General features: G+C 45.4%; 99 protein-coding genes and 1 pseudogene (2 of these 100 only partly in view). 82 read left to right on the top strand and 18 right to left on the bottom strand.

Annotated elements, in window-relative coordinates; genetic code table 11:
• The 12 genes from MHB71_RS12675 to MHB71_RS12620 all read left to right on the top strand — a co-directional run.
• A protein-coding gene (locus MHB71_RS12675; RefSeq protein ID WP_340029793.1) for a sensor histidine kinase crosses the window boundary here: on the top strand, positions 1 to 1,432 show its 3' portion. 389 nt of this gene lie to the left of the window's left edge; the window shows 1,432 of its 1,821 coding nt (coding positions 390–1,821); the start codon falls outside the window, past its left edge; the stop codon is at positions 1,430 to 1,432.
• A gap of 23 nt (positions 1,433 to 1,455) precedes the next feature.
• A complete protein-coding gene (locus tag MHB71_RS12670; RefSeq protein ID WP_340029792.1) occupies positions 1,456 to 2,307 on the top strand; it encodes a helix-turn-helix domain-containing protein in 852 nt (283 codons plus the stop codon).
• Between the two features lie 168 nt (positions 2,308 to 2,475).
• A complete protein-coding gene (locus MHB71_RS12665; protein WP_340029791.1) occupies positions 2,476 to 3,792 on the top strand; it encodes an ABC transporter substrate-binding protein in 1,317 nt (438 codons plus the stop codon).
• Positions 3,793 to 3,999: 207 nt separating this feature from the next.
• On the top strand, positions 4,000 to 4,881 hold the full coding sequence (locus MHB71_RS12660; protein WP_036670532.1) for a sugar ABC transporter permease: 882 nt from the start codon (positions 4,000 to 4,002) through the stop codon (positions 4,879 to 4,881).
• Between the two features lie 83 nt (positions 4,882 to 4,964).
• Positions 4,965 to 5,795: a carbohydrate ABC transporter permease gene (locus MHB71_RS12655; protein WP_100528989.1), complete on the top strand. Its 831-nt coding sequence runs from the start codon at positions 4,965 to 4,967 to the stop codon at positions 5,793 to 5,795.
• A gap of 179 nt (positions 5,796 to 5,974) precedes the next feature.
• Entirely contained in the window at positions 5,975 to 6,445 is a 471-nt protein-coding gene (locus MHB71_RS12650) for a hypothetical protein (protein ID WP_076318600.1), read from the top strand.
• Positions 6,446 to 6,585: 140 nt separating this feature from the next.
• Positions 6,586 to 7,134 (top strand): glutathione peroxidase, encoded by a 549-nt coding sequence (locus MHB71_RS12645; RefSeq protein WP_036609037.1) that lies wholly within the window; start codon positions 6,586 to 6,588, stop codon positions 7,132 to 7,134.
• An 80-nt stretch (positions 7,135 to 7,214) separates the two neighbouring features.
• Positions 7,215 to 8,063: an AraC family transcriptional regulator gene (locus MHB71_RS12640; protein ID WP_235200750.1), complete on the top strand. Its 849-nt coding sequence runs from the start codon at positions 7,215 to 7,217 to the stop codon at positions 8,061 to 8,063.
• Positions 8,064 to 8,199: 136 nt separating this feature from the next.
• The gene (locus MHB71_RS12635) at positions 8,200 to 8,454 is read left to right on the top strand and encodes a hypothetical protein (protein WP_036609033.1); all 255 of its coding nucleotides are present in this window, start codon (positions 8,200 to 8,202) and stop codon (positions 8,452 to 8,454) included.
• Positions 8,455 to 8,601: 147 nt separating this feature from the next.
• Positions 8,602 to 9,201 (top strand): nitroreductase family protein, encoded by a 600-nt coding sequence (locus MHB71_RS12630; protein ID WP_074094703.1) that lies wholly within the window; start codon positions 8,602 to 8,604, stop codon positions 9,199 to 9,201.
• A gap of 94 nt (positions 9,202 to 9,295) precedes the next feature.
• On the top strand, positions 9,296 to 10,927 hold the full coding sequence (locus MHB71_RS12625; protein ID WP_253507756.1) for an S-layer homology domain-containing protein: 1,632 nt from the start codon (positions 9,296 to 9,298) through the stop codon (positions 10,925 to 10,927).
• Positions 10,928 to 11,108: 181 nt separating this feature from the next.
• On the top strand, positions 11,109 to 12,026 hold the full coding sequence (locus MHB71_RS12620) for an NAD(P)/FAD-dependent oxidoreductase (RefSeq protein ID WP_340029790.1): 918 nt from the start codon (positions 11,109 to 11,111) through the stop codon (positions 12,024 to 12,026).
• A 115-nt stretch (positions 12,027 to 12,141) separates the two neighbouring features.
• Here MHB71_RS12620 and MHB71_RS12615 read toward each other — a convergent pair whose 3' ends face one another.
• The gene (locus MHB71_RS12615) at positions 12,142 to 12,306 is read right to left on the bottom strand and encodes a hypothetical protein (RefSeq protein ID WP_340029789.1); all 165 of its coding nucleotides are present in this window, start codon (positions 12,304 to 12,306) and stop codon (positions 12,142 to 12,144) included.
• 297 nt (positions 12,307 to 12,603) lie between these two features.
• On the opposite strand from MHB71_RS12615, the gene MHB71_RS12610 reads away from it, so the two are divergent.
• The 5 genes from MHB71_RS12610 (at position 12,604) to MHB71_RS12590 (ending at position 16,302) form a co-directional block, all read left to right on the top strand.
• On the top strand, positions 12,604 to 12,957 hold the full coding sequence (locus MHB71_RS12610; RefSeq protein WP_036609024.1) for a DUF3243 domain-containing protein: 354 nt from the start codon (positions 12,604 to 12,606) through the stop codon (positions 12,955 to 12,957).
• A gap of 655 nt (positions 12,958 to 13,612) precedes the next feature.
• The gene (locus tag MHB71_RS12605; protein WP_340029788.1) at positions 13,613 to 14,179 is read left to right on the top strand and encodes a hypothetical protein; all 567 of its coding nucleotides are present in this window, start codon (positions 13,613 to 13,615) and stop codon (positions 14,177 to 14,179) included.
• 156 nt (positions 14,180 to 14,335) lie between these two features.
• Positions 14,336 to 15,193, top strand: a complete 858-nt coding sequence (gene cyoE / locus MHB71_RS12600; protein ID WP_340029786.1) for a heme o synthase — start codon at positions 14,336 to 14,338, stop codon at positions 15,191 to 15,193.
• A gap of 387 nt (positions 15,194 to 15,580) precedes the next feature.
• Positions 15,581 to 16,063: a tetratricopeptide repeat protein gene (locus MHB71_RS12595; protein ID WP_340029785.1), complete on the top strand. Its 483-nt coding sequence runs from the start codon at positions 15,581 to 15,583 to the stop codon at positions 16,061 to 16,063.
• 32 nt (positions 16,064 to 16,095) lie between these two features.
• Positions 16,096 to 16,302 (top strand): hypothetical protein, encoded by a 207-nt coding sequence (locus tag MHB71_RS12590; protein WP_340029784.1) that lies wholly within the window; start codon positions 16,096 to 16,098, stop codon positions 16,300 to 16,302.
• 40 nt (positions 16,303 to 16,342) lie between these two features.
• On the opposite strand, the gene MHB71_RS12585 is transcribed toward MHB71_RS12590, so the two are convergent.
• On the bottom strand, positions 16,343 to 17,218 hold the full coding sequence (locus tag MHB71_RS12585) for a LysR family transcriptional regulator (protein WP_282321731.1): 876 nt from the start codon (positions 17,216 to 17,218) through the stop codon (positions 16,343 to 16,345).
• Positions 17,219 to 17,384: 166 nt separating this feature from the next.
• On the opposite strand from MHB71_RS12585, the gene MHB71_RS12580 reads away from it, so the two are divergent.
• The 10 genes from MHB71_RS12580 to MHB71_RS12535 all read left to right on the top strand — a co-directional run bounded on the left by MHB71_RS12580 (position 17,385) and on the right by MHB71_RS12535 (position 29,409).
• The gene (locus tag MHB71_RS12580) at positions 17,385 to 18,332 is read left to right on the top strand and encodes a DMT family transporter (protein ID WP_340029783.1); all 948 of its coding nucleotides are present in this window, start codon (positions 17,385 to 17,387) and stop codon (positions 18,330 to 18,332) included.
• 189 nt (positions 18,333 to 18,521) lie between these two features.
• The gene (locus MHB71_RS12575) at positions 18,522 to 19,553 is read left to right on the top strand and encodes a LacI family DNA-binding transcriptional regulator (RefSeq protein WP_340029781.1); all 1,032 of its coding nucleotides are present in this window, start codon (positions 18,522 to 18,524) and stop codon (positions 19,551 to 19,553) included.
• 247 nt (positions 19,554 to 19,800) lie between these two features.
• A complete protein-coding gene (locus MHB71_RS12570) occupies positions 19,801 to 22,350 on the top strand; it encodes a glycoside hydrolase family 2 protein (RefSeq protein WP_340029780.1) in 2,550 nt (849 codons plus the stop codon).
• Positions 22,351 to 22,516: 166 nt separating this feature from the next.
• The gene (locus MHB71_RS12565; protein ID WP_340029779.1) at positions 22,517 to 22,978 is read left to right on the top strand and encodes a hypothetical protein; all 462 of its coding nucleotides are present in this window, start codon (positions 22,517 to 22,519) and stop codon (positions 22,976 to 22,978) included.
• A gap of 77 nt (positions 22,979 to 23,055) precedes the next feature.
• Positions 23,056 to 23,760: a response regulator transcription factor gene (locus MHB71_RS12560; RefSeq protein ID WP_074094715.1), complete on the top strand. Its 705-nt coding sequence runs from the start codon at positions 23,056 to 23,058 to the stop codon at positions 23,758 to 23,760.
• On the top strand, positions 23,757 to 24,797 hold the full coding sequence (locus MHB71_RS12555; RefSeq protein WP_017688949.1) for an ATP-binding protein: 1,041 nt from the start codon (positions 23,757 to 23,759) through the stop codon (positions 24,795 to 24,797). Before MHB71_RS12560 ends, MHB71_RS12555 begins: the two co-directional genes overlap by 4 nt.
• Before the next feature lie 43 nt (positions 24,798 to 24,840).
• The gene (locus tag MHB71_RS12550; RefSeq protein WP_340029778.1) at positions 24,841 to 25,557 is read left to right on the top strand and encodes a cytochrome c biogenesis protein CcdA; all 717 of its coding nucleotides are present in this window, start codon (positions 24,841 to 24,843) and stop codon (positions 25,555 to 25,557) included.
• A gap of 18 nt (positions 25,558 to 25,575) precedes the next feature.
• Positions 25,576 to 26,157 (top strand): redoxin family protein, encoded by a 582-nt coding sequence (locus MHB71_RS12545; RefSeq protein WP_340029776.1) that lies wholly within the window; start codon positions 25,576 to 25,578, stop codon positions 26,155 to 26,157.
• 16 nt (positions 26,158 to 26,173) lie between these two features.
• Positions 26,174 to 27,262 carry a peptide-methionine (R)-S-oxide reductase MsrB gene (msrB, locus tag MHB71_RS12540; protein ID WP_340029775.1) on the top strand — a complete coding sequence of 363 codons (1,089 nt, stop codon included), beginning with the start codon at positions 26,174 to 26,176 and terminating at the stop codon, positions 27,260 to 27,262.
• 236 nt (positions 27,263 to 27,498) lie between these two features.
• The gene (locus tag MHB71_RS12535) at positions 27,499 to 29,409 is read left to right on the top strand and encodes an AraC family transcriptional regulator (protein WP_340029774.1); all 1,911 of its coding nucleotides are present in this window, start codon (positions 27,499 to 27,501) and stop codon (positions 29,407 to 29,409) included.
• Between the two features lie 137 nt (positions 29,410 to 29,546).
• Here MHB71_RS12535 and MHB71_RS12530 read toward each other — a convergent pair whose 3' ends face one another.
• Positions 29,547 to 30,218 carry a hypothetical protein gene (locus MHB71_RS12530; protein WP_340029773.1) on the bottom strand — a complete coding sequence of 224 codons (672 nt, stop codon included), beginning with the start codon at positions 30,216 to 30,218 and terminating at the stop codon, positions 29,547 to 29,549.
• A gap of 44 nt (positions 30,219 to 30,262) precedes the next feature.
• Positions 30,263 to 30,784 carry a hypothetical protein gene (locus MHB71_RS12525; protein WP_076318667.1) on the bottom strand — a complete coding sequence of 174 codons (522 nt, stop codon included), beginning with the start codon at positions 30,782 to 30,784 and terminating at the stop codon, positions 30,263 to 30,265.
• 228 nt (positions 30,785 to 31,012) lie between these two features.
• On the opposite strand from MHB71_RS12525, the gene MHB71_RS12520 reads away from it, so the two are divergent.
• From MHB71_RS12520 to MHB71_RS12500, 5 genes are all read left to right on the top strand, one after another.
• Complete coding sequence (locus MHB71_RS12520; RefSeq protein ID WP_036608866.1) at positions 31,013 to 31,690, top strand: SOS response-associated peptidase; 678 nt, start codon at positions 31,013 to 31,015, stop codon at positions 31,688 to 31,690.
• Between the two features lie 186 nt (positions 31,691 to 31,876).
• On the top strand, positions 31,877 to 33,007 hold the full coding sequence (locus tag MHB71_RS12515; RefSeq protein WP_340029772.1) for an NADH-dependent flavin oxidoreductase: 1,131 nt from the start codon (positions 31,877 to 31,879) through the stop codon (positions 33,005 to 33,007).
• Between the two features lie 137 nt (positions 33,008 to 33,144).
• Positions 33,145 to 33,912, top strand: a complete 768-nt coding sequence (locus MHB71_RS12510) for a DeoR/GlpR family DNA-binding transcription regulator (RefSeq protein ID WP_036608860.1) — start codon at positions 33,145 to 33,147, stop codon at positions 33,910 to 33,912.
• 20 nt (positions 33,913 to 33,932) lie between these two features.
• Entirely contained in the window at positions 33,933 to 34,391 is a 459-nt protein-coding gene (locus tag MHB71_RS12505) for an OsmC family protein (RefSeq protein WP_127546197.1), read from the top strand.
• Between the two features lie 58 nt (positions 34,392 to 34,449).
• Positions 34,450 to 35,040, top strand: coding sequence for a DUF2062 domain-containing protein (locus MHB71_RS12500; protein ID WP_074094725.1), 591 nt, complete (start codon positions 34,450 to 34,452; stop codon positions 35,038 to 35,040).
• Here MHB71_RS12500 and MHB71_RS12495 read toward each other — a convergent pair.
• The gene (locus MHB71_RS12495) at positions 35,018 to 35,947 is read right to left on the bottom strand and encodes an AEC family transporter (protein ID WP_100528805.1); all 930 of its coding nucleotides are present in this window, start codon (positions 35,945 to 35,947) and stop codon (positions 35,018 to 35,020) included. The genes MHB71_RS12500 and MHB71_RS12495 overlap by 23 nt on opposite strands.
• A gap of 214 nt (positions 35,948 to 36,161) precedes the next feature.
• Here MHB71_RS12495 and MHB71_RS12490 point away from each other — a divergent pair, with 214 nt between their 5' ends.
• The 13 genes from MHB71_RS12490 to MHB71_RS12430 all read left to right on the top strand — a co-directional run bounded on the left by MHB71_RS12490 (position 36,162) and on the right by MHB71_RS12430 (position 52,006).
• A complete protein-coding gene (locus MHB71_RS12490) occupies positions 36,162 to 37,244 on the top strand; it encodes a lactonase family protein (RefSeq protein WP_076318669.1) in 1,083 nt (360 codons plus the stop codon).
• Between the two features lie 381 nt (positions 37,245 to 37,625).
• The gene (gene hxlA / locus MHB71_RS12485; protein ID WP_036670570.1) at positions 37,626 to 38,258 is read left to right on the top strand and encodes a 3-hexulose-6-phosphate synthase; all 633 of its coding nucleotides are present in this window, start codon (positions 37,626 to 37,628) and stop codon (positions 38,256 to 38,258) included.
• A 4-nt stretch (positions 38,259 to 38,262) separates the two neighbouring features.
• Positions 38,263 to 38,826: a 6-phospho-3-hexuloisomerase gene (gene hxlB / locus MHB71_RS12480; protein ID WP_340029770.1), complete on the top strand. Its 564-nt coding sequence runs from the start codon at positions 38,263 to 38,265 to the stop codon at positions 38,824 to 38,826.
• A gap of 267 nt (positions 38,827 to 39,093) precedes the next feature.
• A complete protein-coding gene (locus tag MHB71_RS12475) occupies positions 39,094 to 39,453 on the top strand; it encodes a helix-turn-helix domain-containing protein (RefSeq protein ID WP_062833989.1) in 360 nt (119 codons plus the stop codon).
• A 319-nt stretch (positions 39,454 to 39,772) separates the two neighbouring features.
• The gene (gene pepF, locus MHB71_RS12470; protein WP_340029769.1) at positions 39,773 to 41,575 is read left to right on the top strand and encodes an oligoendopeptidase F; all 1,803 of its coding nucleotides are present in this window, start codon (positions 39,773 to 39,775) and stop codon (positions 41,573 to 41,575) included.
• Between the two features lie 110 nt (positions 41,576 to 41,685).
• Positions 41,686 to 42,201, top strand: coding sequence for a DUF2500 domain-containing protein (locus tag MHB71_RS12465; protein ID WP_340020124.1), 516 nt, complete (start codon positions 41,686 to 41,688; stop codon positions 42,199 to 42,201).
• 235 nt (positions 42,202 to 42,436) lie between these two features.
• Positions 42,437 to 43,930: a rhamnulokinase family protein gene (locus MHB71_RS12460; RefSeq protein ID WP_340029768.1), complete on the top strand. Its 1,494-nt coding sequence runs from the start codon at positions 42,437 to 42,439 to the stop codon at positions 43,928 to 43,930.
• Between the two features lies 1 nt (position 43,931).
• Positions 43,932 to 44,693 (top strand): DeoR/GlpR family DNA-binding transcription regulator, encoded by a 762-nt coding sequence (locus tag MHB71_RS12455; protein ID WP_340029767.1) that lies wholly within the window; start codon positions 43,932 to 43,934, stop codon positions 44,691 to 44,693.
• Between the two features lie 113 nt (positions 44,694 to 44,806).
• A complete protein-coding gene (locus tag MHB71_RS12450) occupies positions 44,807 to 45,535 on the top strand; it encodes a (Fe-S)-binding protein (protein ID WP_340029766.1) in 729 nt (242 codons plus the stop codon).
• Entirely contained in the window at positions 45,532 to 47,049 is a 1,518-nt protein-coding gene (locus tag MHB71_RS12445) for a LutB/LldF family L-lactate oxidation iron-sulfur protein (protein ID WP_340029765.1), read from the top strand. Before MHB71_RS12450 ends, MHB71_RS12445 begins: the two co-directional genes overlap by 4 nt.
• Positions 47,039 to 47,764 (top strand): LUD domain-containing protein, encoded by a 726-nt coding sequence (locus tag MHB71_RS12440; RefSeq protein ID WP_340020127.1) that lies wholly within the window; start codon positions 47,039 to 47,041, stop codon positions 47,762 to 47,764. The genes MHB71_RS12445 and MHB71_RS12440 overlap by 11 nt, the downstream gene beginning before the upstream one ends.
• 214 nt (positions 47,765 to 47,978) lie before the next feature.
• Positions 47,979 to 48,533: a glutathione peroxidase gene (locus MHB71_RS12435; protein ID WP_340029764.1), complete on the top strand. Its 555-nt coding sequence runs from the start codon at positions 47,979 to 47,981 to the stop codon at positions 48,531 to 48,533.
• A 299-nt stretch (positions 48,534 to 48,832) separates the two neighbouring features.
• Entirely contained in the window at positions 48,833 to 52,006 is a 3,174-nt protein-coding gene (locus MHB71_RS12430; RefSeq protein ID WP_340029763.1) for a bifunctional cytochrome P450/NADPH--P450 reductase, read from the top strand.
• A 199-nt stretch (positions 52,007 to 52,205) separates the two neighbouring features.
• Here MHB71_RS12430 and MHB71_RS12425 read toward each other — a convergent pair whose 3' ends face one another.
• On the bottom strand, positions 52,206 to 52,628 hold the full coding sequence (locus MHB71_RS12425; RefSeq protein WP_340029762.1) for a hypothetical protein: 423 nt from the start codon (positions 52,626 to 52,628) through the stop codon (positions 52,206 to 52,208).
• 123 nt (positions 52,629 to 52,751) lie between these two features.
• Between MHB71_RS12425 and MHB71_RS12420 the strand changes: the two genes are divergently transcribed.
• Positions 52,752 to 53,096 carry a hypothetical protein gene (locus MHB71_RS12420; RefSeq protein ID WP_282321711.1) on the top strand — a complete coding sequence of 115 codons (345 nt, stop codon included), beginning with the start codon at positions 52,752 to 52,754 and terminating at the stop codon, positions 53,094 to 53,096.
• Between the two features lie 174 nt (positions 53,097 to 53,270).
• On the opposite strand, the gene MHB71_RS12415 is transcribed toward MHB71_RS12420, so the two are convergent.
• The 7 genes from MHB71_RS12415 to MHB71_RS12385 form a co-directional block, all read right to left on the bottom strand.
• A complete protein-coding gene (locus MHB71_RS12415) occupies positions 53,271 to 54,926 on the bottom strand; it encodes a hypothetical protein (protein ID WP_340029760.1) in 1,656 nt (551 codons plus the stop codon).
• Positions 54,927 to 54,956: 30 nt separating this feature from the next.
• Positions 54,957 to 56,285 (bottom strand): extracellular solute-binding protein, encoded by a 1,329-nt coding sequence (locus MHB71_RS12410; protein WP_340029759.1) that lies wholly within the window; start codon positions 56,283 to 56,285, stop codon positions 54,957 to 54,959.
• Positions 56,286 to 56,323: 38 nt separating this feature from the next.
• Positions 56,324 to 57,163: a carbohydrate ABC transporter permease gene (locus tag MHB71_RS12405; RefSeq protein WP_340029758.1), complete on the bottom strand. Its 840-nt coding sequence runs from the start codon at positions 57,161 to 57,163 to the stop codon at positions 56,324 to 56,326.
• 5 nt (positions 57,164 to 57,168) lie between these two features.
• The gene (locus MHB71_RS12400; protein WP_047842642.1) at positions 57,169 to 58,083 is read right to left on the bottom strand and encodes a sugar ABC transporter permease; all 915 of its coding nucleotides are present in this window, start codon (positions 58,081 to 58,083) and stop codon (positions 57,169 to 57,171) included.
• A gap of 116 nt (positions 58,084 to 58,199) precedes the next feature.
• Positions 58,200 to 59,756 carry a response regulator gene (locus MHB71_RS12395; protein WP_340029757.1) on the bottom strand — a complete coding sequence of 519 codons (1,557 nt, stop codon included), beginning with the start codon at positions 59,754 to 59,756 and terminating at the stop codon, positions 58,200 to 58,202.
• Positions 59,731 to 61,548, bottom strand: coding sequence for a sensor histidine kinase (locus tag MHB71_RS12390; RefSeq protein ID WP_101313905.1), 1,818 nt, complete (start codon positions 61,546 to 61,548; stop codon positions 59,731 to 59,733). Before MHB71_RS12390 ends, MHB71_RS12395 begins: the two co-directional genes overlap by 26 nt.
• Positions 61,549 to 61,667: 119 nt before the next feature.
• Complete coding sequence (locus tag MHB71_RS12385) at positions 61,668 to 62,957, bottom strand: Gfo/Idh/MocA family oxidoreductase (protein ID WP_036608810.1); 1,290 nt, start codon at positions 62,955 to 62,957, stop codon at positions 61,668 to 61,670.
• A gap of 127 nt (positions 62,958 to 63,084) precedes the next feature.
• Between MHB71_RS12385 and MHB71_RS12380 the strand changes: the two genes are divergently transcribed.
• The 18 genes from MHB71_RS12380 (at position 63,085) to infC (ending at position 82,788) form a co-directional block, all read left to right on the top strand.
• Positions 63,085 to 63,987, top strand: a complete 903-nt coding sequence (locus MHB71_RS12380) for an AraC family transcriptional regulator (protein ID WP_340029756.1) — start codon at positions 63,085 to 63,087, stop codon at positions 63,985 to 63,987.
• Positions 63,984 to 64,430 (top strand): RidA family protein, encoded by a 447-nt coding sequence (locus MHB71_RS12375; RefSeq protein WP_340029755.1) that lies wholly within the window; start codon positions 63,984 to 63,986, stop codon positions 64,428 to 64,430. Before MHB71_RS12380 ends, MHB71_RS12375 begins: the two co-directional genes overlap by 4 nt.
• 127 nt (positions 64,431 to 64,557) lie before the next feature.
• Positions 64,558 to 64,977 (top strand): aminoglycoside phosphotransferase family protein, encoded by a 420-nt coding sequence (locus MHB71_RS12370; protein ID WP_340029754.1) that lies wholly within the window; start codon positions 64,558 to 64,560, stop codon positions 64,975 to 64,977.
• 30 nt (positions 64,978 to 65,007) lie between these two features.
• Positions 65,008 to 67,230, top strand: coding sequence for a class I SAM-dependent methyltransferase (locus tag MHB71_RS12365; RefSeq protein ID WP_340029753.1), 2,223 nt, complete (start codon positions 65,008 to 65,010; stop codon positions 67,228 to 67,230).
• Entirely contained in the window at positions 67,227 to 67,805 is a 579-nt protein-coding gene (locus MHB71_RS12360; protein WP_340029751.1) for a histidine phosphatase family protein, read from the top strand. Before MHB71_RS12365 ends, MHB71_RS12360 begins: the two co-directional genes overlap by 4 nt.
• A 60-nt stretch (positions 67,806 to 67,865) precedes the next feature.
• A complete protein-coding gene (locus MHB71_RS12355) occupies positions 67,866 to 68,162 on the top strand; it encodes a 3'-5' exonuclease (RefSeq protein ID WP_340029750.1) in 297 nt (98 codons plus the stop codon).
• Positions 68,163 to 68,186: 24 nt separating this feature from the next.
• Positions 68,187 to 68,528, top strand: a complete 342-nt coding sequence (locus tag MHB71_RS12350; RefSeq protein ID WP_340029749.1) for a hypothetical protein — start codon at positions 68,187 to 68,189, stop codon at positions 68,526 to 68,528.
• Positions 68,529 to 68,550: 22 nt separating this feature from the next.
• The gene (locus MHB71_RS12345; protein ID WP_053061528.1) at positions 68,551 to 68,925 is read left to right on the top strand and encodes a hypothetical protein; all 375 of its coding nucleotides are present in this window, start codon (positions 68,551 to 68,553) and stop codon (positions 68,923 to 68,925) included.
• Positions 68,926 to 69,103: 178 nt separating this feature from the next.
• Positions 69,104 to 70,108 (top strand): ABC transporter substrate-binding protein, encoded by a 1,005-nt coding sequence (locus MHB71_RS12340; protein ID WP_340029748.1) that lies wholly within the window; start codon positions 69,104 to 69,106, stop codon positions 70,106 to 70,108.
• A gap of 99 nt (positions 70,109 to 70,207) precedes the next feature.
• The gene (locus MHB71_RS12335; protein WP_340029747.1) at positions 70,208 to 71,878 is read left to right on the top strand and encodes a helix-turn-helix domain-containing protein; all 1,671 of its coding nucleotides are present in this window, start codon (positions 70,208 to 70,210) and stop codon (positions 71,876 to 71,878) included.
• A 566-nt stretch (positions 71,879 to 72,444) separates the two neighbouring features.
• Positions 72,445 to 72,762: a hypothetical protein gene (locus MHB71_RS12330; protein WP_340029746.1), complete on the top strand. Its 318-nt coding sequence runs from the start codon at positions 72,445 to 72,447 to the stop codon at positions 72,760 to 72,762.
• A 189-nt stretch (positions 72,763 to 72,951) separates the two neighbouring features.
• Complete coding sequence (locus MHB71_RS12325) at positions 72,952 to 74,028, top strand: fibronectin type III domain-containing protein (RefSeq protein WP_340029745.1); 1,077 nt, start codon at positions 72,952 to 72,954, stop codon at positions 74,026 to 74,028.
• Between the two features lie 251 nt (positions 74,029 to 74,279).
• A complete protein-coding gene (locus tag MHB71_RS12320) occupies positions 74,280 to 76,652 on the top strand; it encodes a putative PEP-binding protein (RefSeq protein WP_340029743.1) in 2,373 nt (790 codons plus the stop codon).
• A gap of 115 nt (positions 76,653 to 76,767) precedes the next feature.
• On the top strand, positions 76,768 to 78,705 hold the full coding sequence (locus tag MHB71_RS12315) for an LTA synthase family protein (protein WP_340029742.1): 1,938 nt from the start codon (positions 76,768 to 76,770) through the stop codon (positions 78,703 to 78,705).
• A gap of 234 nt (positions 78,706 to 78,939) precedes the next feature.
• The gene (locus tag MHB71_RS12310) at positions 78,940 to 79,947 is read left to right on the top strand and encodes an LLM class flavin-dependent oxidoreductase (protein WP_339199203.1); all 1,008 of its coding nucleotides are present in this window, start codon (positions 78,940 to 78,942) and stop codon (positions 79,945 to 79,947) included.
• Between the two features lie 99 nt (positions 79,948 to 80,046).
• The gene (locus MHB71_RS12305; RefSeq protein WP_340029740.1) at positions 80,047 to 80,799 is read left to right on the top strand and encodes a metallophosphoesterase family protein; all 753 of its coding nucleotides are present in this window, start codon (positions 80,047 to 80,049) and stop codon (positions 80,797 to 80,799) included.
• Positions 80,800 to 81,243: 444 nt separating this feature from the next.
• Positions 81,244 to 82,176 (top strand): manganese-dependent inorganic pyrophosphatase, encoded by a 933-nt coding sequence (locus tag MHB71_RS12300; RefSeq protein ID WP_076217128.1) that lies wholly within the window; start codon positions 81,244 to 81,246, stop codon positions 82,174 to 82,176.
• 120 nt (positions 82,177 to 82,296) lie between these two features.
• Positions 82,297 to 82,788 (top strand): translation initiation factor IF-3, encoded by a 492-nt coding sequence (gene infC / locus MHB71_RS12295; RefSeq protein ID WP_047842654.1) that lies wholly within the window; start codon positions 82,297 to 82,299, stop codon positions 82,786 to 82,788.
• 190 nt (positions 82,789 to 82,978) lie between these two features.
• Here infC and MHB71_RS12290 read toward each other — a convergent pair whose 3' ends face one another.
• The gene (locus tag MHB71_RS12290; RefSeq protein ID WP_076327827.1) at positions 82,979 to 83,803 is read right to left on the bottom strand and encodes a protein-glutamine gamma-glutamyltransferase; all 825 of its coding nucleotides are present in this window, start codon (positions 83,801 to 83,803) and stop codon (positions 82,979 to 82,981) included.
• A gap of 210 nt (positions 83,804 to 84,013) precedes the next feature.
• Here MHB71_RS12290 and MHB71_RS12285 point away from each other — a divergent pair, with 210 nt between their 5' ends.
• Entirely contained in the window at positions 84,014 to 86,761 is a 2,748-nt protein-coding gene (locus MHB71_RS12285) for a PAS domain S-box protein (protein WP_340029739.1), read from the top strand.
• Positions 86,762 to 86,812: 51 nt separating this feature from the next.
• Here the strand turns inward: MHB71_RS12285 and MHB71_RS12280 are convergent, their stop codons facing one another.
• On the bottom strand, positions 86,813 to 87,025 hold the full coding sequence (locus MHB71_RS12280) for a hypothetical protein (RefSeq protein WP_017688899.1): 213 nt from the start codon (positions 87,023 to 87,025) through the stop codon (positions 86,813 to 86,815).
• Positions 87,026 to 87,142: 117 nt separating this feature from the next.
• Positions 87,143 to 87,898: a hypothetical protein gene (locus MHB71_RS12275; RefSeq protein ID WP_340029738.1), complete on the bottom strand. Its 756-nt coding sequence runs from the start codon at positions 87,896 to 87,898 to the stop codon at positions 87,143 to 87,145.
• Positions 87,899 to 88,504: 606 nt separating this feature from the next.
• Here MHB71_RS12275 and MHB71_RS12270 point away from each other — a divergent pair.
• From MHB71_RS12270 to MHB71_RS12255, 4 genes are all read left to right on the top strand, one after another.
• Entirely contained in the window at positions 88,505 to 90,199 is a 1,695-nt protein-coding gene (locus MHB71_RS12270; protein ID WP_340029736.1) for a M3 family oligoendopeptidase, read from the top strand.
• A gap of 245 nt (positions 90,200 to 90,444) precedes the next feature.
• Positions 90,445 to 91,596, top strand: a complete 1,152-nt coding sequence (locus MHB71_RS12265) for an iron-containing alcohol dehydrogenase (protein ID WP_340029735.1) — start codon at positions 90,445 to 90,447, stop codon at positions 91,594 to 91,596.
• A 158-nt stretch (positions 91,597 to 91,754) separates the two neighbouring features.
• A complete protein-coding gene (locus MHB71_RS12260) occupies positions 91,755 to 92,693 on the top strand; it encodes a tyrosine-type recombinase/integrase (RefSeq protein ID WP_340029734.1) in 939 nt (312 codons plus the stop codon).
• A gap of 43 nt (positions 92,694 to 92,736) precedes the next feature.
• Complete coding sequence (locus MHB71_RS12255; protein ID WP_340029733.1) at positions 92,737 to 93,807, top strand: ATP-grasp domain-containing protein; 1,071 nt, start codon at positions 92,737 to 92,739, stop codon at positions 93,805 to 93,807.
• Between the two features lie 7 nt (positions 93,808 to 93,814).
• Here MHB71_RS12255 and MHB71_RS12250 read toward each other — a convergent pair whose 3' ends face one another.
• Positions 93,815 to 96,247 (bottom strand): hypothetical protein, encoded by a 2,433-nt coding sequence (locus MHB71_RS12250; protein WP_340029731.1) that lies wholly within the window; start codon positions 96,245 to 96,247, stop codon positions 93,815 to 93,817.
• 620 nt (positions 96,248 to 96,867) lie between these two features.
• On the opposite strand from MHB71_RS12250, the gene MHB71_RS12245 reads away from it, so the two are divergent.
• From MHB71_RS12245 to MHB71_RS12190, 12 genes and pseudogenes are all read left to right on the top strand, one after another.
• On the top strand, positions 96,868 to 98,037 hold the full coding sequence (locus MHB71_RS12245; protein ID WP_036608767.1) for a glucose-1-phosphate adenylyltransferase: 1,170 nt from the start codon (positions 96,868 to 96,870) through the stop codon (positions 98,035 to 98,037).
• Between the two features lie 26 nt (positions 98,038 to 98,063).
• On the top strand, positions 98,064 to 99,167 hold the full coding sequence (gene glgD / locus MHB71_RS12240) for a glucose-1-phosphate adenylyltransferase subunit GlgD (protein WP_340029730.1): 1,104 nt from the start codon (positions 98,064 to 98,066) through the stop codon (positions 99,165 to 99,167).
• A 336-nt stretch (positions 99,168 to 99,503) separates the two neighbouring features.
• The gene (locus MHB71_RS12235; RefSeq protein WP_340029729.1) at positions 99,504 to 101,936 is read left to right on the top strand and encodes a glycogen/starch/alpha-glucan phosphorylase; all 2,433 of its coding nucleotides are present in this window, start codon (positions 99,504 to 99,506) and stop codon (positions 101,934 to 101,936) included.
• Positions 101,937 to 102,200: 264 nt separating this feature from the next.
• Positions 102,201 to 103,070 (top strand): AraC family transcriptional regulator, encoded by an 870-nt coding sequence (locus MHB71_RS12230; RefSeq protein WP_340029728.1) that lies wholly within the window; start codon positions 102,201 to 102,203, stop codon positions 103,068 to 103,070.
• Positions 103,071 to 103,111: 41 nt separating this feature from the next.
• Positions 103,112 to 103,570 (top strand): VanZ family protein, encoded by a 459-nt coding sequence (locus tag MHB71_RS12225; protein ID WP_340029727.1) that lies wholly within the window; start codon positions 103,112 to 103,114, stop codon positions 103,568 to 103,570.
• Between the two features lie 143 nt (positions 103,571 to 103,713).
• A complete protein-coding gene (locus tag MHB71_RS12220; RefSeq protein WP_340030168.1) occupies positions 103,714 to 105,405 on the top strand; it encodes an alpha-glucosidase in 1,692 nt (563 codons plus the stop codon).
• Between the two features lie 98 nt (positions 105,406 to 105,503).
• Positions 105,504 to 106,196: a metal-dependent hydrolase gene (locus tag MHB71_RS12215; protein ID WP_340029726.1), complete on the top strand. Its 693-nt coding sequence runs from the start codon at positions 105,504 to 105,506 to the stop codon at positions 106,194 to 106,196.
• Positions 106,197 to 106,434: 238 nt separating this feature from the next.
• Positions 106,435 to 107,790 (top strand): C4-dicarboxylate transporter DctA, encoded by a 1,356-nt coding sequence (gene dctA / locus MHB71_RS12210; RefSeq protein ID WP_036670619.1) that lies wholly within the window; start codon positions 106,435 to 106,437, stop codon positions 107,788 to 107,790.
• Positions 107,791 to 108,086: 296 nt separating this feature from the next.
• Positions 108,087 to 109,808, top strand: a complete 1,722-nt coding sequence (gene treC / locus MHB71_RS12205) for an alpha,alpha-phosphotrehalase (protein WP_340029725.1) — start codon at positions 108,087 to 108,089, stop codon at positions 109,806 to 109,808.
• 28 nt (positions 109,809 to 109,836) lie between these two features.
• Entirely contained in the window at positions 109,837 to 111,855 is a 2,019-nt protein-coding gene (gene treP / locus MHB71_RS12200; protein WP_340029724.1) for a PTS system trehalose-specific EIIBC component, read from the top strand.
• Between the two features lie 139 nt (positions 111,856 to 111,994).
• Positions 111,995 to 112,428 (top strand): annotated as a pseudogene (gene tnpA / locus MHB71_RS12195) (IS200/IS605 family transposase).
• Positions 112,429 to 112,844: 416 nt separating this feature from the next.
• A complete protein-coding gene (locus MHB71_RS12190) occupies positions 112,845 to 112,997 on the top strand; it encodes a hypothetical protein (protein ID WP_340029723.1) in 153 nt (50 codons plus the stop codon).
• Positions 112,998 to 113,460: 463 nt separating this feature from the next.
• On the opposite strand, the gene MHB71_RS12185 is transcribed toward MHB71_RS12190, so the two are convergent.
• Positions 113,461 to 113,586: a helix-turn-helix domain-containing protein gene (locus tag MHB71_RS12185; protein WP_340029722.1), complete on the bottom strand. Its 126-nt coding sequence runs from the start codon at positions 113,584 to 113,586 to the stop codon at positions 113,461 to 113,463.
• Positions 113,587 to 114,325: 739 nt separating this feature from the next.
• On the opposite strand from MHB71_RS12185, the gene MHB71_RS12180 reads away from it, so the two are divergent.
• Positions 114,326 to 115,343, top strand: the 5' portion of a protein-coding gene (locus tag MHB71_RS12180) for an RCC1 repeat- and reductase domain-containing protein (RefSeq protein WP_340029721.1). 248 nt of this gene lie beyond the right edge of the window; only the first 1,018 of its 1,266 coding nucleotides appear in the window; its start codon is at positions 114,326 to 114,328; its stop codon lies beyond the right edge, outside the window.

The following is a 115,343-nucleotide window of genomic DNA, read 5'->3' as shown; positions in this document are numbered from 1 at the left end:
TAACGTTTACACTTCGTATTTGCCCAAAAAAGCTCTGGCCTATGGCCCTTATCGGGAACAATTTCGCAAGCATCTTGGAGAAATGACCTTCATCAAGGGCAACACTGATTCAAACTCGTTTCCATCAGAAGAGTTGCTCTACCGCTGGGATGCCCGGGATACCAACCATGTCCTGCGGGAGCTATCCTCCAGCCCGTATCTGTTGTCCCTCTATGCGTATATGAAGGACAGTGGCGGCAAAAGGTACGGAATGGCACGGATCAGCATCGATTATTCGTACTGGTTTCAGTCTATGCTGAAGGATTCGCAGAGCAATCAGGAGTATTTCCTGATTACTGGCAATGGGGAAACGATTGCCCGCTCGTCCGAAAAAGCGGTACTTTCCCCAGACGTGACCCGGGAAATTGCACTTCATCCGGCAGAGGCCTATCTGACGGATAATGATTCAGATACGCTGATTAACTACGTATACATCGAGTCACTGGACTGGTACATGGTAAATCGTATTCCACTAGCTGTGTTGTTCACGGAGATATCGGGGCTTAAGCAACGCTATTTTTTAACGTTTTTTGGCTTCACAGCAGCATTTGTGCTCATGGCCTTTATGATCTCGGCGACGTTCACTCGGCCTTTATCACATCTGCAGAACCAGATGAAGGAGGTAGTACGCAAAAACCTCAAGGTCCGTATCCCTGAAGGCCGCAGCCGCGGAGAAGTGCTGGAACTGACACGCACGTTTAATACGATGCTGGATGATGCCAATCAGATGATCAACAGACTCAAGGCGGAGGAACGCCAGAAGGAAGCGGTACATTTTCATATGCTCCTGGCCCAGATGAATCCGCACTTTCTCCTGAATACATTGAATACAATGAAATGGAGTGCGATCCGGAGCGGGAATGAAGAGATCTCCGAGATGTGTGTTTCCTTGGGCAAATTACTGGAGGTCAGCCTGAATTCACAGGTCGAATTGGTATACCTGAAGGACGAGATTGAGTTGGTTCAAGCCTACCTTCATATCCAGCGGATTCGTTACCGTGATAGCTTTGAGGTGACTTGTGAATTTGACGAAAAACTTGAGTATGCGCTCGTGCCCAAGCTGAGCTTGCAGCCACTGGTGGAGAATGCCATTCACCACGGTGTCGGGCCACTGGAGCAGCTTGGTCAGATCCGCATCGGAATTTACAGGAAAGACACAGGAAAGCTGATGCTGGAGGTGGCAGACAACGGAATTGGAATGGAGGAATCCCGGCGTCAGCAGATGACCCGCACACGTCCGGGGATCGGCCTGTCTAACCTTAAGGAACGATTGCGATTATTGTTCAAAGGCCAAAGTGAACTTGAAGTGATTGATACCAAGCCGGGGACATTAGTGAGGTTCAGCATTCCTTTTTTATTGTCGACGCCGTACGTACAGAAGCGATCTCACTAGACGACTGGAGAGGGGAATCTGGCATGTGGAAGGTATTACTTGTGGAAGATGAAGTATTTGTACGTGAGTCGGTGCGAGAGATTATTTCCTGGGAAGAGCTGGGCTTTACGGTCATCGGAGAGTCTGGTAACGGTACCGAAGCGCTGGCGATGATTATACAGGATACACCGGATCTGGTACTGACCGATATTGTCATGCCAGGTATGGATGGTCTGGAATTACTCAAACAGACCCGTCAGGCCGGGTTAAAAACCAAGTTTGTGATGCTCACCTGTATGGGGGAGTTCGAATATGTACGCCGGGCAATGGAATACGGGGCTTCCAATTATATTCTGAAACTGTCCATGAGTGTGAATTCACTGCGTGATACACTCCGTAAAGTAAGTGCAGAACTGGGAGCTTCGACTGAAGCCCGGACAGAGACAGATCATCATCAAGTGCCACCTTCCACACCGGTTCTCACATCAACGCCTGTTTCGCCTGATTCTCTTACGGTCTCTTCTGCGCCCCCGTCTGATACGGATCTTCCATTTGCACCTGTTCGTGAGCCGATTGTGAAACATCCGGAGATTAGCAAAATAATTCAGTATATCGGACAGCATTACGACCAGGACATTACCGTCAAATCCATGTCACGATATGTGATGATGGGTGAGAATTATGTGAGTGCTTTGTTTAAAAAGAAAACCGGCCATACCCTGATTCATTACCTGCATGGGGTACGGATGGAGAAAGCGGCTGAATACTTGCGCGAGACGGACCTTCCTGTACAGGAGATTGGTTACCGGGTGGGGTTCGGAAGTGATAATTATTTCATTAAAATATTCAAGCGTTGGACCGGTTGCACGCCCAGCCAGTATCGCCATCGTTCGTGACTCACAGGATGAGTAGAAGGAATATGTGTACCGAGTGCTCAGGCAAGCACAAGTAAATCCGTATTTTTGTTCAATCCGAATCATGGATATGTATCTTATGAACCCAGCAAGGTCCCTGCTACGATGTAACGGAAGGTACACTTCAATTCAGGGAGGTCATGTGACCAGATGAGAATCAAAAAAGGATTAACGGGATTAATCGTAGGTGCGCTGATGCTGGGCTTGCTTGCCGGCTGTGTAGGTAAAAATGAGACGAACGGTGGAGATAACGGAGGTGGAGCGGCAGGGGGAAAAGTGAAGCTCACCATGTGGGGCGCGGTGCCGCCCGAGAATGGTCCACAGGAAGTGGTGGATACCTGGAATGCGGAGCATCCTGATATTCAGGTGGAATATGTGCGGTTTGTGAATGATGATGATGGCAACCTGAAGCTGGATACGGCGCTGTCCACCGGGCAGAACGTGGACCTGTATGTCAACTATACCCTCACAAATCTGGATAAACGCATCAAGGGCGGTACAGCACTGGATCTGGGCGAGTTCACCGACTACAACATTGATGAGAAAATGGGTGAAGATGCGGCTTCCTGGAAAGTGGACGGCAAATATTACGGGATGCCAACCAAGAAAAACGCTGCCTTCTTCGCTTTAAATATGAAAGCGCTTGATCAGGCCGGACTGAGTGTACCAAAAGCCTGGACATGGGATGAAGCCCGTGAATATGCACTCAAACTGAAGGCTGCTGGCTTCAAGTACGGATTGGTGCAGCATACCGCTTCCTATGTAGATCCGCTCGATTCCGTTCTGGTGAAGAACGGTTATGTTAAGGCAGACGGTACTTCCAACCTCGATGATCCACTCGTTACCAAATGGCTGGAGACGTTGAACGGAATGATGAAGGAGGATGCAACCACCCCTCCGCTCGGAGAGCAGCTGACTTCCAAAATGCCGGTGGAAAACATGTTCCTTGGCGGTGAGTCTGCCATGATTAATATCGGCGAATGGCTGATCCGCACATCAAACAATATGACCGAGTTCCCGCGGGATTGGAAAATCGCCTTTGCCCCTGTACCGAGACTGGCTGCACAAGAAGCAGATATGGTGAAGAGTGGGGGACTGGGTGACTTTATTGCGATCAATTCCAAGTCGAAAAATAAAGAAGCCGCATGGGAGTTCCTGAAATGGTACGCCGATGGGGGAATGATGCCGATGGCTGCGGGTGGACGTTTGCCTTCATCCAATGCCGTTGATCAGCAGACTGCCATTGATCATTTGCTTGGCGATTATGCCGATTCTTATGACAAGGAGTCACTGGAATTTGTGTTGTATGGTGACGAGACACCTACGTTTGTCCGCAGCATTGCGCAGGAAGTGGTTGATCTGCGTGCACAGGAGTATGAAAAGTTCTTCCTTGGTAACCAGACTGCCGAAGTTACGGTACAGAACATGGTCAAACGCCATAATGACTGGCTGAAGCAGAATCAATAGGTTGCAAAAGCAATGAGTCCAAAGGCCGTCCCAATGGGGCGGTTTTTTCTATATAAGCAATAGAACAATTCCATGTTGTTTCTCTCCCGAAAGGCACTGCCGAAATACATATATCTGTGATATCAGGTACAGGGTTATGTTCCTTAAATGTTAGAGGACATCTTGTTATGCTTAATTCCAGAACAGATGTTAAGGAGTGGGGAGCATATGCATAAATCCTGGATGAAACGGCAGAGCAGACTCGGGTATCTGTTTATTGGGCCCAATATGATTGGCGTGCTGTTGTTTTTTATTATACCGGCTGTTTATTCGTTCTATCTCATGTTTACTGATTACAAATTCATGAGCCCGGAGACGAATTTCGTAGGGCTGGACAATATCCGTCGGATGTTGAATGATGATCTGTTTGGCGTGGCGCTGCGAAATACATTTGTATTTCTGTTAGCGGTTCCGGTATCGATGGGGTTGGCTTTTATCGTGGCGGTGGCGCTGAACAAGTCGGTGTATTGGCAAAAAACGCTGCGTGCCCTCTATTTTATGCCCTATATCACCAGCGGTGTTGCCATCGCTTTTGTCTGGATGCTGCTGTTCCAGCCAACATCGGGGCCCATTAATGGCTTCTTGCGGGGGATCGGTATTACGAATCCACCCGGATGGTTATCAACAACCGAATGGTCCATGTATGCGATTGATATCATCTGGATCTGGTTCATGTTGGGTTACAACATGATTATTTATCTGGCCGCTTTGCAGGAAATTCCGGAGGAATTGGTTGAGGCTGCACGGATAGATGGAGCCCGTCCTTGGCAGACGATACGCCAAGTGATCTGGCCGCTTGTGAGTCCAACGACCTTTTTGCTACTGATTACGGGGCTGATTATGACGATCAAAAACTTTGGTATCATTCAAGCGATTACCCAGGGTGGGCCGGGGAACAGCACAACCGTCCTGTCACTTTTTATCTACCAGAATGCCTTCCGATATTACGAGATGGGATACGCTGCCGCCATAAGCTGGGCACTCTTTGCCATCATCATGATATTCACTGTTTTGCAGTGGCTCGGTCAGAAACGTTGGGTTCACTATTAAGGAGGGGAGGGATCGTTATGGAGAAACAAATTGCCGCGAATGCGAAGCCCACAGCTCCACATTCACCTAAAGTTAAAGTCCGCATGGAGTCCTTGAGCCAGATTCGAAAAATCATATTGACACTTCTGATGTCCGGGTTTGCTTTGCTGATGATTATGCCGTTTATCTGGATGATCAGCACGTCGTTCAAATCTCCTGCGGACGTATTCACCTATCCCATCCAGTGGATACCCTCCAGCCTGAACTGGGAGCATCATATTAAGGTTTGGAGTGGAGCGGACACCTTTGCGACGTATTATCTGAACTCGTTGAAAATATCGTTAATTAGTACGGTCGGAGCTGTTTTTCTCTCGGCTTTTGCAGCCTATGGCTTCGCACGGATTCAATTCAAAGGTCGGGAGACATTGTTCCTAATCTATCTCTCGATGATGATGGTGCCACCGCAGGTACTCTTTGTACCGAAGTTCCTGATGTTTGAATGGGTAGGCATATATAATACGCATTGGGCATTGATCCTGCCCGGAATGTTCACGATCTTTGGCGTGTTTATGCTACGACAATTTTTCCTGTCCGTGCCATCAGAGATCTCGGAAGCGGCGTTCATCGACGGTGCCGGTCACCTGCGCATATTCTTCAGGCTGATTCTGCCCTTGGCGAAGCCAGCGCTGGCTACACTGGCCATTATTGATTTCTCCTGGCACTGGAATGACTATGAGAATGCGCTTGTGTTCCTGATCGACAAAGACTTGTACACCGTTCCGCTCGGACTGCAGAACTTTATTCTGGAGAATAATGTGGATTACAACGGCATGATGGCCGCTGCCACGGCAGGCATTATTCCGATGATCATCGTTTTCCTCGTGGGTCAGCATTATATCATTCAGGGCGTGGCCGGAAGTGCCGTGAAGGGCTGAAGCTGCTGTCACTGTGATCCCATATAATAACCCTTTTGCTGAACGAAGAGATTTTCGCGGCAGAAGGGTTTTCTGTTGAAAGGGAGAATTAATTCATGATCTGAGTTTATCCATTGGAGGCGATTCTTTATCGGGATTCATGGGACATATTTAAATGAAGGAAGAGGATGTTGTTGAAGATGAGTATAATCATATTTATTGTTTTTATATTGGTTGGTGTTTCTTCGTTCTTTCTAACCTTTTTTCCTAGTTGGATCTTTTTAAATTTGATTGGAGCAGCCATGGCAGTATTTACACTTGGTATGGGGTTGTTTCATGGCATGAAGCAGATAAAAAACATCGTAAAACGAATATCTTTCAAGTGCTGTTGCATCATTTTTGGTATCGGCTTGATATTACTTTTTGCTCCTAAGATAGTGTCGGGTATCCAGGATATAGGTCCTTATCTCTCCCAAGATTACGAAACAGTAACAGGTAAACCGAACTACATAGGATCCATGGGCAAGAAATGGAGGGAACAAACCATCGAAATAAATCAAATGGAATTGATTAACACTCGGGATATCGCCTGGGAAAATCGAGATAAAACGCTGGAAATAAAGTATCTGCCCAGAACCAAATATGTTATGAGTATTAGAGCAGTTGAGTAATCGATATATTTTCAAATATCTCTAAGTCTAATCTGAACGATCAATATCTTCTCCAATACAATAGTTCAAACTTCGTATATAATTAACAATGACATATGATGCTGTATGACTACATAACTATCGCGAGGTGCACTAGACTTATGCCAACCATCTACGACTTTACCGTAACCAGAACCAGTGGAGAGCGTTTCCCGCTCTATCAATATGAAGGAAAACCTGTGCTCATCGTAAACACGGCAAGTAAATGTAAATATACGCACCAGTTCGATGACATGCAGAAGCTGTATGACCAGTACAAGGATCAAGGACTTCAGATTATTGGTTTCCCGTGTAACCAGTTTGCAGAGCAAGAGCCTGGAAGCAGTTCGGAAGCGGAATCGTTTTGCCAGATTAACTATGGTGTGAAATTTCCGATGTTCTCCAAACTGGATGTGAATGGAGAAGCGGCGCACCCGCTCTACGACTTTTTGAAAAGATCAGGGCCTTTTGCAGGCTTTGATGAAACAGATATACAGGCAAAATTATTGAAATTAATGGTGGCTGAGAAGGCACCAGAATGGTTACACGGCGATGCAATCAAATGGAATTTCACAAAATTCCTGATTGATGCAGAGGGTCGTGTGGTCAGACGCTTCGAACCTGTCGACTCCATCGACGAGATTCAAGAGAGTATTAAACAGCTTCTATAATTTCACTTTCATATATCCTACAGGGGCATGATACAAATCGTTTCCCTCTTCCGAACAGGAGGTGCATGAATGTGCCGAGCATGATGCAATTTAGCGCTTCGCTGGAGTATAGTTACCGATCCACCAGCACGTTTAACCCAGGCAAGTCAGATGGATTCCACTCACATCCACATTATGAGATTTATTATTTTCATGATGGAGAATGTACCTATATCATAGGAGACCGGGTATATAACCTGGAGCCGGGTGATCTGGTGTTAATGCATGGCCTGACTCTTCATCGACCACATCCGAAGCCAGGCAGTGCTTATGAGCGAAGCACACTGCATTTTGATCCGTCTGCAATCCGCAGCAGCCTGCATCCGGACCGTATGGCTGAGGTCCTGAGACCATTTGAAGAACTCAGAAATTGCCGGGTCAATCTGAAGGGAGATAACCGCTCTGAATTCGAAGCTCTATTGCATGATCTTCATCGTCTGTCTCAAAGTCAGAGCAATTTCAGGCAAGAGCGAATGAATGTCAGACTGTGTGATCTGTTGTATTTTGTAGCAGAGATCTGCCAGGGTGATGTCCAGGAACAACTTCCCTCATCGGAAAGGGAGCGGCATGTCCAACACATTATTCGTTATGTGGATACCCATTATATGAAGGACATTGGTCTGGATGATCTGGCACTGGAATTACATCTGTCCAAGCCATATCTGGCAGGCATGTTTAAGGAAATGACAGGTTTGACGATATTCAAATACCTGTATGACCGCCGTATCAATCAGGCGAAGCTTTTGTTTCAGTTTCAGCCTGAGATCACCGTGACAGAAGCAAGTCGATTGTCCGGTTTCAAACGCCTTTCGCATTTTAGTCGGATGTTCAAACAAAGTGTGGGATGTTCGCCTGATCTGTACCGTACCCAATTGCATCGCCAATCATAGAAGTCGTCTTTGAGCTGACCAGCTTGTCTGGTTGGCTTTTTTTGTTGATTTTCGTTTGAGGAATGCATACCACTGTGTTTAGAGGACACGCAGAACAGGTAAAGAAAGGTAATGAACCCAGAGGAGGCGAATATGAATGAAACAGCGCACACCGGATCAGAATAACAACGATACCCAACAGGAACAATCCCGTGACAATCCTGAACAATATAAGACAGAGCACGAAAGTCTGCTTGACCGACATGAAGAAGAACAGACTGTAGATCCAATTCCGATGGAAGATCTGAATATGGAAGCTCAGGAAGAGAAGAATAAAGATCAGACAAAAAGTAACTCGTCTACTGAAGAGAAATACCGGGCGGATTATCGTAAAAAGACGGGCGAAGGATAATTTCAATTGCTGTATTGGGCAAACTTGTTGAATTGTTTTTGGTGAATGTATATTTAGTGAAAATACATTAGTTTGTTGACTAATGTATGTTACTATATTATAGTTACTATGTTGGCAATTGAAAAAAAATTTGGGAGGCGAATAAGAATGACAACTTTTTTTGATGCGTTGAAAAACAGAAGATCTTATTATGGAATCAGCAAGGAATCTACAATTTCGGATGCTAAAATCCAGGAAATCGTAGAAGAAGCGGTGAAATATACACCAACTTCCTTTAACTCACAAACATCCCGTGCCGTTGTATTGCTCGGTGAACAACATGATAAATTGTGGAATCACACAGAAGAAATTTTGCGTGAAGTGGTAGGTAATGAAGAAGCCTTCAAATCCACAGCAGAGAAAATGACTGGATTCCGCAGCGGATATGGTACGGTTCTCTTCTTCGAAGATAACAATGCGATCGCACAGCTTCAACAAAATTTTGCAGCTTATGCTGATAACTTCCCAATCTGGGCTAACCAATCCAACGGTATGTTGCAACTAGTAATCTGGACTGCTCTGGAACAAGAAGGTCTGGGTGCATCTTTGCAGCACTACAACCCGTTGATTGACGAGAAAGTGAAGCAAGAATGGAGCATTCCTGAGAACTGGAGATTGATCGCTCAAATGCCATTTGGTAAACCAACGGCAGCACCGGGTGAGAAAGAATTCCAACCAATTGAAGAGCGCGTTAAAGTACACAAGTAAGCTTCGCATTTCCCAACATTTAACCACATACGGCCTCGCTTCAATTTGATACGATGATAGTTGATCGTAATCCAATGAAGCGAGGCTTTTTGACGTGAATAATAGATTAAAAGACATAACGAACCAACGGATATGGAAAACGGTTTTATGCGGGTTATTAACACTTGGATCGGTGGCTGGATACAGCTCTACCGTTCAGGCCGCAACCGTGCAGCAACAGTTTCAGGATACGCACACCAGTTACGCCAAGGATGCCATTACACATCTGGTGGCAAAAGGCATTGCTGCCGGTACGTCAGAGACTACGTTTGAACCGAAGAAAGCCGTTACTCGTGCAGAATTTGCGACGTTTGCGGTGAGATTACTAGGTTTGAAGCCCGTTAAAAATAATATTAATCCCTATCAGGATATAAGCATGAATGCTTGGTATTACGGCAACGTTGCCGCCATGACGAATCTTTTTATTTTGGAGGGTAAGGGTCAGGGAACGTTCCAGCCTAATGCTTCCATTACGCGCGAAGAAGCGGCTGCCCTTCTTGTTCGAATGTTAAAACAACAACCCGTAGAGACATCACTCTTATCTTCAACGTATTTTGACGCAGCGGATATCTCGGACTGGGCACGTCCTTATGTTCAAACGGTATATCAACTTGGACTAATGCGGGGAAGTGGAGGCGTGTTTCGACCACATGACCAGGTAACGCGAGAAGAAGCAGCCGTAATGCTCGATGCCATTTTACAAAAGAAAACATGGTCTGAGCAGTTACAACGTGGGGATGAACTTGGCGTTCAGCTGGGCTGGCAATATAACTCCACTACAACTGAATTCAAGAAACAAGTGGAACAGTCTGAGGTCAACACACTTGTCCCACGCTGGTTTTTCCTGAACAGCAGTATGAAAGTAACAGATCACGCGGACCCTGCATTGATCTCCTGGGCATCAGCCACCGACAGGCAGCTATGGCCATTACTTGGGAATCGTTCCGATTCGGCACTTACCCATCAGATGTTATCCAGCTCAGCCAACCGAGCGGCAGTGATCTCACAGGTAGCCGCTTATGTCAAAACCTATAAATTGGACGGCATTAATGTGGACTTCGAGAATGTTGATCCTGCGGATCGTGAAGGGCTGACGGCATTTGTGACCTCTTTGACAGCTACGTTGCACGCACTCGGTGCTGTGGTGTCCGTGGACGTTTCGCCCGACCTGGGTACTGATTGGACCGATGCATTTGATTATGCCAAACTGGGCGCTGTATCGGATTATATGGTGCTGATGGGATACGAGGAACACTGGAACGGTGATCCGAAAGCAGGATCAGTGGCGTCTCTTCCATGGGTGGAAAAGGCTTTGGATACCATGCTCTCCGAGGTGGTACGTGCCAAAACAATTTTGGCCCTTCCATTGTATACACGAGACTGGTCTTCCGTGAATCCAGCAACCAGCTCTTGGGACATTACATTGGCAGACCAGGGAATGCGTGCGCATGCTACGGGATCTGTAAGACGATGGGATGCAAGTCTGGTTCAATATATTATCGGGTACAACAGTAATGGTAAGCCAAGATATATATGGGCAGAGGACAGTCGTTCGTTATCAGCCAAAGTGTTAATGAGTGAGCAACGGCAAATTGCTGGACTGGCTTACTGGTATATGGGCGGCGAAACAGCCGATGTATGGAACGCCATCTCGAATGCATCGCGATTTGAATCTTATAACTTCTAAATATTCATGAATCTGATAGACTCAATCGAACCGGTATGCTGCCGGATGGTTTGGGTCTGTTTGTTTTGGTATAAGATAAGCAATATCAGGAATCGTTTAAGCTTGGCTGAACGGTTTAATGTATATAAGGACAAACTGTTTAATTAAATTAGATAAATGGAAGTTCAGGAGGAGAAGGAGCATGCGAGAGGTTGATTGCATAATTGTAGGTGGAGGGCTCGCAGGGCTTCAGGCAGCCATTCAGCTTGGACGTTATTCAGCTCATCAGGTGTTGGTAATCGACGCGGGAGAAGGCAGATCGACGTTGTGCCGGACTTATCATAATATCCTCGGTTTCCCCGATGGGGTATCCGGTGAAGAGCTTAGAGAACGAGGCAGGATGCAGGCAGAGCAGACCGGTGTATCTTTTGAGAAAGACCGTATTGTTAAAGCAGGACGTCATGGAGAGATGATCCAATTGTTCGGTACTTCAGGAACTGAATATAGGAGCAAAACCGTGTTATTGGCAACGGGGCTCACGGATAGAGTTCCGGACATTCCGGGACTAACCCCTACGCTGGGCCGAACAGTGTATGTCTGCCCTGATTGCGATGGTTATGAGATTCAGGATCAACGTACGGTACTATTGGGATCTGGCGAACCAGGTGCCAATATGGCGATGATTTTAATTCAGCGTACGAATGATCTGTTATATATCAATCATGAGCAGGCTCCCATATCTGCAGAGCTGCATCGGAGCATGAAAGAGGCGGGAGTTCGTTATCTGGAAGCGGCTGTTCAGGAAGTACAACAGATTGAGGATGGCCATATCACCGGTGTTCTGACCGAAGATGGACAGATTTTTGAGTCGGAGCGTGGATTTATCGCATTTGGAGGCAACCGGGTACACTATGAACTGGCGGAGCAGCTTGGAGCTGTAATCGCAGATAATAAACATGTGGAAGCCGATCCGCGCAGCTTGCAGGCAGCGACTAATGTGTGGATTGCCGGGGATCTGGGCCTGCACGCAGAACAAGCAACCGTTGCGATGGGTGAAGGTTCCATTGCCGCGATCTGGATTCATAAGGCGTTACAGCAGATGACCAAGGATTCACGATGAATTTCACCTCCAACTATGAGGTTGATTATTCAATTGTTCATTACCAAAAAGTCCTCCCAAGCCATGCATGTGGCAGGAGGACTTTTTGAGCTATCTTTTGCTAGGGAGAAAAGGATTACGCTTGTTTATCCGATGAATCCGTTGACTTGGAGGAAGACGTCTTGTCCTTCGAGTCATGGGAGAAGTCTTTGCGAATGTTGTTCACGATATCACCAACCACGCCTTCGATCATATCGGTTGGTCCGGGATTATTTTTGTCTGGATGGATAACGGTATTCACTCCTGGTTCAAGTTCATCATTTGTCTTCTCGTGTTTGGTTTTATCACGTATGGGAAATCCCTCCTGGTTCGATATTGTATAAGGTGTTCATTAACATATCCAAACACCGTTACGTATATGTAAACGATTAACCGCTGTAGTTCTTTTGAAACGTGTACTTGCTCATATATAGAAGATATATACAGAATTGAACGCACTGATTAAACTTCTGCAATACGTTTATATTATAGATAACCAATGAGTATTAAGTTTAAAGCTTGAAACCAATAAACAACTATTATGCAGGAGGTTATTCAGATGAATGAAGAAAATCATGTAATCCATAAAGATGGCCAAGTTTCAACTGACAAGGTGGACAATGCAATTGAGAAGATTGCGCCGGAAGAAAGAGAACAGATTCTACAGAACTTTGATGCATTCAAAGAATACCTGGGTAAACGAATTGCGATGGGTGAGTCGATCGGATTAAGCGAAGAGCAGATGGCCAAAATTGCCGAGAAAGTAGCGGATTATCTGGCAGCTCGGGAGGAACCCCGTAATCGTGAAGAAAAACTGCTTCAGGAGTTGTGGAATGTTGGCAAGGAAGACGAACGCCACATGTTGGCTCATATGCTCGTTCGTTTGGCGCAAAGCTCCACACCCAATCATTAAGATTAGTATCTATGCGTAAGCATAAGAAATACTTTGAGCTGGTCTTCAAACCTGCCAAATACCTGCCAAAAGCTGGAGCGTAACTCTTGAACATATCTGGATCAGGGCAGATAGAGGGTGCGCTAACGAACCTGTGACGTCTTATTCAAGGGTTTGAAAGTCCCGCAGCAATCTAAGGAATCTGACACACGTTATATTGGTATAAACAGCCGTTATTAGCGTGTTTTCAGGGAATTCTGGCAAATAACGTGTCTCATGTTCCTTACAAAATAAAAGGACCGCCAGATGGCCAAATAAGACGTCCTCGGTTCTTTAGTCGATTGGACCATTCGTCAGGACTAGGCAGCTTGGACTTCAGATGTTTGGGACACAGACATCCTTCAACGTATCACTTGCCTGAGTTTAAAAGACACACCCCAGTTAATAACCCCTGAATGGCGATGCCTTCAGGGGTTATTGCCGTTTGCGGAGACTACAGACAGGAGTGATGACGCACATTGTAACTATTTTTAATCTGGCTGATACTTTTATAATCCCTGTTCGAAGTATGATAGGAAAAGAAAGAACGTTGGAATCGATAGTTCACATGAGCGTTTGAGAAGCAAGACTTCCGGTTAAGGAATAGTAACGTTCATATTAAGGAGAGATGTTACCTATGAAGAACGCGACAAAACAATGGAAACTAGGAATGATCGGTGCAGTTGTTGCTTTACTTGGTATGATTGTGCTGACTACATATTTACTTACCCCTGCGAATGCTCAAGGTAGTACGGACGCTCATCAAACTTCTGCGAAAGAAGCTCAAGTTGCAAACTCCGAGATGTTTACAGCCTATGTTGAAGGTATGCATATAGAAGACGGCAAATTGTTTATGACAGTGGACAAGATTGGCTGGTATCAGGGTGAAGAGGCCGATGCGATTTTTGCACAGCGCAATCCGGAAGCAGGTATAGATGGTGCTCCAGATGGTTACTATATTGTCAACGATAGCAAAGAGCAGGAACAAGTTGAGGTTAGTGCCAATGCTGAAGTGTTGATGCAGTTGTATGATCGGGATGGTACGATGCAGGGCGCAGACATTCAGTGGAATGAACCTGTGGCATTATCCAAGTTCGAATCGTTGTATGAGAATACCCGTATTCTTGATCTATCCGTATTCCCGTATCATCTGACGGTGCAGGACGGAAAAGTTACTAAAATTGTGCAACAATACATCCCATAAAATAAGATGAAATTCATCATCAAGCATTCCTCCTGTTCATTGGAACGGTGAGGGATGCTTTTTGGTTATGACAAATTCATGAAAGCGATTGTAATTAATGGTAGGTACATGTATCATTATTGGAATGGCGTTTTTACATAGTTCAGGAGGAGCCTCATGCTTAAAGACATGATTGCATTAACTAAGCCCGGACTTCTAAGGTTAAATGTGTTTGCGGTGGCGGTAGGATTCTGGGTAGCTTCAAAATGGGATATCAACTGGTTATCTCTGCTCATGGTCGTGATTGGATCAACTTTGGTTATTGCTTCAGCTTGTGTTTTCAACAATTATTGGGATCGTGAATTGGACCAAAAGATGGAGCGCACCAAAAAAAGGATGGATTACATTAACCATCTGAAGCCAGGGTTTGTACTTGGCTATGGCATTATCCTTGGTGTTGTGGGACTAGCAGTACTATTTTTCCTGGTGAATCCGTTATCAGGGTGGATGGCACTGCTTGGGTGGTTCGCTTACATCGTGATTTACACGATGTGGTTGAAACGCAGTTCAACGTGGAGCACGTCGCTGGGTGGAATTGCGGGAGCGATGCCGCCTGTCATCGGTTATACCTCTGTAACCAATGAGATTGATGCAGGTGCCTGGTTGCTGTTTGCACTATTATTCTTGTGGCAACCACCACACTTCTGGTCATTGGGTATTCGCCGGGTAGAGGAGTATCGCGCTGCGGGCTTCCCGTTGTTGCCAGTGGTTAAAGGGGTGAAACGCACCAAGTTTCAGATGATTCCTTATGTTTTTCTGCTGCTTCCTGCTGTATTCCTGTTGTATTATTACAACTACGTAGGTCTGGTATTTCTGATTGTATCTCTGGTCGGTGGACTGATCTGGTTTGTGCATACCCTTAGCGGACTGAAGACACAGGATGATGAGAAATGGGCAAAAGTGAACTTTCTGATCTCGGTTAATTATCTCATGCTCGTATTTATTGTTATGGTAGCGAATACGGTATGGTCATAATTAGACGATGAACAGATCATTTTCAGAGAGATTTCAGCTTAAGCTATATAAATTGGACTAAACATTTACACAAAACGGAGAGGACAGAAAGAACCTGAAGAAGCGAAAGCGTTCGCCTTTATCCCCGGATTTTCACCTTTGTTAAAATGATTCGAAAAATCCGGGGATAACAGCGATCGGAAGGTTGTTCTGTCATCGAAGTGTCCAGTGGAAATATGCTTTAGTCCATTTTTTATAACAAGCTGCATCGAATGAAAAAGCACACTATGGAATAGCGTTTGAACAACCTTGAGTTGTTACAACATATTCTCTAGGGTGCTTTTTTGGTATAATAAAACAATTGAATTATATATGTGGAAATTATAATGCAAGATGGGAAGTGACAGCATGAGTAATTTGGAACAGGGCGTGCGATGGAGACAGGAAGGCAAGGTGCAGGAAGCGATTGAACTTTTGCAAGAGATTACAGTCCAGGAACCCGAGAATGCCAATGTCTGGTATCAGCTGGCTTGGGCACATGATTCGCTTGGATTGGAGCGGGAAGCTGTCCCGCATTATGAGAAGGCACTAAGTCTTGGTCTTTCTGGTGAGGACAGAGCAGGGGCAATACTCGGGCTGGGCAGCACATATCGAACGCTTGGACAGTATGAGCAGGCAAAGGTTTGGTTTGAAAAAGGGATGAAAGAATTCCCGGCGTACCGGGAATTTGAAGTTTTCTATGCCATGGTGCTCTACAATCTGGGTGAACATGCAGAAGCGATGCAACGACTGCTCGTGCAACTTGCGGACACATCAAGTGACAAGAGAATCAATGACTATAACAGAGCAATCCGTTACTACGCAGATCAGCTCGATCGGGTGTGGGAATAGATCGAATACACAGAAAAGGGAGAGATGGATGAATGAACTCCAATCAAGATCTGAAACAGGTAAATGAGAGGTTGGATCAAATTGAGCGAAAGCTGGATAACCTGGGAGGCAGTCAGCAGAACAAACGCTCACCTGGCGTGCGCTTCCTGATTGGTTTTGGCATCACGATTGCGATTATATCTGTACTGCTGCTGACTCTTGGTGTTATCCAATTTGTGAGTAACGTGAGTAATGGATAGAAAAAGTCGATCATGACGACAGGTAGTGAGTTCTCCAAATTTACATTACCTGGCCGAGCCACTGTTGTACCTCTTCAATGAAACGCCGCGTAGCTGGCGACAGATTGCCCAAAGATGGGCAGGCCATGCCAATTGTACGATAAGGATCTCCAGAGAGTGGCACGAGCGCGAGTGAATCGGTATGATTTTGAAGAACCATTTCCGGAAGCAAGCTGATACCGAGGCCATTACGGACCATCGCCATAATGGCTTGATCCTCGGCTACTTCATAGACGACATTGAGCTTGGCCGCATGCTGCCGGATCAGTCGTTCAATCTCGTTATCTCCACCCCACTTGGGCAGAATAAAGGGTTGTTCCAGTAAAACATCAAACGAAACAGACTCCTCTGAGGCGAGAGGATGATCCAGAGGCAGGATGCACATCATCCTGTCTTTTTGCAATGGGATCGTCTCAAAAGGTGATGAATCGCCGAGGGATAGAAATCCGAGATCGATGGCACCTCCAGCTAGCCAGCCCTCAATCTCAGCATAATCGCCTTCCCACAGCTTAATCTCAATTCCGGGATGACGCAGGCGAAATTGTTTCAGGATGCCCGGCAACCATTGTGTGGAGACACTTGCGAAGGTACCAATACGCACCGTACCAATCTCAGCGCCGCGAATGAGGGAGATTTCCTGGTTCATGAGTTCCGTCCAGCGCAGAATCTCACGTGTGTATCCCAGAATGCGTTCCCCTTCAGCGGTAACCCGCACACCGGAGCGGCTGCGATGGAGCAGGGAAAAACCACATTCTGTCTCCAGACTGGCGATGGCATGGCTGACTGCGGATTGGGTGATGTTCAACGCTTCTGCCGCTTTGGTGAGACTGCCATATTCCACAACGGTATTTAATATTTCGTATTTGATCAGTGACATGGAATGGTTCCGTTCCTTCCCATTTTTTATGCATGAATTTATTTCATATAATCCATTATAAATATTCATTTTTATAATGCAAAGAGATCGTTTATACTTGCCAAGGCGAGTTAGTTTGACGCACGATCACACAGATCAGAATACATAGAATGAAGGTTGAAGCAAGATGAATGGTGTACAGGTTAATCAAGGTCAGACAACAAGAAGAGCGGACATACAGATGCTGCTCGCAACGGTTATATGGGGATCTTCCTATCTGTTTATGAAATCGGGTCTGGAGTCCATGCAAGAATTGAATCTGGTCGCATTTCGTTTTGGAATTGCCTTTATTGCGGCAGGACTTCTTTTTCATCGGCGGTTGTTTAAGATGGATCGCAGAACACTTGTGGCAGGAGCCATTATGGGAACGGCTTTATTCGCTGCATTTGTATTTATCACCTATGGTGTGCAACGAACAACGACATCCCAAGCGGGATTCTTGATAAGTTTGGCTGTTATTTTTGTACCTATACTGACGACTATCCAACATCGTCGTATGCCGGATAAACGATTGACACTCAGTATCCTGGTTGCCGTTACCGGGCTTGGCTTGCTGACGCTTCAGCATCAGCTTAGTCTGCACACGGGAGATATTCTCTGCATACTAGCAGCACTTGTGTATGCCATCTATATCATGATTGCTGGCAAGTTCACACCGAAGCATGATCCGTTAACATTGGGAACAGTTCAATTGGGTGTTGCAGCGATGTGGGGAATTGCAGCTACATTTATGCTGGAAACGCCACGTATGCCCGATACGGCTGAATCCTGGGCAGCCATTCTTGGCTTAGGTGTTTTGTGTAGCGGCTTGGGGTATATTCTGCAGACACTCGCGCAGCGTCATGCCTCTCCCACAAGAACAAGTCTGATTTTTTCACTCGAACCACTGTTTGCAGCAGCCTTTGCATTTACCTTTCAAGGGGAATCGCTAACGTTGCAAGGGTATGCGGGAGCAACCCTGATGTTGATTGGTGTTCTGATCACAGAGATCAAACTTCCACAGCCTATCTTCTGGCGCAGAAAACGCCCGGTTTTACAGTCGGAACTCGGGGATCAGGGAGCACCAGGCGTATAATTGGCGGACAAAGGGTCCTTTCGTCATCTTCTATGGAAGGTGGGGAGAGGGCCTTTTTTGGTTATGTCGCACACCTTGTGAAACAGATAAACTACTACCTAACAAAAACAGAATAACATAACCTTGTTTTGTTGATTTTTGTTTTTTATGCTACACTGAATGGAAAATTAGGAAAAACGGGTGAGTAGGATGGCCAAAAGAGTAACGATACAGCAAATTGCGGATGCTGCGGGGGTATCCAAATTCGCAGTCTCCCGTGCGCTGACGGGCAAGCCTGGTGTGAGTGAGCATACACGCGAGATGATTGTCAGAACAGCGGGGCAGCTCGGGTATTTCAGAACTGAGCCTAAGCGTTATCCGGGGGAGACACAGATATCAACGGAGATGAAGCCAGAAGCGGAGCGACAAGGCACCATATTGATTTTGTTTCCCAACATTCGTTCTCAGAATCGAGCTTCCTTATACTGGGGGCCTGTGTTTGATGGCATTTCTGAGAGGTTGAATGAGAAGGGGATGGATATTTTAACGCTGACAGAACCCTCTTCAGATCGAATGTTCTCGGTCCTTAATCCCGAAGCGATCAGCGGAGTCATTACCGTGGGCACCATCTCGACATCGGTATTGCTGGAGATTTACAGGCTGCGTATTCCGCTTGTCATGGTGGATCATGAAGACCCTGCCATATACGCAGACTCGGTTTTTACGGACAATATGAAATGTATGAAAGAACTGGTTCTCATGCTCGTTGGTAAAGGGTATAGAAGGTTCCAGTTTGCCGGGCAACTGCCCGATGCAGCAAGTTTTAGAGAACGCTGGCTTGGATATCGTATGGTGCTGGAAGAGAAACAGTTGGAGGGGGAACAGCAAGACGGCTTGCTGGGACCAGAGTATGATCAGATCCGGAGATCCATTGCTGAAATGGAGCTGGAGGATATCCCTGAAGTTATCGTGTGTGCAAATGACCATACAGCTGTCATTGTCATTCAGGCACTCCAAAGTCGAGGCATTCAGGTGCCCGAACGTTGTGCCGTAACCGGATTTGACAATACGCAGACGGATGAACCCATTCTTGCTTCGGTACATATTAACAAAGAGAATCTGGGAACGAGAGCAGTAGACCAGCTATTGTGGCGGATCAAACACCTGGATGAACCTTATGAACGCAAGCTGATCTATTCGGAATTAATTATTCGTGATGAATATAACGCCAGTATACTGTAACGGGATATGAATTTACGGGCTCATTTTAACAATGATCATACGGGTAAATGAAATCAGGTGAAAGACATGGAGAGGTTAGAGCTTCATGTCTTTTTGTTATGCAGAAACTAAATAATAAATTAAATTACAAAACAGATTGACTATAAGAAGCATATCATGTTAATTTTGTTTTGTAAGTTATTTGTTTTTATAATAACAAAACCTAACAAAATAATATTTACCAACTCTAACAACAATGGAGGCTGTCATGAGCACAATACAATCACATGTTTTTCAGAATTGGACGTTCAAGGCTTGCGAAGATCAAGAGTGGATGCCGGCTCAGGTGCCCGGCTGTGTGCATACAGATTTGCTGAAGCTGGGCAAGATTCCAGATCCTTTTTTTGGAACAAACGAGAAGGAAGTACAATGGATTGATAAGATAGATTGGGAATATCAGACGGAATTTGACGTTGCCGAAGGGTTGTTCTCCCAAGAACATCTGGAGCTGGTGTTTGATGGTCTGGATACATATGCGGATGTGTATGTGAATGATGTGCATGTGTTATCAGCAGATAATATGTTCCGGGTATGGAAGGCAGATGTAAGGTCTGTATTGAAGGAGAACGGCAACATTCTTCGAATACGTTTTCGGTCACCGATTCAGGAAGATCTGCCTAAGCTGGAGAAGCTCGGATATGCATTACCGGCATCGAATGATCAGTCCGATGTTGGTGGACTTGGCAACAAGAGAGTAAGTATTTTTGCACGTAAAGCCCCGTATCACTATGGTTGGGACTGGGGTCCGCGTTTTGTAACCAGTGGGATCTGGCGTGAAGCACGTCTTGAAGGTTGGACACAGGTACGAATCAATGATGTGTATATCCAGCAAAATGAAGTAAGCGCTACCTCAGCTTCATTAACTGCTGTTGTGGAAGTCGAGACATCACAAGCGGTAGATACGACTATTCGTATCGGCGCAGATGGACAGAGATGGGAAAGATCCGTATCACTACAACCGGGAACTCAGACTGTGGAGATTCCAGTCTCCATTGATGAACCGAAACTGTGGTGGAGCCGTGGGCTTGGTGATCCGCATATGTACACCTTCCTTACCGAAGTGCTTCAAGGTGAGCGAGCTGTGGCTGAATCTACAGTGAAGAGTGGGCTTCGTTCCATTCGGCTGGTACGTGACAAAGATGAAGCAGGAGCATCCTTTTATTTTGAATTAAACGGGGTTGCGGTCTTTGCCAAAGGGGCCAATCACATTCCAAATGATAGCTTCATCACTGAAATTACTCGTGAACGTTATCGTCATGAGATCGTATCCGCAGCCGAGTCCAATATGAATATGCTGCGTGTCTGGGGTGGCGGAATCTATGAGCAGGATGTGTTCTACGAACTATGTGATGAATACGGAATCCTGGTATGGCAAGACTTCATGTTTGCTTGCAGCATGTATCCAGGAGATGAAGCGTTCCTGAACAGTGTGAGACATGAGGCGATTGATAATGTGAAACGTCTACGCAACCATCCAAGTATTGCACTCTGGTGTGGGAACAACGAGATTGATTCGGCTTGGGCTCACTATGTTGAGAATGGTGGCTGGGGTTGGAAAAAGGAATTTACTGCCGATCAGCGTGAAAGCATCTGGGCCGATTACGAAGCCATCTTCCATGATCTGCTGCCAGAAGTGGTTGAAGCGTATGCGCCAGGTGTGGATTACTGGCCTTCCTCACCACTGGTATCACTGACAGGGGATGAGACGCAGCATGCGCACCCATCCACAGCTGAAGGGGATATCCACTACTGGGGCGTGTGGCACAATGTAGAACCATTCGAGAACTACAACGTGCATGTGGGTCGTTTCATGAGTGAATACGGATTCCAGTCTTTCCCGGAGTACAAGTCAGTACGCACTTACGCAGAAGAAGAGGATCTGGCTCTGGAGTCGGAAGTCATGCTGGCTCATCAAAAGAATGGGGCAGGTAATCGTCTGATCAAACAGTACATGGATATGTACATGCATGAATCGAAGGACTTCCCATCGTTCCTGTATATGAGCCAGGTGCTTCAGGCGGAAGCGATGAAGACAGCCATTGAAGCGCACCGTCGCCGCAAACCATTCTGCATGGGCACACTTTACTGGCAAATGAATGACTGCTGGCCAGTGGCTTCATGGGCAGGTATGGACTACCTTGGTCGTTGGAAAGCATTGCAATATTATGCGAAACGCAGCTTCAGCGATGTGTTGGTATCGGTAGATGGAACAAAAGAAGATACAACAGATATATATATCATCTCGGATCAATTACAACCTGTAAAAGGGCAGTTACAGATTCGTTTGCTCGGGTTCGATGGAACGGTGCATCGTGATGAAACACATGACGTGACCTTGGCACCTAATACAGGTGATCGAGTGCTGTCATTACGTAACGCGGAATGGCTTGAAGGTCATGATACAGCTAACACGTTGCTGCGCCTGGATCTGAAACAGGAAGGTGCGGCGACTATCGTACAGGAACACTATTTTGTACCGTCCAAAGACCTTGCTCTGCAGCCTGCAAACATCAATGTAAGCGGGGGAGCGGATGAGAACGGCGTTCATCTGGTACTGGAAAGTGACGTGCTTGCTAAACAGGTATGGCTGTCTTCGGATGTGGAGGGTGTCTTCTCAGATAACTTCTTCGACTTGATTCCTGGCATTCCGGTGAAGGTGCAGTTCACTTCCAGAGAGGGATTGCAGTCTAATGATGTGATATCAAATCCGGGACCGATCGAGGTTCGATCCATGATTGATTTTATTCGTTTGACCTAGAAGAAACGGTTGGAGTCTCTCGTAAGAGAGATTTCAACCGTTTTTTTATTGAAACCTGACCCCTTTTATATATCGTAATGGTTTCGTAATACTTCGCTTAGAGAATCGTAAGCTGTCTTGCTTATTGTAATCCATGTAAGTAATAAACGAATGGAGAGTGATAAGAATGATGAAAACAAATAAGAGCAAAAAAGTGATGGTAGCAGCGGTATTGGTGATGTCTATGGCCTTTTCTGGATTGGCAAGTGCTGCAGATATGAAAACGATTAAAAAGGATGGCATGGAGCTTGTTCAATTGAGACAGGCGGCGAAAATGTATGATTACAGCATTATGTGGGACAGCAAGGACAGATCTGTAACTTTGATGTATATGGGCAAAATGGACGACATGAAGATGAAAGACGACATGAAGATGAATGACGACAAAATGATGGAAGATGACAAAATGATGGAAGAAACGATGATGCCTGCGGGGAAAACGATTAAATTGTGGATTGGATCGAAAAAAATTATGGTAGACGGTATGCAAGTTAACTTGAAATCGATGCCTGTCATCTATGAAGGGAATTCGTATGCGGCTGAGTCTGTAATTAAACAATACATGATGCCAGCCATGGGAATGAAGTAATTTAAGGGCTAAGCATCGCCATCACCATATGATATGATTGGCTCAAATGTATTTTCTGGAATATGGGGTGGGTTCGTTTGAATGAATGTGTACTGGTTGCTGATGATGATACAAATATTACGGACGTTTGTCGCAGGTATCTGGAACGCGAAGGTTATCTTGTCGTGACGGCTAAGGACGGTTTGGAAGCTATTGAGCTGTGGCACAGCCAAACGCCAAGCTTGATTGTGCTCGACCTGATGATGCCACATAAGAATGGATGGGAAGTTTGCAACGAGATTCGGCAAACTGAGGATGTGCCCATTGTAATGCTGACGGCCCGTGGTGAGGAACAGGACCGTCTGATGGGACTTACGATGGGGGCGGATGATTATCTGACCAAACCATTCAGTCCAAGAGAACTTGTTTTGCGTGTGAAGGCAATCCTGCGGAGAATGCGAACTGCGCAGGCATCACCTGTAACAACATCTGAATATACGATCAATTATGAAGGGCTTACCATTGATTTTACCAAGCGTGAAGTGCACATCAGCGGGCAGGCCATTGAATTGACCGTTACAGAGTTTGAGATGTTGTATTTGCTGGCAAGTCACCCGGGTCAGGTGTTCTCCCGTAATCAGATGTTAAGCAAGATTTGGGATTTTAGCTATGAGGGAGATACAACAACGGTGACTGTACATGTTCGGAGATTACGAGAGAAGATCGAACAGAATCCTTCTGATCCAAAATATATAAAAACAGTTTGGGGCATAGGCTACAAGTTTGCGGGTGGTAGTTCATGAAACTTCGCACATACTTGGTGTTGTCCAGTCTCACGGGCATTGGCGTATTATTAATTTGTTTGTTCATCAGTTATTCCAAAATGCTGCTTACGATCGAACAATTGTATTGGTTATCGGCTATAACGGCAGGGGTAGGCTTACTTTCGTTTATTCTTCAATATTTGCTGACTAAGCCATTGGAGAAATCAATTGCGCGAATTACACAGCAGACAATACGAATTGCCGAAGGGGATTTCCATACGGAAGTCCCTCTCATCGGTACACAGGAATTTAAGCTCCTGGCACAGCAATTTAATGAAATGAGTTCCAAGCTGAAGGAAAGCTTTGATCATCTGCATCACTCAGAAACCGCGAGACGAGAGTTGATCGCCAATGTATCCCATGATTTACGGACTCCCTTGGCATCTATTCAGTCATTCGTCGAAGCGTTGGAGGATGATGTCATTAAGGATAAAGAAACCTTTCAACGTTACCTGAACACGATACGACTTGAGACGAAGCGTTTGGGAGGGCTTATTCAAGATTTGTTTGAATTATCCAGCCTGGAAGCGCAAGGTGAGGTATTTGACCCTCAGCCTTGTCACGTTGATGAGTTGCTGCTCAGTACGTTGGAGAGTTTTTCGTTTCATCTCGCCGAGAAAACGCTGAACGTTGAAATCGATTTGCCCGATAAATTGCCAGCCGCGGTCATGATGCCTGCACAAATGAAGCGGGTCCTTTCCAATTTGTTGCAAAATGCCATTCAATACTCTCCTATTGAAGGAAAAATCATTCTGGCTGCCGAAGAGAAGGGGCCGTTTATACGAATTTCAGTTACGGATGAAGGGGAAGGCATTGAAGCGGAGGAAACTTCGCGTATATTTGAACGTTTTTATCGAATTGACAAATCACGTAGCAAGAGTAATGGGGGGGCTGGGCTTGGCCTTGCCATCGCTCAATCGATTGTGGAACTCCATGGTGGAGAGATCGGGGTTCAGAGTACAAAAGGAGAAGGAAGCTGCTTCTGGTTCACGCTTCCGATCTACGTCAGTCGTTAACCTTGGTTAATCAAACGTAGTATTTATTCAGGTGGTGAATGACTTGACCAGTGATTTGGTTTTTCTTTTCGGGGTTTTTGGTGCAGGATTGTTATCGTTTTTTGCGCCATGTATTCTGCCGCTGATCCCGGTATATGTGTCTTATCTATCCGGAAGCATGGTCAACGGTACGAATCAGCAGCAGCCTGACACCAATTCGGTTCGGTTGCGGTCCACACTTGTTTTGCGGACATTTTTATTTGTTCTTGGGCTGTCCCTGGTATTTGTTTTACTCGGTTTTGGTTCTGGCATCGTTGGTAATTTGATCTCAAGTCCTGTGTTTATTGCGATCTGCGGAGCCATCGTAGTGCTTTTTGGGATTTATCAAACCGGGTTGATCCGACTATCCTGGCTGGAACGGGAGAGAAAGCTGTCAAACGATCAAGCCAAACGGGGAGGGTATGTCGGAGCGTTCCTGTTGGGTCTAACGTTTAGTTTTGGCTGGACGCCTTGTATCGGGCCTGTGCTGGCGGCCATTCTTGGTATCGCCGCAGGAGAAGGCTCTCCACTGTATGGCGGGTTTCTCATGTTCCTGTATACCCTTGGATTGGCAATTCCTTTCCTGATTCTGTCCGTTTTTTCGGAATATGTTATGAAGCGGATACGTCGTTTATACAAGTACATGGGCGTCATCAAAATAACTTCCGGCTGTATTCTTATTGTCATGGGACTATTGTTAATGACAGACCGACTAAACAGCTTAGTGACCTGGTTTCAATAATCATTGGAGGAATTTGGTATGAAGACGGCACGGAAATGGATGGTATCTGTAATCGTATTTGCTGGAACCCTGTTGATCTTGAGCGCATGTGGATCACAGCAAACTGAATCAAAACAAACGGGGTCATCATCAGCCCCAGCATCAACATCCGATATGAGTTCGTCAACCATGGTGAACAAGGGAGAGACGGCTCCTGAATTTTCATTGCGTGATCTGAAAGGAAACACGGTTGGACTTTCTGATGTTCAAGGCAAGAAAGTGTATGTGAAATACTGGGCTTCTTGGTGTTCCATCTGCCTTGCGGGTTTGGAAGACCTGAACAATCTGGCTGGTCAAAACAATGATTTTCAAGTCATTACGATTGTGACGCCAGACTACAAGGGAGAGAAATCCTCCCAAGCGTTTACTGAATGGTTTGACCAACAGCCATATGATAACATAACTGTTCTTTTGGATGAGAAAGGTGTATGGGCCAAGGAATTTGGCGTAAGAGCATATCCTAGTTCCTTTTATATTGGCTCTGATGGTATTTTAACGAAATCGCAGCCAGGGCATGCATCCAATGAACAGATCATGGAATCATTACAAGAGATTTTGTGAGAAAGGAGGAAGTGTCATGAAAAGGACGCTGCTGGGCCTGTGCCTCCTTGTTATAGCGATAGTTGTGTCTGCTTGTGGAAACAGGGCTGAGAGCCATTCAGCTTCATCTTCGATATCCACTCAACCTGTCAAGGCATCGAGTGTCTCCGAGGAAAACCTGAGTAACCTGTACTTGGCAGGAGGCTGTTTCTGGGGTGTGGAGGCATATATGGCTCGTATTCCGGGGGTTCAGGATGTGACTTCCGGTTATGCCAACGGTGAAGGAGAGAATCCAACCTATGAGGATGTTATTCGCGGGGAGCAGGGGTTTGCGGAGACTGTTCATGTAAAATATGATCCGCAGCAAGTATCTTTGCAGAAACTGCTTGAATCTTATTTTCGAGTTATTGATCCTACCAGCTTGAATAAGCAGGGCAATGATCGTGGCGTTCAGTATCGGACTGGTATATATTATACGTTGCCTGAAGATGCCAAAATCATCGAGCAGGCTGTAGCGGTAGAGCAAGAAAAATATGACCAACCCATTGTAACGGAAGTGATGCCTCTGCAGAATTATTATTTGGCGGAGGAGTACCATCAGGATTATTTGGAAAAAAATCCGAACGGATATTGTCACATTGATATGACTGTTTTGGATGACCTGGAGATTGGAATTGATCCCGCTCAATATCCACGTCCAACAGATGAACAATTAAAGGAACGTTTAACAGACGAACAGTATGCGGTCACGGTAAACAATGATACGGAGCATGCGTTCAGTAACGAATACTGGGATAATGAGGAGCCCGGTCTGTATGTGGATATTGCAACGGGAGAGCCGTTATTCACCAGCCGGGATAAGTATGATTCCGGTTGCGGGTGGCCGAGTTTTACAAAACCGATTGTACCTGAGGTTGTTACCTATACAACGGATACGAGCTTTGGGATGGAACGCACGGAGGTACGAAGCCGGGCAGGTAACATCCACCTCGGTCATGTGTTCGATGATGGTCCCGAAGATCGTGGTGGCAAACGTTACTGCATTAACAGTGCATCGATCCGGTTTATTCCGTTAGACAAGATGGAGGAAGAACGGTACGGGTATTTATTGTCATTTATCGAGTAGAGAAGGGCAGCTGACTTTATCAAAACATAATAAGGCCATAATCTTAGAACGGTTGAGATCTCTCTATGAGGGATTTCGACCGTTTTTTATTTTGCGGCATCTAACAAAAACGAAGGTAGGCTTCAAAGATGGTTGCATCATTGTTATAATTGATAATCATTATCAATTATAGGTGGGTTTTTAGTCACAATGCCAAGGTATTGTGTGTGTTTGATCGCTTAGGAGAGGGAGTTTATATGGGAATTCAGAATGACATCAAGCTGTGGGATCAGGTTCAGGTTCGCGTGCTTGATGTGCGTCTTATATCACTCGTAACACACGAGTTCATACGCAATTATGTGTTACCGACGAGTGCATTTGTGTATGTTCAAGGCAGGGGTCAGGTCTGGCTGGATGAAGAGGTATGGACTACAAACCAGTTCTTGCTGTTGCATGGGGGAAAAGGAAGACGTCTGACACTTGAAGCCACAGGGGTTATGGAGGTACATCTGATTTTGTACAAATCAACCTTGCCCTCCAATGTGCTTGTGGAGTACCGAATGATGTTGAACCAGCGTAATCCGTTTGAAGAGTCCTGGGCGACAGTGCCGGATCATACACTTGAGCTGCGTGAGCTTGTGCGGAATATACATGAATGCTGGTCAGGGCAGGAGCGAGTGGGCAAAATTCAGGTCAAAGTGTATTTTTTTCAACTGGTACAGCTTGTCTTGTTACAGCGGAGTCGCATGTCTAACGAATTTCAACAGCCTTCGCTTACCGATCAGGTTTTGCGATATATCAAAGCTCATTACCGGGAATCCATCTCACTTGATTTGCTTGCCCAGTCCTTGAGTTACAGTCCGCAATATGTATCACGCAAATTCAAGGAACAGACGGGATGTACACCGACAGAATATGTGATTCGGTTACGAATGGGTGAGGCAAGGAGTCTGCTTGCGTCCACAGAAGCTTCATTACAGGAGATTGCTGCGTATGTGGGTTATATGGACCCGTTTTATTTCAATCGTATATTCAAAAAAGAGATCGGTATCACACCGGGGCAATATCGGTTGAAGCAGCAGGAAAACTCGAAATCAGTTTCAAAAAGTACATTAAATGCAACAAATCAATCCATTGTAACAGGAGGGGATGAACGTTATCCTTTAATTGATGATGATAATCATTATCAATATAAGGGAGATGAGGAAATCAACATGTTTAACCATTTTAAATCAGCGATTATGTCGCTTGCGCTTGTACTCACATTGAGTGCTTGTGGAACAGCCCAGCAGGGGGCAGAAACATCCGAAGTTGCGGCTGAACCCGAACAACCGGCAGTCGTGGAAACCCAAATGGTAAATACGACCTTTGGTGAGGTAGAGATTCCTGCACATCCCGAGCGAGTTGCTGCCATAGATTATCTGGGAACGGTGCTTGCTCTTGGTGTCAAACCGATTGGTGGAGGCCAATTTCTGATGAACAGTCCTTATCTGGAAGGTCACATGGATGGTCTTGAAACGATAGGGGATTCCGTTGAACAATTGATGGAGCTGGAACCTGATCTTATTATTACATTGAATCCGGACAAGGCGGCTTATGAGAAATATAGCAAGATTGCTCCGACCGTTTCGATCGCATCCATCACTTTTCCGACACTCAAGGACGAAGTGAACTATTTCGGTAAAGTCCTTGGCAAAGAAGCGGAAGCAGAGAAGTGGCTGGCTGATTTTGATGAGGAGATTGCCAAAATCAAGCAGGAGGTGCAGAGTGTTGTTCCAGCTGATGCTACATTCTCCGTTATGCAGGAATATGATCGCCAAGTCTTCATTTTTGGCAATCAGTCGGGCCGGGGAGGGCGTAACATCTACGAATTGCTTGGTTTGCAAGCACCAAAGAACATTCCATCCGAGTTGATGCAGGGCGCCTATCATGAATTCTCCATAGAACTGCTCTCCAAATACGCTGGAGATTACATTGTGCTGACCAGCAAGTCTCAGTTGAAAGACCTTCAGGCAGATCCGATCTGGGGTTCATTGCCTGCTATCAAAAATGGAAAAGTGTACATATGGACGGAAGAACAATCCTGGTTCCGTGACCCTATTGCCTTGTTAAAACAGACACAGGATCTGGCTGAATGGATTATTGGACTTAATACACCGTCTAAATAAGGAACTTCAAAAAACCGTGCCGCCCAGTTTGCTGAGCAGCACGGTTTTCATTTTCTTATGTAGGACTGAACAGTAGAGGGGATTAGCTGCCTGTACGGAGATGAAATAACAGTGTAGTGTGATTACCGTATAAGAGTTTATTCGCTCTTTTGTTCGTTCTGAATTTCTTGCAGATCCTCCAGTTGCAGTGTGAGGTCATTCTCGGGGTTTGCGCTCACAATGACTTCTGACGGTGATTGTTGCTGACCTGGCTGATTCGACTTGGCGGCAGGTTTGATCACGTAGAGACTTTGAACGGAGTTGAGCAGGCTGGCAGGGGTGTCTTCATACGTTTCCAGGAAGAGTACATAGTCTTTGGTAGGAATCAGCTTGAGGTTGTCATCATTAATAATCTCGGTGTTGCCTAGTTGTCCGCCAAGTTGCTTCACTTCAAGTTTTTCCCCGGCAGTGTAACCGCCCTTATAGGATTCAGCGACCTGAATCGTGTGGATCGTATAGATTTTGTCAAAAGAAGATGGCTCTCCGCCCGGATCGGACGCGGGGTTTAACTCGTTTTCATTGGCAGCATCAGTAACTTGTACGATATCGTTTAAAGCTTCCACACGAGTCTCAACAACACTACCTTTTACAATGGTATTTGCTCTCTCGGACAGGTCGCCAATGCTGCCATAACTCGGGTAATCTTCAGAAGCAATAATGGTCATGGGTGCATCGGATGGGGACGCGGTAGGTGTAACAGAAGAACATCCAGCAGCAGATAAAATGAAAATGGAAGAGAGAAGCAGCGTTAATACTCGATTTTTGTTCATGGACAGGAATCCTCCTTGGATTTTTGGGATAAGTTCGTAGCGAATTAATACTTGGATTTTACGTTATTGATATCAAAAGTTTGGGGTTGGGTCATGGAATTGCGGTTACGGGAGTAAGACATAATGGAAGGACTGCTTGTTGTTGGATTGTCACCGAGCCAGATGGAGTGTCCGAGTTCGTGGACAAATACGCTTTGAATGAAGTTGGATAAGTTGGTTGCGTCAGGGGTGATTGTGGATGCATTGAGTTCGATGCGGAAGCTTACGACTTGACTGCCGGATACGGAGGCGTAGTTGACACCATATGCTGTATTATTGAAGTTTCCTGCGGTGATGGTGTTTGGAGAGTTACTTGTTTTGGTGAATTTAACTTTGGCACCTGCATTGTTCCAGTTGGTAAGGGAAGTGTCCATGGGAGTCTGCCATGCGGCGGCGTAATTATACGTACGAATGGGGATGGTGGTGCTGGGATAACCGTAGGTCAGAAAGGTTGCCGCATAGATGGTACTGCCAAACATCGCAATCGCTGAGAACAACATGATGCTCATCAAAAACTTCCTTTTCATACTTAAAACCTCCAATAAATGTATTTTATTCTCTATTATAGTAACAAGTAATATTGGAGTTGAAATGAGTCCGAGGTCGTTGTTTTTGTCGTGAAAAACATGAAATATATCTTGATCCGACCATAATGGTGTCAAAATAAGTCATTTCCTGTTCAATGTTCATGAATAATTTCCCTAAAATTACAAACAATACGTTCAACTTCTCATAGGGAAAGGTAGTGCTTGAACATGTGCAACCGTTTTTCATTGGCAGCCGATTTGGACGATGTCAGAGATCATTTCAAGATTCAGCGAGTGATGTATTATTACAAAAACCGATACAATATCAGTCCAACCCAGCATACGCCGATTATTTTGCATCAGGATGGTGAGCGTGTACTGGATGAGTTCCGGTGGGGGTTCATTCCATTCTGGGGGCGTGATGCCGTTAACGCAAACCTCATGACGGTGCATGAGAATCCTTCTTATTACAAACTGGTAGAGACCAAGCGCTGCGTTATTCCCTGCAATGGATTATATTACTGGCGGCAAGAGGGCAAAAAAAGTTATGCGGTTCGTGTTGTTATGCCGGATCGTGGCCTGTTCGGTATTGCTGGGTTATATGAGGTGTGGAGAGATACACGGAAAGAGCCGCTTCGTACCTGCACGATGCTTATGACAGGCGCAAACATGGTTACACGTGAGTTTGGCAGTAAAATGCCAGCGATCCTTTCCGAAGAAGAGATCAACACCTGGCTTGATCCTGCCAATACACGAGTGACTCAGTTGTTACCGCTACTGAAATCGTATAACAGTACAGAGATGAATCTGTATCCGGTAACACCAATGGTCGCCAACGATGAACACGACTGTTACGAATGCGTGGAAGAGATGGATCAGAAGCTGGCTTACGTTCGGAGTTTCTGAGTATCCTTTGGAAGATGTGAAGAAAATGAAGAGGGCTGAGAGTCAGGAGACACTCTGCTCTTTTTTCCTTTCTGAAAATGAAAAGTTGCAATTGCAGTGAAACGTAACTATAATCATTACAGTAAGCGAACGCATATATTCATATATCTATTAAAAGAGATATTTATAATCAGGAGGGAACCACGAATGAATCCAAAGTTTAACCAGATGTTTGAACAAGTTTCACTACCGACTGGCATTACACTGAAAAACCGTATCGTGCTCGCTCCCATGACTCATATGTCCTCGAATGCTGATGGTACGATATCCGACGCTGAACTTGCTTATTATGCACGTCGCACCGGTGGTGCGGGCATGTCAATTACGGCTGTAGGGCATGTAACAGAGACAGGCATTGGTTTCCCGGCTCAATTTGGCGTATATGACGACCGCTTCATTCCTGGTCTGAAAAAACTGGCTGATACCATGAAACAACAGGGCTCCGTAGCTGTATTGCAAATTTTCCATGCGGGCCGTCTGACTCCTGAACAAGCTGTACCTGCGGGTCAAGTAGTTGCTCCTAGTGCGGTTGCAAGTGAGCGTCCGGGCTCTCCTGAACCAAGAGAGTTGACGGATGCCGAGATTACTTCGATTATCAAAGACTTTGGTGAAGCGACACGTCGTGCAATCGAAGCCGGCTTTGATGGTGTTGAGATTCACGGTGCTAATGGTTATCTGATCCAACAATTCTTCTCCCCGCATTCCAACCGACGTGAAGACCGTTGGGGTGGTAGTGTCGAGAAACGTCTGAGATTCCCACTTGCTGTAGTGGATGAGATTCAGAAAGTGGTTGCCGAACATACCAAACTGCCGTTCATCATTGGTTACCGTTTCTCCCCGGAAGAACCGGAAACACCGGGACTCACAATGGAAGATACGTATGCACTGGTGGATGCGCTTAAAGATAAAAACCTGGATTACCTGCACGTTTCCCTGAACGAATTCTGGTCCAAGCCAAGACGTGGCGAAGCAGATACACGTTCTAGAATGGAATTCATCCTGGATCGTGTGAACGGCAAATTGCCTGTTATCGGCGTAGGTTCAATTCATACGGCTGATCAGGCCGCTGAGGCGCTTCAAACGGGAGTACCTTTGCTTGCCATTGGACGTGAGCTGATTATTGAACCGGATTGGGTTGAGAAAATCGAGAGCGGACGGGAAGAAGATATTGAGACGATTCTGACCAAATCGGATCAGGAGCGTCTGGTTATCCCTGACGGATTGTGGAATGCAATCATCCACACGCCAGGCTGGTTCCCTATGGCAGAAGATAAATAAGATACACTTCAGAACTGGAATGGAGGGGGCGAAAGCTCCCTCTTTTTGCACATGGTCCAAATTCTCCTTGTCATCGCTCTGTGGTATGATGGATGAACAGGATTAACTGGATAATCAACGGTTTGGAGTGAAGGAATATGCTCGTAGCTGAACGGTATGAGAAAATAGTGGAATGGGTGGATACGCAAGGCAGCATGCGTGTGACCGAACTTAGTGAGCGCTGCGGGGTGACAGAAGAGACGATTCGTCGTGATCTGGACAAGCTCGAACAGGCGGGCAGGCTCAGACGGTCTCATGGCGGGGCGGTCAGCGTAAAATACAAGGATGAATTACAGTCGGAGATTCCGTATCCGGAACGGGCTGTAGCCCATGCAGAAGAGAAGCGCAGAATTGCAAGCGAAGCGGTGAAAATGGTGGAATCCGGCGACCGGATCGCCCTGGATGCAAGTACAACCGCGTGGTACATGGCGGCAGGATTGCCGAACATTCCACTGACGGTATTAACCAACTCGATTAAGGTCGCCGCTGAACTGAGTAACAAGGAACAGATTCGTGTGATTGCCACAGGTGGGCAACTGGCTTCGAAGTCACTGTCTTTTGTAGGACCGCTCGCGGAACGTTCGCTTGACGCCTATCATGTGGATAAAGTATTTCTGTCTTGCAAAGGAGTGCATCTGACCAAAGGCATCAGTGAATCCAATGAATTACAAGCCTTGGTGAAGCAGAAAATGATCCATATTGCGGATGAGGTCATTCTACTTGCAGATTCCAGCAAATTTAACATACAGGCGTTTACCAGAGTTGCTGAGATGAGCAGTGTGGGCAAAGTGATTACAGATCAGGGTGTAGATGAAGAGCACGTTAGCGCATTGATTGAGCAGAATATTACGTGTATACGTGTGTAAACAAGAAAGGAATGAATGTCATGAAACATCCTTTTTATCTGAAAGCGGTATGGAATGGTGGGCGTAACAGTGAGGGAACAATCGATGCAGGTGGATTAAAAACGGTCATATCGATTCCGCAGGAGATGGGCGGACCCGGTACGGGAACTAACCCGGACGAGATGCTGCTGGGTGCAGCCTCCACCTGTTACCTGATCACGCTGGCAGCGATGCTGGAGCGTTCGGATATTACGCCAGATGAATTAACGCTTGAATCGGAAGCAACGGTAGATGTTACGAATAACGTATTTACGTACGAACGGATCGTACATAGACCTCGGATTGTGCTCAGCGCAGATGCTTCAGAGGCGGATCTGACCAAGGCTGAGCGCTTGGCGCATAAGGCTGAATCCTCCTGTATGATCTCCCGAGCGGTGGCAGGTAATGTCCAGATGGAGACACAACCGGTCATTGTTACTACAGGTGCTAACGCGGTGTGATATACTGAAGAGTAGACGATTCAAGTTGTCATTTGTGTAAAATAAGGAGTAATTCGGTATGAACACACAGAAGCGCAAGACTAACCGCTGGGTACGTTTAACACGTGTTATGAAGCTGAATTTTCTCAAATTGTTACGTGCTCCCGGAGGTGCCCATAAAGTATCTACCGGATTTGCCATAGGGTTCGGACTGGAACTGATCGTGATCTCGACGGCTTCTCTGATATATCTCGTATTTTATCCGATTGTGCGACTGTCTGGGGGTTCGGTGCCAGCAGCCATTGTTGGTAATGTGATCGGGAAACTTACGTTTTTACCTATTATCCTGATGCCGCTCGCGAAACAAATTGGCTCATGGATATTGCCTGCTCACAGCATGGGACAGGGACCGGTACATGAGAGTGCATTCATGGAGCTGTTTCGCGGTAACTGGTCGGCTGTGAGTGAATTGTTGCTTGGTGGACTGGATATTCTGGCAGGCATGTCCGTATTTGGTGTCATTCTGGGTGTGATTTCGTACTTTGTCGTGAAATTCTTCTACGTCAGAGCGCTCAACCGGCGTTATGAACGCCGGCTGGAGAAACGCCGCCAAGCGGATATCGCTTCGGTATCACCTCCGGTATTAATCAGGAAGCCATCACAATCATAATGGGTAGCATCAACATGGATGCAGCGGTGGTCCACAGAATGCAGCGGGATACAAACTGCGGAGAAGCATTGAACTGTTCAGCCAAAATAACGGCGTTCACTGCGGTCGGCATCGATGCGAGGATCAGCAGTACACTGAACAACGTACCTTCGACCTGAAGAGCGGTCAGTATCAGCCAGGACAGGATTGGCGCAGCTGCGAGACGGACCACAAGCCCGGTCCAGAAAGCTCGGCGTACATTGGGCAACCAAGGTACCGTTGCACCTTTTGGTCTGAGCATCTGTGCTCCCAGAATGGCGAGAACGATAGGAGAGTAACCCGCAGCCAGCATGGAGATCCCTCCATCCAGCGCTTCAGGCAGGCTCAGATTGGACGCACGCAGCACAATGGCGATGCCAGCAGCATAGATGGATGGCATGCGGAAAACGGACAGAATCGCATCTTTCACCGTGAATTCGGATCGCGCGGCAAAAAAGATACCTACCGTATTAACAATGATCATCTGTCCAATGACGTAGACCGAAGCCTTGTCCAGTCCAAGCTGACCAAAGGCAAGCAGCACCAGCGGGAGCCCGTAATTCACGCAGTTTGTAAACGTGGAGACGAGGGTGAGACCCGCTTTTTCGCTTGCACCCAGACGGAAAACCCGGCTTAACAGCTCGGCGAGGGCCCACAGAGCAATCAGATTAATAATAGAGAACCAGAACGTGCTGGTGACGTCCGTCCAGGTAATCTCTGCATGCAGCAATGTATTGAAGATGAGCGCAGGGCTCAAAATATAAAGGGAAAAGGTCGAGAGCGACCGGGTATCCCAATTCTTAAAGCGTTTTAACAGAATACCTCCGATCACGGGAAGTGATATCGGCAGGAACACATGGTATAACGTAAGTAAAAATGAGTGAAGCAATGCAACTCAGTCCCTTCTGGATGAAAAACCTATCTTATCATAGCAGAAGATGCACCTCATATGAATGGATTTCAGTATGATGATGTGTAGTAATCGCCTTGCTTAACTAAGGATTTCCCTGATGGGCAGCGACAGCGGATTGCTATTTTGATATGGCAGATTTATTATAGAAGAGGTGCAACAAGATTACATACACATAGAGGAGGAAACTGTAATGAGTGAATCAAAACGCTTGCTCGTACTTGCCGGCTCTTACGCCGAAGCGGAAAATGAGGGCATTTATGCATATGAATTGAATGAGGATACAGGCAGCTTGTCCAAGCTTGACGGCATCGCGGGCGTGAAAAACCCAACGTTTGTCAACGTGGATGCTGAGGGTAATAAACTGTATGCGATTGGTGAAACAGCGTCAGCTGAAGGCAATAAAATGTCTGAAGCTGTAGCTCTGAGCATTGATCCTTCTACAGGAAAATTAACGTTGCTGAACCGGAATGACTCCATTTCAGCTCCACCATGTCATATCCAGCGCGATCCTTCCGGAAAATACTTGATCCTCTCCAGCTACCACGGTGGTCTGGTAGGTCTGCAAGCCTTGACGGATAACGGTGAAGTTGGAGCGCTTCTGGACGAGAAGAAACATGAAGGCCAAGGTGCGCATCCTGAGCGTCAGGACAAGCCACATGTTCACTCCGCATTCTTCAGCCCGGATGGTAAATACATGATGGTTCAGGATCTGGGCGCAGATAACATCGCGATCTATTCTATTGATGCAGACAAAAATGAACTTGTGCTGCACAGTGAAACCAAAACACATCCGGGAGCAGGCCCACGTCACTTGGCGTTCCACCCGAATGGTGAATTCGCTTATGTTATCAATGAAGTGGATTCTTCCATTACTTCGTTCAAATATGATGCAGCAGCGGGTACGTTGACTGAATTGTCTACTGTATCCACATTGCCTGATGGATATGATGGCAAAGAGAATACAACAGCAGAAATCACAGTTTCCAATGATGGACGTTATGTATATGGTTCTAACCGTGGACATGACAGCATCGTTGTATTTGCAGTAGATGCAGACAAAGGTCACCTGACACTGGTTGAGCATGTATCTGCTGAAGGTGAGCACCCGCGTCACTTTGCGCTGACACCTAACGGCAAATTGCTGATCGCAGCTAACCGCGATACCAACAACCTCGTGACATTCACGGTAGATCAGGAAAGCGGACGTCTGAAATACACTGGTCACAGCACAGGTGTATCCAAGCCGGTATGCGTGAAACCTGTATATCTGTAAAATGATAAATTTCTAAACCAGCTTTGGCTGGATTGAAAATGAAACGATAAAGATAAAGACCCTGCCATGTGGCGGGGTCTTTTATATTGAATATATAATTCGATGATTAGGCTGCTGTTCTGCTGTAAGCATGTGGATTGGAATAGAGGATTAATTCTATATTTGATTCACCTAACAACGAATTACTATCAATAGTATCCCCCAAGTAACTACCCCACTTCAAAGTGCGTACTTCCTGAATGGATAGTCAGGGTCTACAATGAGTGAGTAGCCAAAACAAACACTGCATGCATCTGAACAGACAAATTGGTGCAGGCTAAATATCTGATTATTATTTTTACAGGAACGAATCATATTTGAACAACAAAGGAGAAATAAATGATGAAATTGCAATTGGCGCTTGACTTGGTAAATATCCCTGAAGGTATCGCACTGGTTAAAGAGGTTGAACAATATATTGATATCGTTGAGATTGGTACTCCAATCGTTATTAATGAAGGTTTGCACGCGGTTAAAGCAATGAAAGAAGCATTCCCTAATCTGCAAGTTCTTGCAGACCTTAAAATCATGGATGCTGGTGGTTATGAAATCATGAAAGCAGCTGAAGCTGGTGCGGATCTAATCACTGTGCTTGGGGCAACCAATGACAGTACGATCAAAGGTGCAGTAGCAGAAGCGAAGAAACAAAACAAACAAGTTCTTGTGGACATGATCAACGTGCCTAACCTGGAACAACGTGCTCGTGAAATTGATGCGCTTGGCGTAGATTACATCTGTGTACACACAGGTTATGACCTACAAGCTGAAGGACAAAGCCCGTTCGAAGATCTGCAAACGATCAAAGCTGCTGTGAAAAATGCTAAAACGGCTGTCGCTGGTGGAATCAAGCTGGAAACATTGCCAGAAGTAATCAAAGCACAACCGGATCTGGTTATTGTAGGCGGCGGTATCACAGGACAAGCAGACAAAGCGGCAGTTGCAGCTGAAATGCAACGTCTCGTTAAACAAGGGTAAGCAGATGAGCAAAACACAGTACGCAGCTGACATCTTGAAGGAGCTGGAACGTACGTTAAGCCAGATCGACGATGCAGAGATGCAAGCGATGGCTGAGCACATTCTGGCTGCGGAACAGATTTTTGTAGCAGGAGCAGGCCGGTCAGGACTTATGGGGAAGGCTTTTGCCATGAGACTGATGCAGATGGGGCTTCGTGTATATGTGGTGGGCGAAACCGTAACACCTGGGATCAGCTCGAAAGATTTCCTCTTGCTGTGCTCTGGCTCAGGAGAGACAGGCAGTCTGGTGGCCATGGCTCAAAAGGCTAGTCAGGCTGGTGCGCCTGTAGGTCTCATTACGATTAAGCCAGAATCCACGATTGGGAATTTGGCAACTACGGTAGTGCGCCTTCCGGCTTCAGCCAAAGAGGACACAGCAACTTCCGGAGCGGCAGTAACCATTCAGCCGATGGGCTCGTTGTTCGAACAAGGACTGTTAATCGGCATGGATGCTCTCATCCTTACGATGATGGAAATGAAGGGTATGACCGGAGCGGATATGTTTGGCCGCCACGCGAACCTGGAATAGTGAATAGATGAAAGACCGGAATCCTTTGATTATGAAGGGTTCTGGTCTTTTCTGCGATACATAATCATTCATCTGTATAGGTTTTATCCGTGATTTACAGTTAAACTTTGCATCCCGACCAGGCTGTAGTAGAATTAATAGATAGCTGTATCGAATGAATGTACTTATTACATCATGCATGGAGCGGAAAGCTTACCTCGTGAGAAGTGTCCCCGTGATATGTGTAATATACGCGATATAAGATTGAAGATGAGGGGGCTCGGAGCCATGGCAGCCGAAGTGAAGGAACGGATTAATCTGAAAGAAATCAACTGTGAGAAGGAATTGACCCTTGCGGTGATCGGTGGCAAGTGGAAACTGATTATTTTGTGGCATTTGGGTCTGGAAGGCACCAAACGTTTCAGTGAGCTGAAACGCCTAATCCCTCATATTACCCAGAAGATGCTGACCAACCAGTTACGTGAGCTGGAGGAAGACAAACTGATTGAACGCAAGGTGTATGCAGAGGTACCACCTCGGGTGGAATATACGTTGACAGATCACGGTCAAAGCCTGATGCCCGTCCTGCACGCGATGTATAACTGGGGTAAAAACTATGGTGAAAATGTAATTTGGAAAGAAAGCTAAATAAGTTATATTCAGAATGACCGCTAGGTAAATGGATACTTCCATAAACCAGCGGTTTTTTAGTTACTTTTAAATTTTGGACAGTGGATCAATAGTTTACTCCAAACGCAGCGGGCAGAAATAGACTTAAGAAGCGAAGCGTTCGCCTTTATCAACGGATTTTCACCTTTAAAAAAAAGAATCAAAAAATCCGGGGATAACAGCGATCGAAAGGCTATTCTGCCAGCGGAGTAATAAGGAGTAATCATTGTCATGTATAAATGAGCAGAATATGATACGATGAGAGATATTGGAAATGCAAGGAGGATGACAACTAAAGATGGAAAAAATACGTACACGTGCTGAGGTAAACCCAGAAACGACTTGGGATCTGAAAGACTTGTTTGTAACCGATGTAGAGTGGGAGCAGGAGCTTCGATCACTTCCTCTGGCTGCTGCCCAGATCGAAACGTTCAAAGGACGTCTGGGCGAAGGGGCTGAACAATTACTGGCTTGTCTGGATGCGCGTGAAGCTTTGCAGGAGCGGATCAGCAAGACGGCTTCTTATGCCCGCTTGAAGCAGTCAGAGGACAGCACGAATCCGGTGAATATTGAGAATTCAGCCAAGTCAGGAGATATCCTATCAAATCTGTCGTCGTCCTTGTCTTTTGTCAATTCGGAGATCGTTGATCTGCCGGAGGGAACAGTTGAGCGTTATCTTGAAGAGCTTCCGGAATTGGAGCCGTATGCGCGCAGTTTGGAGCGTTTGATTCGAGAAAAAGCACATCGGCTTACGCCTGAGACCGAGAAGGTACTCGCTTCATTAGGAGAGGTACTGGATTCGCCATACCGTATCTATCTGCGCGGTAAACTGGCAGACATGACGTTTGACGATGCTCTTGATGGAGAGGACAATAATCGTCCACTGTCCTGGTCATTCTATGAAAATAATTATGAGATGTCGTCTGATACAAAGCTGCGCCGTTCTGCTTATGCTGCATTCAGCTCGACATTAAATGATTACAAAAATACGTTCGCAGAAGGTTATGCAACCGAAGTGAAGAAACAGGTTGTTTTATCCAGGCTGCGTGGTTACGACGATGTTACAGATATGCTTCTCAGCCCACAGCAAGTGAGCAAAGAGATGTACAATAATATTCTGGATATTATCCAGCAGGAACTCGCACCTCATATGCGCAGACTGGCGGCTCTCAAGAAACGTGAGCTGGGTCTGGACAAACTGATGTTTTGTGATCTGAAGGCGCCGCTTGATCCTGAATTTAGCCCTGCCATTACATATGATGAGGCGTGCATACTCATTCGAGAAGCACTTGATGTGCTTGGGCCGGAGTACGGCGAGATCGTAGAGCGCGCATTCAGTGATCGCTGGGTGGATTACGCAGATAACGCAGGCAAATCCACAGGGGCATTTTGCTCCTCTATATATGGTTCACACTCTTATATCTTAATTTCATGGGCGAACAATATGCGCGGAGCATTTACACTTGCCCATGAAGTGGGGCACGCAGGCCACTTCATGCTTGCGGGACGTTACCAACGGCTCACGAATACACGGCCATCTCTTTATTTCATTGAGGCGCCGTCGACCATGAATGAAATGCTTCTGGCCGATCATCTATTGAAGCGTTCCGATAATCCGAGAATGCGTCGCTGGGTCATTTTGCAATTGTTGAACACGTATTACCATAACTTCGTTACACATCTGCTGGAAGGTGAATTACAGCGCAGGGTGTATGCGCGCGCAACCAAAGATGAGCCCATTACGGCGAAGACGTTAAGTCAGCTCAAAGGAGACATCCTTTCCGAATTCTGGGGACCCGATCTGGTAATTGATGAAGGGGCTAAACTCACGTGGATGAGACAACCTCATTATTATATGGGACTATATCCGTATACCTATGCGGCAGGCTTGACGGCTTCCACAGCGGCTGCACAGCAGATTCGTGAAGAAGGACAGCCTGCGGTAGATCGCTGGCTTGATGCACTCAAAGCTGGTGGAAGTCTCACACCGCAGGAGTTAATGAAACTTGCGGGTGTGGATATGTCCGGACCTGAGCCGATTCGCTCTGCGGTTGCTTATGTCGGCAGTCTGGTCGACGAACTTGAACGTCTGTATTCCTGATCTGGTTCATATAGTATATGGACAAGGCAGAACGGGTTGTCTGCATGCACCGCCTTCCTTGCGTGGGGGCGGTGCATCTTATTTTTGCAAGGGGAAAGGAACGATGATGAATGGCGTTAACAAGCGTGTCCTCATCGATGGGCCGATTAAGCGTAGATGGCTTTGGTGTGTTTGACGACATGAATGGAGTACCAGGTTTTGAAGGCAATCAGGGTGGTTTTTTTTCGGGATTTAGTGAGTTTGCTGCAATGAATGCATTTGCTTCGATTTTCATTGGTGCCATATTTCTCATCATTGCGGGAGTCATTGTTTTTGTTATTTTTTCAGGCATACGCTCAGGGATGTCAAATAACGCAGCAGCCTTGTTAACCCTGCACTCAACAGTGGTGGCTAAACGAACGGAAGTCTCAGGTGGAAGCGGCGATAGCAGTGCGACTACCCGGTATTATGTTACATTTGAATTCGACAATGGGGAGCGCACTGAACTGATTGTTGGCGGAAACCATTATGGCATGATGGTGGAAAATGATCGAGGGATGCTGACGTATCAGGGGACACGCTTCAAGCATTTTGAGAGAGATGTACAACCCCAGTCGGGGGTAAGCAAAGGTCAATTTTATACGTGAAAGAAGAACTGCGGCTCCTCCCAGGTGGGAGAGAGTCGTTTTTGCTATACCCAAAAGAAAGAAAAATCGAAGGGTATTCAAACGCTTACAATGGTGATATACTCGTAAAATAAAGTTAAACAGTATTAAACAAAAACAAACAAACAATAAATACAGAATAAAGTACAGGGTTACGGACTGAATCAAGTGATACGGTTTGGAAAATAGGATTGGTTCGAAAGGTTGGTGAAGCGCGGTGAGTGTGCTGGCTTATGATTTGGGCGCTGGGAGCGGGAGAGCGCTACTGGGACATCTGAATGATCGAGGGATCGAAACAAGCGAAATTCATCGGTTCAAGAATGAACCAGTGAAGGTTGGCGAGCGGATGCACTGGGATATTCTGCGATTGCATCATGAATTGTTGCAGGGGCTTACCCTTGTGAAACAGCAAGGGGAAAAGCCGGAGAGCCTGGGGATCGATTCCTGGGGCGTTGATTTTGGTTTGCTTGGCAGTAATGGTGAGTTGCTTGGTAACCCGTATCATTACCGTGATACACAGTTTAACGGCATGATGGATCAGGTACGGCAAGAGCTGACCTCTCAGCGAATCTTCGAACGTACAGGGATTCAGTTTCTTAGCTTTAATACTTTGTATCAATTGGCAACGCTTCAACGCAGCGGTTCCCCGTTACTTCATGAAGCAGAGCGTTTTCTCATGATTCCGGATTTGCTACGTTATTTCCTGACAGGGGAAGCGGTGAATGAGTTCACCAATGCAACCACAACACAATTATACAATCCATCAGCGGGGCAGTGGGATAGTGAGTTGCTGGCGCATATTCGTATTTCGGAGAAACTGTTTGGTAAAGCCGTGCTGCCAGGTACCCGTGTTGGACAATTGCGAAGCAGTATCTGTAACGATCTGGGATTGTCCCCGATTCCCGTGATCGCTGTTGCGGAGCATGATACGGGTTCAGCCGTTGTGGCTGTTCCTGCAACGGAACGTTCATTTGCTTATCTGAGCTGTGGAACCTGGTCCCTGATGGGTACGGAGATAGATCATCCTGCGATAAGTAGCCAGAGTCTGGCCTTGAACTTCACGAATGAAGGCGGGGCGGGCGGAACATTCCGTCTGCTGAAGAACATTATGGGTTTATGGATTTTGCAGGAAAGCATGCGGGAGTGGGACCGCCAAGGGCAGGGAATTAGCTATGATGCGTTATTGGCGCAGGCGGAACAGGCACCTCCATTTGCCAGTTTGTTTGATCCGGATGATGAACTGTTTATGCCCGCAGGAGATATGACGACGCGTATACGTCAGTATTGTCGTGATACAGGGCAAGTGGTACCAGAGGATCAGGGGGCTATTGCCCGGGCAATTCTGGAGAGTCTTGCATTGAAGTATAGAAGAGTTCTGGAATGGACGGAGCAATTGTCGGGTCAGACGTTCAACGGATTGCATATGGTCGGTGGAGGCATTCAGAACCGCCTGTTATGTCAGTGGACTGCAAATTCCATTGGCAAGCCGGTATGGGCAGGTCCAGCAGAGGGAAGTGCCATCGGGAATATGGCTGTACAATGGATGGCGAGCGGAGCTTTTAAAGATATCTGGGAAGCTCGTAAGGCCATTCGTGATTCATTTCCGGTAACTGTGTATGAGCCGCAGGACGGATCAATCTGGGAAGATGCTTACGGCAGATTTCTGCGTGTGACGGCTTCATCTAATTCACAAGCGGGGAGTGAGGTGTAACATGCTGGCAGCCGAGCGGTATGACCGGATTGTGGAGATGGTGAATGTAAAGGGCAGTATGCGTGTATCCGAGCTTAGTGAGCGCTGCCGGGTGACGGAGGAAACCATCCGGCGTGACCTGGATCGGCTGGAACACGCAGGACGACTACGCCGATCTCACGGTGGTGCAGTGAGTGTAAAGGAAGATCAACCGGAGATCCCTTACCGGATCAGGGAGACAACCCATGCGGAAGAGAAAAAGCGGATTGCACAAGCGGCTCTGGCGATGATTAATCCGGGTGATCGCATTCTGTTGGATGCGAGCACAACGGCAGGTTATATGGCAGCGAATATGCCGGATTTCCCGCTGACGGTCTTAACCAACTCGATCCAAATTGCCACTGAACTCAGCAGCCGTGACAAGGTTGAGGTCATCTCAACAGGGGGCCAGTTGGCATCGCGCTCGTTGTCTTTTGTTGGGCCACTCGCGGAGCGTTCTCTGGAAACATATCACGTGGATAAAATGTTCATGTCGTGCAAAGGTGTACATCTCGAAGGTGGCGGAATCAGTGAATCCAATGAACTTCAAGCAAGGCTGAAGCAGAAGATGGTTGGCATATCCGATCAGGTCATCTTACTTGCAGATGCCAGTAAATTTGGTGTCCGTGCTTTTGCCCGAGTATCCGGGTTAAATGCAGTCCATACGATCGTTACCGATCAGCCATTGGAGGCTGAACAGACAGAACGTTTGAGTGGATACGATATTGGTATCATCACGGTTTAATTTTTTGGATTTTATCTATATAAATTGAACTAAACATTTACACGAAACGGAGTGTCCAGTGTAAATATTCTTAGTCAATTCATCTACTAAACAGTTAATAGGAGCGTGTAATTATGAAGGTCTCCTTATTCATTACCTGCCTCAGCGATGCCATCTATCCCCGAGTGGGGGAAGCCATGGTCAGATTGCTCGCCGCTCATGGCGTTCGGCTGGATTTCCCGCCGGTGCAGACCTGCTGCGGTCAGCCTTCCTACAATAGCGGGTACTGGGATGAGACTCGGGTAGCGGCCAAAACGATTCTTGAAGCTTTTGACGACAGTGATTTTGTGATATGTCCTTCGGGATCGTGTACGTATATGATTCATCATTATCCCGAGCTGTTCGCGGATGAACCAGTATGGTTGGAGAAGGCAAAACGATTGGAAGCCAAAGCTTATGAGTTTACTCAATTCCTCGTTCAGGTACTCGGGATAACCGATCTGGGCGCACATTTTCCGCACAAAGTAACCTATCATCCATCCTGTCATGGCAGCCGTCTGCTTGGTGTGAAGGATGAGCCGATGGCGCTACTCTCTCAAGTAAAAGGTCTGGAATTGGTTCCGCTCCCATTTGCTGAGGATTGCTGCGGGTTCGGGGGCACGTTTGCCATCAAAATGTCCGATATTTCAGGAGCGATGGTGACGGAGAAGGTCGATCATGTCAAAGAGACACAAGCCGAAGTATTGGTGGGGCTGGACATGGCCTGTCTGATGAATATCGCAGGTAATCTGCGTTATCGGAATGAACCGGTGCGTGTAATGCATCTGGCGGAACTACTGTATGAGGGGGTGCGAACAGGATGAGCCAACCGGGAGTTATGGATACTACGGTCAAAGAACGTGCCGGACTGGCCTTGAATGATGATTTTCTGCGAAAAGCAGTCAAATTCACGACAGAACGTTTGCGTAACGGGAAGAAATCTGCCTCAGAAGAACATGGAAATTGGGATGAATGGCGGGAGCGTGGCCGTCAGATTCGTCTGCATACGATTGCGTATCTGGATTATTACCTGAATGAATTTGTGAATAACGCCCGTGCGAACGGGGTTCATATTCATTTTGCAGATACATCGGTGGAAGCAGCGGCGATTGCGCTGGATATTGCGGCGCACAAGCAGGCTTCTACGGTGGTGAAGTCCAAATCGATGGTGTCGGAGGAAGTACATCTGAATCATGTATTGGAGTCGGCGGGCATTGAAGCCATTGAGACCGATCTGGGTGAATACATCATACAGTTGGCAGGTGAAGCCCCTTCTCATATTGTCATTCCAGCCATCCATAAGAACCGCTACCAGATTGCAGAGTTGTTATCGAAGGAAGCGGGTGAAATTCTGGAGCCGGACACAACGGTACTTGCCGGATTTGTTCGCAAAAAGCTGCGCGAGAAGTTCCTCGAAGCAGATATCGGCATGACCGGCTGCAATTTTGCGATTGCAGAGACAGGTTCCATGGTTTTGTTCGAAAATGAAGGCAATGCCCGTATGGTATCCACTGTTCCAAAAACGCAGATTACACTGATGGGCATGGAGCGGATCATCCCGTCGTGGACGGATTTGGAGGTCATGGCAACCTTGTTGCCACGCTCCGCAACAGGTCAGAAATTAACAATGTACATGTCAGGCATCACAGGTCCTCGCCGTACGGCGGATGCGGATGGGCCAGATGAAATGCACATTATTATCGTGGACAACGGTCGATCACTTCAACTCGGTGATCCTGAATTCCAGGAGTTGCTGAATTGTATTCGCTGCGGTGCTTGTCTGAATGCTTGCCCGGTATATCGCCATATTGGAGGTCATGCCTACGGTGGAACATATAGTGGTCCGATTGGCGCAGTACTGACTCCTGCACTCAATGGCAACATTGATGAATGGAATGATATTGCGGGTGCTTCAAGTCTGTGCGGAGCCTGTTATGAAGCATGTCCAGTTAAAATTCCATTGCATGATATGCTCGTTTATTTACGTAGGCGTAAAGTGGAAGACGGCCATGGAAACAAAATGGAGAGCATGGGCATGAAGGGATTTGCCGCTGTTGTATCCAATTCCAAACGTTTCAGTGCGGCCATACGTCTGGGACAGATCGGGCAGAAGGCAGTTGTACGCAACAACGGTATTTCACTCAAATTGGGTCCACTTAAAGGCTGGAACAATTATCGGGTTGCCCCAAGCCTCGCCAAGAAATCCTTCCGGCAGCAATGGAACAAGCTGGATCAGGAAATGAACCAAAAGCAACCGGCCATGGATTCTTCTGTTCGCAGCCGCATGGAGCAGATTATTCGTGAACGAGAGGAAGGGGAGGATAAGCATGGTCACTGAACATCAGCAATGGCTCGCACAATTGGAGAAGAAGTCCATGGAGAAACAGGAGCAGTTCATGAATGACATTGCTTCGAAATTGAGGAGACCAAGGCAACGCCATGCGCCGACCCAACCCTTTCGGGGAGCACCCGACTTTTGGACTGAGCTGGAATGGGATGAAGAGAAGCGTATTCAAGCATTTACGGATAACTTTGTGAGTGTAGGCGCACACATCGCCCGGGTTCAGAACATGGAAGAAGTATCTCAATTTATTGCCAACAAGTCTCATGAACTGAGTGCCAGGTATATCATTCGTCAGAATGAACAGGCGTTACAGGATCTCGGATTGGAAGAGCAGCTTCCCGATGTGCAGATCTCAGTCTGGAATAGTCAGGCTGATGAGAATTGGAAGGCTCGGGCAGCTGAGGCGGATATCGGTGTGGTTGTGGCGGATTATGCAACAGCATACACAGGCTCGGTCACTGTGCTTTCTTCACCGGAAAAAGGTCGTTCAGTCAGTCTCTTGCCTACGGTACTCATCATCATTATTCCAGTAGATCGACTGTACACCAGACTGGGTGAGACGCTGGATCGATTTGACGAAGCGGGAAGAGAGAATCTTCCAGCAGGCATCCACTTTATTTCAGGGCCAAGCCGATCTTCCGATATTGAAAATGATTTAACCATTGGCGTTCACGGACCAGGCATTGTATATGGTTTAATTATGGGTTAACGGTGTGTTGAGTGTGATGGCACATCATGATTTTGATAACTGTCCGAGATGCAGTATTTGACTGCTGAGGGCAGTTTTTTGTTCACGATTTATAGTTAAAAGCTATTAAAATTATATTAATTATATATTTCACCTATTAATAATAGGGGTGTATAATCCATTTCAAGAGAGAGTTCATATGAGATACAAAAGAGAAAGAGGAGGATGAATACAGATGAGTATATTTTCTTACCAAGTTCCGTTTATGGATAAACACAAGGGTGATTTTTCTGCTTTTAAAGGGAAGGTGCTACTTATTGTGAATACAGCAAGTCGGTGCAGCTACTCCCGGCAATTCAGTGAACTTCAGCAGATGTATGAGAAATATGGTGATCAGGGGCTGGAAATTTTGGCGTTCCCGTGCAACCAGTTTAACGACAAAGAACCTGGTAGTAGCGCTGAGGTAGCTGAGTATTGCAGAAGTCAGTTTCAGATATCCTTTCCGATTTTGGAGAAGGTTGAGGTCGTTGGGCAATCGATGCATCCGGTGTTTCGTTATCTGACTACAGAAGCGCCATTTCAAGGTTATGATCTGGACACGAAGGAAGGAGAGTGGATGGACACCTTTATGAAGGAGAAACATCCAGAATTGTATCAAGGTGACGGCATCAAATGGAATTTCACCAAATTCCTGATTGACCGTAATGGGGACGTCCATGGCCGTTATGAAACGACAGTAGCTCCATTAGAGATGGAGTCAGCTATTCAGGTTCTGTTAAAGAATTCATAAGTATACCTTAATCCCTGTCCTGAGGTCCTATGACTTTGGGACTGTTGAAGATTAGAACTGGAAATGTTAGGGTAAAAGAAGATAACGAGGGGCTCCATTTTTTTTAATCAAAAATGACCAATATACCATTTTGGTCAGTTAGTTCTATTGTGGTTTTATCGTTATCTGGATGAAATATGAAATTGTGCAAAAAATAACTTGAATCTGTTGATCTGAAGAGTAAGTGTAATCGAGTCTGTAAATCAAGTCATTATTTTTTAGTTGTAGAACTCTTAACTTGGAAAGAAGGAGTGAGTGCCATGCCACCAATTTCAGTGCCTCAACCAAAAACATTTGGCCCACTGGGCAATTTGCCGCAATTGAACTTTGAAGAGCCGGTGCAATCCTTGGTGAAACTGGCTGAAGAATACGGACCGATCTTTCGTATGGAGTACCCCGGACGAAGTGAATTGTATATTTCCGGTCACGAACTGGTCGCCGAGGTAACAGATGAATCCAAATTCGACAAACGGGTGTGGGCACCCCTTGCGAAGGTTCGTGCTTTTGCAGGAGATGGGCTATTTACGAGTTGGACCGAGGAGCCGAATTGGAAAAAAGCCCATAACGTACTGCTGCCAAGTTTCAGTCAACGTGCGATGCAGGGATATCACAACAAAATGATTGATCTGGCTGTGCAGCTGGTTCAGAAATGGTCACGATTGAACCCGGATGAGACGGTTAACGTTCCGGATGATATGACACGTCTTACGCTCGATACGATTGGCCTGTGTGGGTTCAACTATCGGTTTAACAGCTTCTATCGGGAAGAACCACATCCATTCATTACGAGTATGGTTCGTGCGTTGGATGAATCCATGAGTTCATTGCAGCGACTGCGTCTGCAAGACAAGCTGATGATCACCAAAAAGAAACAGTTTGAACAGGATATCCGTTCCATGTTCTCTTTGGTGGATCACATTATTGCCGAGCGCAAAGAGAAACCGCAGGAAGGCGCAGATGATCTGTTGTCCCACATGCTCAGCGGCAAGGACCCGGAAACAGGAGAAACGCTGGATGATGAGAACATCCGTTATCAGATTATTACATTCCTGATCGCTGGACATGAGACCACAAGTGGACTGTTATCCTTCGCCGTTTATTATCTGATGAAGAACCCGGATACGCTGGCTAAAGCCCAAGCTGAGGTGGATCAGATTCTGAAAGATCCGGTTCCCACGTACAACCAGGTTCGCAATCTGAAGTATGTTCGCATGGTTTTGAATGAAGCACTGCGGTTATGGCCTACGGCCCCGGCATTTTCCCTGTATGCAAAAGAGGACACGGTACTTGCGGGTCAATATCCTTTGCAAAAAGGAGACAGTGTCAGTGTACTTATTCCCAAGCTGCATCGTGACCGCGAAGCCTGGGGAGACGACGTAGAGGAATTCCGCCCGGAACGGTTCGAAGATCCGAGCAAAGTGCCGCATGATGCCTATAAACCTTTTGGTAACGGTCAACGGGCCTGTATTGGTCAGCAGTTTGCACTTCAGGAAGCAACGCTGGTACTGGGCATGGTGTTGAAGCATTTTGACTTCATAGATCATTCGGATTATCAGTTAAAAGTGAAAGAAACGCTGACGCTCAAACCGGATAACTTCACAATTCGAGTACGTGCGCGTGGCGGGCAGCCAGTCATGGCCGTTCCGGGTGTAGCGGTTGAAGAACCAAAGCCAGTTGCCAAAAGAACGGAGCCGGATGCAGCCAATGCCCACCACACACCGATGCTTGTTCTGTACGGTTCCAATCTGGGTACCGCTGAAGGCATTGCACGTGAAATTGCGGATACCGCCAGATATCAGGGTTTCCGGAGTGAGGTCGCTACGCTGGATGATCGTGTTGGCAAACTGCCAAAGGAGGGCGCCGTCATTATTGTCAGTGCATCCTATAACGGTCAGCCGCCAAGTAATGCCAAGATGTTTGTCGAGTGGATCGAACATGCAGATGCGAATGAATTCAAAGGTGTGCGTTTCGCCGTTCTTGGATGCGGTGACCACAACTGGGCCAGCACCTATCAGCGTATTCCGCGTTTAATAGATGAACAGTTATCTTCCAGAGGAGCAGAGCGGTTATCACCGCTGGGTGAGTCCGATGCCAGTGGAGATTTCGAGAAACAGGTGGGGGATTGGACAGAGCAATTATGGCCAGATCTCGCACGAACGATGGGACTGAAACTGAACACAAGCTCCAATAGCGAACGCAGTTCCCTATCTGTACAGTTTGTCAGTGGGCTCGCCGTAATACCACTTGCGGATACGTATGATGCCCATGTGGCAGAAGTACTTGAGAACAGGGAGCTTCACGACGCGGGCAGTGAACGCAGCACACGTCACCTGGAGATCAAATTGCCTGAAGGCATAACCTACAAGGAAGGGGATCACCTAGGCATTCTGCCGCAGAACCCACCGGAGCTGGTGGAACGTGTACTTCGTCGTTATGGATTCACCGGAACGGAGCATCTCGTTCTGGATGCATCCGGTCGCAGTGCCGCGCATCTACCGCTGCATCAACCGGTTAACCTGTATGATCTGCTCAGTCACAGCGTTGAGCTTCAGGAAGCCGCAACGCGTGCGCAGTTGAGAGAAATGGCAGCATACACCGTATGTCCACCGCATAAGAAAGAACTTGAAGCGCTGCTTGATGAATCTGTGTATATGGATGAAGTGCGGAATAAACGGATCTCCATGCTGGATTATCTGGTGAAATATGAGGCATGTGAACTGCCGTTTGAGCGTTTCCTTGAATTATTGCCTTCACTAAAAGCCAGATATTATTCGATCTCCAGTTCACCGCGTGTTCAGCCCGATCAAGCGAGTATTACGGTCAGTGTTGTGCGCGCCCCAGCATGGAGTGGACAGGGAGAATACAAAGGCATTGCGTCCAACTATCTGGCAAACCTGAAACCGGGTGACGAGATCGTCATGTTCACGCGGACACCGGAATCCGGCTTCCAACTGCCTGAGGATGCACAGGTTCCCGTTATCATGGTAGGTCCGGGTACAGGTGTTGCTCCATTCCGAGGTTTCTTGCAGGCAAGGCACGTATTGAAGGAACAAGGTCGTGAGGTTGGCGAAGCCCACCTGTACTTTGGATGCCGGAATCCCGAGCATGATTATCTGTACAAAAATGAATTGGAAGCAGCCCAGCAAGAAGGGCTTGTGAAGCTTCATACGGCCTTCTCCCGTGTAGACGGGGAGGAGAAATGTTATGTACAGCATCTGATGAGAGACGATGCCCGTCATCTGATTCCTTTGTTTGAAGAGGGAGCGCATCTGTATATCTGCGGTGATGGTAGCAAGATGGCACCTGATGTGGAAGCCACACTCCAGCAGGCATACGCTGATATACATGGCAAATCCGCGAAGCAAGCAGAAGATTGGCTTAATCAGCTTCAGCAGGAAGGTCGTTATGCCAAGGATGTATGGACAGGCATCTGATGTACACATGTGAAGGGTAAGCTTGATCCGTAACTGGCTGAGCGGTGAGATACAGAAGCAGTTCTGTTCTCACCGCTCTTTGACATAAAATGATTCTTCAGCAGATAAGTGGTTGCATGGGTTATAATTATATATTGGAAGGGAGCACCCGTATGCAGACATTTGGGAACCATTGTATGGCTTGCGAAAAGAACCAGCTTTACTTCCGCCTACAAGGCCGTTTCAGTTTTTTTCTTCCGGCGGTTGGCCGATAGATCGACTCGACGCTGGAAAGAGGAAATAATATACGGGAAGGGACTCTGCCTTTTCCCTGGAGTTCAAGATAATCCAGTCCCACGCCCACAAGTCTGATATTGTTAAATGCATTCCTGGAAGGGAAAGTCGTGCGGATCCCCACTCTGACGCCTCGCCATGTTCGAGGAATATCGAATACCCGAATGGAATTCAGACTAAGTGGAATGAATAACTGCCGGTTTACTTTGATAAACTGCCTTGGATAGACACGACGAATACGTCCCGGTTCCAACCCGGAGAGTGGAGTATTCAGTTCTGCAAGGTGCCCCTGGAGTTCTGCCAGGCGCTGCTGAAATGTTTTTCCAGTATGGAGATGCTGCCAGCTCATAAGTATTCCTCCGTTCGCCATTTGTACCTAGTATATGAAGGAACGGGGTAGGAAGGTGTACGTTTGATAGCCCATGTTCGTTACGGCTAACGGGGTTTCTTTTATAATAGAGGAGTGATTCACATGATCGTAGAGATGTATAAAGACCTCATTAAGGATGAGCGTGGCAATTATTATCTAGCAGTGCAGATCGAGGGCAATGAGCTTACGCTCGTTAATGCTTTCGTCGAAGCGGCATTCACACCTGAACTGATCTACAATGAAGAATTTCGTAGCAAGCATAAAGAGATGGAAGGCGGGTTTGTAGGCAAAATTGCGATGGACCTGCTAAGGCACGATGTGGTCATGGGGATGAAGCAAATCGACCGAAAACTGTTGAACCTGTCGGATGTGGAACAGCAGTTCACGGTAAATTATATTGATACGATTGAATTTTATCGTCACCCGGCGTGGAACCGGAAGGTGTAAGGTGAAACTCATCTCCTCTGTAACCAGAGAGAGAATGATTTCCGCAGTGGTAGTCAATTTCTAAATCTTGTGTCCTTATGAATAAGAAATAAAGAAATATAAACGCGCAAAGGGGAAAAGCGCAAGTGCAGGGGAAGTATACCTCGGCAACTTGCGCTTTTTGCATACAAACAATTAACGATACGTAGGATGGATGATGCCAATATCGCGCTCGGTGCTCAAACTTCCATCAGCATAACGCTGCATTTCATTTCCTTTGACCCGAATCGGGATACACTCCCCTTGATAGAAAAGCTCTCCCTCAACGGTGCGAACGCTCATTCCAATAACGCCTTCCAGATGTCCACTATGATCCGTCACCAGTCGAATCCCTGACGGGCCATCCAGATGAACCTTGCCTTCCAGATATACCGTCATGCGATCAGGCGTGTTGACCAATTCATATCCTACTCCGTTGACTTTTCGGCTATAAGCCGTGTTGCCAGATACGATCTCACCATGATCCATGTCGATGGGGAGCAGTCCGGTAAACCAGAGCTGATTCGATCCAACAGGCATAATTCCGCATAGTCGCTCCACATAATCGAGGAGACAGAGGATGGAGGGGGAGTACGTCTCGGTAAAACCTTGTTCTCCGGTCCATGGGCTTAGTACCTGACCAAATCGCTTATCTTTGGATAGGGCGGACAAGATAGGCTGCATTACCCAGGTTAGCTCCACATATCGATGATGATACTCGAATGCGTGTGGCGCCCGAATCAGACTCAGGAAATTGGATGCCCCTCCCCAGCTGTTGTAGGAAGAAAAGGGATCAAATCTGGGATCATCCATTGAAATCGATGTAAACGGGTATTTAGCGAAAAACTTACTTGTATTCAACAGGTACCGACGCAGTAGGTTATCGAACAATTCACGGTCGCCCACCTCGCAGGCCATTACGCGGAGCAACACATCGGATTGGACTCTGACCAATTCGTCATTGCGATCCCGATCATAGAAGAACATATCCTGTTCGTCGTAACAATAAAGGAAAAGACTTTCCAGGCTAGACTCGGCTTTTGCTTTCCAATCCGTTCCCGATTCTCCCAGTTCTTCAGCCATGCGGGACAGATACAAGCGCTGACAATAGATATTGGCGGTCAGATCCGGTGCCAGAAAAGGCAGAATCGGAGAATCCGGATGATAGGCAGAAGCATCATTCATATAAGGTGTATCCGGAACATGCCAGAATCGCGGGGATAAGTCATGTCCGGTGTCAAACGTACTGAAGGCCTCTACACAGCCAGTTCCTCGGGTATTACGGTTGTGGGCAATCCACTCATCGTAACGAACCATAGCCTTATACATCGTGTTCAGGAAAGGCGACTGCTTGCCATGATTGCTATGAAGCTGATAGTGGTTCCATACACTGCGTGCCAGCGGAGTGACCAACTGGATTTGCCGGAAAGAGGGTCCGTTTGCCGTGAGTTTATACGGGAGCAATCCATCATCTCTTTGCTGCTTGGCAAATGCGAGGTACGTTGTTTCGGACACAGATGGAAGCAGGCGAGACAGCAGCTCCGCATTGATGGTACCTGTACTCTCTAACCAACAACCCAGATAGATGCCACCTTCTTGTAAAATAGGATCGTTGTCTCCCATGGGCAGAATACAAGCAAGCAATTTCTCCACCGCTGCAAAATACGTAGCTTCTATTTGTCCGCCCGATGCCGCAAACCGGATACCCGACGCATGCCATTCTTGTAATAACTGCTGATCTTCCGGTTTAACTGGCTGAACTTGATCCATCATCGAAATGTTGCGCAGCCGATTTAATATCTCTGCTGTCATATGTTCCTCCTCACAGTGTCTGGTTTCTGCTTAATGATTCGATTCAAAAATACGAACGGTCCCGTTATAGAAGTCGGAGACAGCTTGCTCCACACTTTTTCGTCCAAACCCGATCTCTTGATTTGTCGTCTGAGCTAACTTGGAGAACTCTGCAAATCCAGGAGGATTGTAACTAACGTCAAAAGGTTCAGTTTTCGTAGCTTCAGAGACAAGGTTTGTATAGTTATAGACAATCTCCTCCACAGGGCCTGCACCCTCCTGAAGAAGATTTCGATTGGCTTCTGTAACGGGCACGCCACGGTCATTACCAAGGATTTTGGCTGCTTCAGGATCATGAATCCAGAAATCCATTAACGTTGCCACTTCCTTCGGATGTTTGGTATTGGCATAACCTGATAATCCCTGACTGGATTCAAATACAACACCCGTTCCCTTAGGGCCTCGTGGTACAGGGAGTAACACCAGAGGATCTTCCGTCAAACTCTGGAATGCAGCAAGTTGGTTGGATGGTAGTAGAGTCATGGCTGCTTTACCTGTGATCAACAGGGATTTACTGGTGTCATCATGCGGGTTGGACACCTGCAATTCCGGTGTGACTACACCGCCGGATGCCGAAGTCTTTTCCCAATACTGAAACCATTCCAGAATGTCTTCTTTGGCGAATCCAAGTGTGCCATTTTTCATGTCATACAGTTGTTTACCCCTCTGTTTTAGATAAATATCCATCCCGTCGACGGTAAAATTGTACGTTCCATAGAAGCCGTCTCCAAGCTTGTCGGACAACTCTTTGCTGATGGCGGCATAGTCCGCCCAGTCCCAATCCGAAGCTGGCAAAGGCACGCCGGTTTTCTCAAAGAGTGACTTGTTAACAATAATTCCCCGTGCGTTCGCACCGGCAGAGATATGTTGCAGCTTCCCGTCGAGACGTCCGTATTCGATCATGGTTTCATCCATACCGTCCAAATTCAGTTCGTTGCCAACATACGGGTCCAGATTGAGCAGGACATCTTTTTTGGCATAGTCCACGACATTTCCGCCAAGGAAAAAGATATCTGGTGCTGTGCCTGATGCCAACTGGGTATTCAGTTTGTCGAAATATCCGGAAGAAGGTGCAAATTCACCTACAATTTTAATATCCGGATGTTTTGCCTGAAAGATCTTGAGGGCTTCATTCGTAATATCTGCCCGTTTCTGGTCACCCCACCACATGATGCGAAGTTCGACCTGTCCGCCCTCGGTCGTTCCATTATCATTACCATTGCCTGCATTATCATTAGCCCCTGTATGGTCGGTTCCGGAGCAAGCTGTTACAAATAACAAAAGTGAAGTGATCATACCAATCATGAAACGTTTGAACATGATAAATCCCCCTGTCTAATGATATGAGAAACGTGTTGTTACTTCAGACCAGTTGTCGCAATGCCCTCAAGGAAATATCGCTGAAACAGTAAAAAGATGATAGTCACGGGAAGCAGTGACAGGGTGGACATGGCAAGTAATGCGCCCCAATCGGATTGTCCTGATGGATCGAAGAGAGAGCGAATGCCCAACTGCACGGTGAACAGATCAATTTTGCTCAGATAGATCATCTGACTGAAAAAGTCATCCCAGCTCCACAGGAAGGTGAAGATCGCTGTTGTAATCAGTGCTGGAACGAGCAGAGGCACTACGATTCGGAAAAAGATCTGTGATTGCCCGCAGCCGTCAATGGTCGCACTCTCGTCCAGCTCTCGCGGTATACCGCGTATAAATTGAACCATAAGCAAGATGAAGAAGGAATCCTGCGCAAGCCACTTAGGCAGAATCAGCGGGAAATACGTATTAATCCATTGAAGCTCATTATAGAGAATATACTGGGGCACCAGAGTAACATGGTAAGGCAACATAATTGTGACCAACATCATGCTGAACCACAGGCCTTTGAATCTAAATTTCAATCTGGAGAAGGCGAAGGCTGCAAGGGAACAGGAGATCACATTGCCCAGCACACTCATGACCGAGATCAGCACGGAGTTGCCGAAAAAACGGCCGAAGGAGATGCCCTGTAGACCTTTCCAACCATTAATATAGTGCTCCAGCGTGAAGCTGGTTGAAAATAGACTACCGCTGGTGAAAATGAGATGGTTCGGTTTAAATGAACTGAGAATCAACCATAGTACTGGATATAACATCAGCAGACCGAAGAGTATAATGGCGGCATGCCTCCCGGCCTGAACCAGTTGTCGTTTGATTGGCATATGCATTACCTCCCCTCCTGATTATCCCCGTAGAACACCCAAAATCGGGATGTAACAAAGACGATTGCGGTGAATACTCCGATAATGACCAACATGATCCAAGCCAGAGCTGAAGCATAACCCATATCAAAGAACGAGAAACCTTTCAGATACAGATACAAGGTATAAAACATCGTTGCGTCGAGTGGACCCCCGCGGCCATCTCCGATCACGTAAGCTGGTGTAAACGCCTGAAATGAATTGATCATGCTCATGATCAGGTTAAAAAAGATAACGGGGGAGAGCATGGGCAGAGTGATTCCGAAAAATTGACGTATTTTTCCCGCTCCATCGACATCGGACGCTTCATATAAGTCTGCCGGGATCTGTTTCAGGCCAGCAAGAAAGATGACCATGGCAGACCCGAATTGCCACACGGATAGTGTAATGATGGTGTAGACCACATAATCTGGATGCGCAATCCAGGATGGTCCCGAGATACCAAACCAGCTTAAAAACTGATTGACCAATCCATTCCCCTCAAAGAGTTGCCGCCAGACGATTGCAATCGCAACGCTGCCGCCCAAGAGGGAAGGGATGTAATATACAGTCCGGTAGATGCCGAGGGCTCGAATACCTTTGTTCAGCGCCATCGCCACCAGTAGAGCAAAGGCAAGCCTTAGTGGAACAGATAGAAAAACATAATAAAACGTCAGCCCAAGGGACCTGCGAAAGGTATCGTCCTCGGTAAAGATGTGAACATAGTTGCTAAGTCCAGTCCAAGTCGGTGATGACAGTAGATTGAATTTGGTCATGGATAAGTATAGGGACGCAACCATCGGTCCCAGTGTCAGACAGAAGAGTCCGATCAGCCAGGGCAGAAGAAACAAGTAGGCTGTGGTATTGTGCTGACCGTATAAGGGTTTGGTCTGTTTTTTCATCATGTGCCTCCCTTCTGAATGGGTAAGAATAATAGTTACCAGTTATGAATCCGCTTACAACATGCGGCGTTCTCTTGGTAACCACATCATACCGGGGAAGGGGAGAAGCTTGAATCTCATTTCTTCGGATCATGGCTATCGATTTTTTCGGAATGCAGCAAGCGATAGTCTGACGGACTCATGTTGAACATTCTTTTGAATTTCGAACTGAAATAACTTGGCGAACTGAAACCGGTCAGTTCTGTAATATCCCATACGGTTAATTGGGTTTCCTTCAGCAGTTGCAAGGCGTGTTTCATCCGAACACCCGTCACATACTGAATAAAAGAGGTCCCTGAACCTTCCTTAAACAGTTCGGAGAAATAGGTAGGATAATAGTTAAACCGTTCAGCGAGTAACGTCAAGGTCAGCTCCTGCATGTAGTTCTCCTCGATATATCGCTTGGCTAAGTCTATAACCGTCTCATCCCCATCTTCTGAAGGAAGTTGTCGACTCAGGAAGTCTTGAGCCCATTGCATTAATAAGCGTTCTGCTTGATCTGGCGTCTTAAGCCACAGTATCCATTCCGGGGCTATAGGAAAATCCATCAACAGTGAAATTTGAAAAATACTTCGTGTCATTCGAGAGGGAGAAAGCTGGAATGCCTCGTGAAGTTCCTTGTGGATGATGCTGCGGAAGGAGTCCAATTCTCCTCGAATGAGGCAACGATGCAGCTTGCGTGTTGTTTCTTCAGGCAGTAATGGACTATAGTCTGTTCCTGCCTGAAGGTTTGGCCCGCTGACAGCCCGTTCAGCTGAATTCCATGCCAGAAGGGAATGGATATAACCTTCTTTCCAGTGCTCAAGTCCGGAACCAGAAAGCCCCACCCCAATCTTGAGTTCCATGGAAAAAACGGATGCCGTATGTTCCGTAAGCTGTTGGATGAATTCATGCTGCATACCATCTTGCACTATGAAATGCATGATCCCTGCGTGTGCCGAATCATGAAAAACCTGGACATTGTCTGAATCAGACTGGGCGATTTCATAACATACCATCTCAAAAGGAAGATGCATCTGCTCGTGTGAGCGATCTTTTCGAATATCCTGCTTGTCCGATTGACTTATACTGGCGGTGATGAAACAGACCTTCTGATCTTGCCATGATTCGAGATGAAATAATCTGAGCCGTTCTGGCATGGAGGAAGGCGGTAGGCGATTGCCTTTAACGAGATCAAGAAGGAAACGTTCCTTCATTTCCCGGTAATACTGAGAGAGTCGCCATTGCATCAATTCGGAATTGCCTCGAACTTTACGTTGTTCATCCAGATCCGCTTTGATTTTGCCTAATGTGGCTTTCAGTTCATCCCGGGTTACAGGCTTCAGTAAATAATCCATGACCTGACTGCGGACCCCCGCTCTGGCATATTGAAAATCTTCATAACCCGTGATAATGATAATCTGAATAGAAGGATTATAACTGCGGCAGACATCCAATAGTCTGATGCCATCCATGACAGGCATATTCATATCGGTAATCAGCAAGTCAAAATGTTCAGATTTCAAAAGTTCATCCGCTTCGATCCCATTAGAGGCTTCTCCTGTTATGACAAAACCCATGCCATGCCAATCGACTTTCAATTTTAATCCTTCGCGAACTTCGATCTCGTCATCTGCGATTAATACGTTGTACATCATATTCCTCCTGTACGGGTAGAGTCAGTTCAATACATGCGCCTCCGTTTTCATCGTTCTCCATGTGGACCGTGAACAAGCCACCATAATGCAGACGGCAACGAGCAATAACATTGCCCAGTCCAATATGCCAGCCTCCATTATGCAATATGGATTCCAATGAGGAGGGAGCAACCGGATGTTGCAACTTATTGATTATTTCTGCTGGAATACCCGGTCCGTTGTCTGAAACGCTGATGTGCAGACGATCATACATCCGGTTGATCCGTATCTGTACCTGAGCTGTCGTCTGATGCTGGAAGCTGTATTTCACTGCATTTTCAATAAGTGGTTGAAGAATAAACTTGATGATGACCACGGAGTTCAGTGTACCTTCTAACGTTACCGAAATGTCGAGTTTATGACCGAAACGAGTCTGCAAAATGGAGATATAACGCTGCACATAATCCAGCTCTTCGGTTAGCGGAACACGGTCGTCATTGGTATTGATAGAAAAGCGCATCATTTTACCCAGATCCTCAATGACCTGAACCGTATCATCCGTTCGGCGCTGAATGGCAAGACTGCTTACCAGCTCCAGAGTATTAAACATAAAATGTGGATTAATCTGTATGAGAAGTGCTTTGTACTCTGCTTGCTGGCGAAGCAGTTTCAGTTCAAATTCATTCTGGATATGCTGCCGTAGCTGACTGATCATATAACGGAAAGTGAAGATTACATAACTGATCTCGCTCTTTACATTTTTATCTGGAGGCAGAAGTGAATCCGCTTGGTCAAAAGCACCTCGTTGAACCTGTCTCATCGCCAGCACCAGTCTGGTCAAAGGTTTGGTTACGCCATGGGATAGCCATGCAGCAGCCAAGAGGGAGACCAGAATCAGGGCAATCGTCACCACCACAATTGTGCTTTGGAGCTTATGGAGAGAGAGGTACATTTCCTTTTCAGGTGCGATACCCGCCAACATCCAGCCGGTACGTCCCAGTTTCTTGAATACAAGAATGTCTCGCTGTCCTTCCTGGTTTTTGAGGTATGCCACACCGGATTTGAGCGGGCTGTTTCGAAAACGATCGATCTCTGCGGTAGCTACAGCACCCAACGCGTCTATCTGTTGTGACAGAATAGGATTTCCTTGCTCGCCCAGTAGAAAAATAGTGCTACTCTCCGCAAGATGTATGCGCCGGAGCGGCTCCAGAAAATAAGATTCACTGACATTCACCTTCATGACATTCTGCGCTGTAGCATGATGAAAGGTGCCAATGGGCATCAGCAGACTGACCACCGGATTACCATGATCTCTGACACGTTCATGTTGATCGGTGTGTGCAGGTAACCAGCGTTCTCCCAACGTGTAAAAATTCGTATACCAGGATTCTTGTACAAAGGCAGGGTCATATGTTACCTGATTCTCGCTGCCAATTCGCAGTCCATTCCGACGATAGATGGATACATCCGAGATACTGGTGTAACTGTTGGTTGCCTGAGTAAGAAAACGGCTCATCGTAAGATTGGCCAGCATCTTTTCTCCTTCGGGCAGGTTCGGATCACCGATCGCGTTATCCCAGTTTTTGCCCATATCACTATTAAAAACAAGAGAGGCGACATCGTAGATCTGCATCTGCACCATGTCTACGTATGAACCGTATTCCTCCATTTTCTCAAGAGCAGAGGATTCGATGTAAGAGCGAATGACCGTGCGTGATTCCTTGAAGAGCAGGTAGGAGAGTGTGCCAAAAGCGAGGACAAACAGGACAACGATAAAGGCAATCAGACGGTTTTTTAAAGAGAAGAACATAGATTTCCTCCTTCTACCGAGTCAACTTGCGTGCAGATTAATTATAAAAATATAAAAAAGACTGCGTGATATGCGCAGCCTTTAAATGAAATTAATAATGTAGTGCAGACCTGGGAGACTTAGAAACGAACCAGATTATTGACATTGACAGGCAAACCCGTCGCGATGGCGCGATTGGCAGCAATACCCGTCAGAATGGATCTGGCACCGTCCACGTGGTTAGCAGCGCGATGATACGGATCTTCAACAGGCTCTCCAAACAGATCATTCAGCAGAACCGGGTCACCTCCGCCATGTCCACCTGCTTTTTCTTCCACTTCAACCTCATATGGCGCATCAAACATTGGAAGAACCCGCAACGTTTTACCGATCAATGCACCTTCTTTACTCTTGTCACCCAATGAGTTGACATAGGATTGCTCCACAATGTTCATCTCAATCCGGCCTTTGGTGCCATTAATGGCAATGCGGTAACCTTCCCATGGCTGGTAGGCGACGAGGGAGTAGGTCAGAATGGCTTTGTTCCGATACTTCACAAGAACTCCCATTGTATCCTCAATGTTGATGCCATCCCCAAATACACTCTGATCGCGCTGGTAACCATCTTCCGATTCGGCATCCAGATACATGGACTTCATATGTGCGTCTGAATCCAAATGCAGTGCAAAAGGGTCATCCTTTGCGATCGGGTTGCCGGTTGCCCGGTTGTAGAATTGCGTTACACCGCGTTCTTCTGCGTTTTCTCTGCCGTAATACATCAGATCACCAAATGCAAACACGGTATCCGGTTGCGAGCCAATCCAGAAATTCACCAAATCGAAGTGATGGGTGGATTTGTGCACGAGTAATCCGCCGCTATTACGCTTGTCCCGATGCCAACGGCGGAAATAATCTGCCCCGTGGCGGGTATTCAGCAGCCATTCAAAGTGAACGGAAGTGACTTTCCCGATGGTATCATTCAGAATAAGTTCTCGAATCTTAGTATGGTGCGGTGCATAACGGTAGTTAAAGGTGACTCTTACGTTCTGGCCAGTCCGCTTGACAGCATCCAGAATCTCCTGACATTTCTCCTCATCGATGGTCATCGGTTTTTCGGTGACAACGTCACAACCCAGTTCCATCGCACGAATGATGTACTTGTGATGGGTGCGGTCAACACTCGTTACGATGACATAGTCAGGTTTCTCGTTCTCAATCATCTGATCAAACTGATCTGCAGGATAAGTGGGTACCTCAGGATACTCGTACTTTTCCTTCAATAGTTGATTCGCGTAGTTCATGCGGACTTGATTTATATCACAAAAGCCGACAAGCTCGGATGTATCTCTATAATCCCGGGTCAAAGCACCATAAAAAAATTCGGCGCGGCCGCCAGTTCCGACTAATACATAACGTTTCTTGTTACTCATGTCTATCGCCTCCTTGAATATAGCTCTAGACTATAACAAGGGAGTACTTCTTTCGCCGCATTTTATGCGTAACCGCTTTCAAATGCCGCATATTTTGCTATAATTTATGGAAAGGAGAGAGGGCGACATGACAGAACCTTTCAGTGCAGATTTTCATGATCCCTCGGATTTACTGCACATCGAATATGATCGTCGCATTGGATATTTCTCGATGACGGATGACCACCTGCATGATCATTATGAGTTGTATTACCTGTTGTCTGGTGAGCGCATCTATTTCATTAAGGACCGGACCTACCGGGTAAAGGCTGGCGATCTGGTGTTTGTTGACCGAAATACGGTTCATAAAACATTGGAGAGTGGCATGCCTGACCATGAACGGATGGTGCTATATTTGAAGCCTGAGCTTTTTGCTGGTATGTCGATTTCACCGGACTTCGTTGAAGAGTTGAAGGAACCCTTCTGTTGGGAGATTCCCATCGTAAGATTTCCTTCACAGGTCACGGAGGTTCTAGAGCGGATGGTTAGCGAAATGGTGGATGAAATGCTTCGTCCTCAACCTGGAAGCAACCTGCTGCTCCGTCACCGGGCTGTTGAATTGTTGCTCCATGCCTATCGTAATCAACACTTGGGCAGGTTAAGCTCCGATGATCGTGAGCCGGTTCTTCATCCCAAGACACAGGCAGTTGTACGTTACCTGAATGAGAACTATCAGAAACCACTGACATTACCAGAGGTGGCGGGCATGTTTCGCATTAGTCCGCATTATCTGAGTCGATTGTTCAAACAAACGACGGGCTTTACCTTCAGTGATTATCTGAATCTGTTACGGGTGAAGGAAGCACAGCGTTTACTGCGAGAAAGTGAAGAATCCATTACGGACATCGCCTGGCTTGCGGGGTTCAGTAACTTCTCTCATTTTGGGAAGATGTTCAAACGTACCGTTCAGGTATCACCAAGAGTCTACCGACAGGAATACAAGGAATCGGGTTCCGTGAGGACCCTAAAAGAGGGAGAGAATATACGATGATTGAAGCGAGATTAAATGAACTGGGGATCATTTTGCCACAGGCAAGCGCCCCCGCAGCGAGATACGCTAATGCCGTTATTGTGAATGGTATCATGTATGTATCCGGGAAAGGACCGGATACCTCCGAACGTGGCAAACTGGGATCAGACTTCACAACTGAGCAGGGGTATGATTTTGCCCGGAATGCTGGACTGGAGGTGCTTGCTGTCGTTCGAGATGTGTTGGGTTCACTGGATCGGGTGAAGAGAGTGGTTAAAGTGCAGGGATTCATTAATGCGTCCGCTTCGTATCAGGAGCATCATAAAGTGCTGAATGGATTCTCGGATCTGATGATGGAGGTATTTGGGGATCAGGGGGTACACGCCCGTTCGGTATTCGGTGCCGTATCTGTGAGGGATAATTTGCCGCTGATCATTGATTCTATATTTCAGGTAGAGGAGTAGGTATAACGATGACAGAATCGTCTTCATTAAATCCGATCATGTTAACGATTCCCGAGAGCTTCCACACGGAACTTCTCATGATTCGACACCTTACATAGAATGGATTTTCCACTCGAAGTCGTCCAGAATGAAGACAACATTGCCTGATCAACAGCAGATCTGTCATGGCGATTTTCACCCTGATAATGTTATGCTCAGTGAGGCCGGCGACCAATACTGGGTCATCGATTGGATGACTGGTATGTCGGGTGATCCTGCGGGTGATGTGGCTCGAAGCTGGGTAATATTAATGAGTGCCACATTACCGGAAGATACAGATCCTGTTATACGAATGGGTTTTGAAACGGCTCGTGAATCGCTGGTCGAATATTACATCCATCATTATATGCAACTTTCCGGGATTACACGTGAAGCAATAGAGTCCTGGACGCTGCCAGTTGCTGCCGCGCGTCTTGACGAGGATCTGCCCGCTCAAGAGGTGGAACAGCTGCTCAAGTTTGTTCAGGAACGTATCCGTCGGTTAGACGAATCTAACGATATTATATAAAAAAGGTAGAGAAAGAGAGGGGACATATTTATGCTGCATTCATTAAAGGCCATACAATCATACAAGTCAGGTAATACGCCGGAAGCCCAGCAGCTATGGCTGCAACTGCTGGCAGCAGCGGAGAAACCCCATATTAACCTCGAACGCATTCATTCCATTGCCGAACTTGAGGGAACAAATCCGGTACTGGACTACACCGAGCGTACACTTCACGTACTGGAGGAGCTTCAGGTTTCTTTTTGGGTGCGAGAAATTCTGGAGGACGTATTAATCTGGTCAGAGACGGCGAAGGCCGGATCACGGGAGCAACGGCGGGTATGGCAAAAGCAGGGCGTTAACTTGTTTGTACACAATGTGGGGTCCGCTCAGTTATATGATCTATACGCAGGGGCAGAGCACCTGGATAATGACATCGGTAAGACCAAAGAAACGAGTATAAATCAACCCGGTTCTCCGGGCGATGCCTTAAGTAAGAATGCGGATATAAGCGAGCATGATGCGCTGAATACACACACTCCAAGGCATGAGATTATACGTACTCTAATTGCTACACATGGACTTATTGGTCAATACATACGGGGTGAGATTCCATTTGCCGAAAATGCTCCGCTTCACGGCTTGATCGTCAAAGGATGGCTTACTACAGATGAATTGCACACCATACTGATGGCATTAAATGAGTGCATTATTGCAGGCGTTGATCGAGCGTTATGGAATCAGGTTCAGGCTGAGGTACAGCGAATTGTAGGCTGGATTATCACCGGACCGAATCATGAGGACTGGAGCGTGAAGGAACGGTTATCCCGCTTAAGAAGTTCTTCCATTCGGCAAGGAGAAGCTATGGATACGGCTTATGCCAAGCTCCAAACGGAACTGGATGTAGAACAGGCGCTGGCTCCGCTCGCTCATCGCACATTATGGTATGTGGAATCGGCCATGCAGGATTTTTCGTTGCAGGAGATGGTGAAAGTGTTCCTGTTGACGCTTCGCAGCGAGAGCATGCATCCAACATCCATGGAGAGTCGATCTGAAATCGTTCGCCATATCAGCTTCGAACCATTGATGAATACGATGTATTACGACTACAGGGGCGTCAAGAAGCTCAATATTTACAAGAAACGAATGATTGAAAAATATTTGGAACAGTATTCGTGGGAACAGATTGTGTCAGGAGAGCAGATCGTCTATCCCCATCTAACCCATCGCATTGAGCGTCATGCGGATCTGCCGGATACACTGTTTGTGACCTTTGAATTTTCTCCAGCGGCGGAGAAACTGATTGCATTCTGTATTGAAGCTGAAAAGTCGCCGTTATACGAGAAGGCTGTACTGCTGTTATTTGACCTGTTCGGATTACGCCGGGATGCCTATGACCGTTTCCACAACGAAGAGACGTATTTATCCGATATGAACAGCTCCGGTGATTACAAAAAAGTACTGCTCGACTATATCGTTGGTAAACGAGTACTGGATATTGGTCCAGGTGGAGGAATTCTGCTGGATCTGATTGAGCAGGAAAAACCGGAAGTGGAGCCGATTGGTATCGATATCTCAGCCAATGTCATTGAAGCGCTGGAACGCAAAAAACAACGTGAGGGACATCGCTGGCAAGTGATGAAGGGCGATGCCCTACAACTGGAGCAATATGTGCAGCCGGGCACAGTGGATACGGTTATTTTTTCATCCATTCTGCATGAATTATATTCATATATTGAACTGGACGGTCGAAGATTTAATTCCGATACGGTTGTAGCAGCGCTGAGAAGTTCATTCCGTGTGCTGTCACCTGGAGGAAGAATTCTGATTCGGGATGGGATCATGAGTGAGCCGGAGGCGCAGAAGCGCCGGATTCGTTTCCTGGAACCGGATGGGATGCGCTGGCTGGAGCGGTATGCAGAGGATTTTCAGGGACGTGCAATTCAATATGAGCGGGTCTCAGACAATGAGGTCGTATTGCCGATCAACGATGCAATGGAGTTTCTCTACACCTATACGTGGGGAGAAGAGGCATACGTGCATGAAATTCAGGAACAGTTCGGTATATTCACGCCGACAGCCTATGAGAACTGTATTCGAGAAGCGCTGGGTGAACAAGCCGAGATTATTACGTTCCGACATTTTCTCCAGGAGGGGTACACGGAAGCACTTGGAGAACGAATGATCTTCATGAAGGAAAATGGTGAGCCTGCGCCTTTGCCAGACAGTACCTGCCTGATTGTCCTTGAGAAGAAAAAAGGGTTGGCGGATGAATGATGAGTGAGACCAGTACGTTTTTGTATTTTGTCAGACATGCGGAGTCTCGATATGTTGAAGGACAGGAACGCGAGCGTGGACTGACAGAGCAAGGTCATCAAGATGCGGGAACGGTTGCCAGTCTGCTCCATGGGGAGCAGATTCAACTGTTTTATTCTAGCCCCTACAGGCGAGCGGTAGATACGATTCAGATTCTGGCAGATTGGTCAGATGGAATTGTGGTGACAGAGGAAGATTTGCGTGAACGCCAGTTGTCGAGTTCAGATGTGAAGCATGCTAATTTTCGTGAAGCCAAGCAGCAGTTGTACCGTGATCCTACGTATGCGTATTCAGGTGGGGAGTCTAGTGCACAGGCTCGCTCAAGGGCAGTAGCGGTAATCGAGAAAATTTTGGATAAACATGTGGGTCACAAGGTAGTCATCGGAACCCATGGAGATGTCATGACACTTATTTTACAACATTATGATTCTTCCTACGGTTATGATTTCTGGGAGAAGACTACGATGCCGGACATCTATAAGTTGCAGTTTGATGTAACGCGCAAGTTGGTCCAGGTCACCCGATTGTGGGAGTGACAGAGTTATATATGAGAAATGCATTAACCAGAATGATAGTGGGGAGGAGTGAGTTGGCGGATGAAAATTACGCTTTTGCCTGATACATACTTTATTGAAAATCTAAGCGTATCTTCATTACAGGATAGAATGTACTGCATATTTGATCTCGAAGGTACAGGCATTAATCCTGTGGTGGAGAGTGTGACTCAATTTGGTGCGATGCATTACCAAAGAGGTCATCAATGCAAGACAACATTTTCTTCACTTACACGCGCGAACAAACCAATACCAGAACCTGTGGCGAAATTAACAGGAATTTCGAATGAGGAAATGTTGGAGGCTCCGTCGTTCGTAGAAGCATTTCAGGAATTTTAGAAATTTATTGGTGATAACGTTCTTGTGACACAAGCTGGATATGAATATGACCTACCTATTTTGAAGCGGCATTGTGATGAGTATGGGCTTCCGATGTTGACCAACCCGGTGCTCGATACAAAAGCGATGTTCACCTACATTCATCCTGAGATTAACGAGGTCGTCTCTACAGATTTTCTGATTAGGTATTACGATCTAAATACAGATGGAATTCACAGGCACAATGCTTTGGTAGATTGTGGTGTGATTGCTGGTATCTTTGAAAGTATCCTTAGCGAATATGAGGAACTTCAATTGGATCATTTTATAGCCGATCCAAAGCAGATGATGAAACGTTTCGTTATACCAGAGATGTATCTGACTTGACGAGGAACTGGAGGAGAGATCAATGAGCAAAACGGATGTGGAGAAGCTACTGTTGGATCTTAACGAGGGACGGATTCTGACCCAGCAGACATTCGAAGGATTGGATGTGGAAATTTACTTGGATGAAAGGGATGCTTCTGCATTTGCTGACGAGTGGATGCAAGCTTTTGTACGATGGGCTCAAGATACCGCGGTAGCTGAAGAAGAGGTGTTGCGCGCATGCAGGGAACAGGCGTTTAAACAGACCTTGGCTCTCACTGGCGAACCTGAGTTAGCGGGGTATGTGAGTGATGATATGGGTTTAATTGGTGCTGCATTGTTACAGGGTACGGCGAACGATTTCTTTGTGGATCAGCTGTTGGAAAGTTATCGTCAAGGCAGGTTGCCCCTGCGATAAGCGGGGGAGGACCAACAGGGTTGTTTTCGTTTGTATAAAAAAACAACATCAAATGTACATTGTGGGTCGGCTGAGGCATAAGGTACAATTCACCTAAGCAATCGATGAGAATGATAATCATTATATGTGAAATATTCTCACGGTTACATCAACAGATCACATAGGGGTGAAGGGTAACATGGTAGGTTTAGTTAAAGGTTTCAAAGGGTGGGCGATTACATTACTGCTCATGGGTCTGGTTGTTTCAGGATGTAGTACAAATACCGCTACGAATGCGGAACAGACTCCTGCAACTGCAACGGAAAGTGCGGCTTCTGGAGAAAATACTTCTGGAAACGAGACAGAGCCTGCGACACGAGTTGTACAGGATGAATTTGGAGATGTGACGATTCCGGTTCAACCACAGCGGATTGCTGGAATATATGTGGAAGATTATTTGAAGGCGCTCGATATTACACCTGTAGTGCAGTGGTATAACCCGATGTGGGGTGTACAGGATTATTTAGGACTGGATGTTCCTCAATTTGATACTACGGGGAGTATTGAAGCTTTGTTGGAATATGATCCGGATCTCATCATTGTAGATGGTGGGGTAGATATGGAGAAATATGAGATGTACTCCAAGGTGGCACCGACATATCGTCTGCCTGAGAGCGTACTGCAGGATTCGAATCAAATTTTGAAAACCATTGCCGATGTTGTAGGGAAACCGGACAAGGGTGAAGAAGTTGCTGCGGCATTTAAGGCCAAGATTGCAGATGCTAAGGCGAAGTTGCAGGAAGTGGTTGGAGACGAGACTGTCGCAGTTGTCCGACTGAATGTTAACGATGATACACTGGCACTGTTCGGTGTGAAAAATCGGTTCACCGGATTTATTTATTCGGAGCTTGGCCTAACACCTCATCCTCTGGTTAACAAGATGGAAGAATACCAGGAAATTCTGTCTGAAGAGGCCGTGCCGCAACTTGATGCAGATCATCTTATTGTGTTCCCTTCCAATGGTGAATGGTCTTCTCCTGAGAACAAGGAAGCCTTGAAGGTACTTGACAGCAAATTGTGGAAATCTCTTCCGGCCGTTAAGAACAATCAGGTATATATTATGGAAAGATCACATTGGCAATCAGGTGCGATTACAGCGAATTCCATGAAAATTGATGATCTCCTGGAAAAAATGACTCCATAATTGAATCGATTACTTAAAGAAAGTTCTTCAGCCAGGGTTGAAGAGCTTTCTTTTTTCGTATACACTATTTTAAATGATAATAATTCTCAGTTAAGGACGATGAACATGTGCCACACCATAATACAACTGATCCCCAAGCCCTGGCTATGCTCACTTCAGCATATGGAATACGTAGATCACCATAAATCTCATATCGATAAACGTTTGTTATACAGAATGTCGACTTCACACTCCATATTTGTTGTAACGTCTGGGAAAGGTTCAATAGTTTGCTCAGATCGGGAATCTCATCTGGAAAAAGGAATGATTATGTTTGTTCCGGCTGGAACATCCGTTAAAATAGAAGGTTCTCCTGGGACAGGAAGTGAATTGCAATACTATAAGCTTGATCTTATGGTGGCTGAGTTAAGCGAAGAGACTTCGAACGCTTTGTCTAGAAGAAACACGGAGGAGCAGCAGGAACTTTCCCAAAGTCCAGATTCTCCGACATTATTACCGCTTATGCAACTCAGTTACATTCCGTGGAGTTCCTGTCTGGAAGCCTTGGAACAAATACTGCGTCAACAGGTCACTGCCGATTGGCTGGAGCAATGGGAGGTACAGCTTCGTTTCCAGGAGTGGTTCCGTGTCTTAATTCGCCAGAGTGCCCCCGAAACAGAAGTACCTGATGACCGTGCCCGTCTTCAAAGTTCAATTCGTTATATTGGCGACCATTATGATCAGACGATAACCGTGGATGAGCTCGCGGCAGATATTGGTCTTACCAGAGCCAGCTACACTCGGCAATTCAAAAGGATTACGGGCAAACTTCCGCTTGAATATGTAAATGCGGTTCGGCTGGAGCGCTCGAAGCAACTATTGCAGCTGACGGATGATCGCATCCATGAAATTGCACAGAATGTGGGCTTTAGCAGCGAGTATTATTTTGGTCGCCGTTTCAAGCAATATGCTGGTATTTCACCTGGATTGTATCGCCGTCATCATCGTCAAGAGGTTCGTGTCTTTGCTCCTTATCTGGAGGACTTTGTGTTGGCTCTTGGCGTAAAACCTGTACTGCAATGTTCGCATCATTCTTGGGGCAGACAGCATTATTTGGGGTTGGATGACGTACCTGAATTTGATGTGAGCCAGATGGATGCACAGTTTAATCTGGGCAATGTACCTGATTTTATCATGCTGGACAAGGGATATGATCGATGGAATCTGGACCGCTTCGAGCAGGTAGCACCTACGTTTTACGTGGAACATCTGGGAGAAGATTGGCGCTCCATTTTGAGATCGACCGCCGATGTATTGGGAAAGGTGAATCGGGTTCAAGATGTAATTGGTGCGTATGAGGACAAGGCAATGGAAGCTAAGAGTCGGTTAGCACGTTATATGCGTGGTCAAACAGTAGCTTTTTTGCGTATATCTGCTTCGGATATTACTCTCTATGGGGTTCAGCAGGGCTATGTCGGACCTGTAATTTATCAGGATCTTGGACTGACTCCCCACTCCCGTGTGCAGCAATGGACAAGACACGAGCGGAGGATTTTCATTGGATTGGACCAGTTAAGTCAGCTTCATGCGGATCACTTGTTGATTACATTTGACACTGGAAATTCTGCTAAACCTGGAGAGGAGCGCGAACTGCTCGATAGGGATGAATGGAAACGTCTGCCTGCGGTGAAGAGCGGTAATGTGTATGAGGTGGACTTTATGTCGTGGATGAATTACGGTGTGATCTCACATGGGAAGAAGATTGAGGATGTACTGAGGTTTATGGCGTGATAATGAATGGTCTGTGAAATGTTTTTCGAAAAAATCAAGAAAATCATATAATTTTCAATAATATAAATTTGTGATGTAATTCACGGGCACTCTATTAATCTACTGGTATTATCCTTTTCGTTAATCTATAATCTGCTTGTTTAATAGACTAAATAAAGGAATTTTAATTAGATTGAGGAATATATTATAACAGATAGGATATAAACTAAAGGAGCAGATCAATGATAAAGGATAAAATTCCATTATGGTTCTGGTGTATCTCGATAGTAGTTGCCATTATGTTAGTATTCAACTTGTTTCAAGTAGATTCTCGTATTAACATGCTTGCACTAGGCATTCTAAATATTGCTAATGCCATTCGGATGTGGAAGAAATATCGAAACTCAGCAATTATGTTTTTGGTAATAGGTGTTCTTTGTGCAGTTTTATTTTTCAAGTATCTATATCAATAATCATCTTGAAGCTTGACCGTCATATATATGGCGGTCTTTTTCGTTTTTAAAAATTATAACCATCCATTTTAATGTATAATATAGGAAAAATGGAATTGAAGAAAGGAACTTCCTATGCGAAAAAAAATATGGGCCTTACTTTTAGTAGTAGCTGTTATTGGGATGATTCCTGTTACAGCAATATCGACGACTACGGTTGCCGAATCGCATGAAATTTCGGGTGAAGATCTTCCTGAAAGCTTACGATATGATTCTAACCATCCAGATATAATTTATGTGAAGGATTGTGGGGTCTACGAGAAAGTGGATTCGAGTTTAGTAGATTACGGCGAAGAAGAATTTGTTTTCGATGATGTACAAAAGGTAACAGATAAAACGAATGTAATTGTTGCATATGATGCAACTTATATCAAAACAGGTGAATGGGAATAGCTAATTCATTGGATATACAATCTGGAAGCGCAAGGAGAGATTTATTCTTCTTGGGCTTTTTTTATATCCAATAAAAAAATAAATTTCAAGAATTTAGCTGAATTTTATAGATTAGCAAGTTTATGTTTAGACATATTTTCAAGTACATATTACATTAGTCACTTATTATATTAATAGGGGGATAATAGAGTGATTGCTAAGTTTAAGAAAACAGTATTTGCGGTAGTGTTATTATGTTTAATGAGCATGAACGTAGCTATGGCAGCAAATGAAGAAGTAGCTACAGTAGAAGGGATGCAAGGAATTTCACCTCCAAAGGAAACAGTTGTAACAGTAAATGGTACATATAGTGCGAATTATGGTAAAAATTCTATTGACGGTAAGTTGGGTACTCTTTGGAATTCGGGTGCAACAAAAGGAACAATTCAATATGTTTTTCCAGAGGAATTAAGTCTTAACTTTATTCAAGTTGCTGCGTATTCTAATCCTAAATCCAATAACTATTACACAGTGTACGGTTTGAAAGATGGTAAATGGATTTTGGTGAGCCCTAAAGTGGGAAGGTATGTAAATGCAACTGTTACCATAACCGAACCAGTAGCAATTACTCCAGGGGTCTACGAAGGCATCAAGGTAGAAGTAGATGGAGCGGCGTCATGGGCTCATATTAATGAACTTACGATAGGTGTAGTAGAGATGATGAATCCAAATATAATTGATCTGAAAGCAACTCCTGGAAATACTCAGGTCGGACTAAATTGGGGAGCCATAGATGGTGCAGAAAAGTATATTGTGAGGTATGGGACGGAATCAGGAAAATATACTGAAACGGTTGTTGCTACAAAAGATGAAAATGGGAACTTTGTCATTCCTGCTCTTACAAACGGAACTACGTATTATTTTGTTGTAACGACTACGATTAATGGTGTTGAAACTGAATACTCCAACGAAGCATTTGCTACTCCGTATGGAGAAGAGCTCCCTAACCCAGAACCAGAAGAACCTACAACTCCGGAACAACCAGAGGAACCTTCCACTAACCGTGCCATCTTTGTCGTTACCATGACAACGGGCTTGGAGAAGGAATTCGACCTAAGCTTGAAAGAAGTAAATGATTTCATCGACTGGTATGAAGCCAAGCAAGCTGGAAGCGGAAAAGCTTCGTATGCGATCGATAAACACGACAACAACAAAGGGCCATTTAAGAGTCGGAAGGATTATATCCTGTTTGATCGGGTGCTGACGTTTGAGGTGAGTGAATACTAAAAAATGTGAAGTTCCTCCAGCTTAGCTGAAGGGGCTTCTTTTTGCTTCCCAGTGAAATGCAACTGCTCGAAAGGCTTGTTTTATCTTATTTTAGTGTAGCGTTTACAAAAAAACAGGATAACGAGCACAAAATGCACAAGCGGATGTCCTTGACTGAACGATTGTGACATACCATTAGAGTGAAGGCTGATCTGTAACGCAGGGTTTGAAGTCTTCAAGCATAGCCATGAATGGCGGATGGGAGAGCTGCAATGACAAAACGGGTAATTCTGTTGGAAGAAGGTACGGCAGAGATGAAAGGGCTAATGGGCAGTAAAGGGGCTGATCTTGCAGAACTTATCCATGCAGGGTGGTCTGTCCCAGCCGGATTTGTAGTCACAACGGAATGCTGTCGCGAGTTCTGTACCCGTCTTGGACATCTTTCCGGTGAAGGAGAGGAAGAGATTATTAACGCGATCCGGCATCTGGAACAGCAAACCGGGAAGTTCTTCGGACATTCGGAGAATCCGCTACTACTCGCGGTACGTACGGACCAGGATCGAGCCTCAGCAACTGCGACACAATCACTGCTCAATGTTGGTCTGAATGATATTACTGTGGAAGGACTCGCACGTCAAACCGGTGATCGGTTGTATGCACTCCAATGTTATCTAGATTACTTAGAGGAATATGGACAGCTGGTATATGCAATTCCGTCTGAATTTTTCACAGAAATATCGAGTCACGTCAAGGGTCGGGATGAAACGGAACTTGAATTAACCATTACCGAATTTAAATATTTAATTGAAGAGGAGGGGCGTAACCCTTTTCCTCAAGATGTTCAACTTCAATTCAAAGAAGCAGTACGTGCGGTATATCATTCACAGCGTATTAAAGCATCCAGATCTCAGGACGAGATCATGCGTAAATCATATTACATCTCTTCGGAGCAAAGCGCTCCTGTTCTTATACAGACGATGATGCATGGAAAATGTGGAGAATCAAGCGGGACCGGAACAATATATACGTGTAACCCACTTACAGGAGAAAAGGGAATTACAGGACAATACGTCCCAACCGGGAACGCGAGCCAAACAGATCACGGCCTGGAGCGTTTACGGAATGACGAACCTGAGCTGTACACAAGTTTGCTGGAGATAGGTAGCCAGCTGGAGACGCATAAGGGAGAAGTGCAGGAAATCACCTTTGTGATTGAATCCGGCGCGTTGTATGTTGTGCAGACCCAGCCCGCACGATTATCCTCAACAGCCACACTGAGGAGTACTGTGGATTTTGTCCATGAAGGACTCCTCACCAAGGAGGATGCACTTCTTCGCATCGAACCTGCGCATATCACGGAAGTGTTGAAGCAACACTACACAGATTCTAACAGCGAAGCGAGCAATGGACATCTGCCCATACAGATCCAGCCAGTAACTAATGATGAATGTCCAGCTTATAACAACTCAGATTCACTTTTATCAGCAGATCTGCAACTACTGCTCAATTGGGCTGATGAAGTGAAAGAGTTGAAGGTACTGGCCAATATAGATCATCCACAGGATGCCATGACAGCACGGCTACAAGGGGCCGAGGGAATAGGTCTATGCCGGACGGAGAACATGCTGTTATCACCTGCGCGGTTACCATTTGTACAAAAAATGATCTTGGCAGACAGTGAGTCCGAACGCAGGCGTGGGTTGGAGCGTCTGTTGCCAATGCAGCAGTCTGATTTTGAACAAATATTCGAAGCGATGGATGGATACCCGGTAACGATACGTTTGCTCGATTCGCCTTTGCATGAACTGTTACCGGATCTGGGAGTGTTGGAGAAACGACTTGAGTGGTTACAAGCAGAGGAGTGGCAGGAGCAAAAAGACCATCAGGTTGAACTGGAGGAACTGGAGCGTGTCATTCGCAGAGCCTGTGAATTGCATGAACATAATCCGACATTGGGGCAACAGGCTTGTCGGCTGAGTACGGTGTTCCCGGAGATCGTTGATATGCAGCTGGAAGCGATATTCCGCGCAGCGGTGAAAGGCATCCGGCAAGGCTGGTGGGTACGTCCCGAGATTATGATCCCGCAGATCGGTCATGTGCATGAACTTCAGGTGATGAGAGATATGGTGGATCATGTGGCTGACCAAGTGCTTGGTGAGGAGAAGCGGCATTGTCTCTATAGAGTGGGGGCGATGATCGAAGCTCCGAGAACGGCGCTGACGGCGACTCACATTGCTCGCCAGGCTGACTTTTTCTCGTTTGGCACGGATGAGCTGACAGAGATGATATTTGGATATAGTCGCCATGAAGCTGAGAAGCGGCTCCTTCTCCTTCAACGTGATACGGACTCTCGTGCGGTAACGAATAATCCATTTCATGTGCTGGACATTGAGGGAGTCGGACAACTGATTGAGATGGCGGTAGTCCAAGGTCGAATTCGAAAACCTCATCTGAAGACAGGGATCTGCGGAGAAAATGTTGTGGATCTGGAGTCAGTTACGTTCTGCCACCGCATTGGTCTGGATTACGTAAGCTGTTTGCCTGAACAGATCCCTTATGCACGAATTGCTGCTGCACAAGCAGCCATTAAGGGACAGAGAGAGGGAGCGGACACGCAGAACACGGATATCTCTACAATTGCGTAACGATCACCCTGTCCTACACGGAACTTCCATGGAATAGCAACCAGAAAACTGTTATACTGAAATATGCGTTTTGTAAAATGAACGTAAAATTTCAGGGTAAGGGTTGAAAGCGACCATGTATAATTCCAAAAATGAACGAACTTCATCACGGACCTTATTTGCCGTGTTATTCATTCTTATGCTGCTGAAGCTGTCACTGTTGCGGTATTTCTTTTTCCAGGGTCTGTCCGGCATCGGTCTGTTAACTGACGCATTAGGCGCACTAACCGTGGTATGCCTGCTGGATCTGATCGTGCCCAAAGGCTGGAAGCGAGCAGTATACGGAGGATTTAATGTTCTGTTTTCTCTGGTGCTGTTCGCGGCTACGCTGTATAACGTTCATTTCAGTTCGGTACCCACCTATACCGCGCTAAGTGAGCTGGGGCAAGTTGCCCAAGTACGGGGAAGTATCGGACCACTGGTACGACCGGAGCACTTTCTGTTTTTTGCAGACATCGTACTGGCATTGCCAATATGGTTGATTATGCGTAGACGTGCTGGCGGGCGTAACCACAGCAGTTACCGCGATAGCGGTTTGACGTTTGGTAGAATTCGCAGACGTTACTGGGGCAAGCTCGGCGTTGCGCTTACGGCTGCATTCTGCATCGTGCTGTCTGGCAGTTTTATTGTCAAAGGTGAAACGATTGATAACGAGTTGGTGCGAGCCGAGAATCTCGGTTTCCTGAACTACCAGGTATCGTCTGCCATTCTGACGAGCAAAGAAAATGAGGCCATTGCCAATGGCAACATTAACGAAACCATTGCCAAGATCAATGAGCTGGTTAGCCAGTATCCGTATCAGGATAAACCAAGTGACGGTACAGCCGTGAAAGCCAAATATTTTGGTCAGGCCAAAGGTAGTAACCTGATTGTACTGCAACTGGAGTCCTTTCAGAATTTCCCGATTAATGCTTCATTGGATGGTCAGGAGTTAACACCGGTACTGAATGATCTGGCCAAAGAAAGCTATTATTTCTCTCATTTTTTCCAACAGATCGGACAGGGAAACACATCAGACGCGGAGTTCATGTCGAACACGTCTATCTATCCAACCGGAGTTGTTCCCATGTCAGCAGGGTATAGTGACCGTGAACTGCCGAGTCTTCCCAAGTTATTAGGTAAAGAAGGATATGAGTCCGAGACGTATCACGTTAATGACGTCACCTTCTGGAACCGGAACAAAATGTATCCGGCACTCGGATTCACTCGTTACTTCGACAAGCCCAGCTTTGAGAATGACAGATTCAATGACTTTGGACCATCGGATGAAGAGTTGTACCGTGTAGGTGTGGAAAAAATGACTGCGCATCAGGCTGCGAATCAGCCGTTCTATGCTCAGTTCATTACGGCATCGAGCCACTCGCCGTTTACGGTTCCCGCTGATCGCGCACGGATCACGATTCCTGCGACCATTACGAACAAACTGCTTCACGATTATCTGCAAGCGATCAACTATACGGATTATGCCATCGGTCAACTCATTAATGAGTTGAAGGCGAATGGATTATGGGATAATACTACTTTAGTGCTCTACGGAGACCACTTTGGTCTGCCTGCTGACGAAGAGATTACACAGCAGATTCAGGCCAATCTGGGCGTCCCGTATGATGGTAAAGTAAGTCGTTTCAACATTCCGTTAATGATTCATACGCCGAAACAGACCAAAGGACAAGTGATTGAGCAGCCAGGCGGTCAGTTGGATATGTTGCCAACGATCATGAACCTGATGGGAGTTTCCCTTCAAGATGAGAAATTCACTGCCTTCGGACATGATCTGCTCAACATGGACCACAATGCCTTTGGTATCCGGTATTACTTGCCAACGGGTTCATTTGTCAACGATGACATTATGTTTATCCCGGGTGCGGGCTTTGACGATGGAACAGCCTATTCGCTGAAGACATACGAGCCGGTAACGGATTTGGAACCGTATCGTGCCGATTATGAACATGTGCTCAGCCTGATGAAACTGTCTGACGAGTATGTGAAGTTGTTACCAAAACGTGCACCATAAGTTATTATTTCTCCAATAGTAGTTAGTAAAAACGTCACCGGTCTAAGAACTGGTGGCGTTTTTTGCATGTTTCTTGCACAAGTGTGGTAATAAAGAGAATAACTAAAGTTTGAAACTGTAATAATTAATGTTACAATGTAATGAGCAAGAATGAAGTGAGCAAGAGCGCGTAATATACGCAGATCTCATATTCACAGCACTTATGAACCTAACAGACGAGAGGATTGAATATATATGAAGCTGAGTGTACTCGAACATGGACATATCAATGAAGGACGAAGTGTACAGGATACGTTGCAGGAAACGGTGAAACTCGCACAACATGCGGATCAATTGGGGTACTCCCGTTTCTGGATGTCGGAGCATCACGGTAGTGGTGCACTGTCATTCTCCAGTCCTGAAGTTATGATTGCACATGTGGCTGCACATACGGATCGAATTCGCGTAGGTTCCGGTGGCGTTATGCTTCCTCATTATAGTGCCTATAAGGTTGCAGAGAATTTCCGTCTGCTGGAAGCTTTGCATCCGGGACGGATTGACCTTGGGATTGGCAGAGCACCGGGCGGCATGCCGATTGCCAGCAGAGCTCTGAATGAAGGCAAATCATCGAATGTACAATTTTTCCCGCAACAGATCGCGGATCTGGGCGGATACTTCCACGAGCAGTTGCCCGAGGATCATCGGTTCGCATCCCTGGTAGCCGGACCATCGGTTCCAACGGTTCCTGAAGTATGGTTGCTGGGTTCCAGCTCCGAAGGTGCTAGAATTGCTGCAGCGCAAGGGACATCGTATGCGTTTGCCCAATTCTTCGGAACACCAGGCGGCGAAGAAGCGATGAAGCATTACCGCAGACATTTCAAGCCGTCTATCCTGAATGACAAACCACATTCAATGATCGCTGTTTCGGCATTCTGCGCGGAGACAGAGGAAGAAGCCGCTGAACTTGCGCGCAGCAATGAACTTTTCTTCTTACGCCTTGGACGAGGTCTTGAACAAAGTTCATTCCCATCTCTGGAGACGGTGAACAACTATCCATACACAGCGATGGAGATGGAACAGATTCGTCAACGTCGTTCTTTTTCCATCGTGGGAACACCGGATCAGGTGAGAGACAAAATTACCGCAATGGCTGAACGCCATGAAGCGGATGAAGTCATTATTGCGTCAGCGGTCCATTCGTTTGAAGCACGTCTGCGCTCATTCGGCTTGATTGCAGAAGCCTTTGGACTCAAGCAGGACTAATGGTGAGCAAGCGGGAATAACTACTCTAAACAGACTGGAATCTTGCTCATGCAAGGTTCCGGTTATACTCTTGCGTGATCAGGGGGAGGAGAGATTCACATGCGCAGATGTGTCATTAGTGATATTCATGGCTGTTACGATGAATTTAATGCACTGCTTAAGCTTGCAGATTATAATCCGCAGCAGGATGAATTGATTTTACTCGGTGATTATGTGGATCGCGGTCCAAGCAGCAAACAGGTCATCGAACAGATTATGCAGCTTCAGCAACAGCACCATATTATGGTGATCAAAGGCAATCACGATGCCATGATGGTCAAGGCGTTAACCCAGGATGTGGAGCAATATGATCAACACTGGATCCGTAATGGTGGATTACAGACGATGGCAAGTTATCTGGATCTGGAGCTTACTTATGATGAGCAGCAGATAGATTGGGAAGCTTATGCTGAAGCTAAAAAGTGGATACGTACACACTATGAACACCATCTTCGTTTTCTGGAACAGCTTCCGCTGGTGTACGAAATTCCGGGTTATATTTTTGTACATGCCGGGATCAACCCGGATATCGAGGATTGGAGAAGCCAGTCCGAGCGGGACTTTATCTGGATTCGTGAATCTTTCTATTCCAGACCAACGACGATTAGAGAGACGGTCGTATTTGGACACACCCCCGTGAAGCATTTGCATGATGAGACAGGCATTTGGTTTGACCCGAGCGGAGACAAAATTGGCATTGACGGTGGTTGTGCCTACGGAGCGCAATTGAACCTGCTGGAGATTAGCGAGGACGGCAGTCTACAGACCTTTTTTGTACAGCAAGGACAGAGCGCGGAAGAGCCTGAGATTTAATGTTTTCGTTGCGTATCAGAGTTTCGTATGCTAATTTATAAGGTTGTAGGATGGAATAAATAGGATACATACCATATCAGCTTGAGGGGAATGAACCAAGTTTGGCTATTTTCCAAAATGACTTGCCTGAGAATGATTTGCAATTAATTCGCTGTAAAGGGATTGGAATTAAGCCTTATTAGCGCTATAATCAGTAGGGTATGATTGAAATATGACATATATTTTCTATATAAGTTCAACTAAACTTTTTACACGAGAACGGAGAGGACAGAAAAAAGCTGGAGAAGCGGAGCGTTCGCCTTTATCACCGGATTTTCCCTTTAAAAGGGAATCAAAAAATCTGGGGATAACAGCGATCGGAAGGTTATTCTGTCATCGGAGTGGCAAGTGTAAACATTCTTTGGTTAAACTTATATAAATCAGAATTGACGGAGGGCTATGAATATGGAAAAAGCGTTAATCTTCGGTCACAAAAATCCCGACACGGATACGATCTGTTCGGCAATCGCCTATGCGGATCTCAAAACAAAATTGGGTCAGGACGTTGAAGCAGTTCGCCTCGGCGAAGTCAATGGTGAAACCCAGTTTGCACTGGATCAATTCAAAATTGCAGCACCACGTCTGATTAAAACAGCTGCAAATGAAGTAAACAAAGTTATTCTGGTTGACCACAACGAGCGTCAGCAAAGTGTAAGCGATATTGAGGAAGTGACTGTTGTTGAAGTTATCGACCATCACCGTATTGCTAACTTTGAGACAAGCGGTCCTCTGTATTTCCGTGCAGAGCCTGTAGGTTGTACAGCAACCATTTTGAATAAAATGTACAAAGAAAATGGCATCGAAGTGAGTGCACCGATTGCTGGCCTGATGCTGTCTGCGATTATCTCCGATTCCCTGTTGTTCAAATCCCCGACTTGCACAGAGCAGGACGTAGCCGCTGCACGTGAACTGGCTGCCATTGCTGGTGTAGATGCAGACACTTATGGTCTGGACATGCTGAAAGCCGGCGCGGATCTGAGCCAAAAAACAATTGCTGAACTGATTTCCCTGGATGCCAAAGAATTCGTAATGGGTCAATCCAAAGTGGAAATTGCACAGGTTAATGCCGTTGACGTGAATGATGTTCTCGTGAAGCAACCTGAGCTTGAAGCAGCTATTGAAGCGATCATTTCGAGTAAAGGTCTCGACCTGTTTGTATTTGTCGTAACAGACATTCTGAACAACGATTCCGTAGCTTTGGCATATGGTACATCCACTAAAGCAGTGGAGAAAGCCTACAATGTGACGCTGTCTGATAGCAGAGCTATCTTGAAAGGCGTAGTATCACGCAAATCACAAATTGTACCGGTTCTGACGGAAGCATTCAACACGCTGTAAATCAAACCGATTGGCGTATTTGTACGCTGATATGTATTACAAATAAGTAGCAACACTATCCTAGCCTGCTCTGATCCGTAAATGGTCAGGACAGGCTTTTGATGTAGAGGAGGAAGAATCATGATCAAAAATGAAAAGATCAAAGCAGCCGAAGTTCAGCTGACCGGCCTGAATGGTGAAGATCTGGGTGTCATGTCCACGCAGGAAGCACTTCTACTTGCAAAGCAGCATAAAGTAGATCTGGTGTGCTTGTCCTTGATGACAAGTCCACCGCCATGCAAGCTGATTGGAGCTGGAGCGGCCAAAGCAGAAGCGCAGCAGGCGAAGAAAAAAGCGAGTAAATCTCCCGATAAACGTAAAGTCAAGGAAATTCGCTTGAACCTTGCGATGGAAGATCATGACCGGGAGACGAAGCAGTCTCAGGCGGAGCGCATTCTGAAGAAGGGTGATTCGGTAAAACTCGTCATCCAGGTGCATGGAGCCAAAGAAGGAGTTGCAGGCAAGGAGTGGGCTGAGCAGCTGAGCAAATCGCTGGCTGAATTCGGTAGCAAAACGACAGGTGTTCAGGTAAGTGGTAAACAGGTTGTTGTGCAACTGGACCCGAATGCGTAAACGGCGAGGTTCGATCCTCGATGTAGCACAAAGGTAAAGCGAATGTCGATATAGTAATGATTTTTTTTTGGATGTAAAAAAGCCCAATGAGGTGGCAGGTTAACTGCTACTGTATTGGGCTTTGTTTGTCATCACTTGGATTGAGGTATTGTTCGCAATTTAATGCAAAAGCCGTTTCCATTTCAGTAGTTCAGCTACGTAAATAACGGCTACCACCAAGTCGTACATATAACTGTCCGGGTAATACAGGCGTAGAACCAGCGGCAATATTATTCTGGCTGTTTTTGGCGAATCGGGATAAATAAAAGAAGTCCGGATAGATCACCATATCCATTAAGTAGGCGGAGACTCGGCTACCTGGAACGCGGAACTGATTCAGGGTACGTATAATCTCTTCGCCACTTGCAATACCAATGCCATGACCATAATACAAGTTCTCGCGCAGCATGAACGTATTCTCTCCCTGCCACTCGGGGGTTTCCGGAGAAACATCCGGATTTTTGAAATACAGCACATCTCCTGGCAGGGCGGTTTCGCTACCGTTTTTTTCGGTTAATCGCAGGTCACTGTCATAATGCCAGTCAAAGAGTAACAGATTGCGAAACAGGGAATTAAAGGCGTCTTCGCGAATGCTTCCCAGCACTCCACCATACAGCACAATAACGGTAGCTGTTGCACATTCAAAAGCATATAAGTGTCCATTCCTCCAGATATCCCGGATGCCGTCGGCTGGGGTCACGTTTGATCTTAGCTCAAACCCACCTTCCGCATTACGATTCCAGTAGGCAGGATTACATCTGGATTTTTCAAAGGATGCAAAACTAACACCGCTTCGATCCAGTCCTTCCGCGGCTTCCACGAGAGAGCCCCTCAAGTCCCATTCAAATCGAAGATGATCCATGGATTGGTACACATACCTCGTTGGACGATTCTGGAGTTGCTGTAACCAATACCATTCAAAATCAGACCATTCCGAGCGGTTCAGCTGGACGGGTTGATTAGCAACAATGATCATGATCTATAACCTCCGTTCCTGTTCGAATATTCAACATTGTATAATCGGGAGAGCACGGGTATTGTGTAGTATATGTCGATTCATGCAGGGATTTTGCCCGATCTCGTTTATCAATCATGGCATTTGGGGTAGTACTCTATAGATGAAGTTATGTTCAGGTCGATCTATTCATACGGAATACATTCAGATTCTCATAAAGGAGGACATGTGATGTCGAAATCCATTACAGAGAGCCGATCTCTGTTCGAACAATTGTATACACACGCACCAATCGGCATTGCTGTCGCATCGCATGTAAATGGACGGTGGTTGCAGCTTAATCCTGCATTTTGCGAGATGCTTGCATACAGTGAAGATGAACTGATCGATACTTCGGTCATACATATGATCTACGAAGAAGATCTGCATATGGAGGAATTCCGCAGCAAGTTCTGGGAAATGACTCATGAAACAAGTCCGATGTACGAGACGGAGGTTCGTCTGAAACGAAAGGACGGTTCGTTATTATGGGCAACCATTAGAGCTTGCATTGTTAGGGATGAAACGAATGGTGAGCCATTGTATCTGTTGGTACAGGCTGCTGACATTACGAAACAAAAAGATGCAGAGGAAATCCTCATTGTGCAACGTAAGCAATTGGAAGAGAGCAGTCGCATCTCTCGCCTGCTGGCGGAGTCTTCACTAGACCTGATTGCAATACATGATGCCGATTCAAGTCGTACATTTAAATATGTATCGAATGCATGTAAAAGCATGTTGGGCTATGAGTTGGAAGAAGTTATAGGTAAGCCGGGAACATTTGTTATCTATCCGGAGGATGTGCCTTTGGTTGAAGCGTACGTAGAAGAGCAGCGAAAGGGTCTGGCTCCCAAACGGCTCAATTATCGCCTGTTACATAAGGATGGATCTACGGTATGGGCAGATACGATTACGCACTATGTATATGACGATTCAGGTGAATTAATGGAGATGGTCGCCGTAACCCGGGATATCACAGCCAGCCAGCAACAACAGTTAAGCATGCAGGAGTACAGATCGTTATTTGACTGTAATCCCCTAGGTGTGGCTTCTCTTGATCTGGAAGGCAATCTGCTGAAAGCCAATATGGGTCAGGAACAGTTGACAGGACACACCAAAGAGGAGCTGCTGAGTCGGCCTTTTGATCACCTCATTGATCCTATGGATCTGGAGAAGACTCGATATCATTTTGAGGAAACGGTGAAGGGCAATGCACAGAGCTACGAGATAGGTTTAATTCACAAAAATGGGCAGCGGATTGAAACAAATGTGATTAATGTTCCTATTATACTCGAGGACAAAGTTGTTGGGATCTACGGGATTACGAGTGACATTACTGAGTCCAAACGTTACGTCGAAGAAATCGAGAATCTTAGTTATGAACGGGCATTGATTTTGAATGGCATGTCTGAGGGTGTTATTGGACTGGACCTGGAAGGGAATCTGAACTTTGCCAATCCGGCCGCTGCGGAGATCATGAACTTCTGTCCAAGTGAATTGAATGGCAAACCATTAGAACAGATGATGATCCAAATGCAGAGCGAAGGCATCCCCTACCCATCCAAGGATACACCAATTCTACAGGCTGTTCGTGAGGGACGAGGTCTGCCACGTACCGAATCCGTATTCTGGAGACAGGATGGGTCCAGTTTCCTGGCGGAGTTCCAATTGAAGCCGATTATGGATCAGGGTAGAACCCGCGGAGCAGTGTTGGTTTTCCGTGATATGACATCTGTTAAGGACATCATACGTGCCAAGGAAGCAGCAGAGCATGCAGACCGGGCCAAGTCCGAGTTTCTCGCCATCATGAGTCATGAGCTTCGTACGCCATTAAACGGCATCATGGGCATGGCCCATCTGTTAATGGAAACCGAGCTGAATGATGAACAGAAAGGTTTTGCGGAAATCATGATTGATAGCGGCGAATCCCTTTTGTACATTTTGAACGAAATTTTGGATTTCAGCAAAATCGAAGCAGGCAAAATGGATCTTGAGCGAGCACCTGTAGATATTAAAGCGATGCTGGGTGGGGTGATCGAGCTGTTTGCACTGAAGGCATCAGAGAAAAATATTGAACTCTATTGTGAAGTGTCGGATCATATTCCTGAACGCATTCGAGGGGATGAGACACGAATCCGGCAGATTTTGATTAATCTGGTGGGTAACGCCGTTAAATTCACAGAGCAGGGCCGTATAATGGTGAGCGTAGGTACTGATTACTCAGATGAGCATGGTCAGGATAACCTGATGTTGACCTTTAAAGTGAGAGATACGGGGATTGGCATTCCAATAGAAAAGCAGCATCAGTTGTTCCAATCCTTCTCACAGCTTGATCCGGCTATCAATCGTAAGTTTGGCGGGACAGGTCTGGGCCTTGCGATCAGCAAAAAACTGGTAGAATTAATGGGCGGAGCGATTGGTGTACAGAGTGAGATCGGTGAGGGGGCAGAATTTCAGTTCACTCTCGTAGTGGAGCGGTGGTTAGAGGAGAGTAATGACCCAATCGAAATCACAACGAATGATGAACTGCAATTGGATCGAGCGAGTCTTGCCCATGACATCAAAATTTTGATTGCTGAGGATCAAGCGGTCAACAGTCATCTGTTGGAGGAGATGCTGCGCAAGTTTGGCGGAGTCTGTGATATCGTTGAGAATGGTGCACAGGCCGTCGACTCATTGAACAAGGTTCAATATGACCTGGTATTTATGGATATTCAAATGCCAGTTATGGATGGGATTGAAGCGACCTGCCACATCAGACAGAGCCACCCAGACATACCGGTTATTGCAGCGATTACAGCTTTTGCAGGCGCGGGTGATCGTGAGGAGTGTCTGAAATGCGGGATGCAGGACTTTATCAGCAAACCGTTTCATTCCACGGAGATTAGCCGCGTACTGAATACATGGGTTCCATATATTCGCTCTCAAAGGGTAACGTAAATGACAAAATAACCTGCGCCTTGAAATTCAAGGTACAGGTTATTTTGTCATTTACGACCAGCCTCCGATTAACCCGGAGAGGGTTACACATTCGTCATCTTCCAAATCTGCAATCAGAGTGAGTTCTTCGTTGTCTTGTGGATCAACGGAGAATAATTCACGGCGTCCGTCCTCATGCACAATAATGACTAACTGATGGCCGCCCTTTGTATCAAACTGGTACTTAACTCCGATACCAGGTAGTGGGCATTCGCGGATATTCATGAAACCTGTCACCTCTTTAGCTTTGCTTAATAAAAAATTAACCGTTCACACAGTACGGATGTATTCTACTATCCATAACACCGTTTGGCAAGTCACAAATAAAATTGGTGTGAAGAATTAATTTTTTTCACGATGTGATCTTGTACTATGGCGCTGTCTGGCCCGTCTGCGACGAACAAAAAACCAAATGAGCAGAGCAACGATTAATAATAGACCAATGACTGCAATGATGATGATGTTCCGGATATTAGGAACCTGTACAGTCAGATCCAGTTTATTCATCTGGAGTGGTGAAACGTGCCAAATGAGCGTTTTCCCGCCATCCTCCACCTGATCCGCATTGGAATCGGCTGCCTTGATGGGCAAAGACAACTTGAAGTCAAAGTTAACATCTTTTAACAAGAGGTTTTTAAGAAAGCTAGGCACCTTGTTAATTTGATTTTTGATCTCACCATCGGGCATGGACTCCATGAGGTCGGCTTCTGCTGTAATGTGCATCTTGGAAGTGAAGAAGCCGGGGGAAGTTGTTTGTTCAACCTTGATCCCTTGTGGTAACTTGGACGTATCAAAGCTGGTTTTATTACTTTTTTCATAATGGGTGGTCGCTGTGAGCTGCTTCTGATCTCCCTGTTCCGAAACCTCTGCCTGGAAGTTATTTCGATTCAATGCATCTGCGATCAGAGGCATGAGATTGTCTTGTCCAATTTTTCCAAGAGCGGAGTTCTTTACGTTGAGATTGAGATCCAGATCCGTTGATCCATCCATATTTACCGTTAGATGGGCTTCTCCATCAGCACAGGCGGTCAAAACAGATAACATAAGGGCTAATAAAACAGTAAGAAATAGCTGACGTAAGGGAATGCGAGTTGACATGTCTTTCAACCTTTCTGCGTAAAAATCCAAATTCCATTTCATAGAAGTATAGTATACACCGTAAGCATGGCGGATGAAACTTTGCACCGTGCAGCGAGGTACGTATGATTTAGTGTGATCGGGGAAATAATCCATTTATTAAAATTAAAGATTTCGTATTTTTGTCAATGTTCGGTCAATTCAAACGGCGATTCACCGTGTACACTAGTAGTAGTGTGATGAATATACGGAAGCAGGGAGGTTACATTCATGACATATATCATTATTATGGCCGTTATTATGGTCGTGGGCATGGTCGGAATGGGCTGGTTCTATCAGATTATGGATAAAGACCAAAGCTAGTATTGTTTAAATGTGAAAAGAAGAGAGACAACCTATAAGCTGGCTTCGCTAACGCGAGGCGGGCTTATTTGTGTGGGGAAAAATTTTGAGGCACTGACCTTACATAAGTAAGTAATATTTGTAACCATTCATGTTGCACAATTTGACCGATGGACAAATATTTTTCGTAATTATGGGATTTTTTAGCTGCTCTTTTGTATAATAGGGGGTAGTTTAACTCGGGATACTCCCGAAATTCTGCCAAACAGGAAAGGGTGTACATAAATGAAATTTAGTGAGTATACGTATACACGTCCGAATCTGGAACACATCAAGACATCTTTCCGTGAGCTGTTGAGCGGTTTTGAAGCTGCGGCAACGGTTGAAGAACAGAGTGGGTTCATGGATCAGATTAACGCGCTGCGCAGTGATTTTGAGACACAAGCCCAATTGGTCTACATTCGTCATTCCATTGATACCAATGATGAGTTTTACAAGGCGGAGAACGAATTTCTGGATGAGAATGCACCAATTGTGCAGGAATATATCACGGATTTTTACCGTGCATTGGTTAACTCCAAATTCCGCAACGAGTTGGAACAAAAATGGGGTTCACAGCTGTTCCAACTGGCGGATCTTTCACTGAAAACATTCAGCCCGGAAATTATTGAAGAGCTCCAGAAGGAGAACAAACTTTCCACAGAATACAATCAGTTGATCGCATCGGCCAAAATTCCGTTCGAAGGTGAAGAGCGCACGTTGCCACAGCTTCATCCATTTGAACTGTCCACGGATCGCTCCATGCGGGAGCGTGCTTCGGAAGCCAGATACACTTTCATGGCTGAACATGAAGCTGAATTTGATCGCATTTACGACGAACTGGTTAAAGTACGTACACAGATCGCGAAGAAACTGGGATATCCAAGCTATGTGGAACTTGGCTATGATCGTATGAACCGTACGGATTACAACGCCGAGATGGTTGCCAACTTCCGTGCACAAGTCCGTGATTATATCGTGCCTGTGGCGACCAAGCTCAGAGAGCGTCAGCGTAATCGGATTGATGTGGAGACGCTATATTATTACGATCAGGGCTTCAGCTTCAAGACGGGTAACCCGACACCTAAGGGTGACGCGGACTGGATTATCGATAATGGTAAAAAAATGTACGCTGAATTATCACCAGAGACGGATGCATTTTTCCAGATGATGACCGAAAACGAGCTTATGGATCTGGTAAGCAAAAAAGGTAAACAGGGCGGCGGATATTGTACGTTCCTGAACGATTACAAAGTGCCGTTTATCTTCTCCAACTTCAACGGTACCTCCGGTGATATTGATGTATTGACACATGAAGCAGGTCATGCTTTCCAGGTGTATGAGAGCCGTGATTTTGCAGTGCCTGAATACAACTGGCCGACATATGAATCGGCTGAGATCCATTCCATGAGTATGGAGTTCTTCACATGGCCGTGGATGCAGTTGTTCTTCAAGGAAGATACGGACAAGTACAAGTTTGATCACCTGTCTTCCGGTCTGTTGTTCATTCCGTATGGTGTAGCTGTGGATGAATTCCAGCATTTTGTGTATGCGAACCCGGATGCAACTCCAACGGAGCGCAAGCAGGCTTGGCGCAACATTGAGAAGACCTATCTGCCACACATCAATTACAAAGATAATGCGTATCTGGAGCAGGGTGGTTTCTGGCATAAGCAAGGTCACATTTTCTCATCGCCATTCTATTACATTGACTACACGTTAGCACAAATCTGTGCATTCCAGTTCTGGAAACGCAGCAATGAGGACATGAAGTCCGCATGGGCCGACTATCTGACATTGTGTAAAGCGGGAGGAAGCCTGTCCTTCACTGGATTGGTTGAACTGGCTGGATTGAACTCTCCATTCGAGGATGGCTGTATATCCTCCGTAATTGGTGAGATTGAGGCATGGCTTGACGGCGTGAACGATAAGGCGCTGTAAGCCTTCGTAAGGATGCTTTTAGTGTAAGTACCTTCGGTAAGGTATAAGTAGTGGATAAAGCTTTAAGATAGATAAGTAAGACGGCTTGGAGACCTGCGGGTGTCTGAGTCGTCTTTTTCATTGCAGGTAAAAATCAACCTCAGTGTAACATTTATCGGACTAATTGTGATTTATTTCACTATATCTGAAAACGGATTCAGTTACAATGTAGATAGTAAATCAGGGGTTACAGGAGGCTGGTTCAAATGGCAACACATGCATATTATGTTCCGCCCGTGAACTTGATGGGTAGAGGATGTTTACAAGAAGCAGGCCAGATGATAGAACAGATGGGTATCCGCAAAGCGCTGGTTGTAAGTGATCGTCAATTGATTACTTCAGGTGTTGCTGAACAGGTACTGTCTATATTAAGAAAATCAGGGTTAGACTATGTCGTATATGATGAGGTTCAGCCTAATCCAACATGTCAGAATGTACATGATGGACTACAAGTATTCCAGGATCATGGCTGTGACGCCATTATATCGATAGGCGGAGGTTCACCGCAGGATGCTGCCAAAGGCATTGGCATTGTAGCTACGAACGGTGGGCATATCCGTGAATATGAAGGATTTCATCAATCGAAACATAAGTCCGTGCCACTTGTGGCTGTTAACACAACGGCTGGCACATCGAGCGAGGTGACAATTAACTACGTGATTACAGATGAGGAACGTAAAGTAAAGATGGTGATGGTGGACCGCAACAGTCTGGTCTCCCTGTCGATTAATGATCCGGAGCTGATGCTCAGCAAACCTGCAAGTCTCACAGCGGCCACAGGAATGGATGCGTTGACACATGCCGTAGAAGCCATGGTTACACCGGGTGGATTTACAGTGACAAGTGCGACAGCTGCAGCAGCTGTTGAACTGATCTTTGAATATTTGCCTAGAGCCGTGAGAGACGGCAGTGATCTGGAAGCGCGGGAACATATGACGTATGCGTGTTTCCTTGGCGGGATTGCTTTTAATAATGCGGGCTTGGGTTATGTCCATGCGATGGCGCATCAACTGGGTGGCGTATATGATCTGCCGCATGGTGTCTGTAACGCAATGTTACTCCCTTATGTGGAAGAGTTGAACGCCAAGCATGTACCCGGCAAATTCCGTCATATTGCTAAGGCAATTGGTATGGATGTGAAGGGTAGAAGTGATGAGGAGTGTTCGGATTACGTCATTGAGGCCATACGTCAGCTATCGAAGGAAGTAGGTATTCCTGAGAAACTGTCTGAATTGGGTGTAAAAGATCCCGATGTGGAACTGCTTGCTGATAACGCGATGAAAGATGCCTGTGCACCAGGCAATCCCTATCAACCGTCCAAGGATGAAGTGATGGAGCTGTTCCGCAAAATTATATAAGTGAGAACGTATCGAGTCGGAGGGAATCCGGCTCTTTTTTGTTTTTCAAATCTCGGATATTGTATCTATGCCTTTGGGCATCTTCACAAATGGAGTTCAATGCGTAATAATGTAGGTCGGGCCATTGGCAACATATGACATCGACATCAGGAGGCAGCATGAGACTTAGTACAAGTAACCTAAACAGCTATATTAAGCAATATAAGACTTATTTAAGCGTAGAGCGTAATCTATCCCTTAAATCCATTAAAGCCTATCTGTCTGATCTCAACAGACTTGTAGAATGGCTTAACACTAAACATATTCATGATGTAACCAGAGAAAATCTAAGAATGTATCTGGAACAATTAAACAGTGAGCATACACTTAAAGACTCGACCATTAAAAGAAAGTACATATGCTTTAAAGCATTTTTTAGTTATTTGGTTCAAAATGGTGATATAGTCGAGTCCCCAATTATTGGTTTCGGGAAAAAATTCAAAACGGCAAGGCGTATACCAAAGACACTCTCTGTAAGTGAGGTTGAAAAGTTATTAAATGCACCACAAGAGCACATGAAACAATTACACACGAGTTTTAGAAGAAGAATTAACCTTCGCAACGATGCTATTATTGAACTGCTCTATGTTATTGGAATTCGTATTGGAGAACTGGTGAATATTGATATGGAGCACATCGATCTCGAAGAGAAAACCGTGTTGATTTTTGGAAAAGGCCGTAAGGAGCGATTGCTCTACATTTCAAGTAGCGAAGTCATCCATAAAATTAAAACATGGTTGCATGCCCGCGAACATTTCGACCCCCAATCTGATGCTCTGTTCCTTAACAAATATGGTGATCGACTCTCCATTTACTCCATTGAGGATATTTACTCTAAATACAGGGACTTATCTAAAGTTAGCAAAAAATCAACACCTCATTACCTCAGACATAGCTTTGCTACACATCTGCTGAACAACGGTGCAGATTTACGATCAGTCCAGGAAATTCTTGGACATACTAATGTGAGCACCACGCAAATATACACAGAAGTGTCTGTTGAACGGAAGAAGGATGTGCTTTCACGGTTTAATCCGAGGAATAATCTAAAAGTGTAGAGAAAAACCTCCAAATAACTATAAATTATTTGGAGGTCTTGTGATGAATGACATTGAGAATTTGATAATAAATTTAAGATCAGTAGCCGCTCAGTTAAAATTGAAGTACCATATTTCTTTACTAAGCAATACACGTTCTAATACGAGAGAATTAAACAATTCCCTTATAAACTATTCCACTAACAATGAATTTTTCAATGATAAAGAATTTGATGAAGTATTTGAAGGTATTAAAGACGCTGATTTCTTCGTCGAAACTTTTTTTAACGAAATCGAGTTTATACTGGAAGTTCTCAAACAATCTTATTTTAAAAACAAAAGGTTTGTATATAATCTATCCAGAAACGGTCAGCACATTGGGAAGAAATCTTTAATTCCATCTTTTTGCGATCTTATGTCTATTCCTTATTCAGGCTCAGATGCACTTGTAATATCATTTAGTAGAGCAAAATATATTTATACAAAATACTTAGAGGTTCATAATGTTAAAGTCCCTGATAGCTGGGTTTACGACCCTTCAAATGGATGGTTAGCTGAAAATAAGCCCAAATTAGATACAAAGATTATAATTAAACCTATGCACGAGTCTGCTAGCATAGGCTTATCAGAGACATCGATCAAATTGTTTGATTCTAGTACAGAGTTAGAAATCATAAATGATAGTAAAGAGAAAAATTCCCCTATCTTAGTTCAACAATTCATTGAAGGGTATGAGTGTGAAGTTCCCTTACTCATTTCTAGTAGACCTTATGCTTTAAATCCAATAGGTATTTCAATAAATGGTGAAAATCATCTTAAACAGAGCATTCTAACCTCCGACTGCTCTTTCAATGATGATTATAATTTCTACTCCCTAGATAAGGAGTTATCAGGCTCAGTGATTGAAAAAGTAAGAGAAACAGCGATTGACATCGCTCAACTTGTGGGGCTAAGAAGTTATGGGAGAGTAGATTTTAGAATTGATAACCAGGGCGATGCTTACTTAATGGATATAGCTGCTTCGCCCTATACAACCAAACATAGCTCTTTTGCTTATGCTTATAACCAATTAGGTTTAGAGTATCATGATATATATAGTTCTATAATTGGATTATCCTCTAAAACGGATTATTGATACCTTGCTATAATGATGAGAACTGTAGATCAGAAAACAGAAATAATCTGCAATGAAAAGAACTAGACTCATCTCTAGGATTTGAGTTGTCGTATACCCATTGGTCAAGTTCAGCAGGTTCGAGTATCAATTTATTCTTAATCAATTTGCTCAAGGCTGCCAGCCTGTTTTTTATTTTTTTTTCATTTTTAGTATGAAAATTGGGGATATTATCTTTAAATTTATCGAGTAATTTTTCCGCGTCAGACCAATCGTATTGAAGTATATTTTTAGCTAATTCTAAATTGATTAAATGATAGTCATAGAAACTATCAGTACTGTTAACAAGAATTTTATTTTTCAGAGTGTGTACAGTTGCATCGTATTCTTGATAATTTCTATTTATCAAATATAAATTTGCAAGATTAATTAACATCACAGCGTCCTTTTCGGTTGGAGTATTTTGGATTTTTTCTCTAAAATTCATTATACTCTCTTCGAAAAATTGTTCGCTTATTGTTTCTTTACTTCTGAAAACAGATAAAAAGTTAGCTAAAAATAAATTGTTATAAATTTTTTCTATCGAAGGGAATTTAATGTAATCATGTTCTTCAATAAGACGTAAGCATCCTTCCATATGTGATGAAGCTTTTTCGAATTGGTTAAGAACAATTAAAATCCCTCCAAGGTTGCACAGGGCAAAGTAGTATTGCAAGTAGTCATCGGTTTTTTTAAAATATGCAACACTATCTGACATAGGTCCGATGGAAACTTCTGCAGAATTAAATAAGAAACTTTTTCTGTCCAAGACTCTACCAAGATATTCGAAAAATGGTCGGTTATTTTGTTTACTTATAAAGTTCTGTAATTTGTCCGCAATTTGTTTACCTCTATTAAATTGACCGAGTTTATTCGTATAAGTTGAGAAGAGAGCAAAGTTACATTGAGCCCAGTGTTCTGCTTCTTCTTGCCCAATGTCGTCTAAAACTAAACACAGAGCTTCAGTATCTCGTTCTATTCTAGCTGTGTCCAAATCTAACATTAGTGAGACTAGAAGCTTCATTCTTAATACCTCAGAACGAAATAATAGTGAATGTGCCGTTGATATTTGATTCAACTTTTGATAGGATTCCTTATAGTTTTGAGACAAATAATAATCACATGCCTTAGATAAGTGATCAAAATCAGTTTTCAGATAATTAGATCTGGTATTATTCTTAATGTAATAATTAAGCGTCTCTTTGATTTGAATTTGATGCTCTTCATTAGCTGAGATTTCCATGTTTCTACAGTATGCTAAAGCAAATAATCCAAATACTTCTTTAGTTTCTTGTCCTTCTTCATCTGCTAACGAGAGATGTAGTGCCCGCGAGAAATAGTTTTCGGGTTTATTTTTTTTTAAGTACTTTGTGTACTGTAAGTGAAATCTTGCTTGAGTGCCTGTGACTTTCTTATAAAAAAAGTCTCTAATTATACTATTAGAAAAAGTGAATTTAAGTCCTTTCTTTAAGAATAAATGAGTATAGGACTCATACAACAGATCATCAACGTCATTATTTTCATTGCAAAGATACCTGATCTCATTAGTGTTAAATTCACCATCAATAATGGATGAAGCTTTAAGAACATTCTGGGCATCAGCTTCTCTAGAACCAAATATTTTTAGACGATGTTGAAGTATACTATTTAAATCTACTGCTGCTTCTTTATTGATTTTTAATATTCCATCGGTATACAAAGCTTCTATAACTATTCTAATAAAATCAATATTAGCTCCACTTAAAGACATGATTGTTTCGATTTGATCTTTGGTTAGTCCCAAATTATACCCAAGTAGTTTAACAATTTCTTCTATTTCATCAGAAATAGGAAGCAATAGTTTCAAGTTTTTCACCGAATTAAGAAGTGTTCTAGCATTTAAATTCAACACTTTTGAACTGTCATCTTCGTTTGTAATAATGAGTAATTTAACCTTTTTATGATCTAAAATTTTTTTGTGATTGATGATAGCCTTTATCAGAGTCTTAGAAGATTCATCCCAGAACTCAAAGCTATCTGCAATAATTAAAATATTACTTTCAGTTGATTTTCTTAGCATTTTTATAAAAAAATCGATTTTAGTGTCAAATATCTCTTTTCTTCGAGAAGTGCTACTCAGACCAATGCTAAAAATTTTAAATACACTGAATCCTAGATTCAAACTTTTACCTGTAATTTCTGTTTTGGGAGAATGAACACTCTCGGCTTGAATAATCGTTGAATATGCGCTTACATCTCCGCTTTTACCTTCAATATAATAGCCTTTCCAGTCTTCATAATTATTAATTTCTTCTAAATAATCTTCTACTAAGTATGTTTTACCACTCCCAGTTGATCCACTCAAATATACTATATTGAACTGATCCCCATTAAATGTATCTTTAATTTTATCTTTTATTGTTGCTTGTTTTACAGATAACATAACAACCTCCAAATAATTTATAGTTATTAGTATGTAATTTTCTGATAGATTGCTTTGGCAATTCTGATCATAACTTCTATACCACATCTATCTATTCGACACATTTCTATATATTCCTCTAAAAATTTACAAATTTATTGCCGTTTTCTGATTCGTAAGACCTGCATTTTTGATTTTATAGGTTTATGGGTCTAGTAGTGTCACACTTTTACCATGAATTTTCCAAAAGGATTTTGCTTCTCTATTATCGAATACAATATGAATAACAGCGGCAAGAGAAAGGGTAATCTTACCCGCAACTTGATGTCGATGTTTTCCATTAAGATTCCCCAGTCCGTTTCGTGTTTAATGTTAAATAGGAGTAGTCTATTTCATTTTCACGAGCTACACCTTAAGTTCTGCATCTAACTTTCACCTCTGTAAGACAGTCAAGCAATTCTACACCAGCATCATCTCTATTTCAGGCTTTACAATCCAAGAAGTTCAACTGCAACAAAGATTCACCGGTTACACATCTGTACAGCAAGCTCCTAATCAAGACAACAGTGTCCACACAACAGAATATCGATTATGGGCTCTGAAATGAATCAGAACGAATGCACGTGGAGGAGGCTGTAATGATGGCGAAAAAAGAAGTTGTAGCGATGCTACTTGCCGGAGGGCAAGGTAAGAGGTTAAAAGGCTTGACCAAATCACTGGCTAAGCCGGCTGTATATTTTGGCGGCACGTACCGAATCATTGATTTTCCGCTGAGTAACTGCTCTAATTCTGGTATTGATACAGTGGGTGTATTGACCCAATATGAACCACTTGTCTTACATTCCTATATTGGCATTGGCAGTGACTGGGATCTGGATCGGAAAAACGGCGGGGTATATGTACTTCCTCCACATGAACGTGAAGACGGTAGCAACTGGTACCGGGGTACAGCGGATGCGATCTTCCGGAACCTGAACTTTATTGAACAATTCGATCCTGAGCATGTGCTCATTCTGTCAGGGGATCATATCTATAAGATGGACTACGAAAAAATGCTCCAGTATCACAAAGAAAAAGATGCGGATTGCACCATATCGGTCATTGATGTCTCATTGGAAGAAGCCAGCCGGTTCGGAGTGCTGAACACCAACGATGACTATAGCATCTATGAATTTGAAGAAAAACCTCCTGAGCCCAAGAGCACACTGGCTTCCATGGGTATCTATCTCTTCAAGTGGGATGTACTGAAACGTTTCCTGATCCAGGATGAACAACAGGCATCCACCTCCTATGATTTTGGTAAAGATATTATTCCTTTATTGCTTGAAAATGAAAAATCCTTATATGCGTATCCATTTGAAGGTTATTGGAAAGACGTTGGTACCATTCGCAGTCTGTGGGAATCCAATATGGACCTTTTGGACGAAGACACACCGTTTAATCTGAATGATCCGGACTGGCGTATTTTCACACGTAATCCAAACCAACCTGCACAATACATCTCACCTTCGGGCAAGGTGCGGAATTGTATTATTAGTGAAGGTACTGTAGTGCATGGTGAGGTCAATCATTCTGTTCTGTTCTATGGAATTGAAGTTGGTGAGAACAGTGCGGTCATTGATTCGGTGATCATGCCAAGAGTGAAAATCGGGCAAAATGTGCGCATTTACCGAGCTATTATCGCAGAAGGATTGGTTATTCCGGATGGAACACAGATTTCGCCTGCACCGGAAGATGAGAGTGATATATTGCTCGTGGATCAGGAAGAACTGGAACGTCAGCTTCGCCAAGGAATAACTAGCAAGGCCTAATTGAAGTCAAAAGGACGGTGCATGCGATGAAACAATTGATCGGAGTTATTAACCTTGACCATGAACTTGAAGAATTGAAGGAATTGACTTATTTTCGCTGCGGAGCCGCGGTGCCTTATGCCGGGCGTTACCGTCTGATCGATTTTGTTCTATCCAATATGATGAATGCAGGAATTGAGAGTATTGGTGTATTTGTACGGCGAAAATATCGCTCGTTGATGGACCATCTTGGTGACGGTAAACCTTGGGATTTGGATCGCAAGCATGGGGGCATGTTTATTTTGCCACCAGACTGGAACGATCCAACAGATACATCACAAGGGGACTTGCAGCATTTCCATAACAATTTGGACTTTTTCCACAGAGGGGCAGGACAATATGTTGTGCATGCGGGCAGTCGTCATGTGACCAAAGCAGACCTCCAGGATGTCTACAGGTATCACATCAGTAAAGGAGCGGACGTTACACTGGTCTGCAAAAAGGTAGATCAGTTGCTGCCTGAACATGACGCCTGTGTCAAAGTTGACCATGACGGGGACGGTAACGTGGTGGACATTCACCAAAGCGCTAATCAACCGAATATATATACAGAAATTTTCATCATGGAAAAAGAATTGTTCTTGCGCCAGGTGCAACGCTGCATTGATCATGGCGAGAGCCATTTCTTCCGGGATGTGATTCAAAAAAATCCGGATGGATTGAATATCGCTGCGTATGCATATGATGGCTATCACGCAGTCATCAATTCCATTGACAGTTATTATCGCAACAGTATGGATCTGCTGAACACAGGGCAATATGAACAACTGTTCAAGGAAGATCCGATCCAGACCAAAATTAAATACGAAGCACCTGCCAAATACCTGGATACCGCCGATGTTAAACATTCACTTCTCGCCAATGGCTGCATTGTTGGTGGAGAGGTGGAGGACAGCATTCTGTTCCGTGGTGTACAGGTGGCGAAGGGTGCCAAAATAAAAGGTTCCATCATCATGCAGAAATGTTACATTGGTGAGGGAACGGTACTTGAGAATGTCATTCTCGATAAAGACGTGAAGCTGACCGGAGGACAGACGCTGATCGGCGACCCGTCGAATCCATACATTTTAGCGAAAAGTACTATTATCTAATGTCCCCACGTAACCGATATCTTCTATAAATATATATAAAATAAAAATCCTGTAGGATGGATTTAAGGTTCATACACTTTCGACGCATGAATTGCATCTTCGAAAGTTCTCACCAGCATGCAAACGTAGTGGAGGGGACGAAATCGATTCTGAAGAAGCGAAGCGCTCGCCTTTATCACTGTATTTTAACATCTAATTAATAAATTCAAGAAAATACAGGGGTAACAGCGATCATAAGAACGATTCGTAACCGTAACGGCCACTTTGCACAATGTTGAGCAATTGAGTATATGAACCGCCACCATCCTGCAGGATTTCCCCGGGAGGAACCTACTTTTGTTTGACAACAAGGAAACGTTCAAGAGTATATTTACACGGAATCTGGTCAGCAAATTGGGCAAACCGATTGAAGAAGCAACACAGGAAGACGTGTACCATGTACTGGGAAGCATGATTCGTGAATATGCAGGCCAGGATTGGGCAGCGTCGAATCAGGGGTTCAAGCAGCGCCAGGATAAACAGGTCTATTACTTCTCGCTGGAATTCCTGATTGGACGTCTGCTCGGCAACAATCTGTTGAATGTGAATGAATTGGAATTGGTGCGTGACAGTTTAGCTGAGCTGGGCTTCTCCTTGGAGGAGATAGAAGAACAGGAGGCGGATGCAGGACTCGGTAATGGAGGTCTGGGACGACTCGCTGCCTGTTTCCTGGATTCACTCGCATCACTACGATATGCAGGACATGGTTGCGGGATTCGATATAAATACGGGTTGTTTGAGCAAAAAATCATCAATGGTAATCAGGTAGAGTTACCCGACAATTGGCTGGATAAGGGCAATGAATGGGAAGTCCGCCGTCCAGACAAAAAGGTGGAAGTACAGTTCTGGGGCCGAGTAGAAGCTCATGAGCAGGATGGAGAATATCAGTTTGTTACAAAAGATGCCGAATCGGTTGTCGCCATACCCTATGACGTGCCTGTCATCGGTTATGGTCAAACCCATGTGAATACATTGCGTCTATGGAGTGCCGAGCCAAAGCGCGAGACTTCACTCGACACCCCTTCGAACTACTACGGTTATCTGGATTATAGCCGATCGGTTGAATCAATCTCGGAATTCCTGTATCCGGATGATTCCCAGTACGAAGGAAAGCTGCTGCGATTGAAGCAGCAATACTTCATGTGCTCAGCAGGTGTACAGAGCGCCTTGCGTACGTTCAACAAGCTGGAGCTACCGTATGATCGTTTGCCTGATAAAGTGGCCTTCCACATTAATGACACGCATCCAACCTTGGTTATACCAGAACTGATGCGCATCCTGATTGATGTGAAGGGGTACGGCTGGGATGAAGCATGGGATATCACAACCCGTACTGTATCGTATACCAATCATACAACGCTTAGTGAGGCTCTTGAGAAGTGGCCTGTATCCATGATCAGCAGGCTACTGCCACGAATCTACATGATCATTGAAGAGATCAACAAACGTTTCTGTGGCATGCTGCTGGACCGGTATCCGGGAGATCAGGATCGCATAGGGCATTTGGCGATTGTTGCAAACGATCAGGTACGGATGGCACATCTGGCGATTGTAGGCAGTCATAGCGTGAATGGTGTTGCTGCTCTGCACACCGAGATTTTGAAAGAGCGCGAGATGGCTCCGTTCTATGAACTGTATCCAGAGCGTTTTAATAACAAAACGAATGGTATCACTCACCGCCGCTGGTTGATGCATGCCAATCCGAAACTGTCGGATCTCATCACGGATACAATCGGTAACGAATGGATAACAGAGCCGGGCAAGCTGGACCAGTTGGCTGGTTTTGCGGATAATACATCATTCCAGGAGCAGTTCCGTTCAATTAAGCGGGATAACAAAGAGCGGCTTGCTGCGTATATTCTGGATCATACCGGGACAGCAGTGAATCCGGATTCCATCTTTGATGTACAGGTGAAGAGACTACACGGGTACAAACGTCAACTGTTGAACATTCTGCATGTTATGCATCTGTATAACCGGCTTAAGAATGATGCTTCGTTTGATATGGTACCACGTACATTCATCTTTGGTGCCAAGGCAGCGCCGAGTTATTATTTTGCCAAGAAAATTATCAAGTTGATCAACAACGTGGCTGACACGGTGAATCGGGATGCGGCCGTGAATGACCGCTTGAAGGTATTTTTCCTCGAAAATTATTCCGTCTCTCTTGCAGAGAAGATCATCCCCGCTGCGGATGTTAGTGAACAGATCTCAACCGCAGGTAAGGAAGCTTCCGGTACGGGCAACATGAAATTTATGATGAACGGGGCTTTAACGATTGGCACGATGGATGGAGCCAACGTGGAGATGGCGGAGCAGGTTGGGGAAGAAAATATGTTCATTTATGGTCTGCGTGCAGACGAAGTACTTGAGTATTATCGTTCCGGCAGCTATCGTCCAAATGAGATTGTGCAGCACGATGAACGCATTCGCGAGGTCGTGGAGCAACTGGTGCATCCAGGTGCATTCTGTTATCGTGACGGGGAGTTCTGGGATATTTATGACTCCTTGCTGGCCCATGGTGACGAATACTTTGTATTGCGTGATTTTGCTGCTTATGCCGACGCGCATGCTGCGATTGACCAGGCGTATCGGGATATTCCGGGCTGGACTCGGAAAGCGATATTAAACACGTCACATTCCGGCATATTCTCCAGTGATCGTACCATTAGTGAGTATGCGACAGATATCTGGGGTATTCATCCCGTGTCCGGGAACTGGAAAGGTTAAGCATAGATTGTTAAACAAACAAGTCCCCTTGTTCACAAGAGCTATCTCTGTTGGTAAATCAACCAGCGTAGAGAGCATCTCCTTGTAGAACAAGGGGTTTTTGGCATACAGTGTATCATAGTGTCATTCAACTTGAAGAGAATCGGAACTCGCGTATCTTTCGTCATACAAGTTCGCACACAAAATCAAAAAAAAGATCTGGATCTCAGTCATACTACATAAGAAATCGTTTGATATTTTGAATTAGATAGGGGAGCCGTCACTATGGATCATTACACACGAATTCAGCTTGCTATTGAGTATTTGGAGCAGCATTTGCAAGATGATTTTAATATCAGAGAGACGTCCGCTGCTGCGAGCTTTTCGGCGTTTCATTTTCAGCGTTTATTTCAGGCGATCACGGGATTCACGGTACTGGAGTACGTGCGCAGACGCAGATTAACGGAAGCTGTAGGGATGCTGCGGGGCACATCGGAAGGCATACTGGACATTGCGATGAGCTTTGGCTATCAATCTCAAGAGGCATTTACCCGTGCATTTTCAGCCTACTTTGGAATGACACCGGCGAAGCTGCGTAAGGTGGAAGTGGATCAGTTGTCTCTTCTGAAGATGCAACAGAGCATTGATTTTAACGATTATCGAACTCGGCTTGATGGAACTTTCCATATGAACACACCCCGTCTGGTCACACGGGAACCGAACTGGATTGTCGGCTATGAATATAAGACCAACCTGAATGACAATCAGCATTATGCTGAAATACCCGGATTTTATCACGATTTTGGCATGGAACAGAAATTCATGGCGATCCCGGAGAGGACACGCCCTGATATGGCTTATGGTGTGGCCTGTCATTTTGAAGAGGATGGAGCATTTTCTTTTATTGTGGGTGAAGAAAGCAGTGGAGCATCACAGGTACTTGAACCCGGTTTTGCTTCGATTGAAATTCCAGGTGGCTTGTATGCAGAATTCACCGTGGAAGGCTCAGGGCAGGATATTCGGAAAATGATCTATGGCAGCTGGCTGCCGCAGTCGAACTATGAGCGGAGGGAAGGGCCTGACTTTGAAGTGACGGATGTCTGGAAATCGACCCCTGAACAACTGGACATGAAGATCTATATCCCGTTAAAATAGACCTTACCGCTTCGCGGAATTCAAGGTCGGAGGACGGATGGATGAGCGAAAAGTCGTGGCTCCACTCCAAGTGGATGCTGACCATTGTTGCTTGCATGGCAGCGCTCTATATACTGATTATGGGCATTTTACTGTTTGTCAGTGGACGAACACCTAGCATGTATTATCAATATAATCTCGTACCCTTCGAGACGATTCGTCCACTTCTTATGGAGAGGGAGAGGTACAATACAGATACCTGGGTCAAAAACCTGTTTGGCAATATCGTATTGTTCATTCCACTAGGCATCTGGATCCCATGGTTGTTTCGAAGGTGCCGTACGTTCCTGACCTTTACATCTACAGTTGTTTTGCTTCTGCTGGGTGTTGAGGTCACACAATTGATTACACGTGTAGGTTCGTTTGATGTGGATGATATCATTCTGAACACGATCGGTGCCTGGATAGGTTACACCGGATTTAAGTTAGTCTTATGTTCACAAAAAAGGACTCGGAATTGAACCGCAGATCGCGGTCCATGACCGGGTCTTTTTGCATAAGATACCTTTCAAATGTTTACAAGGGAATCATTTCGGATAAAACATATTAACGGCTTATTTATATCGTGAGTAGAGATTATATATTGAACAATGATGAGAGCGAGGTGGGCGATATCGTTTGGTGGAAAGAGAGTGTGGTATACCAGATTTACCCGAGCAGCTTTAAGGATTCGGACGGAGATGGATATGGCGACTTGCAGGGGATCTATGAGAAGCTCGATTATTTGGAGAATTTGGGCGTAGATGTGATCTGGCTCTGTCCCATTTACGATTCACCAGGACATGATAACGGATATGATATCCGGGATTATTACGGCATTTTACGCAAGTATGGCACGATGGAGGATTTTGATCGATTATTGGCAGAGGCCCACAAGCGTGGTCTCAAGATCATGATGGACCTGGTGCTGAATCATACGTCAGATGAACATGCGTGGTTTGCCGAATCACGTTCATCAAAGATGAATCCGAAGCGGGACTATTATATTTGGCGTTCAGGAAAAAATGGGCAGGTGCCAAATAATTGGGAGTCCTATTTTGGGGGTTCAGTGTGGAAGCATGATCCTGAGACAAATGAATATTATCTGCATTTGTATTCCGAACAGCAACCGGATCTCAACTGGAACAATGCACAGATGGCAGAAGAGATGTATGAGATGGTGCATTGGTGGCTGGAAAAAGGGGTCGACGGATTCCGTTTCGATGCAGTGGCGCATATCGCCAAGGCAGAGGGTCTGCCAAGTGCCCACAACCCGCATAATCTGCCGGTGGTTCCAGCGTATCAGCTCTTTTCCAACCTGGAACAGGTACACTCCATCCTGAAGAAACTGAATAACATGATCCTGAAACCCTACGGACCCATGACAGTTGGCGAGACTTCAGGACTTGGACCTGAGCAGGCCTTGGCTTATGTGGGGACGGATCGTGATGAGCTTAATATGGTATTCCAGTTTGAGCATATGTTTATCGATGCCAAATCCTCCGGAATTGGTAAATGGAACTATAAGGAATGGAAATTGACCGATCTCAAAGAAATCATGAGCCGATGGCAAACGGTTTTACATGGTAGAGGCTGGAACGCCAATTATATGGGGAACCATGATCAGCCACGTCCGGTTTCCCGTTTTGGTGATGATGGTAAATATCGGGTGCGTTCTGCTCAGATGCTGGCGACATGGATGCTTACACTCGAAGGGACCCCCTACATCTATCAAGGAGAAGAGATCGGCATGACCAATGTCACTTTCCCGAATATCGAACAATACCGGGACATCGAGACCAAAAATTATTTCAATCATTATATTGGTCAAGGTAAATCAAAGCATGAAGTCATGCAGGCGATCTGGCTGAAGAGTCGCGATAATGCCCGCACGCCTATGCAATGGGATGAGACGGAACACGCAGGTTTTACCCAGGGTCAGCCGTGGATTCAGGTGAATGATAATTATCTTGAAATTAATGTGGCTGATGCCGAAAGTGATCCACAATCCATTTTGCATTATTACCGTAAGTTAATTGCGCTTCGCAAACAACATAAAGTGCTTATCTATGGCGCGTATGAATTGCTGTTGCCGAATGATCCGGATATCTATACCTATACCCGAACGCTGGATGATGAGCAGATGTTGGTGATTCTGAATTTCCGTGGGAATGAACCTGAGATGCACTGGCCGGAAGGTTGGACTTCCGAGCATGCCAAGCTGATCATCAGCAATGTGAGCAGACGTTATTCTACCGATGAAGGTGCGATTCAGCTTCAGCCGTATGAAGCAAGAGTATATCGTAAGCAGCGGTGACACGGAGGCTAGCGTGATTTTGCGTTGGTGAAGAGGTATGATTTATAATAAATAGTGGTTTTCAAAATAATCAAAACATATGTTGGGAGGAATCCAAGTTGTTGAATATTACGTTCCACGGTCACTCCAGTGTACAGCTGAGCACAGAAGAAAAGTCTCTGATCATTGATCCCTTCCTGTGTGGCAACGAGCTTGCCGTCACGAAGCCTGAAGATATTAAGACCGATGTTGTGTTGCTGACACATGCACATATGGATCACATCCTCGATGCTGAGCCTATTGCCAAAGCAAATAACGCCAAAGTTGTGGCTATTGTGGAATTGGCTACATATATGTCTTGGAAAGGTCTAGATACACTCGGCATGAACATGGGCGGAACGGTAGATCTTGATTTTGCTCAAGCCAAAATGATTCAGGCGTTCCATACTTCCGGGATTGTGCTCGAAGAAGAACAACGGATCATGTATGCAGGTTTGCCTGCTGGATATATCATTAATATTGGTGGTAAAACGATTTTGCATGCCGGAGACACAAGTCTCTTCGGGGATATGAAAATGATCGGTGATCGTCATGATATTGATGTAGCTTTCTTGCCGATTGGTGGACATTTCACCATGGGACCTGAGGATGCGCTGCAAGCGGCCGAATGGTTTAATGCCAAACTGACGATTCCGGTTCATTATGATACGTTCCCGGTAATTCGTCAGGATGCGGAACACTTCGTGCAACAACTGGCTGCAAAAGGGTTGGAAGGACGTGTGCTAGCCCCGGGAGAATCGATTACCCTGTGATGCACATTTAACCCCTGTTCAATAATAAATGGATTTATGGATAAAGACGAATATCACGTCAAGATAACTGACGCGATATTCGTCTTTTTTCGGTTTCAGGTTCAATTTTCACCAATAGAGTTGGTACAAATGACAAAAACATTGAAATTCCATTGTTGAACTCCCTTTTAGAATGATATAAAAAGTTACACGGAAACCAAACGGAAATCCGAATTGACCGCAAACAGGGGGAGCGTTCATGTCATTTATGAAATCATTATTTTTTCAAATTATTGTAGCGGTAATCATCGGGATTGGTGTAGGCATCCTGTGGCCGGATCTGGGTAGCTTGCTGCAACCGCTCGGAACAGGTTTCATCAAATTGATCAAGATGATCATCGCACCACTGATTTTCATGGTGATTGTGACAGGTATTGCCAAGATCGGTGATCTGAAGTCAGTAGGTCGCATCGGACTGAAAGCCATCGTGTGGTTCGAAATTGCAACTACAGTGGCGCTGGTACTTGGATTGGGAACAGCCAATCTGCTTCGCCCCGGTGCCGGAATGAACGTGGACCCTTCAACCATAGATGCAAGCGGCATTGAAGCAAAAACCAATGGTTCTGAGTTACCGCATACGGTAGACTTTATCATGAATATTATTCCGACAAGTGTTGTAGATGCCTTTGCACAAAATGCACTTTTGCAAGTACTGCTCGTGGCCTGCCTGTTCGGGGTTGCCCTGGCAGCAACAGAGAGTAAGGCAAAAGAGAATGTACTGACGCTGATTGAGAACTTGCTCGGCATTGTGTTTCGTATCATCGGTTATATCATGAAACTCGCACCGATTGGTGCATTTGGAGCCATGGCCTACACGGTAGGTGCTTATGGGGCTTCCACATTGTCTTCCTTTGGTCTGCTGATTCTGGCCTGCTACGGGGCAGCACTGCTGTTTCTGGTCATGCTGGCATTGGCTGCCTGGTGGATTACCGGGCTGAATTTCCTGCAATTTGTGAAGTATACCCGTTCTGAAGTGATGCTGGCGATTGGAACCGGGTCATCAGAAGTGGTGATGCCACGCATGATGGACAAACTTACCAAGGCGGGTTGTGATCGTGCGGTTGTGGGGCTTGTGGTGCCAACGGGGTACTCGTTTAATCTGGATGGCGCTTCCATCTATTTATCCTTGGCAACGGTTTTTGTTGCTCAGGCCGTAGGGATTGAACTGACATTGATGCAGCAGATTACGATTTTACTGGTGTTGATGTTAAGTTCCAAAGGCATGGCAGGAGTACCTGGCTCCGCATTCTTGGCCCTGTCCGCAACGGCAGTGGCTGTCAATGCTTTTCCGGTAGCAGCGGTTGCTCTGCTGCTTGGTGCAGATCGATTCATGGATACAATGCGTGTATTCACCAACCTGATGGGCAACTGTGTCGCAGCATTTGTGGTGGCAAAATGGGAAGGTCTGCTGGATCAAAAGCGAATGCGTGCCGTACTCTCTGGTGAGATCAGTGCCGCTGAACTGGAAAGGGAAGAGCAAGCTGCACTATCTCTATTGAAGTTGAATATGCAGGAAAAACAAGGGAAAGCCGTTGTTTCACCGGAGATGTCGTAAGAAGCGTTTTTGAAAATTTCAACCAAGTTCAACCCAATTAGACCGTCTGTTGCCCGCACCAATGGTGGGAAGAACAGACGGTTTCTTGTTGTCCCAATACAGATATCATTGGGTTCACGAACGCAGGTTCCAAAATAAATGTTACAGAGGAAAGATTTATGGGGAATGTGTAGAAGAGGCGGAGAATATACATATTATAGTTTCAACTTGTATATACATGTTTACTTATGTAATATAGATATGAAGTTAGCCGAGAACATCACATAAGAGCATTACAATTTATTGGAGGCGTTAACATGAGTTCTAATAACACAACTCCGTCATCTTGGTGGAAGACATCAACGGTGTATCAGGTATATCCGAAGAGTTTTAATGATACAACCGGATCGGGTACTGGAGATATTCGTGGATTAACCGAGAAGCTTGATTATTTGCAGCATCTGGGTATCGATATTGTGTGGTTGCAGCCGGTATATGTATCTCCGCAGCATGATAATGGGTATGACGTAGCGGACTATTATCGGATTAATTCGGATTATGGGACGATGGAGGATTTTGACGAACTGCTGGAAGGTCTGAAGGCTCGTGATATGAAACTGATGATTGATATCGTGGTGAATCACTCCTCGACCGATCATGAGTGGTTCCAGCAATCCCGTTCTTCCAAGGATAATCCGTATCGGGATTATTATATTTGGAAAGATCCTGCTCCGGATGGCGGTGTGCCAAACAACTGGCAATCCAAGTTCGGTGGGCCTGCTTGGCAGTTCGATGAACAGACGGGACAATATTTCCTGACTTTATTTGATAAAACGCAGGCAGATCTCAATTGGGAGAATGAAGAAGTACGCAAAGCTGTACGGGATATGATCAAATTCTGGGCCGAAAAAGGTGTGGATGGTTTCCGTATGGACGTGATCAACCTGATCTCCAAAGACCAGCGGTTCCCTGATGATGATGGTAGCGTGTCACCGGGTGATGGACGCAAATATTACACGGATGGACCGCGTGTGCATGAGTACATCACCGAGATGTACGATGAAGTATTCGGGCCTTACAACATGGTGACCGTAGGGGAAATGTCCTCCACAACACTGGAACATTGTATCCAATATTCGAACCCGGCTTCCCGGGAGTTTTCGATGACGTTTAACTTCCATCACCTGAAAGTGGATTATCCGAATGGTCAGAAGTGGGAACTGATGCCGTATGATTTCGAAGCGATGAAGCAACTCTTTAGTGAGTGGCAGACAGGCATGCAAGCTGGTGGTGGCTGGAACGCGCTATTCCTTAATAACCATGATCAGCCTCGGGCACTGTCCAGATTTGCCGATGATGGTGACTATCGTGCCGAGAGTGCGAAGATGCTTGCAACAACGATACACGGCATGCAAGGTACACCTTATGTCTACCAGGGAGAAGAGATCGGCATGCCGAATCCGGTCTGGAATGACGTTAGCGAGTTCCGCGATATCGAATCAACGAACATGTACCGTCTGCTTCAGGAAGAACGAGGTAAATCCGCTGAAGAAGCTTTCAACATTGTAAAAGAGCGTTCCCGGGACAACTCCCGCACACCGATGCATTGGAATGGAAGTAAGAACGCCGGATTTACTACCGGAACACCTTGGCTGAAGGTGGATGAGCGGTATCCTTCCATACACGTGGAACAGCAGCTGGCTGATCCAGATTCGATCTACTACCACTACCGCAAATTGATTGCCCTGCGTAAACAGGTTAACGTGCTGATCGACGGTCTGTATGAACGATTGGACGATGCACACCCGGATGTATTCGCGTACGCACGGACCAATGGAAGTGAAACCCTGATTGTTGTATCCAACTTCAGTAAACGAGACGTCACGTTCTCGCTTCCGGAAGCGGTCTGGAATGATCACATTACAGGCAAATCAGCAGAGTTACTCATAGGAAATACGGAGGCAGCCCCTGTGCTGACGCAGGAAATCTCTCTCAGTCCGTATGCATCCTATATGTGGCTTGTGCCACAACAGGACTAATCACATTTTATAAATAGGAAGTGACACTATGGCAATCGATAAAAAACAGGTTGAGGAGATCGTCCGGGCTGTCGGTGGCAAAGAGAATATTGAAGCTGCTACACACTGTGTTACACGACTCCGTTTTGCCTTGTACGATGAGAGTAAAGTGGATACTGAAAGTCTGGATCAGAATGATCTGGTTAAAGGACAGTTCTCTTCCCAAGGACAATTCCAGGTCGTTATTGGGCCTGGCCTGGTGGATAAAGTCTATGATGAGATGATTCAGATTACCGGGGGAGATCGTTCTTCCAAGGATGATGTGAAGGCGGTTGCTGGTAAAAAGCAAAATCCAATCCAGCGAGCGATTAAAACACTCTCGGATATTTTCATTCCGATCTTGCCTGCAATCATTACGGCAGGTCTTTTGCTCGGGATTAACAATATTCTGACAGGTCCAGGCATTTTCTTTGATGGAAAATCACTAGTGGATGTTTATCCAGCCTGGAAGGATCTTGCGTCCATTATTAATACGATCGCAAGTACAGCCTTCACGTTCCTGCCGGCTCTAATTGGTTGGGCAGCTGTAAAAAGGTTCGGCGGCAGTCCGCTGCTCGGGATCGTACTGGGTCTCATTCTGGTACATCCCGATCTGCTGAGTGCATATGGTTACGCTGATGCCGTGAATAATGGCACGGTGCCAACATGGAATCTGTTCGGTTGGGAGATTGAGAAGATTGGTTATCAAGGGCAGGTTCTGCCAGTATTGGTATCGGCCTATCTGCTTGCGAAGATGGAAATTTTCCTGAATAAAAGGGTACATGATTCGATTAAACTGTTGGTCGTTGCACCAGTTACGTTGCTGATTACCGGATTCCTGGCATTTACGATTATTGGACCGGTTACATTTGCTATTGCAAATGCAATTACTTCCGGCTTGATCTATGTATACGATTCATACGCGGCGCTGGGTGGTTTGATCTACGGCGGTCTATACGCTTTGCTCGTTATCACCGGTATGCATCACACGTTCCTCGCGGTCGATGTTCAGCTCATTGGTAGTCAAGGCGGTACGTTCCTGTGGCCGATGCTGGCATTGTCCAATATCGCACAAGGTTCAGCGGCACTTGCGATGATGCTTGTCCTGCGTGAGAAGAAAATGAGAGGACTTGCGGCAACGTCCTCGGTGTCAGCCTTCCTCGGGGTAACCGAGCCGGCGATCTTTGGTGTTAACATCCGTTACCGTTATCCGTTTATCTTTGGTATGATCGGTTCCGCGATTGGTGGTGTGTTGCTGACGATGAATAATGTTCAGGCAACCTCCATCGGTGTAGGTGGCGTACCGGGCTTCCTGTCGATTTTCCCTAACAAGTGGGGCATCTTCTTCATTGGCATGGCGATTGTCCTGGTTGTACCATTTGTACTGACTGTCCTTTTTGGCAGAGCCAAAATGAGAAAAGAAGATCATAATGAAAGCAATGAAAACGTTGCTGAGCCTAAAGCGGCTACATCGCAGTCTGCTTCGGGTGTTACCTCTTCAACTGCAAAAACAGATCCAAACCAGCGCACACGCAGTGCAGCTCAAGTAGGAGACGAAGCCGTGAATACACTGGAAATCATGGCGCCTTTAACAGGCCAGGCCGTGTCACTGGAGCAAGTACCAGATCCGGCTTTTGCTGAGAAACAGATGGGTGAGGGTGTAGCAATTGAACCTTCCGGCAACGTTGTTGTTGCCCCGTTTGATGCTCAGGTAGCTCATGTGATCAAAAGTAAACATGCGGTGATTCTTGAACACGCGAGTGGATTACAAGTTCTGATCCATGTCGGGATTAATACAGTATCCCTCAAGGGTGAAGGCTTCAACATGCATGTCGAAGCTGGCGAACATGTAAAAGCTGGACAAAAGCTGTTGGAGTTTGATCGTAAGGTGATTGAAGATGCGGGATACCCACTGATTACACCGATTATCATTCCAGATGGTCAAGATATGGTTGAACGGGTGGAAGTCACGACAGGTGTTGTTACATCTAATCAAAATGGTGTGTTGAAGGTTCATCTGAAAGGTTAATTGAATACAACAACAAGAAGGGGCTGCATGATGTGCAGCTCCTTTTTTGTTTAGCCAGTTGAGTTCGTGAAACGCGCGAAACAAAACCACCCGCTATGCGGGTGGAGGGATCGAGGGTTTGACCACCAAGACAAAGTGGATGTGTAAATACCACATTGTGTTCACCCCGAAGTATAGACGGAAGAAATTTATAATTAAGTGAGAAGAGATTTAATTGAAATCTTCAAACGTGTGTGTAAGTACAAAGGAGTAGAAATTATAGAAGTTCACATAATGTCTGATCATGTCAATATGTTGGTAGCGATTCCACCTAAAACTGCAGTCTCCACGTTTATGGGATATCTCAAGGGGAAAAGTTCGCTCGTGATCTTCGAAAAACATGCGCAGCTCAAATATAAATACGGAAATCGAAAATTCTAGGCTGAGGGGTACTGCGTGAGCACAGTGGGTCTAAATGAAGCAACAGTAAGAAAGTATATTCGGGAGGAAGAAGCACATGATCAGGCGTTAGATAAGCTGAGTGTAAAAGAATACGAAGATCCATTCAGTAGTAATCGGAGCAAAAAGAAGTAAAACCAGTTTGACTGGTAAGTGAAAGAGACAAAAAACAATGAGCCTGAACAGCCCTGCTGTCAGGCTAGCGTCTTTAGGCGCAGTTTTGCAACGGGGGGTTATACCCCAAGAGCAAACCACCCGTTGGACGGGTGGTCATGATTGTGAAAAGAAAACGATGCGCTATGTGTATGGTGCGGGAGAGCACCCTAAGACGGAACCAAAACAACAGGCTTCGGGCAACATCGATTACTGGACGAAGTACTAAGGAGGTCTATTGATGGCAAGTAAGTTAACGGGCAACAGAGTTTGTGAGTGATCGTGTATAATTTTACCCGAGCATCGTGAGGCTTACCTGGCTGAAATGGAGGTACAGAAGAGGCGCGGGAAACCGGAACTGGATGAACAGGAAGTACAGCTCATTGAGGAAGCGATTTTTGAATCGTAACATGAATAAAGATCAATTAACAATGACCGTGATCAATCTGTTCGACGATGAAGTTATGAGTTGGGTTGTTACATTGATCGATAAGCCTAGAAGGAGAATCAAGCTTGTACGTGGAGATGAGGATTTAAGATTGAAGAGATAATTGCAGCTACTTTATAATTAGGTTGAGCTCAAAAATTATTCCAGGGCTCGATTTCTTTCCTCTATTATATAGATTGCTTTTTTAGCAATTTTTATTTTGTGAATCCGTAATATTTGACTCATATAGCTCTAGGGGGAAGTCCCCCAATTCATCCCACAAACGTCCCCCAACTTATGAAAACAAATGATCAAATTTGAATGTGCAATTCTGTATTTATCCCTAGAAATGCCTATTTTTATTGAGTTATGCAAACATATGAAACCAACGTACATAAATGTCATGTGTACTCTCCAGGTTTGCATAGCAAACAAATTCCTTGCCCCTGTCCACCGTAGCTGTAAGAAAGGTACCGAAGCAGCTAAGGCGTCGCACCATTTACCTGCAGATACCGAAGCCTTACGACGATCCTGATACGTGCTTTGAGCTTGTTCTGCTTGATGGACATCCGCAGAAGCTGCCCGCTCTAACTCATGCAAATGGTTGAAGGATGCCGTCCCAGTTCCTTTGCGATGGCTCGTGAACTTTTACCTTGTTGGTGTAGAGTCTCTAGCTTGCTCCGTTCGATGTTGCTAAGATGTGTGTAGCTCATGGTGGATTCTCCTTGTGTGAATGTGTGGTGTAGGAACCTTCATTCTACACGAATCCGGCTATGGGCCCCTTTTATTTATTTCCAGTAGGTGTCGCACTTCATATTACAATTTGTCACATAAATAAAGTGTATACAGTATTTCCAATATAATGATAATATATATTGGTCCTAGTGGTTTCACTGAGATTTTTAAATTAGTATAAATAAAACAGGAGGCTTAATAAAAATTTACTCTCAGTATTTTGTCAGAATATTTTTTCGAAGGGATCTGAAACATTTTGATATTAATATTATAAGAAGAACATTTAGTAAACATTGAGCAACTTCATGTACTAAATCGTTCTGGAACTAGATCAACGCATTAGATGAATTAACTTGACTAAAACGGCACTGTTTTAGAAACAGATCAAATTTATTATCTTGACGAGACCGAGTCTTTGCTCCAATTAAAGTTATCTGGACCTATTTTCATAAGTGAAAAGTAGGAGTTAAGATTTATTAACGACCAAATCATATATGTGTAAGAGACTCTTAAAGTTGCCCAAAGAACGATCTAGCATTTGCTCGATAAGGATCAACTAAAGACTCGTGATGACGCAGGTTGTTCAATTTTTTTAACCAATTTGATCTCATTTCTGATCTCTAACTTAATGATCTGGATCAAACAAAAGAAGATAATTAAACTTTATGTATTGATACTAAGATTTGATTAGTAAAATAAAATGGAGGTTTATTAGTAATGAAGAAAATACGGATTTTTTTGATAATTATTATCTTTTTTTTAATTGTTAATGTGTTTCTTGTTAATCCTACTGGAAAGGCACATGCCCTAAGTAATGAAAAAGTTGGTCAAATTTCAAGTGGTTTTTCGCATACTCTCACTATAAAAGGTGGAAAAGTATACTCGTGGGGATTGAATACATATGGCCAGCTAGGAAATGGAACTAATATTAATAGTAACATCCCAGTTCAAGTAAGCAATTTAACAAATGTGATTTTTGTAGCAGCAGGAGGCAATTCCTCAGCAGCACTAAAGGAAGATGGAACAATATGGTCATGGGGAACTAATTCGTATGGCAAATTAGGAGATGGAACAACCACAAATAGTAACGTACCAGTTCAAGTAGTTGGTTTGACGAATGTTAAGGCTATTGCAGTAGCTCAAATGCATTCAATGGCAGTTAAAAAAGATGGAACAGTATGGACATGGGGAAGAAATAATGTTGGTCAATTAGGGGATGGAACAACCACAAATAGACTAGTTCCAGTACAGCTAATAGGTCTTACAGGGGTAACTGAAATTTCAGTACTGAATTTTTCAACGTTAGTACTAAAGCAAGATAAAACTGTATGGACATGGGGTGGTAAAGCACAAGGTCAATTAAAGGATTCAACACTTGTTCCCATTAGGGTAACAGGTTTAACTGATGTACGTTCAGTGTCTTCGGGAGGTAATTATGGAATTGCTATAAAAGAAGATGGGACCGTATGGTCCTGGGGGGATAATTTTTATGGTCAATTAGGCGATGGAACAAAAATTGCGCGCCCTGTTCCAGCACAGATTAATGGATTGACCAATGTAAATGTAGTAACTGCGGGGCTATATAGAGCATATGCAGTTAAAATAGATGGATCAGTTTGGTCTTGGGGGCAAAATGCAAATGGTCAACTTGGTGATGGAACTAAGATTGATAGAGCGGTTCCAACACTAGCAACTAATTTGAGTAATGTTAGTATTGTAGTTGCTGCACAGTCCT

Origin of the sequence: Paenibacillus sp. FSL H7-0940, from assembly GCF_037979415.1 — a bacterium.
In the GTDB taxonomy this organism is placed as follows: Bacteria; Bacillota; Bacilli; order Paenibacillales; family Paenibacillaceae; genus Paenibacillus; species Paenibacillus amylolyticus.
This window is presented reverse-complemented; position numbering and strand designations above follow the sequence as displayed.

What these genes read in the sequence shown, in the direction of transcription:
- MHB71_RS12670 (WP_340029792.1), top strand. Translation starts at nt 1,456, where the DNA reads ATGTGGAAGGTATTACTTGTGGAAGATGAAGTATTTGTACGTGAGTCG.
- MHB71_RS12665 (WP_340029791.1), top strand. Translation starts at nt 2,476, where the DNA reads ATGAGAATCAAAAAAGGATTAACGGGATTAATCGTAGGTGCGCTGATG.
- MHB71_RS12660 (WP_036670532.1), top strand. Translation starts at nt 4,000, where the DNA reads ATGCATAAATCCTGGATGAAACGGCAGAGCAGACTCGGGTATCTGTTT.
- MHB71_RS12655 (WP_100528989.1), top strand. Translation starts at nt 4,965, where the DNA reads ATGGAGTCCTTGAGCCAGATTCGAAAAATCATATTGACACTTCTGATG.
- MHB71_RS12650 (WP_076318600.1), top strand. Translation starts at nt 5,975, where the DNA reads ATGAGTATAATCATATTTATTGTTTTTATATTGGTTGGTGTTTCTTCG.
- MHB71_RS12645 (WP_036609037.1), top strand. Translation starts at nt 6,586, where the DNA reads ATGCCAACCATCTACGACTTTACCGTAACCAGAACCAGTGGAGAGCGT.
- MHB71_RS12640 (WP_235200750.1), top strand. Translation starts at nt 7,215, where the DNA reads ATGATGCAATTTAGCGCTTCGCTGGAGTATAGTTACCGATCCACCAGC.
- MHB71_RS12635 (WP_036609033.1), top strand. Translation starts at nt 8,200, where the DNA reads ATGAAACAGCGCACACCGGATCAGAATAACAACGATACCCAACAGGAA.
- MHB71_RS12630 (WP_074094703.1), top strand. Translation starts at nt 8,602, where the DNA reads ATGACAACTTTTTTTGATGCGTTGAAAAACAGAAGATCTTATTATGGA.
- MHB71_RS12620 (WP_340029790.1), top strand. Translation starts at nt 11,109, where the DNA reads ATGCGAGAGGTTGATTGCATAATTGTAGGTGGAGGGCTCGCAGGGCTT.
- MHB71_RS12610 (WP_036609024.1), top strand. Translation starts at nt 12,604, where the DNA reads ATGAATGAAGAAAATCATGTAATCCATAAAGATGGCCAAGTTTCAACT.
- MHB71_RS12605 (WP_340029788.1), top strand. Translation starts at nt 13,613, where the DNA reads ATGAAGAACGCGACAAAACAATGGAAACTAGGAATGATCGGTGCAGTT.
- cyoE (WP_340029786.1), top strand. Translation starts at nt 14,336, where the DNA reads ATGCTTAAAGACATGATTGCATTAACTAAGCCCGGACTTCTAAGGTTA.
- MHB71_RS12595 (WP_340029785.1), top strand. Translation starts at nt 15,581, where the DNA reads ATGAGTAATTTGGAACAGGGCGTGCGATGGAGACAGGAAGGCAAGGTG.
- MHB71_RS12590 (WP_340029784.1), top strand. Translation starts at nt 16,096, where the DNA reads ATGAACTCCAATCAAGATCTGAAACAGGTAAATGAGAGGTTGGATCAA.
- MHB71_RS12585 (WP_282321731.1), bottom strand. Translation starts at nt 17,218, where the DNA reads ATGTCACTGATCAAATACGAAATATTAAATACCGTTGTGGAATATGGC.
- MHB71_RS12580 (WP_340029783.1), top strand. Translation starts at nt 17,385, where the DNA reads ATGAATGGTGTACAGGTTAATCAAGGTCAGACAACAAGAAGAGCGGAC.
- MHB71_RS12575 (WP_340029781.1), top strand. Translation starts at nt 18,522, where the DNA reads ATGGCCAAAAGAGTAACGATACAGCAAATTGCGGATGCTGCGGGGGTA.
- MHB71_RS12570 (WP_340029780.1), top strand. Translation starts at nt 19,801, where the DNA reads ATGAGCACAATACAATCACATGTTTTTCAGAATTGGACGTTCAAGGCT.
- MHB71_RS12565 (WP_340029779.1), top strand. Translation starts at nt 22,517, where the DNA reads ATGATGAAAACAAATAAGAGCAAAAAAGTGATGGTAGCAGCGGTATTG.
- MHB71_RS12555 (WP_017688949.1), top strand. Translation starts at nt 23,757, where the DNA reads ATGAAACTTCGCACATACTTGGTGTTGTCCAGTCTCACGGGCATTGGC.
- MHB71_RS12545 (WP_340029776.1), top strand. Translation starts at nt 25,576, where the DNA reads ATGAAGACGGCACGGAAATGGATGGTATCTGTAATCGTATTTGCTGGA.
- msrB (WP_340029775.1), top strand. Translation starts at nt 26,174, where the DNA reads ATGAAAAGGACGCTGCTGGGCCTGTGCCTCCTTGTTATAGCGATAGTT.
- MHB71_RS12535 (WP_340029774.1), top strand. Translation starts at nt 27,499, where the DNA reads ATGGGAATTCAGAATGACATCAAGCTGTGGGATCAGGTTCAGGTTCGC.
- MHB71_RS12530 (WP_340029773.1), bottom strand. Translation starts at nt 30,218, where the DNA reads ATGAACAAAAATCGAGTATTAACGCTGCTTCTCTCTTCCATTTTCATT.
- MHB71_RS12525 (WP_076318667.1), bottom strand. Translation starts at nt 30,784, where the DNA reads ATGAAAAGGAAGTTTTTGATGAGCATCATGTTGTTCTCAGCGATTGCG.
- MHB71_RS12520 (WP_036608866.1), top strand. Translation starts at nt 31,013, where the DNA reads ATGTGCAACCGTTTTTCATTGGCAGCCGATTTGGACGATGTCAGAGAT.
- MHB71_RS12515 (WP_340029772.1), top strand. Translation starts at nt 31,877, where the DNA reads ATGAATCCAAAGTTTAACCAGATGTTTGAACAAGTTTCACTACCGACT.
- MHB71_RS12510 (WP_036608860.1), top strand. Translation starts at nt 33,145, where the DNA reads ATGCTCGTAGCTGAACGGTATGAGAAAATAGTGGAATGGGTGGATACG.
- MHB71_RS12505 (WP_127546197.1), top strand. Translation starts at nt 33,933, where the DNA reads ATGAAACATCCTTTTTATCTGAAAGCGGTATGGAATGGTGGGCGTAAC.
- MHB71_RS12500 (WP_074094725.1), top strand. Translation starts at nt 34,450, where the DNA reads ATGAACACACAGAAGCGCAAGACTAACCGCTGGGTACGTTTAACACGT.
- MHB71_RS12490 (WP_076318669.1), top strand. Translation starts at nt 36,162, where the DNA reads ATGAGTGAATCAAAACGCTTGCTCGTACTTGCCGGCTCTTACGCCGAA.
- hxlA (WP_036670570.1), top strand. Translation starts at nt 37,626, where the DNA reads ATGAAATTGCAATTGGCGCTTGACTTGGTAAATATCCCTGAAGGTATC.
- hxlB (WP_340029770.1), top strand. Translation starts at nt 38,263, where the DNA reads ATGAGCAAAACACAGTACGCAGCTGACATCTTGAAGGAGCTGGAACGT.
- MHB71_RS12475 (WP_062833989.1), top strand. Translation starts at nt 39,094, where the DNA reads ATGGCAGCCGAAGTGAAGGAACGGATTAATCTGAAAGAAATCAACTGT.
- pepF (WP_340029769.1), top strand. Translation starts at nt 39,773, where the DNA reads ATGGAAAAAATACGTACACGTGCTGAGGTAAACCCAGAAACGACTTGG.
- MHB71_RS12465 (WP_340020124.1), top strand. Translation starts at nt 41,686, where the DNA reads ATGGCGTTAACAAGCGTGTCCTCATCGATGGGCCGATTAAGCGTAGAT.
- MHB71_RS12455 (WP_340029767.1), top strand. Translation starts at nt 43,932, where the DNA reads ATGCTGGCAGCCGAGCGGTATGACCGGATTGTGGAGATGGTGAATGTA.
- MHB71_RS12450 (WP_340029766.1), top strand. Translation starts at nt 44,807, where the DNA reads ATGAAGGTCTCCTTATTCATTACCTGCCTCAGCGATGCCATCTATCCC.
- MHB71_RS12445 (WP_340029765.1), top strand. Translation starts at nt 45,532, where the DNA reads ATGAGCCAACCGGGAGTTATGGATACTACGGTCAAAGAACGTGCCGGA.
- MHB71_RS12440 (WP_340020127.1), top strand. Translation starts at nt 47,039, where the DNA reads ATGGTCACTGAACATCAGCAATGGCTCGCACAATTGGAGAAGAAGTCC.
- MHB71_RS12435 (WP_340029764.1), top strand. Translation starts at nt 47,979, where the DNA reads ATGAGTATATTTTCTTACCAAGTTCCGTTTATGGATAAACACAAGGGT.
- MHB71_RS12430 (WP_340029763.1), top strand. Translation starts at nt 48,833, where the DNA reads ATGCCACCAATTTCAGTGCCTCAACCAAAAACATTTGGCCCACTGGGC.
- MHB71_RS12425 (WP_340029762.1), bottom strand. Translation starts at nt 52,628, where the DNA reads ATGAGCTGGCAGCATCTCCATACTGGAAAAACATTTCAGCAGCGCCTG.
- MHB71_RS12420 (WP_282321711.1), top strand. Translation starts at nt 52,752, where the DNA reads ATGATCGTAGAGATGTATAAAGACCTCATTAAGGATGAGCGTGGCAAT.
- MHB71_RS12415 (WP_340029760.1), bottom strand. Translation starts at nt 54,926, where the DNA reads ATGACAGCAGAGATATTAAATCGGCTGCGCAACATTTCGATGATGGAT.
- MHB71_RS12410 (WP_340029759.1), bottom strand. Translation starts at nt 56,285, where the DNA reads ATGTTCAAACGTTTCATGATTGGTATGATCACTTCACTTTTGTTATTT.
- MHB71_RS12405 (WP_340029758.1), bottom strand. Translation starts at nt 57,163, where the DNA reads ATGCCAATCAAACGACAACTGGTTCAGGCCGGGAGGCATGCCGCCATT.
- MHB71_RS12400 (WP_047842642.1), bottom strand. Translation starts at nt 58,083, where the DNA reads ATGAAAAAACAGACCAAACCCTTATACGGTCAGCACAATACCACAGCC.
- MHB71_RS12395 (WP_340029757.1), bottom strand. Translation starts at nt 59,756, where the DNA reads ATGTACAACGTATTAATCGCAGATGACGAGATCGAAGTTCGCGAAGGA.
- MHB71_RS12390 (WP_101313905.1), bottom strand. Translation starts at nt 61,548, where the DNA reads ATGTTCTTCTCTTTAAAAAACCGTCTGATTGCCTTTATCGTTGTCCTG.
- MHB71_RS12385 (WP_036608810.1), bottom strand. Translation starts at nt 62,957, where the DNA reads ATGAGTAACAAGAAACGTTATGTATTAGTCGGAACTGGCGGCCGCGCC.
- MHB71_RS12380 (WP_340029756.1), top strand. Translation starts at nt 63,085, where the DNA reads ATGACAGAACCTTTCAGTGCAGATTTTCATGATCCCTCGGATTTACTG.
- MHB71_RS12375 (WP_340029755.1), top strand. Translation starts at nt 63,984, where the DNA reads ATGATTGAAGCGAGATTAAATGAACTGGGGATCATTTTGCCACAGGCA.
- MHB71_RS12370 (WP_340029754.1), top strand. Translation starts at nt 64,558, where the DNA reads ATGAAGACAACATTGCCTGATCAACAGCAGATCTGTCATGGCGATTTT.
- MHB71_RS12365 (WP_340029753.1), top strand. Translation starts at nt 65,008, where the DNA reads ATGCTGCATTCATTAAAGGCCATACAATCATACAAGTCAGGTAATACG.
- MHB71_RS12360 (WP_340029751.1), top strand. Translation starts at nt 67,227, where the DNA reads ATGATGAGTGAGACCAGTACGTTTTTGTATTTTGTCAGACATGCGGAG.
- MHB71_RS12355 (WP_340029750.1), top strand. Translation starts at nt 67,866, where the DNA reads ATGAAAATTACGCTTTTGCCTGATACATACTTTATTGAAAATCTAAGC.
- MHB71_RS12345 (WP_053061528.1), top strand. Translation starts at nt 68,551, where the DNA reads ATGAGCAAAACGGATGTGGAGAAGCTACTGTTGGATCTTAACGAGGGA.
- MHB71_RS12340 (WP_340029748.1), top strand. Translation starts at nt 69,104, where the DNA reads ATGGTAGGTTTAGTTAAAGGTTTCAAAGGGTGGGCGATTACATTACTG.
- MHB71_RS12335 (WP_340029747.1), top strand. Translation starts at nt 70,208, where the DNA reads ATGAACATGTGCCACACCATAATACAACTGATCCCCAAGCCCTGGCTA.
- MHB71_RS12330 (WP_340029746.1), top strand. Translation starts at nt 72,445, where the DNA reads ATGCGAAAAAAAATATGGGCCTTACTTTTAGTAGTAGCTGTTATTGGG.
- MHB71_RS12320 (WP_340029743.1), top strand. Translation starts at nt 74,280, where the DNA reads ATGACAAAACGGGTAATTCTGTTGGAAGAAGGTACGGCAGAGATGAAA.
- MHB71_RS12315 (WP_340029742.1), top strand. Translation starts at nt 76,768, where the DNA reads ATGTATAATTCCAAAAATGAACGAACTTCATCACGGACCTTATTTGCC.
- MHB71_RS12310 (WP_339199203.1), top strand. Translation starts at nt 78,940, where the DNA reads ATGAAGCTGAGTGTACTCGAACATGGACATATCAATGAAGGACGAAGT.
- MHB71_RS12305 (WP_340029740.1), top strand. Translation starts at nt 80,047, where the DNA reads ATGCGCAGATGTGTCATTAGTGATATTCATGGCTGTTACGATGAATTT.
- MHB71_RS12300 (WP_076217128.1), top strand. Translation starts at nt 81,244, where the DNA reads ATGGAAAAAGCGTTAATCTTCGGTCACAAAAATCCCGACACGGATACG.
- infC (WP_047842654.1), top strand. Translation starts at nt 82,297, where the DNA reads ATGATCAAAAATGAAAAGATCAAAGCAGCCGAAGTTCAGCTGACCGGC.
- MHB71_RS12290 (WP_076327827.1), bottom strand. Translation starts at nt 83,803, where the DNA reads ATGATCATTGTTGCTAATCAACCCGTCCAGCTGAACCGCTCGGAATGG.
- MHB71_RS12285 (WP_340029739.1), top strand. Translation starts at nt 84,014, where the DNA reads ATGTCGAAATCCATTACAGAGAGCCGATCTCTGTTCGAACAATTGTAT.
- MHB71_RS12280 (WP_017688899.1), bottom strand. Translation starts at nt 87,025, where the DNA reads ATGAATATCCGCGAATGCCCACTACCTGGTATCGGAGTTAAGTACCAG.
- MHB71_RS12275 (WP_340029738.1), bottom strand. Translation starts at nt 87,898, where the DNA reads ATGTCAACTCGCATTCCCTTACGTCAGCTATTTCTTACTGTTTTATTA.
- MHB71_RS12270 (WP_340029736.1), top strand. Translation starts at nt 88,505, where the DNA reads ATGAAATTTAGTGAGTATACGTATACACGTCCGAATCTGGAACACATC.
- MHB71_RS12265 (WP_340029735.1), top strand. Translation starts at nt 90,445, where the DNA reads ATGGCAACACATGCATATTATGTTCCGCCCGTGAACTTGATGGGTAGA.
- MHB71_RS12260 (WP_340029734.1), top strand. Translation starts at nt 91,755, where the DNA reads ATGAGACTTAGTACAAGTAACCTAAACAGCTATATTAAGCAATATAAG.
- MHB71_RS12255 (WP_340029733.1), top strand. Translation starts at nt 92,737, where the DNA reads ATGAATGACATTGAGAATTTGATAATAAATTTAAGATCAGTAGCCGCT.
- MHB71_RS12250 (WP_340029731.1), bottom strand. Translation starts at nt 96,247, where the DNA reads ATGTTATCTGTAAAACAAGCAACAATAAAAGATAAAATTAAAGATACA.
- MHB71_RS12245 (WP_036608767.1), top strand. Translation starts at nt 96,868, where the DNA reads ATGGCGAAAAAAGAAGTTGTAGCGATGCTACTTGCCGGAGGGCAAGGT.
- glgD (WP_340029730.1), top strand. Translation starts at nt 98,064, where the DNA reads ATGAAACAATTGATCGGAGTTATTAACCTTGACCATGAACTTGAAGAA.
- MHB71_RS12230 (WP_340029728.1), top strand. Translation starts at nt 102,201, where the DNA reads ATGGATCATTACACACGAATTCAGCTTGCTATTGAGTATTTGGAGCAG.
- MHB71_RS12225 (WP_340029727.1), top strand. Translation starts at nt 103,112, where the DNA reads ATGAGCGAAAAGTCGTGGCTCCACTCCAAGTGGATGCTGACCATTGTT.
- dctA (WP_036670619.1), top strand. Translation starts at nt 106,435, where the DNA reads ATGTCATTTATGAAATCATTATTTTTTCAAATTATTGTAGCGGTAATC.
- treC (WP_340029725.1), top strand. Translation starts at nt 108,087, where the DNA reads ATGAGTTCTAATAACACAACTCCGTCATCTTGGTGGAAGACATCAACG.
- treP (WP_340029724.1), top strand. Translation starts at nt 109,837, where the DNA reads ATGGCAATCGATAAAAAACAGGTTGAGGAGATCGTCCGGGCTGTCGGT.
- MHB71_RS12185 (WP_340029722.1), bottom strand. Translation starts at nt 113,586, where the DNA reads ATGAGCTACACACATCTTAGCAACATCGAACGGAGCAAGCTAGAGACT.